This window comes from Nostoc sp. CmiVER01 (genome assembly GCF_034531135.2).
Taxonomy (GTDB): domain Bacteria; phylum Cyanobacteriota; class Cyanobacteriia; order Cyanobacteriales; family Nostocaceae; genus Nostoc.
Genome location: NZ_JAVRBU020000008.1, coordinates 67252 through 182594 on the forward strand (window position 1 = coordinate 67252; position 115343 = coordinate 182594).

95 protein-coding genes, 1 tRNA gene and 5 pseudogenes are annotated in these 115343 nt (G+C 41.2%); 53 read left to right on the forward strand and 48 right to left on the reverse strand.

Going from position 1 to position 115343, the window contains the following annotated elements:
- On the forward strand, nt 1–584 hold a 584-nt coding region (locus RMZ43_RS14845; RefSeq protein ID WP_428850734.1), incomplete at its 5' end, for a tetratricopeptide repeat protein.
- Here RMZ43_RS14845 and RMZ43_RS14850 read toward each other — a convergent pair.
- On the reverse strand, nt 559–846 hold the full coding sequence (locus RMZ43_RS14850) for a hypothetical protein (protein WP_322653392.1): 288 nt from the start codon (nt 844–846) through the stop codon (nt 559–561). The two genes, RMZ43_RS14845 and RMZ43_RS14850, sit on opposite strands and share 26 nt — an antisense overlap.
- 12 nt (nt 847–858) lie before the next feature.
- Nucleotides 859–2379: a PLP-dependent aminotransferase family protein gene (locus RMZ43_RS14855; protein ID WP_322653514.1), complete on the reverse strand. Its 1521-nt coding sequence runs from the start codon at nt 2377–2379 to the stop codon at nt 859–861.
- A gap of 216 nt (nt 2380–2595) precedes the next feature.
- Between RMZ43_RS14855 and RMZ43_RS14860 the strand changes: the two genes are divergently transcribed.
- Entirely contained in the window at nt 2596–2811 is a 216-nt protein-coding gene (locus RMZ43_RS14860) for a hypothetical protein (RefSeq protein ID WP_109012634.1), read from the forward strand.
- Between the two features lie 85 nt (nt 2812–2896).
- Here RMZ43_RS14860 and RMZ43_RS14865 read toward each other — a convergent pair whose 3' ends face one another.
- Nucleotides 2897–4462 carry a hydantoinase B/oxoprolinase family protein gene (locus tag RMZ43_RS14865; protein WP_322653393.1) on the reverse strand — a complete coding sequence of 522 codons (1566 nt, stop codon included), beginning with the start codon at nt 4460–4462 and terminating at the stop codon, nt 2897–2899.
- A gap of 67 nt (nt 4463–4529) precedes the next feature.
- Here RMZ43_RS14865 and RMZ43_RS14870 point away from each other — a divergent pair, with 67 nt between their 5' ends.
- Entirely contained in the window at nt 4530–4997 is a 468-nt protein-coding gene (locus RMZ43_RS14870; protein WP_428850735.1) for an N-acetyltransferase family protein, read from the forward strand.
- A gap of 5 nt (nt 4998–5002) precedes the next feature.
- Here RMZ43_RS14870 and RMZ43_RS14875 read toward each other — a convergent pair whose 3' ends face one another.
- Nucleotides 5003–7093 (reverse strand): hydantoinase/oxoprolinase family protein, encoded by a 2091-nt coding sequence (locus RMZ43_RS14875; protein ID WP_322653395.1) that lies wholly within the window; start codon nt 7091–7093, stop codon nt 5003–5005.
- 167 nt (nt 7094–7260) lie between these two features.
- Between RMZ43_RS14875 and RMZ43_RS14880 the strand changes: the two genes are divergently transcribed.
- Together RMZ43_RS14880 and tmk are read left to right on the forward strand one after the other, a co-directional pair.
- Nucleotides 7261–7455: a hypothetical protein gene (locus RMZ43_RS14880; RefSeq protein WP_322651529.1), complete on the forward strand. Its 195-nt coding sequence runs from the start codon at nt 7261–7263 to the stop codon at nt 7453–7455.
- 235 nt (nt 7456–7690) lie between these two features.
- Entirely contained in the window at nt 7691–8326 is a 636-nt protein-coding gene (gene tmk / locus RMZ43_RS14885) for a dTMP kinase (RefSeq protein WP_322653396.1), read from the forward strand.
- A gap of 15 nt (nt 8327–8341) precedes the next feature.
- On the opposite strand, the gene RMZ43_RS14890 is transcribed toward tmk, so the two are convergent.
- Nucleotides 8342–8644: an acylphosphatase gene (locus RMZ43_RS14890; RefSeq protein WP_322651531.1), complete on the reverse strand. Its 303-nt coding sequence runs from the start codon at nt 8642–8644 to the stop codon at nt 8342–8344.
- A 102-nt stretch (nt 8645–8746) separates the two neighbouring features.
- On the opposite strand from RMZ43_RS14890, the gene RMZ43_RS14895 reads away from it, so the two are divergent.
- The 3 genes from RMZ43_RS14895 (at nt 8747) to RMZ43_RS14905 (ending at nt 12350) form a co-directional block, all read left to right on the forward strand.
- A complete protein-coding gene (locus RMZ43_RS14895; RefSeq protein ID WP_322653397.1) occupies nt 8747–9124 on the forward strand; it encodes a DUF1823 family protein in 378 nt (125 codons plus the stop codon).
- A gap of 312 nt (nt 9125–9436) precedes the next feature.
- The gene (locus RMZ43_RS14900; protein ID WP_322651533.1) at nt 9437–11095 is read left to right on the forward strand and encodes an alpha-amylase family glycosyl hydrolase; all 1659 of its coding nucleotides are present in this window, start codon (nt 9437–9439) and stop codon (nt 11093–11095) included.
- 202 nt (nt 11096–11297) lie between these two features.
- Nucleotides 11298–12350 (forward strand): 3-deoxy-7-phosphoheptulonate synthase, encoded by a 1053-nt coding sequence (locus tag RMZ43_RS14905; RefSeq protein WP_322651534.1) that lies wholly within the window; start codon nt 11298–11300, stop codon nt 12348–12350.
- 225 nt (nt 12351–12575) lie between these two features.
- Here RMZ43_RS14905 and RMZ43_RS14910 read toward each other — a convergent pair whose 3' ends face one another.
- On the reverse strand, nt 12576–12842 hold the full coding sequence (locus RMZ43_RS14910) for a BrnA antitoxin family protein (RefSeq protein ID WP_322651535.1): 267 nt from the start codon (nt 12840–12842) through the stop codon (nt 12576–12578).
- 713 nt (nt 12843–13555) lie between these two features.
- Between RMZ43_RS14910 and RMZ43_RS14915 the strand changes: the two genes are divergently transcribed.
- From RMZ43_RS14915 to RMZ43_RS14935, 5 genes and pseudogenes are all read left to right on the forward strand, one after another.
- On the forward strand, nt 13556–15913 hold the full coding sequence (locus RMZ43_RS14915; protein WP_322653398.1) for a family 2 encapsulin nanocompartment cargo protein terpene cyclase: 2358 nt from the start codon (nt 13556–13558) through the stop codon (nt 15911–15913).
- Between the two features lie 68 nt (nt 15914–15981).
- Entirely contained in the window at nt 15982–17391 is a 1410-nt protein-coding gene (locus RMZ43_RS14920; RefSeq protein WP_322651537.1) for a family 2B encapsulin nanocompartment shell protein, read from the forward strand.
- 104 nt (nt 17392–17495) lie between these two features.
- Nucleotides 17496–18905, forward strand: coding sequence for a family 2B encapsulin nanocompartment shell protein (locus tag RMZ43_RS14925; protein ID WP_322653399.1), 1410 nt, complete (start codon nt 17496–17498; stop codon nt 18903–18905).
- A gap of 155 nt (nt 18906–19060) precedes the next feature.
- Nucleotides 19061–19990 (forward strand): geranylgeranyl diphosphate synthase CrtE, encoded by a 930-nt coding sequence (gene crtE, locus RMZ43_RS14930; RefSeq protein WP_322653400.1) that lies wholly within the window; start codon nt 19061–19063, stop codon nt 19988–19990.
- Between the two features lie 53 nt (nt 19991–20043).
- Nucleotides 20044–20238: pseudogene (locus tag RMZ43_RS14935) on the forward strand (ISAs1 family transposase); the annotation flags it as partial.
- A 463-nt stretch (nt 20239–20701) separates the two neighbouring features.
- Here RMZ43_RS14935 and RMZ43_RS14940 read toward each other — a convergent pair.
- The gene (locus RMZ43_RS14940; protein WP_322653401.1) at nt 20702–21205 is read right to left on the reverse strand and encodes a 2TM domain-containing protein; all 504 of its coding nucleotides are present in this window, start codon (nt 21203–21205) and stop codon (nt 20702–20704) included.
- 239 nt (nt 21206–21444) lie between these two features.
- Between RMZ43_RS14940 and RMZ43_RS14945 the strand changes: the two genes are divergently transcribed.
- Nucleotides 21445–22161, forward strand: a complete 717-nt coding sequence (locus RMZ43_RS14945; RefSeq protein WP_322651541.1) for an ROK family protein — start codon at nt 21445–21447, stop codon at nt 22159–22161.
- Nucleotides 22162–23008: 847 nt separating this feature from the next.
- Nucleotides 23009–23563 carry a peptidoglycan-binding domain-containing protein gene (locus RMZ43_RS14950; RefSeq protein ID WP_322653402.1) on the forward strand — a complete coding sequence of 185 codons (555 nt, stop codon included), beginning with the start codon at nt 23009–23011 and terminating at the stop codon, nt 23561–23563.
- A gap of 46 nt (nt 23564–23609) precedes the next feature.
- On the opposite strand, the gene RMZ43_RS14955 is transcribed toward RMZ43_RS14950, so the two are convergent.
- The 3 genes from RMZ43_RS14955 to RMZ43_RS14965 all read right to left on the reverse strand — a co-directional run bounded on the left by RMZ43_RS14955 (nt 23610) and on the right by RMZ43_RS14965 (nt 30093).
- Nucleotides 23610–26030, reverse strand: a complete 2421-nt coding sequence (locus RMZ43_RS14955) for a sucrose synthase (protein ID WP_322653515.1) — start codon at nt 26028–26030, stop codon at nt 23610–23612.
- A 343-nt stretch (nt 26031–26373) separates the two neighbouring features.
- Complete coding sequence (locus tag RMZ43_RS14960; protein ID WP_322653403.1) at nt 26374–29721, reverse strand: PAS domain-containing hybrid sensor histidine kinase/response regulator; 3348 nt, start codon at nt 29719–29721, stop codon at nt 26374–26376.
- A 299-nt stretch (nt 29722–30020) separates the two neighbouring features.
- Nucleotides 30021–30093: transfer RNA gene (locus RMZ43_RS14965), tRNA-His, on the reverse strand.
- A gap of 121 nt (nt 30094–30214) precedes the next feature.
- Between RMZ43_RS14965 and RMZ43_RS14970 the strand changes: the two genes are divergently transcribed.
- The 4 genes from RMZ43_RS14970 (at nt 30215) to RMZ43_RS14985 (ending at nt 33947) form a co-directional block, all read left to right on the forward strand.
- Complete coding sequence (locus RMZ43_RS14970; protein WP_322651544.1) at nt 30215–30598, forward strand: DUF4359 domain-containing protein; 384 nt, start codon at nt 30215–30217, stop codon at nt 30596–30598.
- Nucleotides 30599–30832: 234 nt separating this feature from the next.
- Entirely contained in the window at nt 30833–31579 is a 747-nt protein-coding gene (locus tag RMZ43_RS14975; protein WP_322651545.1) for a sirohydrochlorin chelatase, read from the forward strand.
- The gene (gene cobA / locus RMZ43_RS14980) at nt 31576–32355 is read left to right on the forward strand and encodes a uroporphyrinogen-III C-methyltransferase (RefSeq protein WP_322653404.1); all 780 of its coding nucleotides are present in this window, start codon (nt 31576–31578) and stop codon (nt 32353–32355) included. Before RMZ43_RS14975 ends, cobA (RMZ43_RS14980) begins: the two co-directional genes overlap by 4 nt.
- Nucleotides 32356–32507: 152 nt before the next feature.
- Nucleotides 32508–33947: a DNA cytosine methyltransferase gene (locus RMZ43_RS14985; RefSeq protein ID WP_322653405.1), complete on the forward strand. Its 1440-nt coding sequence runs from the start codon at nt 32508–32510 to the stop codon at nt 33945–33947.
- A gap of 3 nt (nt 33948–33950) precedes the next feature.
- Here the strand turns inward: RMZ43_RS14985 and RMZ43_RS14990 are convergent, their stop codons facing one another.
- On the reverse strand, nt 33951–34640 hold the full coding sequence (locus RMZ43_RS14990; protein ID WP_322653406.1) for a SinI family restriction endonuclease: 690 nt from the start codon (nt 34638–34640) through the stop codon (nt 33951–33953).
- Between the two features lie 47 nt (nt 34641–34687).
- On the opposite strand from RMZ43_RS14990, the pseudogene RMZ43_RS14995 reads away from it, so the two are divergent.
- Nucleotides 34688–34783, forward strand: a pseudogene (locus RMZ43_RS14995) (uroporphyrinogen-III C-methyltransferase); the annotation flags it as partial.
- A gap of 30 nt (nt 34784–34813) precedes the next feature.
- Here RMZ43_RS14995 and RMZ43_RS15000 read toward each other — a convergent pair.
- Nucleotides 34814–35431 carry a hypothetical protein gene (locus RMZ43_RS15000; RefSeq protein WP_322653407.1) on the reverse strand — a complete coding sequence of 206 codons (618 nt, stop codon included), beginning with the start codon at nt 35429–35431 and terminating at the stop codon, nt 34814–34816.
- A 434-nt stretch (nt 35432–35865) separates the two neighbouring features.
- On the opposite strand from RMZ43_RS15000, the gene RMZ43_RS15005 reads away from it, so the two are divergent.
- From RMZ43_RS15005 to RMZ43_RS15015, 3 genes are all read left to right on the forward strand, one after another.
- Nucleotides 35866–36813, forward strand: coding sequence for a homogentisate phytyltransferase (locus RMZ43_RS15005; protein ID WP_322651550.1), 948 nt, complete (start codon nt 35866–35868; stop codon nt 36811–36813).
- Nucleotides 36814–36816: 3 nt separating this feature from the next.
- Nucleotides 36817–37290, forward strand: coding sequence for a tetratricopeptide repeat protein (locus RMZ43_RS15010; RefSeq protein ID WP_322651551.1), 474 nt, complete (start codon nt 36817–36819; stop codon nt 37288–37290).
- Nucleotides 37291–37707: 417 nt separating this feature from the next.
- Nucleotides 37708–39867 (forward strand): hybrid sensor histidine kinase/response regulator, encoded by a 2160-nt coding sequence (locus RMZ43_RS15015; protein WP_322653408.1) that lies wholly within the window; start codon nt 37708–37710, stop codon nt 39865–39867.
- A gap of 160 nt (nt 39868–40027) precedes the next feature.
- On the opposite strand, the pseudogene RMZ43_RS15020 reads toward RMZ43_RS15015, so the two are convergent.
- Nucleotides 40028–40267: pseudogene (locus RMZ43_RS15020) on the reverse strand (hypothetical protein); the annotation flags it as partial.
- Between the two features lie 41 nt (nt 40268–40308).
- Nucleotides 40309–41820 (reverse strand): glycosyltransferase family 39 protein, encoded by a 1512-nt coding sequence (locus RMZ43_RS15025; protein ID WP_322653409.1) that lies wholly within the window; start codon nt 41818–41820, stop codon nt 40309–40311.
- Nucleotides 41821–42494: 674 nt separating this feature from the next.
- On the opposite strand from RMZ43_RS15025, the gene RMZ43_RS15030 reads away from it, so the two are divergent.
- Nucleotides 42495–42938 carry a hypothetical protein gene (locus RMZ43_RS15030; protein ID WP_322653410.1) on the forward strand — a complete coding sequence of 148 codons (444 nt, stop codon included), beginning with the start codon at nt 42495–42497 and terminating at the stop codon, nt 42936–42938.
- A gap of 240 nt (nt 42939–43178) precedes the next feature.
- On the opposite strand, the gene RMZ43_RS15035 is transcribed toward RMZ43_RS15030, so the two are convergent.
- The gene (locus RMZ43_RS15035; protein WP_322653411.1) at nt 43179–43862 is read right to left on the reverse strand and encodes a Uma2 family endonuclease; all 684 of its coding nucleotides are present in this window, start codon (nt 43860–43862) and stop codon (nt 43179–43181) included.
- 401 nt (nt 43863–44263) lie between these two features.
- On the opposite strand from RMZ43_RS15035, the gene RMZ43_RS15040 reads away from it, so the two are divergent.
- Entirely contained in the window at nt 44264–50860 is a 6597-nt protein-coding gene (locus tag RMZ43_RS15040; protein WP_322653412.1) for a hybrid sensor histidine kinase/response regulator, read from the forward strand.
- Between the two features lie 220 nt (nt 50861–51080).
- Here the strand turns inward: RMZ43_RS15040 and RMZ43_RS15045 are convergent, their stop codons facing one another.
- Complete coding sequence (locus tag RMZ43_RS15045; protein WP_322650668.1) at nt 51081–51698, reverse strand: hypothetical protein; 618 nt, start codon at nt 51696–51698, stop codon at nt 51081–51083.
- A 732-nt stretch (nt 51699–52430) separates the two neighbouring features.
- Between RMZ43_RS15045 and RMZ43_RS15050 the strand changes: the two genes are divergently transcribed.
- Together RMZ43_RS15050 and RMZ43_RS15055 are read left to right on the forward strand one after the other, a co-directional pair.
- On the forward strand, nt 52431–52961 hold the full coding sequence (locus tag RMZ43_RS15050; protein ID WP_322650749.1) for a universal stress protein: 531 nt from the start codon (nt 52431–52433) through the stop codon (nt 52959–52961).
- A 177-nt stretch (nt 52962–53138) separates the two neighbouring features.
- A complete protein-coding gene (locus RMZ43_RS15055) occupies nt 53139–53504 on the forward strand; it encodes a DOPA 4,5-dioxygenase family protein (RefSeq protein WP_322650669.1) in 366 nt (121 codons plus the stop codon).
- Between the two features lie 129 nt (nt 53505–53633).
- On the opposite strand, the gene RMZ43_RS15060 is transcribed toward RMZ43_RS15055, so the two are convergent.
- The 4 genes from RMZ43_RS15060 to RMZ43_RS15075 all read right to left on the reverse strand — a co-directional run bounded on the left by RMZ43_RS15060 (nt 53634) and on the right by RMZ43_RS15075 (nt 58133).
- Nucleotides 53634–53939 carry a hypothetical protein gene (locus RMZ43_RS15060; RefSeq protein WP_322650670.1) on the reverse strand — a complete coding sequence of 102 codons (306 nt, stop codon included), beginning with the start codon at nt 53937–53939 and terminating at the stop codon, nt 53634–53636.
- A gap of 653 nt (nt 53940–54592) precedes the next feature.
- A complete protein-coding gene (gene coaE / locus RMZ43_RS15065) occupies nt 54593–55189 on the reverse strand; it encodes a dephospho-CoA kinase (RefSeq protein WP_322650671.1) in 597 nt (198 codons plus the stop codon).
- A gap of 25 nt (nt 55190–55214) precedes the next feature.
- Complete coding sequence (cobA, locus tag RMZ43_RS15070; RefSeq protein WP_322653413.1) at nt 55215–56852, reverse strand: uroporphyrinogen-III C-methyltransferase; 1638 nt, start codon at nt 56850–56852, stop codon at nt 55215–55217.
- Nucleotides 56853–56903: 51 nt separating this feature from the next.
- Nucleotides 56904–58133 (reverse strand): tetratricopeptide repeat protein, encoded by a 1230-nt coding sequence (locus tag RMZ43_RS15075; RefSeq protein WP_322650673.1) that lies wholly within the window; start codon nt 58131–58133, stop codon nt 56904–56906.
- A gap of 508 nt (nt 58134–58641) precedes the next feature.
- On the opposite strand from RMZ43_RS15075, the gene RMZ43_RS15080 reads away from it, so the two are divergent.
- On the forward strand, nt 58642–59496 hold the full coding sequence (locus tag RMZ43_RS15080) for a hypothetical protein (RefSeq protein WP_322650674.1): 855 nt from the start codon (nt 58642–58644) through the stop codon (nt 59494–59496).
- A gap of 268 nt (nt 59497–59764) precedes the next feature.
- On the opposite strand, the gene RMZ43_RS15085 is transcribed toward RMZ43_RS15080, so the two are convergent.
- The 4 genes from RMZ43_RS15085 to bchH form a co-directional block, all read right to left on the reverse strand.
- The gene (locus RMZ43_RS15085; RefSeq protein ID WP_322650675.1) at nt 59765–59950 is read right to left on the reverse strand and encodes a type II toxin-antitoxin system HicA family toxin; all 186 of its coding nucleotides are present in this window, start codon (nt 59948–59950) and stop codon (nt 59765–59767) included.
- Nucleotides 59950–60171: a type II toxin-antitoxin system HicB family antitoxin gene (locus RMZ43_RS15090; RefSeq protein WP_322650676.1), complete on the reverse strand. Its 222-nt coding sequence runs from the start codon at nt 60169–60171 to the stop codon at nt 59950–59952. Before RMZ43_RS15090 ends, RMZ43_RS15085 begins: the two co-directional genes overlap by 1 nt.
- A 107-nt stretch (nt 60172–60278) precedes the next feature.
- Nucleotides 60279–61145, reverse strand: coding sequence for a hypothetical protein (locus RMZ43_RS15095; RefSeq protein ID WP_322653414.1), 867 nt, complete (start codon nt 61143–61145; stop codon nt 60279–60281).
- A 59-nt stretch (nt 61146–61204) separates the two neighbouring features.
- Nucleotides 61205–64930, reverse strand: a complete 3726-nt coding sequence (gene bchH / locus RMZ43_RS15100) for a magnesium chelatase subunit H (protein WP_322653415.1) — start codon at nt 64928–64930, stop codon at nt 61205–61207.
- A gap of 581 nt (nt 64931–65511) precedes the next feature.
- Here bchH and RMZ43_RS15105 point away from each other — a divergent pair.
- Nucleotides 65512–66453, forward strand: a complete 942-nt coding sequence (locus RMZ43_RS15105; protein WP_322650679.1) for an N-acetylmuramoyl-L-alanine amidase — start codon at nt 65512–65514, stop codon at nt 66451–66453.
- A 156-nt stretch (nt 66454–66609) separates the two neighbouring features.
- Here RMZ43_RS15105 and RMZ43_RS15110 read toward each other — a convergent pair whose 3' ends face one another.
- Nucleotides 66610–67005 (reverse strand): hypothetical protein, encoded by a 396-nt coding sequence (locus tag RMZ43_RS15110; RefSeq protein ID WP_322653416.1) that lies wholly within the window; start codon nt 67003–67005, stop codon nt 66610–66612.
- A gap of 162 nt (nt 67006–67167) precedes the next feature.
- Between RMZ43_RS15110 and RMZ43_RS15115 the strand changes: the two are divergent.
- Both RMZ43_RS15115 and RMZ43_RS15120 read left to right on the forward strand, forming a co-directional pair.
- Nucleotides 67168–67401: pseudogene (locus tag RMZ43_RS15115) on the forward strand (DUF4160 domain-containing protein).
- Nucleotides 67402–67407: 6 nt separating this feature from the next.
- Nucleotides 67408–67686, forward strand: coding sequence for a DUF2442 domain-containing protein (locus RMZ43_RS15120; protein WP_322650681.1), 279 nt, complete (start codon nt 67408–67410; stop codon nt 67684–67686).
- 102 nt (nt 67687–67788) lie between these two features.
- Here RMZ43_RS15120 and RMZ43_RS15125 read toward each other — a convergent pair whose 3' ends face one another.
- Nucleotides 67789–68541 carry an alpha/beta fold hydrolase gene (locus RMZ43_RS15125; RefSeq protein WP_322653417.1) on the reverse strand — a complete coding sequence of 251 codons (753 nt, stop codon included), beginning with the start codon at nt 68539–68541 and terminating at the stop codon, nt 67789–67791.
- A gap of 67 nt (nt 68542–68608) precedes the next feature.
- The gene (fldA, locus tag RMZ43_RS15130) at nt 68609–69121 is read right to left on the reverse strand and encodes a flavodoxin FldA (RefSeq protein ID WP_322650683.1); all 513 of its coding nucleotides are present in this window, start codon (nt 69119–69121) and stop codon (nt 68609–68611) included.
- A 316-nt stretch (nt 69122–69437) separates the two neighbouring features.
- Between fldA and RMZ43_RS15135 the strand changes: the two genes are divergently transcribed.
- Nucleotides 69438–69740 (forward strand): hypothetical protein, encoded by a 303-nt coding sequence (locus RMZ43_RS15135; protein ID WP_322650684.1) that lies wholly within the window; start codon nt 69438–69440, stop codon nt 69738–69740.
- A 326-nt stretch (nt 69741–70066) separates the two neighbouring features.
- Here RMZ43_RS15135 and RMZ43_RS15140 read toward each other — a convergent pair whose 3' ends face one another.
- The 3 genes from RMZ43_RS15140 to RMZ43_RS15150 all read right to left on the reverse strand — a co-directional run bounded on the left by RMZ43_RS15140 (nt 70067) and on the right by RMZ43_RS15150 (nt 75466).
- Nucleotides 70067–72595 carry a mannose-1-phosphate guanyltransferase gene (locus RMZ43_RS15140; RefSeq protein ID WP_322653418.1) on the reverse strand — a complete coding sequence of 843 codons (2529 nt, stop codon included), beginning with the start codon at nt 72593–72595 and terminating at the stop codon, nt 70067–70069.
- A 375-nt stretch (nt 72596–72970) separates the two neighbouring features.
- Nucleotides 72971–74671 carry an iron uptake porin gene (locus RMZ43_RS15145; RefSeq protein ID WP_322653419.1) on the reverse strand — a complete coding sequence of 567 codons (1701 nt, stop codon included), beginning with the start codon at nt 74669–74671 and terminating at the stop codon, nt 72971–72973.
- Nucleotides 74672–74971: 300 nt separating this feature from the next.
- On the reverse strand, nt 74972–75466 hold the full coding sequence (locus RMZ43_RS15150) for a DUF4363 domain-containing protein (RefSeq protein ID WP_322650687.1): 495 nt from the start codon (nt 75464–75466) through the stop codon (nt 74972–74974).
- A gap of 386 nt (nt 75467–75852) precedes the next feature.
- Here RMZ43_RS15150 and RMZ43_RS15155 point away from each other — a divergent pair, with 386 nt between their 5' ends.
- Nucleotides 75853–76137 carry a peptidase gene (locus RMZ43_RS15155; protein ID WP_322650688.1) on the forward strand — a complete coding sequence of 95 codons (285 nt, stop codon included), beginning with the start codon at nt 75853–75855 and terminating at the stop codon, nt 76135–76137.
- Nucleotide 76138: 1 nt separating this feature from the next.
- Here the strand turns inward: RMZ43_RS15155 and RMZ43_RS15160 are convergent, their stop codons facing one another.
- The 4 genes from RMZ43_RS15160 to RMZ43_RS15175 all read right to left on the reverse strand — a co-directional run bounded on the left by RMZ43_RS15160 (nt 76139) and on the right by RMZ43_RS15175 (nt 81955).
- Nucleotides 76139–77383, reverse strand: coding sequence for a sensor histidine kinase (locus tag RMZ43_RS15160; RefSeq protein WP_322650689.1), 1245 nt, complete (start codon nt 77381–77383; stop codon nt 76139–76141).
- Nucleotides 77384–77435: 52 nt separating this feature from the next.
- Nucleotides 77436–78113: a response regulator transcription factor gene (locus tag RMZ43_RS15165; RefSeq protein ID WP_322653420.1), complete on the reverse strand. Its 678-nt coding sequence runs from the start codon at nt 78111–78113 to the stop codon at nt 77436–77438.
- A gap of 653 nt (nt 78114–78766) precedes the next feature.
- On the reverse strand, nt 78767–80434 hold the full coding sequence (locus RMZ43_RS15170; protein WP_322653516.1) for a glycosyltransferase family 39 protein: 1668 nt from the start codon (nt 80432–80434) through the stop codon (nt 78767–78769).
- 276 nt (nt 80435–80710) lie between these two features.
- Nucleotides 80711–81955, reverse strand: a complete 1245-nt coding sequence (locus RMZ43_RS15175) for a glycosyltransferase (protein WP_322650691.1) — start codon at nt 81953–81955, stop codon at nt 80711–80713.
- 1066 nt (nt 81956–83021) lie between these two features.
- Here RMZ43_RS15175 and RMZ43_RS15180 point away from each other — a divergent pair.
- The 7 genes from RMZ43_RS15180 (at nt 83022) to RMZ43_RS15210 (ending at nt 89494) form a co-directional block, all read left to right on the forward strand.
- Nucleotides 83022–83945, forward strand: coding sequence for an energy-coupling factor ABC transporter permease (locus RMZ43_RS15180; RefSeq protein ID WP_322650692.1), 924 nt, complete (start codon nt 83022–83024; stop codon nt 83943–83945).
- Nucleotides 83938–84591 carry an energy-coupling factor transporter transmembrane component T family protein gene (locus RMZ43_RS15185; RefSeq protein WP_322653421.1) on the forward strand — a complete coding sequence of 218 codons (654 nt, stop codon included), beginning with the start codon at nt 83938–83940 and terminating at the stop codon, nt 84589–84591. The genes RMZ43_RS15180 and RMZ43_RS15185 overlap by 8 nt, the downstream gene beginning before the upstream one ends.
- 29 nt (nt 84592–84620) lie before the next feature.
- Nucleotides 84621–85385 (forward strand): energy-coupling factor ABC transporter ATP-binding protein, encoded by a 765-nt coding sequence (locus RMZ43_RS15190; RefSeq protein WP_322650694.1) that lies wholly within the window; start codon nt 84621–84623, stop codon nt 85383–85385.
- Between the two features lie 130 nt (nt 85386–85515).
- Nucleotides 85516–85992 (forward strand): hypothetical protein, encoded by a 477-nt coding sequence (locus tag RMZ43_RS15195; protein WP_322650695.1) that lies wholly within the window; start codon nt 85516–85518, stop codon nt 85990–85992.
- A 575-nt stretch (nt 85993–86567) separates the two neighbouring features.
- Nucleotides 86568–87224 carry a DUF1361 domain-containing protein gene (locus RMZ43_RS15200; protein ID WP_322653422.1) on the forward strand — a complete coding sequence of 219 codons (657 nt, stop codon included), beginning with the start codon at nt 86568–86570 and terminating at the stop codon, nt 87222–87224.
- 228 nt (nt 87225–87452) lie between these two features.
- A complete protein-coding gene (locus RMZ43_RS15205; protein WP_322653423.1) occupies nt 87453–88625 on the forward strand; it encodes a hypothetical protein in 1173 nt (390 codons plus the stop codon).
- 50 nt (nt 88626–88675) lie between these two features.
- Nucleotides 88676–89494 carry a hypothetical protein gene (locus RMZ43_RS15210; protein WP_322650698.1) on the forward strand — a complete coding sequence of 273 codons (819 nt, stop codon included), beginning with the start codon at nt 88676–88678 and terminating at the stop codon, nt 89492–89494.
- 2 nt (nt 89495–89496) lie between these two features.
- Here the strand turns inward: RMZ43_RS15210 and RMZ43_RS15215 are convergent, their stop codons facing one another.
- Entirely contained in the window at nt 89497–91854 is a 2358-nt protein-coding gene (locus tag RMZ43_RS15215; protein WP_322653424.1) for a putative PEP-binding protein, read from the reverse strand.
- A 1089-nt stretch (nt 91855–92943) separates the two neighbouring features.
- Between RMZ43_RS15215 and RMZ43_RS15220 the strand changes: the two genes are divergently transcribed.
- Nucleotides 92944–93402 (forward strand): MgtC/SapB family protein, encoded by a 459-nt coding sequence (locus tag RMZ43_RS15220; protein WP_322653425.1) that lies wholly within the window; start codon nt 92944–92946, stop codon nt 93400–93402.
- Nucleotides 93403–93553: 151 nt separating this feature from the next.
- A complete protein-coding gene (locus tag RMZ43_RS15225) occupies nt 93554–94240 on the forward strand; it encodes a pentapeptide repeat-containing protein (RefSeq protein ID WP_322653426.1) in 687 nt (228 codons plus the stop codon).
- A gap of 382 nt (nt 94241–94622) precedes the next feature.
- Here RMZ43_RS15225 and recF read toward each other — a convergent pair whose 3' ends face one another.
- A complete protein-coding gene (gene recF, locus RMZ43_RS15230) occupies nt 94623–95747 on the reverse strand; it encodes a DNA replication/repair protein RecF (RefSeq protein WP_322653427.1) in 1125 nt (374 codons plus the stop codon).
- Nucleotides 95748–95816: 69 nt separating this feature from the next.
- Nucleotides 95817–98675: a cation-translocating P-type ATPase gene (locus RMZ43_RS15235; protein WP_322653428.1), complete on the reverse strand. Its 2859-nt coding sequence runs from the start codon at nt 98673–98675 to the stop codon at nt 95817–95819.
- A gap of 503 nt (nt 98676–99178) precedes the next feature.
- Here RMZ43_RS15235 and RMZ43_RS15240 point away from each other — a divergent pair.
- On the forward strand, nt 99179–100849 hold the full coding sequence (locus RMZ43_RS15240) for a transglutaminase family protein (protein ID WP_322653429.1): 1671 nt from the start codon (nt 99179–99181) through the stop codon (nt 100847–100849).
- Between the two features lie 115 nt (nt 100850–100964).
- Here the strand turns inward: RMZ43_RS15240 and RMZ43_RS15245 are convergent, their stop codons facing one another.
- Nucleotides 100965–101822: a PD-(D/E)XK nuclease family protein gene (locus tag RMZ43_RS15245; RefSeq protein WP_322650704.1), complete on the reverse strand. Its 858-nt coding sequence runs from the start codon at nt 101820–101822 to the stop codon at nt 100965–100967.
- 146 nt (nt 101823–101968) lie between these two features.
- Here RMZ43_RS15245 and RMZ43_RS15250 point away from each other — a divergent pair, with 146 nt between their 5' ends.
- From RMZ43_RS15250 to RMZ43_RS15260, 3 genes are all read left to right on the forward strand, one after another.
- Entirely contained in the window at nt 101969–103384 is a 1416-nt protein-coding gene (locus RMZ43_RS15250) for a phosphoglucomutase/phosphomannomutase family protein (RefSeq protein ID WP_322650705.1), read from the forward strand.
- Between the two features lie 120 nt (nt 103385–103504).
- Nucleotides 103505–103780, forward strand: a complete 276-nt coding sequence (locus RMZ43_RS15255; RefSeq protein WP_322650706.1) for a LapA family protein — start codon at nt 103505–103507, stop codon at nt 103778–103780.
- A gap of 62 nt (nt 103781–103842) precedes the next feature.
- Entirely contained in the window at nt 103843–104286 is a 444-nt protein-coding gene (locus tag RMZ43_RS15260; protein ID WP_322650707.1) for a DUF29 domain-containing protein, read from the forward strand.
- 32 nt (nt 104287–104318) lie between these two features.
- On the opposite strand, the gene RMZ43_RS15265 is transcribed toward RMZ43_RS15260, so the two are convergent.
- The gene (locus RMZ43_RS15265; protein ID WP_322650708.1) at nt 104319–104597 is read right to left on the reverse strand and encodes a type II toxin-antitoxin system RelE/ParE family toxin; all 279 of its coding nucleotides are present in this window, start codon (nt 104595–104597) and stop codon (nt 104319–104321) included.
- On the reverse strand, nt 104587–104829 hold the full coding sequence (locus RMZ43_RS15270; RefSeq protein WP_322650709.1) for a CopG family ribbon-helix-helix protein: 243 nt from the start codon (nt 104827–104829) through the stop codon (nt 104587–104589). The genes RMZ43_RS15265 and RMZ43_RS15270 overlap by 11 nt, the downstream gene beginning before the upstream one ends.
- A gap of 84 nt (nt 104830–104913) precedes the next feature.
- On the opposite strand from RMZ43_RS15270, the pseudogene RMZ43_RS15275 reads away from it, so the two are divergent.
- Nucleotides 104914–104988: pseudogene (locus RMZ43_RS15275) on the forward strand (DUF1049 domain-containing protein); the annotation flags it as partial.
- Nucleotides 104989–105107: 119 nt separating this feature from the next.
- Here RMZ43_RS15275 and RMZ43_RS15280 read toward each other — a convergent pair.
- Both RMZ43_RS15280 and RMZ43_RS15285 read right to left on the reverse strand, forming a co-directional pair.
- Complete coding sequence (locus RMZ43_RS15280) at nt 105108–106007, reverse strand: hypothetical protein (protein WP_322650710.1); 900 nt, start codon at nt 106005–106007, stop codon at nt 105108–105110.
- Nucleotides 106008–106023: 16 nt separating this feature from the next.
- The gene (locus RMZ43_RS15285) at nt 106024–106152 is read right to left on the reverse strand and encodes a hypothetical protein (RefSeq protein WP_322650711.1); all 129 of its coding nucleotides are present in this window, start codon (nt 106150–106152) and stop codon (nt 106024–106026) included.
- 269 nt (nt 106153–106421) lie between these two features.
- Between RMZ43_RS15285 and RMZ43_RS15290 the strand changes: the two genes are divergently transcribed.
- The gene (locus RMZ43_RS15290; protein WP_322650712.1) at nt 106422–106643 is read left to right on the forward strand and encodes a hypothetical protein; all 222 of its coding nucleotides are present in this window, start codon (nt 106422–106424) and stop codon (nt 106641–106643) included.
- Nucleotides 106643–107014 carry a type II toxin-antitoxin system PemK/MazF family toxin gene (locus RMZ43_RS15295; RefSeq protein WP_322650713.1) on the forward strand — a complete coding sequence of 124 codons (372 nt, stop codon included), beginning with the start codon at nt 106643–106645 and terminating at the stop codon, nt 107012–107014. The genes RMZ43_RS15290 and RMZ43_RS15295 overlap by 1 nt, the downstream gene beginning before the upstream one ends.
- 226 nt (nt 107015–107240) lie before the next feature.
- Here the strand turns inward: RMZ43_RS15295 and RMZ43_RS15300 are convergent, their stop codons facing one another.
- Both RMZ43_RS15300 and RMZ43_RS15305 read right to left on the reverse strand, forming a co-directional pair.
- A complete protein-coding gene (locus RMZ43_RS15300; RefSeq protein ID WP_322650714.1) occupies nt 107241–107963 on the reverse strand; it encodes a Uma2 family endonuclease in 723 nt (240 codons plus the stop codon).
- Between the two features lie 285 nt (nt 107964–108248).
- Nucleotides 108249–109826 (reverse strand): NAD(P)H-quinone oxidoreductase subunit 4, encoded by a 1578-nt coding sequence (locus RMZ43_RS15305; RefSeq protein WP_322653430.1) that lies wholly within the window; start codon nt 109824–109826, stop codon nt 108249–108251.
- 374 nt (nt 109827–110200) lie between these two features.
- Here RMZ43_RS15305 and RMZ43_RS15310 point away from each other — a divergent pair, with 374 nt between their 5' ends.
- From RMZ43_RS15310 to RMZ43_RS15325, 4 genes are all read left to right on the forward strand, one after another.
- Nucleotides 110201–110458, forward strand: a complete 258-nt coding sequence (locus tag RMZ43_RS15310; RefSeq protein WP_322653431.1) for a hypothetical protein — start codon at nt 110201–110203, stop codon at nt 110456–110458.
- 7 nt (nt 110459–110465) lie between these two features.
- Nucleotides 110466–110792 (forward strand): type II toxin-antitoxin system RelE/ParE family toxin, encoded by a 327-nt coding sequence (locus RMZ43_RS15315; RefSeq protein ID WP_322653432.1) that lies wholly within the window; start codon nt 110466–110468, stop codon nt 110790–110792.
- A gap of 153 nt (nt 110793–110945) precedes the next feature.
- Nucleotides 110946–111251 carry a hypothetical protein gene (locus RMZ43_RS15320; protein WP_322653433.1) on the forward strand — a complete coding sequence of 102 codons (306 nt, stop codon included), beginning with the start codon at nt 110946–110948 and terminating at the stop codon, nt 111249–111251.
- Nucleotides 111248–111688, forward strand: a complete 441-nt coding sequence (locus RMZ43_RS15325) for a helix-turn-helix domain-containing protein (protein ID WP_322653434.1) — start codon at nt 111248–111250, stop codon at nt 111686–111688. The genes RMZ43_RS15320 and RMZ43_RS15325 overlap by 4 nt, the downstream gene beginning before the upstream one ends.
- A gap of 52 nt (nt 111689–111740) precedes the next feature.
- Here the strand turns inward: RMZ43_RS15325 and RMZ43_RS15330 are convergent, their stop codons facing one another.
- The 4 genes from RMZ43_RS15330 to RMZ43_RS15345 form a co-directional block, all read right to left on the reverse strand.
- The gene (locus tag RMZ43_RS15330) at nt 111741–112037 is read right to left on the reverse strand and encodes a type II toxin-antitoxin system RelE/ParE family toxin (RefSeq protein ID WP_322653435.1); all 297 of its coding nucleotides are present in this window, start codon (nt 112035–112037) and stop codon (nt 111741–111743) included.
- Nucleotides 112034–112264 (reverse strand): addiction module protein, encoded by a 231-nt coding sequence (locus RMZ43_RS15335; protein ID WP_322653436.1) that lies wholly within the window; start codon nt 112262–112264, stop codon nt 112034–112036. The genes RMZ43_RS15330 and RMZ43_RS15335 overlap by 4 nt, the downstream gene beginning before the upstream one ends.
- Before the next feature lie 186 nt (nt 112265–112450).
- Entirely contained in the window at nt 112451–114553 is a 2103-nt protein-coding gene (locus tag RMZ43_RS15340) for an NAD(P)H-quinone oxidoreductase subunit 5 (protein WP_322653437.1), read from the reverse strand.
- A gap of 250 nt (nt 114554–114803) precedes the next feature.
- The gene (locus RMZ43_RS15345; RefSeq protein WP_322650718.1) at nt 114804–115190 is read right to left on the reverse strand and encodes a thioredoxin family protein; all 387 of its coding nucleotides are present in this window, start codon (nt 115188–115190) and stop codon (nt 114804–114806) included.
- Nucleotides 115191–115343 lie beyond the last annotated feature (153 nt).

Consider the following 115343-nt stretch of genomic DNA (forward strand, 5'->3'; position numbering starts at 1 on the left):
GGGATGCAGCCGAAACCCTCTATCGACAATCTTTGACACTGAGAACAGAATTAGGCGATCGCTCTGGAATGGCTTCTATTTGGGGACAGTGGGGAGATATAGAGCGCGATCGCGGCAACTGGGATGCAGCCGAAACCCTGTATCGGCAATGTTTAGAAGTTGAGACAGAATTAGGCGATCGCTCTGGTATGGCTACTAGTTGGGGATTGTTGGGAGAAATAAAGCGCAATCGCGGCAGGTGGGATGCTGCCGAAACCCTGTATCAGCAAGCTTTGGAATTGCAGAGAGAATTAGGCGATCGCTCTGGTATGGCTTATTCTTATAGTTGTTTAGGAGAAAATGAATGCGATCGCGGTAATCTCGAAGCAGCAGAACAGTTTTCTAAACAAGCTTTGGTAATGGCGCAAGAATTAGGGATAACTGACCTAGTGGCAGAGGTTAACTACGATTTAGCACGGCTAGAGCGTAAGCGCAGCAATACAGAACTTGCCCAACAGCATTACAACACAGCACATCAAATATTTCAGCAATTGGGTGCAGTGAAGGATTTAGAGAAAATCAAGCGAGAGTGGGAGCAAGATTAAATAATTCGTAATGACGCTCCTGCAAAGCTAGACTTTTTGAGTTCTGAGCATGAACTTCCGAGATAAAAGCTCGGCTTTCCGAGTTCTGAGCTTGAACTTTCGAGATAAAAGCTTGAGTGATAAGTCTCAGAGGTAAAACTATAGAGAAAAAACCTTGACGCATCGCATTTACTGCTACAAAAATAAATGTAGAACGGTGATTTATGATTGCTAAGATGTGGTGCATTGTGTAAATCACCTTCAGCGCAAAGTAGATTAGCACATCTGTCCTAACCTACAAACTCTGAACAAGCGGTTGATAATTAGATATGCGATGTTTAACGACAAGCCGCTCTGTATCTACACATCCTTTGGCAATATACTTTTTCAGCAACTTACCCACAATCGAAATACCTTGCTCAATCTCCTCTGGTGGGAGACAGAAAGTCAGACGCATCGCTGGATAACCCTGCTTATCAGGAAAAAATGCCGAACCGCACGCCAGGTAGACATTTTGGGCAAAGGCTTCCTTACGAATTGTCCCAATCGGAAAATCATCTGGTAACTGTACCCAGAGAAATAATCCCCCCGTGGGAACTGTCCACCGGATTTCTTCGGGAAAATAACGCTCTAAAGCTTGCAGCATGGTATTACGACTTTGCAGATTATCTGTGCGAAGTCGGCTGAGGTGACGGCGGTAATGTCCTGAAGCGAGATATTCGCTAACTATTGTTTGCGAAATACTGGATGTGTGCAAATCATGGAGCAACTTCCGCTCAATAATTGCTTGATAATGCTTACCTGTAACTACCATATAGCCCACTCGTAAACCAGGCATTAAAGTTTTAGAAAAGGTGCTTAAGTAAGTCACCAAATTATTTTTATCTAAAGCCTTAATTGGTGCTGGTACTGCATCAAAATTTATGCCTTCATAAGCATTATCTTCCAAAATGGGACACTCATATTTTTCGGCTAATGCTAATAATTGCTGACGATGAGCTTGTGTTGTCGTCAATCCAGTTGGATTGTGAAAGGTACTAATTGTATAAATTAATTTCGGGCGGTGGCTATGTAGATATTGCTCTAATAAATCTAAATTCATTCCTTCCGCAGTCATGGGAATGCCAATAATCTTAGCTCCTAAGTTTTCTAAGATTGAGATTGCACCATAATAGGTAGGAGCTTCGACAATCACCCAATCACCAGGTTGTACATAATAATTCATCGCTAATGACAACCCTTGCTGAGAGCCATTAGTAATAATTAAATCCTCTGGAAAAACCTCTAATCCTTGCTGCACTAGCATCTGGGCAATTTGTCTGCACAGAGTTAGTTGTCCTTGAGGCATCTCATGAGGAAAGAAAATATCAGTATCATCTTGCTTTAATGCTCGTCTGGCAATGAGGTTAATATCTTTTGGTGGACGAGGATAACCGTAGCCAAAATTAATTATTCCTGGCTGCGTTTGTGCTTGCACTAATGGAGTATACATTTCATAAAAAGAACACTTTCCTGGTTTTGTAATTATGACATTTTGGGCTGGAGCAAATTTAGATTCTAGGTTAGTGCTTTTAAGAGAAACGCTGCTGACAAAATATCCTGAACCTTGACGAGCAGAAACAATACCATCTGCTTCTAAAACGTTATATGCTTCAATAATTGTGAGTTTGTTAACTTGTAAACTTTCTGCAAGAGAACGGATAGAAGGAAGGCGATCGCCACTTTTGAGTGCGCCAGATTTAATCAGATGACTAATGCGATCGCGGATCTGTAAATAAATCGGTTTGTGTGACTGTCGTTCTAACAAAATTTTCATTTTGGCGCACTCGTCAATGACTAAAAAGTCATCAATACTGGCAATATAAACTATTTTTGCCAAGTTTACCTAGTACAGTTGAGAGATTTTTTACTATACCAGTTGGGATGGCGCTTAACTGTACTAGATCAAATCTACCAAAACTGTACCTTCTCAGTTGAAAATTCTTAGGTGAAAGTAAAAGTAATAGTTCACTATTTATTAGGTGCTTTCACTATGAATAAGTTTAATTTACTGTCAAATTTACGAAAATATTGGCAGCATTTTACCATCTGGATGGCTAGTGCTTCTGACCTCCAAGTATGGCAAGAATCAGACTGGCGTGGTCAAATTTCTTATTGGCGTGCCTACGATCCAATGACAGGACGTTCTGCCTGTTTTGGTTCTGAAGAAGAAATGCGAGTTTGGATTGATAAGTGTTATTACAAATAAAATATTTTGCCAATAAATGTGATAAATGGACAGTTCAGAACAGGCGATGACATTTAGAAACTTTCAATTCAGGAAAATACTGGTACTAGGAGACTTCACCAAATCCGCCGCCGCCAGGAGTTTCTATCACAAAAACATCCCCAGGTTTCATCTCTACTGTTGCTGTGCTGTCTAAATTCTCTTCAATTCCATTTTCACGTTGTACCCAGTTGCGTCCGATAATCCCAGCTTCTCCGCCATTTAATCCAAAGGGAGGGACAACCCGATGTCCAGAAAGAATATTAGCTGTCATGGGTTCTAAAAAACGGATGCGGCGGACAACTCCATTACCACCAGAATATTGCCCTTTACCACCGCTATTGGGACGAAGACTAAAGCTTTCTAAAAGTACAGGATAAAGGGTTTCTAAAACTTCTGGATCGGTCAAACGGGAGTTAGTCATGTGAGAATGAACACCATCAGTTCCATCAAAATCAATTCCTGCCCCAGAGCCGCCGCAGATAGTTTCATAATATTGATATTGCTCATTACCAAAAGTAAAATTATTCATCGTTCCTTGAGAAGCAGCCATGATACCTAAAGCGCCATATAAAGCATCAACAATGGTTTGAGAAGTTTCGACATTACCCGCTACCACTGCTGCTGGATAAGTTGGATTCAGCATACAGCCAACCGGAATGATAATTTCTAGAGGGTTAAGACACCCGGCATTAAGTGGAATATTATCATCAACCAAAGTCCGAAAGACATATAAAACTGCGGCTTGAGTTACAGCTTTGGGAGCATTAAAATTACTATTTAGTTGCCGAGAAGTTCCAGTAAAATCAATAGTAGCACTACGAGTTTCTGGGTAAATCGTCACTTTAACTTGAATTTGTGCCCCATTATCCATTTCATAAACAAATGAGCCATCCTTGAGAAGATTGATAGCCTTTCTCACCGACTCTTCAGCATTAGCTTGCACAAACTTCATGTAAGATTGAACAGTATCAACCCCGTATTGGTAAACCATTTTACGAAGTTCTTGTACTCCCCGCTCATTTGCGGCAATTTGTGCTTTAAAATCAGTGATATTTTGGTCAGAATTACGAGCAGGATAAGTATGATTTGAGAGGTGCTGTCTTACTGCGGTTTCTTGAAAATTACCTTCTTCAACCAAGAGAAAATTATCAAAAATAATTCCTTCCTCTTCTACTGTGGTACTCTGCGGAGGCATTGAACCGGGCGTAATTCCACCGATATCTGCTTGGTGTCCACGAGAAGCAACAAAAAAGAGGGGAGTGGGGAATGGAGTATTTTCACGACTCTTTAGAAAAACAGGGGTAATTGCAGTTACGTCGGGAAGGTGGGTTCCGCCATTATAAGGATTATTAGATAGATAGACATTTCCTGGTTTTATGGTGTCACTTTTTTCGTTAATTAAACTACGGACACTTTCACTCATTGAGCCTAAATGTACAGGAATGTGAGGAGCATTAGCAACTAATAATCCAGATGAGTCAAAAATAGCGCAGGAGAAATCTAGCCTTTCTTTGATATTTACAGATGCTGCCGTATTTTGGAGAACAATTCCCATTTGCTCTGCAATAAATTGATAGAAATTTTTGAATATTTCTAAGTGAACGGGATCGGGTTGAGATGTTGTATACATGTTTGATTCCTATTCTTTGCTAAAATTATCTATTAAAGTGATTAAAAGTAGTTCAATGAAGATTCGGTTGGCTACACCTGATGATATATTACTAATTTTTTCCTTTATCCAAAAAAAGTCTGAATTTGATAAAAAAATTGGTGTTTATTCTGGTGTACTTCAAGTTACTGAGGAGAAAATACGTAAAACAATTTTTGGAACAGTACCTTTCTCTTATGTTTTATTTGCAGAAACCTCAGAGTGTGTGGTTGGGTTTGCTTTATATGGATTCAGATACTCATCTTTTGTAGGGCAACCGAGTATCTGGCTTGATGATTTGTATGTGGACGAAGATATGAGAAGTCAGGGAGCAGGAGCCGCGTTAATGAGTTATTTAGCTCAAGTAGCAAAGAACAATGACTGTACCCATCTTGCTTGGAATGCTGATGTTCGCAACAGTCGCGGACTTAGTTTTTATGATAGGCTAGGTGCAAAAGTTACGGAGCAGAAAGGTAATCGCTGTTTTTTAACCTGGACACCACAAATACTTGTATAAGCAGTTTATAGACGCTGTAAAATTAAATGATTACGTTCAGTTAATCTTGCTTGCCAATTAGGTTCTACTACAATTGTGCTAATTTTTTCAACAACGATCGCAGGCCCATTAATACTATCTTCTGGTTGTAAATCTTCCCGTAGGTAGACAGGAGTATTATACCATCTATCAGCAGTAAACATCCTTACTATCTCAACGGCTTCAGTAGTTCCAGCTATAGAAAGTGTACGAGTAATCAAGGGTTCTTCGGGAGTCTCCATTTTCTGAATTACTTCTACTGAGACTGATTCAACAATTAAAGTTTTATCTAATTGAATAAAACCATAACGGGATTTATGTTCATCCTCAAATTCTTGCCGCATTGATACCACATCATCGGCAAAGTTAACGGTTAAAGTAGAATTAGTTCCTTCATATTTTAAGTTGATTTTCTGAACTATTTCTGTTTGAGCATTAGCTTCATCGATTTCACTTATAGCTTGAGTTTCCAAATATTCCATTAACTGGTGTAATTTAGGAATTAATGCTTGGGTTAAAGGCTGTTCTACTCCTCCTTCTCTAATTGCCCGGACATCAGCTAATCCCATTCCATAAGCAGAAAGAACACCAGCATAAGGATGTAGAAATATCTTTTTCATTCCCAAGGTATCGGCAATTAAACAAGCAACTTGCCCGCCTGCACCGCCAAAACAACAAAGCACGTATTGGCTGACATCATAACCCCGTTGTAGACTGATTTTTTTAATTGCATTTGCCATATTTTCCACTGCGATCGCAATAAATCCAGCCGCTACTTGTTCAGGAGTAGAATGATTTAATGTAGCGCCTTGAATATCTTGGGCTAATTGGGTAAATTGCTGAATGACAGTATCTTTATCTAAAGGTAAATTCCCATCAATTCCAAAAACCGAGGGAAAATATTGTGGGTGGATTTTGCCTAACATCACATTAGCATCAGTAACCGTTAATGGCCCCCCGCGTCGGTAACAAGCAGGGCCAGGATTTGAACCAGCAGATTTAGGGCCAACACGATAACTAGAACCATCAAAAGAGAGAATTGAACCGCCTCCAGCCGCAATGGTATTAATTGCTAAAACGGGAACTCGCATCCGCGCCCCAGCAATTTCTGAATCTAATTGTCGTTCATACTCTCCTTTAAAGTGGGCAACATCTGTACTTGTCCCTCCCATATCAAAGGTAATAACTAACTCAAAACCTGCTCTTTTACTACTTTGAACTGCACCGACAATTCCACCAGCCGGGCCACTTAAAATACTATCTTTGCCTTGAAATTGCTCGGCTGCGACTAAACCGCCGTCAGATTTCATAAACATTAATTTGACTCCAGGTAACTGACTCGCTACTTGGTTGACATAGCGGCGTAAAATTGGAGTTAAATAAGCATCGACTACTGTTGTATCTCCTCGGCTGACTAATTTTATTAACGGACTAACTTGGTGAGATACAGATATTTGTGTAAAGCCGATTTCTTGGGCGATTTTGGCGATTTGTTGTTCGTGTTCAGGATAGCGATCGCTGTGCATAAAAACAATTGCACAACTCCGAACTCCTGTGTTGTAAACTACTTGTAAGTCATTTTTTGCTTGTTCAATATTTATCGGTATTAATTCATTTCCATAAGCATCATAACGTTCATTAATCTCAATGACCTGCTCATAAAGCATGGTTGGTAAGACGATATGACGAGCAAAGATGTTAGGACGGTTTTGGTAGCCAATTTGCAGCGCATCTTTAAAGCCTTTGGTGATCAGAAGAACAACCCTGTCTCCTTTCCTTTCTAACAGCGCGTTTGTTGCTACCGTTGTCCCCATTTTTACTACTTCTATCGCTTCACTAGGAATGGGTTCGTTGCTGGAAATACCCATGATATCCCGTATACCTTGGATAGCTGCATCTTGGTATTGTTCGGGGTTTTCTGAAAGTAGTTTATAAACTATAATCCATTGCTGATTAGGCAAAGTCACAACTAAAAAACCTTCAGGATGTCTTGAGAGTCTGTCTATAATTGCTTGATTATTAGTGACAGCAACAATATCTGTGAATGTACCACCTCTGTCAGCAAAAACTTTTAACATGATTCTGTTTCATCAACGCTATATAGATAGCATAATTTTTTCCAAAGTCCAAGAAATGAGAAATCACGATGCATTTGTACAGTGCCATTCGTCCTACAACTACTGATTGTGGGGTGGGCGTCTCGCCATTGGTGTCAAGTTAAGGCAAAAGCCCAAATGTCAAAAGTATGTTCATCGAATTCGGGCAGCCGTTTATTGAATTCGGGATGTCGTTTATTGAATTCGGGGTGTCGTTTATTGAATTCGGGCGGCCGTTTATTGAATTCGGGGTGTCGTTTATTGAATTCGGGCAGCCGTTTATTGAATTCGGGCGGCCGTTTATTGAATTCGGGGTGTCGTTTATTATTTTTGTTCAATTTTAATTTGAGTCGGATAAAATCTAAACACAAAAAGACTTTTCACTCAGTCCCCAGCGATGCACTGAGCTTGTCCTGAGCGTAGCCGAAGGGCGCAGTCGTTGTGTCTTCAGCTATACTAGTTGACCCTAGTGATTTCATTTTAACTTGACACTAATGGCGTCTCGCCTGCCCGTAACAGTCCACGCTATTCTTGATCAAACGTCAGCGAACAAGTTTATTGCAGCGAACTTTAAAAAGCATGAGTGGCAAATTAATTGTATTTGAAGGGGTGGAAGGCTGTGGTAAAACCAGCCAAATGCAACTTTGTTCTGAGTGGTTGGAAAGTCTGGGTATTTCTGTGGTTGTTACTCGTGAACCAGGTGGAACAGAGTTAGGCTTACATCTTCGCCGCTTGCTACTAGAAAAGTCAGAGGATAAACCAGTTGCACAAGTGACAGAACTTTTGTTGTATGCTGCTGACCGATCGCAACACGTAGAACAAGAACTCAAACCAAATCTTACAGCAGGGAAATATATTTTATGCGATCGCTACACTGACTCTACCATTGCCTACCAAGGATATGGTCGCGGTCTTAACATGAGTTTAATCAATCAGCTTAATCATATTGCCACTACTGGTTTAGAGAGTCATTTAACTATTTGGCTAGATGTCGATGCCGAAGTAGGACTAGCTCGTAAACGAGGAGATGGAATAGGTTTAGACCGTATTGAACAAGAAACAATCGCTTTTCATCGGCGCGTTCAGCAAGGATACGCAGAGTTAGCAGCATCCTATCCCTCAAGAATTGTGCGGGTAGATGGTAGTTTGAGTAAAGAAGCTGTACAACAAGTAATTCAAGGAATTTTGCGCGTACACTTGAAGGAGTTGCCATAGGCAAATGACCTATGATTAATCAACCCGCTTAACTTCAAATCCCCGCAACCCTTCCGGTTCTTCATACTCAACCACAACATCTTGAACTACAGCAGCAGGTGGCCCAGAGTGACACCAACGAACCATGTTATCTACAACATCTCGCGCCCCTTCAAAGACTGCCTCTACTCGATTATCGGGGAGATTTCGCACCCAGCCGGTTAATCCCAACTGCCTAGCTGTATCTACAGTGGAATACCGATAACCAACTCCTTGGACTCGACCAGAAATGAATACATGGGCGCGGATGATCTTTGGCAGTGCTGTGGAATTCTGCATAGACTGGTATAATCTTTACGATTTCCAGTCTACCTAGTTTGTGTATACAGTGAATTTAATTAATCAGTAGTCAGTTTTTCAACTTGAAATTTTAAATTGCTTATGTCTAACTTGCCACCACTCAACACAGAAACAATTTGGGCAATTATTGATGAAAAACTTGATGATGCCACAGTCAACGAGTTGCTATGGCATTATTTAGGCTATCGCTATGATTCCTCAACTGCACAATGGGACACTAGCCTAGTTGCACCAGAATGGCTAGATGATTACCCCCAACCACCAAATTTTATTGAATCTCGCCCTGCAACAGTCAAGTTGACTCGTTCAATTCCTGTTGAAAATAAACAACTGCTCAAAGAAAAACTAGGTTTCAAAGGTTACAAAATTGGGCAATTTGGGCCTCGGCAAACTCGCAGGGCGACAGCAGCAGGTTGGTTATTAAGTTATCTACAACAAACTAACGATAAAATTGAGTAATCTTATACAGCAGATATTTAGCAATAACCATTTTTGTTTTACTTAATATCTGCTAATTAACAACTTAATAAAAGTTTTTAAAATAAAATATTCTAAATAGCAAGTGTACTAAATATAATCTGGATATTATTTAAAAAACAAATTCTAAAAACAGTTGAAAATAGACAACAAGTGACTATTTTTATAAAATATTTATAAATTCATCCTCAAGACAGAAGCACTATTTACATAATTATTTCTCTAGAGCGATTTGTAAATTTAATTAAGTATTCGAGAATACTTTTATCAACCATTGATATTACAAACATTTCTATGACAAAGCCAATTGAATTTAGTTTATTTGCACCTTATAACAAAGGAGCTGCATTAATTGGTTCTTTTTCTGATTGGCAGGAAATTCCAATGGAGAGAGGTGATGATGGTTATTTTCGTACAAGTGTTGAACTAGAAGACGGCGTTTATAAATATAAATTCCGTGTCCAGTCAAATTCATGGTTTTTTGAACCAGAACAATGGGTTGATGTTACAGATCCTCAAGTAACTGATATAGATGAACAGAGTGGAAAAGATGATGGTGTTATCCGGGTCAAAAATGGCGAAAGGATTACCGATACCTATATTTGGCAACATGATGATAAACCTTTACCTGCTGACCACGAATTAGTAATTTATGAATTGCATGTTGGTGACTTTTCTGGTGGTGAGGATGACCCTTATGCACGAGGTAAGTACAAACACGTCATTGAAAAGTTAGATTATTTATGCGAATTAGGAATCAACGCTATTGAGTTGATGCCACTAAAAGAATATCCTGGTGATTATAGTTGGGGTTATAACCCCCGCCATTTCTTTGCAACAGAATCTAGTTATGGTTCTACTGCTGAGTTAAAAAATTTGATTGATGAGTGTCATGGTAGAGGTATTCGTGTAATTATTGACGGAATTTATAACCACTCAGAAGCATCTGCCCCGTTAACACAAATTGACCACGATTATTGGTATCATCATGAACCTCGTGACCCTGATAATAACTGGGGCCCTGAGTTTAATTATGAACATTATGACGATAAATTAGATGTTTATCCAGCGCGGAAGTTTATTGGTGAAACAATCCGTTTTTGGATATCAGAATATCATCTTGATGGGATTCGCTATGATGCTGCGCGGCAAATTGCTAACTACGATTTTATGCACTGGATTGTTCAGGAAGCTAAAAAAACTGCTAGCATGAAGCCTTTTTATAACGTTGCCGAACACATTCCTGAAACTACCAGCATTACCAATGTAGATGGGCCAATGGATGGTTGCTGGCATGACAGTTTTTATCACTGCATTCTAGAACATATCTGCGGTGATACATTTGATTTAGAGCGTCTCAAAGATGTTATTGACTGCAAGCGTCAAGGCTTCTTGGGTGCTACCAATGTAGTAAATTACCTCACCAACCACGACCATAACCATGTCATGGTTGAATTAGGAAACCGTGAGATTTTTGACGAAGAAGCATTTAGGCGGGTTAAATTGGGAGTAGCCATCCTAATGACTGCTGTTGGCGTACCTTTAATTTGGATGGGAGAAGAATTTGGCGAGTATAAACCTAAACAACCCGAATCAGCGAAAATCGATTGGACGTTGTTAGGTAATGATTTAAATCGTAGTTTATTTGAATCATACAAAGGCTTAACAAACTTGCGTAAAAGCAATCAAGCTCTTTACACAGAAAATATTGATTTTATCCACGAAAATCCAGAGGCAAAAGTATTAGCTTATACTCGTTGGAATGATGAAGGTTCTCGTGTAGTCGTAATTGCAAATTTCTCTGAAAACTTCCTAGCTGAGTATCATGTTCCTAACTTTCCTAGCCCTGGTACATGGCATGAGTGGACAGGCAATTATGATGTCGAAGCTGGTGACGATGGCATCATAACTGACTTGGGGCCATACGAAGCCAAAGTGTTTGTATGGCAGTAATTATATACACATACAATACTACTGAGTAAGTAGTCCAATAGTAAAAAAGGGGGAAAATATTTCCCCTTTTTCAGTTATTACCTTATCTACTTACAATTTAGTGATAAATTTGTCAAGCAAAAAATCAGCTATATTAAAATTTCATGGGTTTGTGTTACACTTTTTATTTGAAGTGCGTATATAAAATTGCGAGAGCATCCCCATGCACAACGAATTATTTAATATTATCGACAACGTTAACATTGAGAACGATCGCATTTTATTAACTCCTAATGAAATCAAATCAAAATTACCTTTAACACAATTAGCCGAGCAAAGAGTTTTAGCATATAGGCAAGAAATAGAACAGATTCTAGATTTTCAGGATCGCAGGAAGTTTATAGTTGTTGGCCCATGCTCAATCCACGACCCAAAAGCAGCACTCGAATATTCTGAACGGTTGAAAAGATTGGCCGAGCAAGTGCAGGATAAGCTGCTATTAATTATGCGAGTGTACTTTGAAAAACCAAGAACAACCGTAGGCTGGAAAGGGTTAATCAACGATCCAGATATGGATGATTCTTTCCATGTAGAAAATGGATTATTAATTGCCCGGGATCTATTATTAAAAATTACAGAATTAGGATTACCTGCTGGCACAGAAGCATTAGATCCAATCATACCTCAATATATTAGTGAACTAATTACTTGGTCTGCCATTGGGGCACGCACGACCGAATCACAAACTCACCGTGAAATGGCAAGTGGGCTTTCCATGCCTGTGGGTTTTAAAAACGGTACTGACGGTAATATTCAAGTAGCTTTGAATGCCTTACAATCAGCTAGAAATCCCCATAATTTTATCGGAATTAATCAAAACGGACAGGTTAGCGTTTTTCAAACTAAAGGTAATGGCTACGGTCATGTAATTTTAAGGGGTGGTAGTCAACCTAACTTTGATGCAGCGAATGTGAAACTGGTAGAAGAGAAATTAAAACAAGCAGATTTACCACCGAGGATTGTTATTGACTGTAGCCACGGCAATACCAATAAAGATTACAAATTACAAGGTGCTGTCTTAGAAAATATTATTCAGCAAATAGTAGATGGTAATACATCAATAGTTGGCATGATGCTGGAATCGCATTTGTATGAGGGTAGTCAACCAATTACTGGTAAAGAAGAATTAAAATATGGGATTTCTGTAACTGATAAATGTATTGGTTGGGAAGAAACCGAAAAAATTATTTTAGCTGCTCACGAAAAACTTAAATAAATACCATAGTGTAGGTTTTCAGAAACTTTGAATCTTATTCCCCTGTGCAAGTAGGCTTGTCATTACCCATATATGACAATCCCCGCTTCGGAATAGAATTCCAAAGTTAATCATATACGGCGATCGCAACGAGAACACCGTAGGTATCGCAATGGGTTCGGGTGAGCAAGCGATCGCCCCTCTAATCCCTACTCTCCCGCTATTAACTACGACGGCGATCGCATATCAGCTAATTCGCTCTAGTAGTACCTCATTAATAACTGTTTGATAGCCAATGCCTTTTTTTTGGGCTTCTTCTTTCGCCCAAGCTAAGATTTTTGGGTGAAGTCTGAGAGAAATTAATTCATACTTCTCATCTTCATGTTTTGGTGGTCTACCCCGCTTTCTCAACTTCATGCCAAACTCTTCAGCAATTGCTTCTCTGAATTTTTGACTTTCTTCTAGTGTGACTTGCCTCGCCCTCTCGAAAGGGAACTCAGATTGCTTCTTCATATCTTTGGCGCTCTATTTTTGTTGCTTTTCCCGCACTTATTATCAGGGCAAACGCATCTAAATATTGACGAGCCTGAATCAGGGTGGAATACACCAAGACTCAAACCGAATAAGGCTTTCAGGAAATTGAATCTCACTATGCATGAAAGTGATAATCATTAAAAAAGAAAGATTTAGAAGCAAACTTCATACCGTCATTGCTGGAGTCCAAACTAGAAGAGAAACAGGAAACTACAATACACAACGTGCAAGGTTTAACTCTCATTCTTCTACTTAACTGTTTGTTACATACCTATAAATTTTCCACCGAATTACTTCATAGAAATAGTATTTTTTAAAAAAAATAATATACATATATTTAGTTATAAAAGTATTGATTTGGTTAAATGGAAAAGTGGGAAAAGTGGGAAAAGTAGGACGTTTTATAATAACTCTTGATAATGCTGTTGATAAGCTGTAACTTAATCCTTAGTGCATATCTGGCAAGAGTAAGTTGTAATTTTTTCGATTACTAGAAATAATTTCACTTACTCAAGATTAACAGCGAATGTTAAATGATAGCGGTTCCTACTCAGGGACGGCACAACATTATATCGCTAGGTGTAGAGGCACGGCGTGCCGTGTCCCTACATGTATAACTTACGTAAACTAGAACCACTATAACGCGACTTCAATCAAGACACTGAGCTTAAACTAATAGGTTTAAATGGACAATGACTTCTAGCAAGCAACCTTTTGAGTTGCCGAGTTTTTATGTGCCTTGGCCGGCACGGCTGAACCCAAACCTGGAAGCGGCACGGGTACATTCTAAAGCCTGGGCTTATGAAATGGGAATTTTGGGTGGGGTAGAGGGATCAGAAGACTATGGGATTTGGGATGAGCGCAAGTTTGATGCCCATGACTATGCATTATTGTGTTCTTATACCCATCCAGATGCCGATGAACCCATGCTCAATCTGGTAACTGATTGGTATGTTTGGGTATTTTTCTTCGACGATCATTTCCTTGAGCTTTACAAGCGTAGCCAAGATATGGCTGGGGCTAAGAAGTACCTCGATGGACTGCCAGCGTTTATGCCTGTACAGCCCCAAGAAACGCCGCCAGAACCCACCAATGCCGTAGAACGGGGTCTAGTAGACCTCTGGGATCGCACCATCCCCAATGCCTCCCAAGACTGGGTAATCCGGTTTTCTGAGAGTACGATCAATCTTCTCAAAGAATCTCAGTGGGAACTCGCCAATATCAGCCAAAATCGAGTTGCTAACCCGATTGAGTACATTGAGATGCGCCGTAAGGTGGGGGGAGCGCCCTGGTCAGCTAACTTAGTGGAACACGCGGTTGGGGCAGACATTCCGGCTGCGATCGCGTCCACTCGACCAATGCGTGTTCTCAAAGACACTTTTTCTGATGGGGTACATCTGCGAAATGACATCTTCTCTTACCAAAGAGAAGTGGAAGAAGAAGGGGAAAATGCTAACTGTATCTTGGTTTTAGAACGATTCCTGGATGTAAGTACCCAAGAGGCGGCCAACCTCACTAACGACTTACTAACATCTCGGGTGCAACAGTTTGAGAACACCTTTGTCACTGAGCTTCCTTCTTTGTTCGAGGAATATAGTTTGAGTCCCGATGAGCGTCTGAAAGTCGTCCTATATGCCAAAGGACTTCAGGACTGGCAGTCGGGGGGTCATGAGTGGCACATGAGATCGAGCCGCTATATGAACCAGACATCGGACAAATCTTCAACAGCAAGCTGGTTTTTAGGCGGCCCCACTGGATTAGGCACATCGGCAGCCCGTCTGGGAGCTTTATCCGATAGTTTGGGACTAAAACGGTTCAAAAGCTTCACCCATGTTCCTTATCAGCCTGTAGGGCCAGTAACCCTGCCGGAGTTTTATATGCCCTTCTCCACTAGTTTGAATTCCCATCTAGACGAGGCTCGGCGGCATTCTAAAGAATGGGCGCGTCAAATGGGGATGTTGGATGTACTGCCAGGGATGCCAGGTATTTACATCTGGGATGACCATAAATTCGATGTGGCTGACGTAGCTTTATGCGGTGCCTATATTCATCCCAATGGATCTAGTCCTGAGTTGAATATCACAGCTTGTTGGCTGGTTTGGGGAACCTATGCCGATGATTACTTCCCTGCACTGTACGGCTATAACCGCAACATGGCAGGGGCAAAAGTTTTCAATGCTCGGCTATCAGCGTTTATGCCTCTTGATGGAGATTCTATTCCTGAAGCAACAAACCCAGTCGAAAGGGGTTTAGCGGATATTTGGGCGCGGACAGCTGGGCCAATGACAGCTAATGCTCGTCGCCAGTTCCGCCGGGCGATCGAGGATATGACGGAAAGTTGGTTATGGGAACTAGCTAACCAAATCCAAAATCGCATTCCCGACCCAATAGACTATGTGGAAATGCGTCGTAAGACCTTTGGCTCCGATTTAACCATGAGCCTGTCTCGACTTTCCCAAGGGGATGAGATTCCACCAGAGATATTCCGCACCCGAACCATGCAGAATATCGATAATTCAGCCGCCGACTTCGCCTGTCTGACAAACGATATTTTTTCTTATCAGAAAGAAATCGAATTTGAGGGCGAGATTAATAATGGTGTACTGGCGGTTCAAAATTTCCTTAACTGCAATATCCCCCAGGCGGTCGCCATTGTTAACGACCTCATGACCTCTCGTGCCCTTCAGTTTGAACATATCGTTGCGACTGAACTCCCTATCTTGTGTGACGATTTCAACCTGGATACCAATGCCCGTAAGAAACTGTACGGATACGTCAAGAAACTGGAACAGTGGATGTGTGGCGTACTCAAGTGGCATAGGGCAGTAGACCGCTATAAGGAATTTGAATTGCGGAATAACTCGACAGAAAAGCGGTTACTCCAAGGCCCTATAGGCTTAGGCACTGGCGCGACCAAAATTAGACCAAGTGTCGCTCAGGAAACAACTCAAACCAATGTTCAGCCAGTGGTGCAGAACTTACTGAGTAGTCCAACAGGGTTAGGTACTTCAGCGACCAAAATTGGAACGCTGTTAGGAAGGAAAGGTTAGCTCAATCTGAGTCCCTATTCCGGTCAATCAAATAACTTGTCAACAAACATTACCAATGGAGATTCATTATGACTAATACAGCAAACACTCCCCTAGAAAATCAAATTGAGCAACTGCCAATGGCTTTGCAGACCGAAGCGGCGCGGAAATTGGCAGGCACTACCAAAACCCAACCCCAGATGGAGGGAATTACCTCACGGTGGCTTTTAAAACTACTACCTTGGGTAGAAACCGTGGGGGGTAGCTATCAGGTCAACCGCCGCTTAACATATAGGGTTGGAGATGGACGGGTCAGCTTTTCTAATACAGGGGCCCTGATACAGGTCATTCCGCAAGAACTCACTGAGTTACCTTTATTCCGGGGATTTGAAGATTTTGAGGTGTTAAACACCTTAGCTAGTCAATTTGTACAACAAGAATTTGCTGCGGGTGATGTGATCATCCAAGAAGGTCAACCAGCCGATAGAGTATTGCTAATTGCTCATGGTAAAGTCAACAAAATTGGTGCAGGCAAGTATGACGATCGCGTTGTTTTGAGTGTATTAGCCGATGGCGATCATTTTGGCGACTACGCTTTAGTAGAAGCCCAGGATACTTGGGATGTGACTCTCACAGCCATTACTCGTTGTACCATCTTGTCCCTGCCTCAAGCAGCTTTTCAAAACCTGGTTAACCAGTCTGAAGCTTTACAAACGCAAGTGGATCAATTCAGGGCAAAATTGCGCCAACCCCAAAACCAATACGGAGAAGCCTCGATTGATATTACCTCCGGCCACCTCGCAGAGGCAGTATTACCTGGGACTTTTGCAGATTATGAAATCAATCCACGAGAATATGAGTTAAGTGTCGCTCAAACCATTTTGCAAATCAATACGCGGGTTGCTGACCTCTACAACGAACCCATGAATCAGACTGAGGAACAATTACGCCTCACTATTGAAGCATTACGGGAACGCCAAGAACACGAAATGGTTAACAATCGTGACTTCGGACTGTTACACAATGCCGATCTCAAACAACGCATCTTTACCCGCAGCGGCCCTCCAACTCCTGACGATCTTGATGAATTGATCTCCATTGTTTGGAAAGAACCGAGCTTTTTCTTAGCTCATCCCCGCACCATTGCCGCGTTTGGTCGGCAATGCAACGCCCTTGGACTTTATCCCAACCCTATTCCTATGGGTAACAGTGCAATTCCCTCTTGGCGTGGTATTCCCATCTATCCTTGCAATAAGATTCCCGTTACAAAAGAGCGTACTAGCTCGATCATGTTAATGCGTGTGGGAGCAAACAACCAGGGTGTCATTGGTCTGCATAAAACTGGCATTCCTGATGAATATCAGCCTAGTTTGTCTGTCCGCTTTATGGGTATTAACGAAAAGGCCGTTATTTCTTACCTAGTTAGTGCTTACTACTCTACAGCCGTTCTTGTTCCTGATGCACTAGGCATTCTTGAAGATGTAGAAATTGGTCTTTAAGTAGTCGGATATCCTCTCCAAAGTAGGGGCGAACGGTTGTTCGCTCTTACTCTTTGATGCTCTCTCTTAGGAATGTAAATTTAGTTGCATGAAACGTTAACTTTATGACAGATGCTTTGATTAGGCCTGATTTAGAGCAAGAAAACAGGCAACTCCAGATGAGCTTAAGCACAAAAGGGGCGCGGAATTTAGCCACAACCACGAAAACTCCGCCCCAGATGCAAGGCATTACCCCCAGGTGGTTGTTACAGATGTTGCCTTGGGTGCAAGTTAAGGGTGGAGCCTATCGGGTTAACCGTCGCTTGACCTATGATGTTGGTAACGGACGGGTCAGCTTTACCAATACAGGGGCCCAGGTGCGGGTCATTCCCCAAGCCCTTTGTGAACTATCTTTACTGCGTGGTTTTGAGGATATTGAGGTACTCAACGCTTTAGCAGACCGCTTTGTACAACAAGAATTTGCCCCAGGTGAGGTAATTGTACAGGAAGGTCAACCAGCCGACCAGGTGTTATTAATTGCTCATGGTAAAGTTAATAAGCTGAAGGCAGGCAAATATGAGGCGGAAGCTTTACGGGATATCTTAGCTGATGGCGATTGTTTTGGTGGCGAAGCTATAGTTCTATCTCAGGAAACTTGGGAGGTTAGCCTGAGATCTGTTACGCGCTGCATAGTTTTGTCTTTGCCAGTACAGGCGTTTCGGGAGTTGATGAACCAGTCTGCAACGCTTCAGGCTCAGGTTGATCGCTTTAGAGCTATATTGAGCAAACCTCAAGATAGGCATAATCAAGCGGCGATCGCCATGACTGCGGGTCATAGTCAGGAAACTGAGTTACCCAGGACATTTGTTGATTACGACTTGAAACCACGGGAATATGAGTTAAGCCTCGCTCAAACTATTTTACGGGTGAATACACGAGTTGCTGACCTCTACAACGAACCCATGAACCAGACGGAGCAACAATTACGGCTGACTATCGAAGCTTTGCGGGAACGGCAAGAATACGAAATGCTGAATAATCCTGATTTTGGATTGTTGCACAATGCCGATCTTAAGCAACGCATCTTTACCCGCACCGGGCCACCGACTCCAGATGATTTTGATGAATTGCTTTCTCGGCGGCGCAAATCCCATTTTTTCCTAGCTCACCCTCGCGCGATCGCTGCTTTTAGCCGGGAGTGTAACCGTCGTGGAATCTATTCTCCAAGCACGGAAGTCAACGGAAAGATTGTACCTGCATGGCGCAACTATCCGATTTTTCCTTGTAACAAAATTCCGATCACTAAAGAGGGCACTAGCTCTATTTTGATATTCCGGACTGGAGAAGAAAACCAAGGGGTGATAGGTCTACACAAAACGGGTATCCCTGATGAATACCAACCCAGTTTGTCTGTGCGGTTTTCGGGTATCAACGAAAAAGCGATCGTTTCTTATCTTGTCACTGCCTACTACAGTGCAGTTATACTCATTCCCGATGCACTTGGCATCCTGGAAGATGTCGAAATTGGGCGCTGAGGTAAGGATAAACCTGACTTTTTTTACAGTGATTAAATTAAATGTCGTCGTGACAAATTGCTGTCTTTGAAATAAGCAGAATGTTGTTTGATAGTTCCCTCCAACCAGCTTTTATCGGTTAGGTGTAGTACTGTAATCTTAAAAATGAATTATTTATGGCGAATACTCAAGTCTTTGAATGGTCATCTGTTAAAAAAACTAGCTTTGACCTTAAAGCTTATTTATCAGAACGGCGATCGCAAGTTGAAGCAGCGCTTGAACAATCGATCACTGTAGTCTATCCAGAAATACTCTACGAATCCATGCGCTATTCTCTGCTGGCTGGAGGAAAGCGTCTACGCCCGATTCTATGTCTTGCCTGTTGTGAACTGGTTGGAGGCACAGTCGAGATGGCGATGCCTACTGCTTGTACGCTGGAAATGATTCACACCTTTTCTTTGATCCATGACGATTTACCCACAATGGATAATGATGACTATCGACGCGGCAAGTTAACTAACCATAAAATTTATGGCGAAAACATTGCCGTTCTAGCTGGTGATGCGCTTTTAGCCTACGCTTTTGAGTTTCTTGTGCTTCAAACCAAAGGAGTTGCTGCCCAGCAGTTATTGCAGGTTGTTGCTAAGTTGGCTCATGCAGTAGCAGCAACAGGTCTGGTTGGCGGTCAAGTTGTTGATTTACAATCTGAGGGATTGCAGAATATTGACATCGAAACCCTCAACTTTATTCATGCTCACAAAACAGGAGCTTTGTTAGAAGCTTCCATTCTCTCAGGTGCAATGCTAGCGAAAGCTGACAACGAAATCGTGCAAAAGCTTTCTTGTTATGCTTCCTACATTGGTCTAGCTTTTCAAATTGTTGATGATGTTTTGGATGTAATTGGGACACAAGAAGAACTCGGTAAAACCCCAGGCAAAGACCAAAAGGCACAGAAAGTAACGTATCCCAGTTTATGGGGTATTGAGGAATCAAAACGCAAGAGCCAAGAATTAGTTGACCTAGCCAAAGCTGAACTTGTTGATTTTGGAGATAAAGCACAACCTCTAATGGCGATCGCAGACTATATCACAGCTAGAACACATTAGTCAGCGCTCACTCTGCTCAGAAGATCGTAAAAAAAAGTCAGGTTACTTTGAATTTCAAGAGTGTTTTTTTCAACTGGATGAAATCAATACAGAGAATCACGGCTGGGGAAGTAATTGCAATTGACGGAAAAACTTTATGTGGTTCTTATGATCAGAGTACTAACCAAAGTACAATTCAAATAGTAAGTGCTTGGGCAAGTACAAATAAATTAGTTTTGGGACAGGTAAAGGTTGATAAAAAATCATATTAAATAACAGCAATCCCAGAATTAGAATTATTACAAGTATTACAACTTTCACACTATTGATAGAGTGTCATATCCGTAGAAAGATAGAAAGAATACTTCAGGCAATCAAATAATATCATGTCCGCTTGATTGCTTATTAAACCCGAAGAACCCCACCCCGCCAAAGCTACGCTTTGTCTACCCTAAGAGCAAGCGGGGAGGGGTTGGGGGTGGGGTGTAATGACTGTGGTTAGCATAACTAATTACACGGACATGATATAACATCAATTTTAATCCTAATAAGTGCTGTGTTTATTCAAATTAACTTTCAGTGGTATTACAGAACCAATATTGCGCTAAATGTTACCCCGAATTCTCCTGCGGGGTATTTTTTTGAATTAGTGATGTTTACGACGAGCTGGTTTACTAAATGCTGTGCGTAGCTTGCTTCTGGGTGAGGGTAAGCTAAAGCCAAGCAAATCTATTAAGCCTGTAATGCCTTAAACCACTTATTCAAAACTGTACTGATGGTTTTCTTAATCTCATGCTTACGATTCCATTTCTGGAAGGCCATTTCATACTCTTCGTCTTTCATTTGAAAGGTATTCCAGACATCCAGTCCTACAGGCAATCCGCAGAATAGCAAAATGTACAGCGACCAAGAAATTCCGCCACCAGTGATTAAATTTAGGAGTATAAAAAAGCCATTGAAAATTGCATAATTCCCTAGCCGCTTCTGAAATCTTCTGATGCGGTAAGCGTCAAAAGCCTTTCGGCGTTGAACTTGTCCCTGTTGTATTACCCAATCGCGTTCTGCTAACTTTAAAGACTCAGGTAAAATTTCTAACTCAGCAGCAATTTCTAATATCTGCTCATAAGAAAATTCTGTATCTTTATCGTCAGCTTGACGAGCGATCGCTAATTGTAAAATTTGTTGAACATCATCTTGGCTATAAAAGCGGAGACTCTTTGGTTCAAATGTTGTCATAATTCTTTCTCTTATATTCCTTTTAATAGAAATTTGCTGCCCGATAGATTTTAAACAGCTACGCCTGTACTATTTCCATTATTCTTACATTAGCAAATCTATTAGACATTAGTCATTGGTTATTCTCCCCCTACCTCCCCACTTCCCACCAATATAAAGACTCTCCAAATATCCAGATATTATTAAGATGCAGCAGAGGATAATAACTAGGCAACAAGCAGTAAGAAGGATGTAAATCAATGGTTAACGAAAATGGATCGATTCGCACCCTATCGGTTGATATTGGCGGTAGTGGCGTTAAGGCTATGGTTTTGGATATTACGGGGAATCCTGTAACCGAAAGAGCGCGTTTAGATACACCCCAACCTGCTACACCAGAGGTTGTAATTAATGCAATTGTTGTGTTAGCAGCCGCTCAAGGTGAATTTCATCGCGTTTCAGTCGGTTTTCCCGGTGTGGTGCGGAGTGGAGTCACGGAAACTGCGGTAAACCTACATCCAGATTGGATCGGATTTGATTTGGAAACAGCATTATTAAAACACTTAAACAAGCCTGTACGGGTAATTAATGATGCAGACATGCAGGGGTTTGGTGCGATCGCAGGTAAAGGTGTGGAATTGGTGATTACTCTGGGTACGGGGTTTGGTTCAGCTTTATTTGTAGATGGTAAGCTAGTGCCGAATATGGAAATGGGACATCACCCGTTTCGTAAAGGAGAAACTTTCGAGCAGCAGTTGGGGCGTGCAGAGTTAGAAAAAATTGGTGAGAAAAGATGGAATAAGCGTTTAGAAAAAGCGATCGCATCCTTGCAACATCTGTTCAATTATGATTGCCTTTACATTGGCGGCGGTGAAGCTGTGAGAGTGAATTTACAGCTACCGTTAAATGTAAAACTCATCCCTAATGTCGCTGGTTTGTTAGGCGGTATTGCTTTGTGGCGAGATGAGAAAAGGTAAAAATTTCAGTATCTACAACTGGGTGTATTAAGCGATATCTCTAAGGGGCTACGTCTACGCACTTTTTATTAAGGTGCTTCTTTTTCAATATTTAAAATTTTAACAAAAATTAACACAGGTTGGGTAAAAGAATTGCACAGACATAATGTCCAATCCTACTGTGTAATTTTGTCATGTAGTAATCTAAATTCTAGTTAAAATTCAAGACTGTGCAACAACGTTGTACGGTTTTATTTTATTCAGGTCAAAGTATGGGCTTTCCAAGAATACGACAAAGCAAATATTTATAAATTTTCCCTGAATACTCCTAAAGCAAAGCCGATAAAACCAGATAATACTGTGAAGATTGGCATGTATCTTACAAAATAACAGTAATTGATAAAAGGTTTATAGCCCCTTTGAGGGAAAAGAAATTGTTTAGAATTAAGAGTTTATAATTATTGCCAAATGTTGGATAAATCAATACTTAAAAAATGACTCATGAATCCAGTAGTATTTTTACTGGCAGTATAAATATGAGAAAAGCTACATCAGCATATCAAGGTAGATTCAAGATAAGTAGGCAAATTTGTTTGATGATATTCCCAGATGATCGTATAGTATGTTATTGTCTAAACCGTTGATTTAGATACCATATTTTCCAAGTTCATGGTTTGATTAAAGATAAAAAAAGCACAAAACTAATCATGTTAATCTGATTAGATGGAAAAGGAGGTGAGCAAATATGCTCATGAAAATATTATATGAAAAATTATTACATGACTTTTTATTGGTCAGTATGCACTATATTGCACATTAGCAATGTTGTTGGTTAAAAGAAATATTGGTTGAAGTGAAATGAACTACAATGACTGAAATTGGCCTGATGATGACGAGCGTGTTAACAATAAGACAAGCATCTGGAGCCAATTTGCCACAGCAGCAATTAGTTCAGATGGAGAATGACGTAAACCAATCAAAACAGAGTCAGTTAGAAATAACTGCTCAAGTCACACCACCTGAATTCATGCAGACGGATTGGATTTCTCAGGCTTATTCCTGTGCGATCGCACCAGAAAAAAAACATATACTTAAGAAAATCAGCAAAAAGAATCCGAAACTAGGTTCTTCTAACTTAGGTAAGTCTAATAAGTATCCCCAGTCTGAAGATAAAGTCCGTACAAAGGCTACAGGACAGTTTCAAAAGTTTAGTAGTCAACCTATGCCGACTCTTTCTTTCGGTAGCTCTGGTGTTGCTGTCAGAGCCTTACAACGGTTGTTAGTATCTAACGGTTATGCCGTTAGAGTGGATGGAATTTACGGCGCACTGACAGAAACTGCTGTCAAAGCCTTTCAAAATCAGCAGAATTTAGCAACAGATGGAGTAGTTGGTCAACGAACTTGGCGGGCGTTAACAATTTAGTCATTTGTCTTTAGTCTTTAGCTAATGACAAATGACAAATAACAAACTAACGGTATTTATGCTGCTCTAATAGCTGTTGCGCTCTTGGCTTGTAAATTAAATAGAACAAAGCCTCAAGATAACGTAATAAATCTTCCCGATTCTCCTTCGAGTTAAAGTTCCAGAAGCCATAAATCCGTGCTAATGATAACAGCTTGCTAGTATGAATTTTCCAAGTATAGGTGCTATAAACTCGATCAATTCCTCGCTGCGAAATTTCATTCCAATAATTAGGATTTTGTTCGCATTTAGTGAGAAAATCCACAATTTTTGTGGCTGTCTCGTCTAAATTTGTAGGGTTAATCAAAAAGCCATTAACCTTATCTTGAATAATCTCCAGTGGCCCACCAAACTGTGTAGCAAAAGTCGGTAATCCTGAAACCATCGACTCTAAAATTGTCAAACCAAAAGCTTCAAATAAAGCTGGTTGTACAAAAATCCCTTGATGATCGGCAATGACTCGGTAAATTTCACCAGAATCAGTTTTAGTCAGGCGCACACCCAACCAACGAATCTTGCCGTGAAGATTGTATTCCTCAATGATTTGGTAAAGTTTGATAATTTCGTCACGTTCTTCGTTGTCGCCTGATTCTTCGACGCGCAATTTACCCGCCACTAAAATTAAATTGCAATGCTCTTGTAATTCTTTACTTTGACCATAACATTCAGCTAAACCTGTGAGGTTTTTGATGTGGTCAAGACGCGCCATTGAGAAGAGAGGGCGCTTGTTAGGATCGTCGAGTTTGCCAAAGATTTGCGTGGGGTCTTCTAGAGTAAAGAGTGTTTCTGCAAGGCGTTGGCGATCGCTCTCTACTCGGTCTTTAGTCCGGGTGTAGGGGAAGTAATTATTTTCGTTTACTCCAGGCGGTACGACATTAAATTTGGGACTAAATAATTCAATGCCATTAGTCACATGATATAACTCTGGCATGGTGAAGCACTTATAAGACTCGTACTGTCCCACACTATCTGGTGTTCCCACAATTTCTTGGTAGGTGCTACTGATCACAAAATTAGCAGCATTCATTGCAATCAAGTCAGCTGTGAATTGTAATGAAAAATGATATTTATCCTCTAATTCTTGCCAGTAGAGGTTACTGAATAAGTATTTAGATTTTTCTAAAGCATGGGCAACATTGCATTGGGTAACTTTCAGCCGTCGCGCCAGCAAGAATGCTACTAAATTTCCATCAGTATAGTTTCCAACTATTAAGTCAGGTGTGCCGTGAAATTCTGCTCGTAGTTCTCTTTCTGAATCAATGGCAAAAGTTTCTAGATAAGGCCAAAACTCAAACCGGGAAATCCAGTTTTGAGTCATGTTGGGATTAAATTCCCGTAAAGGCACTCGCAAAATCCAGGCATTTTCGGTACCAAGGACTTTTTCTAGCCGTTGATTACAAAGGGTGCCATCACTATTGGGAATCAAGCGGGTGAGAATAATCACCTTTGGCTCAACATTCAATTTCTCTAAACCCGCAAGCAGAACATCTTCTTGTAGCTGCTTCTCTAGGCTCTTTGCCTGGTCAAGTACGTAAACTACCTGACCGCCGGTATCAGGACGACCCAACACTCCCTCTTGTCCAAACCAACCGTGAGCTGACACCAAAACGATTCTAAAAATCATCGGGACACGAGAAATAAAGGCTTCTAGGGTCAGAGGATCGGCAGAATCAATCAATTCATCGAGAATACTTAAAGTTTCCCGGACTCGCGCTGCGGTGTTACCCCAACCTGGTTCAAAACCCATTGACTGCAATTGGAAGCGGAATTGTTCGTAAGGTTCCTCTTCGGGGCGATTACTAACAAAACCGATCGCTTTCTTAACTTGCTCGGAAAGTTGCTGCTGTGATTGAATGCGATCGTTAAGCAGCAGTTGCACACCGTTGTAGTGGTGCAGGCGCAAAAAATTCAATAAGCTATCTAGCAATTGTTTGGAGTCTTGAAATATTTTGCTGGATAGATAGCGGTTGAGAAATTGTACCCCCTTACCAATATTTTTGGGGTCGCGGATGACTGGGGTGTAGTCATAAAAGGGGCCGAAGTCCAATTCTAGCAGGTCGCCCTCGTTGGGATGATATTTGTTCACCAAGCGATCGCGCAGATCGAGCAAATCCTGCACAGTCATCGCCTCAATGCTTAAGTCTGATGTCAACCAATAAACTTCTTGGCTGGCAATCTTAGAACGGATAATGAAACAAAAGTTTGAGTCCTCCTGAATAATTTCTTGAGTATAGTAAATCAGTTTGCCTAACTCAGAGGTAGTATAAAATTCCTCGGGTTTCTGAGACTTTGAGCAATACTCACTATATACATTCAGTATGTCGTTCCGCAGCAAGTATTTCTTTTCTTGTTGGCGTAATTCACTAAGAAAGGAACGCAAATCACTTTTTTCTTCACTATCTAAGACTGCTTGAAGCAATTCAGACATGGCAACTCCATTAGATGACGATGTTTGCATTGTTGACTTTCAAGGCAAGGCAAATAAGCCACTACCTTTTGTTAGACCATATATAAACACGAAATAACACAGATAAATTGTATTTATCTGTGTACCTACAATTATCAACTTTTCAGCAGGCACTTAAACCGTGTTCTTCTTTACCTAAAGTATCTATGACTCAGTATTTTTTGCTCTAACTAAAGGTATACAATTTTTATTTCTTTTGATAGATGTTATTAAGTAACTCTATAACAATTTGGGCACAACTTGTCACGCCCTCAACTGCTTGATCTAATTTTTAGAATATCATTTAAGGGAAGAGCATACAAGTCTACATTTCGACGGCGATCGCCACCAAAACTTCTGGATCAATGGGTTTGGCAACGTGACGTTGAAATCCGGCGGCGATCGCTTGCAGTTGATCGAGTTCTCCGGCATAAGCTGTTAAGGCAATAGCGGGAATTTTTCCCCCTTGCTGAGGTGGAAGGGCGCGAATTTGCCGGATCAGCATATAACCATCCATCTCTGGCATCCCAATGTCACTGATGATGAGCTTGGGAATGGATTGAGTAAATGCTTGTAGTGCATCAGCCCCAGATGCAACAGCAGTGACGATCGCGCCATGTTGCTCTAAAACAAAAGCGATGAACTCCCGCGAGTCCGTTTCATCATCGACGACTAAAATGTGAATGCCGCTCAAATCACTCTCCTTAACGGGTGATTGTTTTAAGATTGGTGCTTCAGTTAATTGAGGTGCAAGCGGAATTTGAACTGTGAATATTGCTCCTAGCTCAACACCTGGAGTGTCTACTGTGACTGTTCCACCGTGCATTTCCACAATTTGGCGTACAATCGCCAGTCCCAACCCTAGCCCGCCAAATTTGCGGGTGGTTGCGCTATCTTCTTGCCGGAAATGTTCAAACACGTAGGGCAGAAAATCGGCACTAATTCCTTTTCCGGTATCAGTGATTTGAATTTGGGCATGATTTTCAACTTGGGATAGCGCAATCGTGACTTGCCCCCCAATAGGAGTAAACTTAATGGCATTCGACAGCAGATTCCACACGACCTGCTGCAATCGCCCTGCATCCCCGACTACCACTCCTAGAACAGGTGAGACGATCATCTGAATTTGGATTGACTTGGCTTCTGCGGCTAGCCGAACCGTTTCCAGCGCCGCCCGAATCACTGTATTCAGGTCAATGGGTAAGGTTGATAAGCTCATTTTGCCTTGCAGAATCCGGGAAATGTCTAGCAAGTCATCGATCAGTTGCACCTGAAGCTGGGCGTTGCGCTTGATCGTGGCGATCGCAATATTCGTTTTTTCTGCATTTAGCTTTCCCTGCTGCAACAGCTTTGACCAACCCAGAATTGGATTCATGGGCGTTCTCAGTTCATGGGAAAGAACCGCCAGGAACTCATCTTTAATGCGATTAGTTTGATCTAATGCTTCAGCGCGTGCCTGTAGCTCTGCAACCAAGTGCGATCGTTCTAAGGCAGCAGCGACTTGATTGGCAACTGTTTCCATGAGGTCAAGTTCGTCACGGGTAAAGCGATCGCGCTGACGAGTTCCTAGTCCCAGAGTGCCCAAGACGCGTTGGCCTTGCCCGCCGCAGGCATCGCCCACAATCAGTGGATGACTTGCATAAGCTCTGATACCAATTGACTGAACTGGAATGGCGAAGGAATTGTTTGTTAAGAGCGCATTTTCAACAACAGCGGGTTGGCGATGTTGCACCGCATAACCACACACCCCTTGCCCTAACTGCAAAAATTTAACAGATAAAGCAATCTCCTCTGAGATGCCCCCATAAGTATTTAGCTGAAGGCGTTGCTGGTCTTCTTCAAACAAGTAATTTAAATAAACTTCGAGTCCCAAATGAGTTGAAATCTTTTGAAACAAACTGGCTAAAAACTGCTTGGGATCTTGGTTGAGCAAAAGATCGTTGGCAACTTCTGAAAGCAGCTTCAGCCGTTCGTTGCTGGCTTTCACAGTCGCTTCGATTTGCTTGCGATCGCTAATATCTCGCGTCACACCTGCCACCGCTTCTACTGCGCCATTTATGCCCAAAAGCGGGACGAAAATGTATTCATAAGCCCGCGTGCCTAATGCACTTGTGTACGGCGTTTCATCTTTGAGCGGTTGACCCGTCTTGATGACTTGCTGAATCTGATTTTGAAGTCGGGTTGCTAAATCGGTTGGATAATCCAGGTCAAAAAAGTTTTTGCCGAGGACTTGGGCCGATGTTTTCTGTAAGAGGTCAAGCAATGGCTGATTGATGTAAGTGAACCGTCCAAACAGATCGAATGTATAAATAAAATCGGGTACAGAAGAGGCGAGCGCATCGAACTTTCGCAGTTGTCGTTCGAGTTCGGCAGAAATCTGTTGCCAAGCGGATTCGGCTTGTTTGCGTTCAGTGATGTCTGCCAGTGCCCCAGGAAAAGTGATCGCTTTGCCATCAGCAGCATATTCAACGCGACCGCGTGCCGCAACCCAGCGCTCCTCGCTCATCGCCGTATAAATGCGGTACTCACTTATGTATTCTTCGCCAGTTTCAATCGCTTGGTTAATGGCTGCAACTACTCGTGGGCGGTCTTCTTCGTGTATCGCCTGTATAAATAGTTCAATTGGTAAGCCGGTCGTCGCCTTTGCTGAGTCAACGCCAAACAAGTGAGCAAAGGCTGCATTCACGGTCACCAGATTATCGGGAATCTTCCACCGCCATGTGTAAATCGCTCCTGCCGCTAAAGCGGACTCCCATTGCACATGGGCTTCCCGTAGGTCAGCTTCGGCAATTTTGCGATCGCTAATATCGAGTGAAATCCCGATCATCCGCTCAGGATTGCCCGCCTCATCGTCAATTACACAACCCCGAACGAGTACCCAGTGCGTGCTGCGATCGTTCCAAAGGGTGCGGTACTCCACATTGTAATCGGTGCGGTTGGTAATCGAGTCTTGAATTGCCGCTTGCACCCAAGTCCGATCCTCTGGATGAATCCGCTCCATCAGAACTTGGTGCGAGAAATCAGCCTCAATGGGTAAACCATAGTTGACTTTGCACTGGTCAGAAGTAGACAGAACCTCTGTTTTGAGATCAAATTGCCAGGAGCCGAGTTTGTTGGTCTTAAGGATGAGTTGAAGCTGCTGTTCACTGACTTGCAGTTGTTCGTTGACCTGCTTTAACTCCTGCGCTCTGGCATATATTTCCATCTCCATCTGCTCGCTACGAGTTTGGAGTGATTGATTGAGTTGATGCTGTTCATTTTGCTGCTGCTGCACCCGCAGCAACTCGGTAACATCTTCGGCTCGGTGAATAATGTGCGTCATCTCACCGTTTTCACCAAAGACTGGCGAGTTAGTTACCATCCAGTACCGCTCTTCAAAGCCACTCCCTTCTGATTCCGGGCGGCGAATGTCATACTTCTGCACTGCCATCGTGTGAGGCAGGCGATGCTTGATTACATTAGACAACGAGGCACGTAAATTCTGAACGCCGTTTGCATTCGGATCGTCGGGATTGTCTGGAAAAACCTCGAATAGATGACGACCAACGACCTCTTCTCGTTTTGTCTTCGTTGCCCGGAAGTAAGCATCACTTCCCGCGACAATCACAAAGTCGAGTGAGTAGACGATATACAATCCCGGTATCGATTCAAATAAGGTTTGAAAATTCAGCATCCATTCCCTCGCTCATGCTTCGCCAAAGTAATCGAGCAGTAGGGATTGAGGACTCGTTCGATCGGCTGAAACGAGGCTAAAACCCTCTTGCCTTCTGCCCCCTGTCTTATCCTAACGACAGATGTTGCTTACGTACATCATTTTTTATAAGATAAGCTAATGAATTATAGTCGCCTTACAATCTTTCCAAGTCTATAAAGCTATAAATGACAGATCCTTGTTAAAGTGATGGTTATGAGTGTTAACACCACACAACCTACCTTTTACAGGAGTATAAATATTAATATGAAATTATTTAGGGCGAACGATGGGAATTGAACCCACGAATGGTGGTACCACAAACCACTGCCTTAACCACTTGGCTACGCTCGCCATTCAACAGTTTTGATTATAGCAATAATTTGGCAAGCGATCAAGGGTTTTTATTTAAGGAACGGACTTAGTTGATTTAGAGTCTCTGAAATCTAACAATTATAATGAATTTTTGGCAAATATGAAACCCTTAACGATCATTGCATATACTGGTGCAGCAGCAGGACTCGCCGCCTTGGGTATGACAATGGCGAACACCAATCCCAGTCAGGTTGAGTATGAAGAATATGCAGTGCAACGGCTGACAGAATACTTAAAAACCGATGTATGCAAAAAAACTACCAATATTATAGAAAATTTAATTCGTTTTAATTGTGATAAGTTGGTTGACTCGGCTAACCCGCAAATCCAAGAAATTATTGCCAGGACTACAGAAAGACAAAATTATATTATTTTTAGCATTTACCGTACAGATTTAAAAATAAACTCTTGGATACCTTCTTACAAATTTGAAACGGTGGGAGCTTTTGATCAATTTTATACTTACACTGCTGAGAAACAATAAGGTAAGGAGCAGAGGAAGCAGGGGAAGATGAGGGAGCAGGGGAAGCAGAAGCTGATAGTTGTCTTGGATGTAGGAATTGAGTAATTTAATTTTTGGAGTTCCCGATAAAAGTAATTAAAAATACTTCTATTTATTAATTGATAATAGTTTCAATAATCACAACAGTACTTATTACCACCAGCTTAATATTAAGTAAGATATGATAATTAGTCACTGAGAGTTCAAGCTTTGCCGATGTCATCTGCCTATCTGCTAGTATCTCACGGAAGCCGCGATCGCCGCCCAGAAATTGCCATGCAACAACTAGCAAAGCTGGTACATAACAAATTGTCAGAAAACCACAACGCATTAAATAGTGTACATCAGGTTGGTATAGCTGCTTTGGAAATGAATCCTCAGCCTTTACACCAGCAGATTCAAGAATTTGCGAATAGGGCTTTTTGTGAGCGCCAACCATCTCAAAACCAGAATCGCCTCAAAATTGTACCGTTATTTCTGCTGCCGGGAGTCCATGTAATGACAGATATCCCTGGCGAAGTAGCACTAGCACAACAGGCTATTGGTCAAGATATCATGATTGAGTTGCAACCATACTTAGGCTCTCATCCCAATTTAGATAAATTGCTGGCAAAACAAATAGCTGCTATAAAAACAGAAGCATGGATTCTCTTAGCTCATGGTAGCCGTCGCCCAGGTTCTAAAGAAACTGTGGAAGCAATGGCAGCGAGTTTAGGAATAGTAGCTGCTTATTGGGCTAATCCTCCTAGTTTAGAATCACGAGTGAAAGAGTTGGTAGCTGCTGGTTATAAAGAAATTGCAATTTTGCCATACTTTTTATTCGCAGGTGGAATAACCGATGCGATCGCGGCCTCAATAGAGGAGCTAAAATTACAATTTCCTGCGGTGAATTTCCAATTGGCAGAACCACTGGGAGCAAGTGCAGAATTAGCCGAACTAATTTGGGATTTAACAGATAGATGAACCGCACAGAAAAACAGGAGAATAAGTATTTGGGAAAGGTTTATTTAGTAGGTGCGGGGCCAGGAGATCCAGGACTAATTACCTTGAAGGCAAAAGGTTTATTGGAATGTGCAGATGTAGTTGTCTATGATGCTTTAGTGAGTCCGGCAATTCTGGCAATGATTAATCCCCAAGCCGAGCAAATTAACGCTGGTAAGCGCAGGGGGAAACATTCGCTCTTCCAAGAAGAAACAACTCAATTGCTGATTGAGAAAGCGCAGGATCATGCAATTGTGGTGCGCTTAAAGGGTGGCGATCCTTTTATTTTTGGTCGCGGTGGCGAAGAGATGGAAGAATTAGTCAACGCTGGGATACCAACGGAAGTTGTGCCTGGTATTACATCGGGTATTGCAGCCGCAGCTTATGCAGGTATCCCATTAACTCATCGGCTATATAGTTCTTCAGTTACATTTGTGACTGGTCACGAAGCGGCGGGTAAGTATAGACCGAAGGTGGATTGGAATGCGATCGCGCACGGTTCCGAAACCATTGTAATTTATATGGGAATCCACAATCTGCCTTATATTGTGGAACAGTTAAGTGCAGCTGGGTTGAATTTAGAAACACCTATTGCTTTGGTGCGCTGGGGTACGCGCCCAGAACAAGAAGAATTGATTGGGACTATAGAAACAATTGTAGAGCAGGTAGAGCAAACTGGATTTGGTGCGCCTGCGATCGCAGTCATTGGGCAAGTAGTAAATATGCACAGTATTTTGTCTAGTTGTCGTCTAGTTTGATGGTTAGTTTGAAGGTTGTCCAACATTTGACCTGCACATAAAATCATTCTCGCAAACGGTCGGTTTTGCGAATACTTATCTCTATACTTAATAGCGGTTGACATAACCGCTTGATAATGGTATCTATGGTTTAAAAAAGTTTCGAGTGCGAAATGAAAAACTGTCCCTATTTGTCCACAAAGGAAGCAGCTTCAAAAATAGGTATTTCTGAGCAAAGGGTTCGTACTCTATTGCGTAGTGGGGATATCAAGGGACAGCAGGTAGGGAAAGTGTGGGTTATGGAGCCGGAGGCAGTTGAAGATTACATTAACCGGATCAAGGGAAATTATCCTGTAGATAGGACGAGCAAGGAAAATCATCACCAAGCAGTTAAAGCCATTTCTTTTTTCTCAGGCGCTATGGGACTGGATCTTGGTTTTGAGAAAGCAGGTATCGAAATTTCCCTTGCGTGTGAGGTGGATAAGCACTGCCGACAGACCATAGTTGCAAACAAGCCAGATATTGCACTTTTGGGGAATATAGCGTCTTACACTGCTCAGGATATCCTGGTTCATGCCAAACTAGCCAAAGAAGATGTAGATATTATGTTAGGCGGGCCACCCTGCCAAGCTTTTTCCACAGCAGGGGCAAGGCGTGGTTTCAAAGATGAGAGGGGCAATATATTCTTAAAGTACATTGAACTTATCTTAGAAATAAGCCCAAAATACGCTGTCATCGAGAATGTAAGAGGTTTTCTTTCAGCACCATTACTGCACCGCCCTCACTCAGAAAGAGGAAGCGGCTGTGTTCCCTTATCCAGAGAAGAAATGCCAGGTGGTGCTTTGAAATATATTGTGAATAAACTTCGTAAAGGTGGTTACAGTATCAGTTTTAACTTATACAACACGGCAAATTATGGTGTCCCCCAAATTAGGGAAAGAGTGGTCATGATCTGCCATCGTGGAGAGAAAAAGGTTCCTTATTTATACCCCACACATTCAGAAAATGGTGATTTTGGTCTTGATCGGTGGATAACCCTACGTGAATCTATTGCAGATTTAAGCCAAAGTGAGGCAGAGTATATCGATTTCCCAGAAGGGAGGCTAAAGTATTACAGAATGTTAAAAGAGGGTCAATACTGGAAACATCTACCTGAAGAATTGCAGAAAGAAGCATTAGGTAAATCCTATTACTCAGGTGGAGGGAAAACTGGTTTCTTTAGACGCTTGTCATGGGATAGACCAAGCTGTACTTTAGTGACATCTCCAGCCATGCCAGCAACGGATATCTGTCACCCAGAACATCTGCGCCCGTTAAGTATTCAGGAATATAAACGTATTCAGCAATTTCCAGACAGTTGGGTCGTATGTGGTTCCCTCATCGAGCAATATCGGCAGATAGGGAATGCTGTACCTGTCGGTTTTGGAGAAGCAATAGGTAAAGCGATCCTTGCACACATGAGTGGTAAGATAAAACATCCCCCCTTGAACTTCCCATTTTCACGTTATAAAGGTAACGATGATGTTTTATGGGAAGCTAAAATTAGTGAGTCGTTAGAAGAGATAAAACCGATCCAAAGTTCGCTTTTTACAGCAACAGCATACACTGTATAAGAGTTAGGACTTTATCTCTCTTAAAGCAGCAAGGTATTTTTCGACATACGATCTGAAGCCTTCTTCTGAAAGCTCTTCTTTTCCTTCCAATGAGGGGAATTTAGCCCAGTTGTCCCCCTTTTTTTTAGAAAAAGTTCGGAACCATTTTTTTATTGGGGTTCCCTTACGGATAGCGGCAGAAGAAGAGTTTTCAGTATTATCTCTATTTTTTACTTGTAGCAATTGCCAGACATTTTTGTTATCAAAATATATAAAATCAACTGCTTTGACTATAGAACCAGAACACCATATCCATCCATGCGGTTCAATAACTGTCGTAACGTACCTTTCTAGCAAATCCCCTACAATATTCTCAGCCCCCATTGATAGGCGGTGCAATTCTTCAGCTTTTCCCAATTCCTCATACGAAACTTCAAAATACTTATTCAGGATGATACTTACCATTTCATCCGGTATTGTACTAGGTGGCAGGGGTGTTCGTGGGTCACGACCTGTTTTGAAATTTGTAGCACTAGCAATAATATATTCTTCTGTCCCGACGATAGGCTGATTTTTACCCTTTCGCGGTGAAGCCGCAGCAGGGTTATCCGAAAGAAATCGTATGACCATTATAAATTTATCGCTAAGTGATGGATCAACACTATCCATTGCTTTCTTTGCAATCTCTGCTGAATTTAATATAAATTCCGGCATAGGTTACTAAAATTATTAGAGGCTATCGGTCTAATTTCAATACAGTTGAGGTAGAGCAAACTGGATTTGGTGCGCCTGCGATCGCAGTCATTGGGCAAGTAGTAAATATGCACAGCATTTTGTCTAGTTGTCGTCCAGTTTGATGGTTCGCGCAAATGTGAAATCCCCTGTCTTTAAGTTTCTCGAATCCAAAATGCCAATCCTCCAGCTCGGCCACGAGCTGCAATAAAATCTTCCGTCACCAAAAAGAAACCAAAGAAAGGGAGTTTAGCTATGGACTGGTTGTAGAAATCTTCTACTTGAATACCAGAACCCATTGGTCTGTCATAAACAATACGACCAAATAGACTAATAAGAATTCGGTTGAAGTCAAACGCCAATAAATTTTTCTTGTTGAAATATTTCACTGGCCCCGTAAGGTTCAACAAAACTGGGCCAAATTCAACCTGATTATTAATTTCGCCCCTGTCTGAATCCTGTTCTAAAGTGGCATTAAAGGAAACATGGATTTTGATAAACTTGGGTACATATAAACCCTTGCCTAATACAATTCCGCCACGCTCTCTGACTTTCTTAGTACCAGTGGCAAAGCAAAGTTGCCATTTGCCTCGAAGAGACTCAAACGGATAAGTTAACCGTTCCTGCTTGGTAGATTTTTCTGCTTGTAGCAACGCATTTACTAATATTTCAGCACTAGGGGGTGTGCCTTCCTGTGCTTGATACGCAGCCGCAGTTTGGGATAGCACATTCACAAAGTCAAATGTCGCTTTAGATGTCAAATTAGCTGTCATAATTTAACTATTCATTTACTTTTCTGATAGATTGTACCGTTATGGAGAGTAGCAGAGGAGAATCGGGAAGAGGTATTTTCATAGTTGATTGTTAGGTTTTTCGGGATAAAGCCTCTTTCATAAAGTAGATTGGTTCTCTTGAGTAACATTAGAGCGGGCTGTGGCAAAGGTTTAAGCTGCCGCTACCTCTGCTACAAATACACTACGTCTAAAGCTTTGGCTCTTGTTAATGACCAAATTCTGTGACAATGATTAACAATCTGACAACTCAAGTCATGTGGAAAAATTAACACGGAACCTAACTCCCCTTCTCTAATAAGGAATCGGGAGAATTAAAAGCCTCTCAACAACAGGAGAGAGCAGAAGTAAGGTTTTCTAAATCCCGTGAAAAGTCAGGGTTAACAAATAAGCCGGATACTGAATCTAAGGTACTCATGAGCCAGAGTTTTCCAAACAGCCCTTTGCCACGCAAACCCGTTCAATCATATTTCCATTGGTTATACGCTTTCTGGAAATTCTCTCGCCCCCACACGATTATTGGTACAAGCCTGAGTGTGTTAGGTGTGTATTTTATTGCTGTTGCAATTAGTAATAGTACTGTTTCCCTATTCCCTATTTTAGGTGCATGGATTGCTTGCCTGTGTGGCAATGTCTACATTGTGGGGCTGAATCAATTAGAAGATGTTGATATTGACAAGATTAATAAGCCTCATTTACCGTTGGCATCAGGTGAGTTTTCTCAACAGACGGGGCAATTAATTGTTGCTCTGACTGGGATTTTGGCGCTAGTTGTGGCGTGGCTAACTGGGCCATTCTTATTTGGCATGGTAGCAATTAGTTTGGCCATTGGTACTGCTTATTCTTTACCGCCAATCCGCTTGAAACAGTTTCCATTTTGGGCAGCGTTGTGCATTTTTTCGGTGCGCGGCACGATTGTTAATTTAGGGTTGTATTTGCACTATAGTTGGGTGCTAAAACAAAGCCAAGTGATTCCGCCTGTGGTGTGGGTGCTAACGTTATTTATCTTGGTGTTTACCTTTGCGATCGCAATCTTTAAAGATATACCCGATATGGAAGGCGATCGCCTCTATAATATCTCTACTTTCACTATCAAACTCGGTTCACAAGCTGTGTTTAATCTAGCTCTTTGGGTGATAACTGCCTGCTATCTGGGGATGATTTTAGTTGGTGTGCTACGTGTAGACTCAATTAACCCCATATTTCTAGTAATTACTCATTTAGTCCTGCTAGTTTGGATGTGGTTGCGGAGTTCGGCAGTAGACTTACAAGATAAAAGTGCGATCGCTCAATTCTACCAATTTATCTGGAAACTATTTTTTATCGAATACCTAATTTTTCCTATCGCCTGTCTTTTGGCTTAGACAATGCTAGAAACCCTTCCTACTAGTTCTATTATTGCTACTGTTGTAGTTGTTCTTAGTCTGTCAATTCTTGGCTATTTTGCTTGGAAAACTTTAATTACCTCAGACTTATTTCAAAAAGGAATCAATCTTTCTCAAGCCAAAGATTACCAAGGTGCAGAAGCAGCATTTCGGAAAGTGATTTCCCTCAACTCTACTAATGATGTGGTGCGCTTGTTTTTGGGAGATGTTTTAAACCAACAAGGCCAAATCCAAGAAGCAACAGAATTATTCCGGGAAGTGATTCGTCGTAGTCCCAAAAATCCTGATGCTTACTTGCGTCTGGCAAATATCCTCATGCAACAAGAGCGAGAAGATGAAGCTAAGATTAACCTGCAACAAGCTAAAGATTTATTGCAAAAACAACGCCAACCCGAGAAAGCTAAAAAAATTACTGAACTGTTAGATAAAATGAATGATAAGTCTAGTAGATATTAAGTTAAGTTAGAATTGCGGAGAATAAAATTTTCTGTTCTTTCTCCTAATTTTTTACCATTTCCCTCATAATCGGGAGAATGGTTTTTGTTTTGCAATTTACCAGTGTCTACCCTAATTATTTTCCAATACAGTTCAGTTACAGCTTAACTCTTTATTAAAGTAATTTTTTAACGTAGACGCATTAGCGAAGCGGTAGCGACGTACTCCTACGGAGAAGCAAGCTACGCGTAGCGTCTCGCAGAGAAGGAGCGTCAGTGGCTTACCACAGGCTATCGCAATCGCATAGCGTCTTGTTTACTCATTCTCTTATTCTTATCTTCAGACAGGATAATAGTAAATTTAAAATATGCAAACAACTTGGGCTAATTAAAAAATAAATTTATTAGTGATTGTTATAGATTAAAAAACTTAGTTTTTATGTCAGACATAATATCAAAATTGTGGACTAATTTTTTTACATCAGGATCATTTATTCCACATGGACACTGCTATTTATGGCAAACGAATTTAGTATCGTTACACATATTATCTGATGCATTCATTGCACTAGCTTATTACTCGATTCCAGCTACACTCTTCTACTTTGTTCGCAAGCGACAAGATTTGCCTTTTGATTGGATTTTTCTGCTGTTTAGTGCTTTTATTGTAGCTTGTGGCACCACTCATTTAATAGAGATTTGGACGCTTTGGCATCCAACCTATTGGCTATCAGGTTTTGTCAAAGCAGTAACTGCAATGATATCTGTAGTTACAGCAGTACAACTTATACCTCTAGTTCCCCAAGCACTAGCACTTCCTAGCCCTGCTCAACTAGAACAAGCAAATCAAGAACTTCAAACACAAATAAGCGAACGCTTACGGGTAGAAAAAGAACTACGAAAATACCAAAATCATCTCGAAGAAATGGTTGCTGTTCGTACCAATGAAATTACCAAGACTAACGAGCAATTACAACAAGAAATCCTTGAACGCCAACGTATTTTAGAAATTCTTCGACAAAGCGAAGAACGCTACCGTTATTTGGCTGAGGCAATTCCTCAACTTGTATGGACAACCAATCCTAACGGTGAATGTGATTATTTTAATCAAAATTGGTGCGAATACACTGGGCTAACATTAGAGCAATCCTTGGGTTCTGGTTGGTTGGCTGCATTGCATCCAGATGATATCCAAAATGCTAATGAAGTTTGGTCTAATGCTGTAAAAAACAGCACTATATATAACAATGAATATCGCTTTAGACGGGCTTCTGATGGCTGCTATCGTTGGCAGCTAGCGCGAGGTTTACCACTCAAAGATGAGCAAGGTATTGTAGTAAAGTGGTTTGGAACATGTACAGATATCCACGAACAAAAACAAATACTTGAAGAACGGGCGCACCTGTTAGAATTAGAACAAGTAGCACGAGCTAAAGCAGAAACAGCCAATCGAATTAAAGATGAATTTTTAGCCGTCCTTTCTCACGAATTACGCACTCCATTAAACGCAATTCTCGGCTGGTCAAAGTTGTTGCAAACCGGCAGGTTAAACCAATCAAAAACATCTGAAGCACTAGCCACAATCGAACGAAATGCCAACTTACAGGTTCAACTCATTGAAGACTTGCTGGATATCTCCAGAATTTTACAGGGCAAACTGACGCTAGATATTACGAAAATTAATCTAGAGTCTACGATATTGTCTGCATTACAGACAATGCGTTTAGCAGCAGAAGCAAAGTTGATTGAGGTGAGTACAGTATTTGAACCCCTTATGGGAGAAGTTATGGGCGACTCTACTCGTTTGCAGCAAGTCGTCTGGAATCTCCTGTCTAACGCTGTAAAATTTACACCCAAGGGAGGAAAGATAAAAGTAGAATTAAAGCAAGCTGATGGCTATGCTCAAATCATAGTTAGCGATACAGGCAAAGGAATTAGCGCTGAGTTTTTACCATTCGTGTTTGATTACTTCCGCCAAGCAGATAGCACCTCTACGAGAAATTTTGGTGGATTAGGGCTGGGATTGGCAATTGTGCGTAATATCATCGAGATACATGGCGGCATTGTTAAAGCAGATAGCCAGGGTGAAAACAAAGGAGCAACATTTACTGTTAGTTTGCCGCTTCTGGAAGATGAAAGCCCAAGCCTGACTGATGAACAAAACTACCCTGTATTATTAACTCCTAAGTCGTTACCTCTTGCTGGTGTTCGGGTTTTAGTTGTTGATGATGATCCTGATTCGTTAGATTTTGCTGCTTTTGTATTAGAGCAAGATGGGGCTTTTGTTATCGCTTTATCTTCTGCTTATGAAGCATTAAAAACTCTAACAGAGATAAAGCCAGATGTGTTGGTTAGTGATATTAGTATGCCCGATATGGATGGCTATATGTTAATACGTAAAGTGAGAAGTTGGACACCAGAACAAGGTGGACAAATTCCAGCGATCGCCTTGACGGCTTTTGCTAAAAATGATGATCGGCAAGAAGCACTAAAAGCTGGGTTTCAGATGCATTTACCTAAGCCTTTTAACCCAGAAAAATTAATTGCAGCCATTGTTCAACTTATAGGAACAAAAGGCGTAAATAAGCCACTTGTTTGAAACGTCTAAAACCAAAAAGCACTGCGGCTTCATTTCATTTACAAGGACATATTACAAGTGATTTATCGGACATGATATAACTTTCCCCTTCATGGCAGCCAGTCTATTGACAACGCTAGATATTCATCAGAGTATTTAAGTAGTTTAACGGTTATAAAACATCAATTATTAAGCTAAAACCTCTACTAATTCTTGTTTGACTGCACTTATTCATAATTTTTAATCGATGCTCATTCACCTGCCCACTTGACCAAGGTGCTTCGGTTAAAAAGCGATGCAGTCGCTCATGGGGGAAACCCCCAAGACCGACTGCATCAAGACAGTGATGTAATCGGTGGTAAGTTACACCTACAGCATTATCCGCCATTTGAAACAGGTTTTTTCTCTCACTTTCTCCCAAATTCTGACTTCTGAATTCTTCAAGGAGGGAACTCTCATGTTCTAGCTTAAAATATACCAACTACCATAACTAGTTTTAGATAAAATATGATATCTTTTTTCAATCAATTCTAGAATTTTTGGAAACTTTTCTTGAATCAAAGCGTGATATTTATTAGTAACAAATATATAAGGAGGCTTGGATAAATCTAATTCTCCTAAAAGTTGTGGCCATTGCTCAGGTAGAAATAATTCAAGCGACCATGCATTTAGTGATGTTGCTTGAGTACGACCAGATAAATAATAAATAGACGGGTCGCCAGCAACGAAAATTGCACTAGGTAAACTTCCTGGTTGCGAGAGAAAAGCAATCTCTGAATGAAGTGATGCATAATCTCCTCTAAATCTACTCTGATATTTAAATCGTGTATCTTCAGTTAAAGCAAAATTATTATTAACTAAAGCAATACTCTTAATTTGAAAATTCCATAATAAAGGTGATAAAAACACCAATGACACCAGAATTTTAATTATTGGTGAACTTAATTCTTTGAAACGCTCCCATAATATATCTAAACCTTTGGTTGCTAAAATGCCTGTAGGTACAAATAAGAGTAAATAATGATAGAGCCAAAGTGACCTAATTTGTATAAAAATAACACCTAACCCAAAAACAAACCAAACAACCAATAATAAGGTCAATAAATTTTTATTCTTACGCAATGATACATTTACTGCAACAATAGCCATTACAACTAAAGTGATAAAATTCTTTAAAAACCATAGATTACCAAAAATTAACCTAAACTTATTTAATTTACCATTAGCAACCACCTGGCTTGGATATACAAAGAATGTCTTATATACAATTGATAAACTATCAACCGAGGCAAAATAGATAACAATAAATAAAATAGGAAAGATAATTCCTATAAAAATTGGCAGGCAAATTTCAAGAAATATTTTTTTAGTTTTTTGATGTTTTATCAATATAGAATGAAGCAAAGCAGTTAGCCAAAAACAAAGTAATATAGGCAAAAATATTAATTTAAATATCAGGACAATTCCACCCATGAAGCCTGAGAGTAAAAGTTGAATAAATCTCTGCTTTCCTTCATGATTAAAAGATTCATAAGTTAGCCAAAGACATAAAAATAAAGGAAAACCAACTAGTCCTTCTACTTGAGTAAATTGTTTATGATATGAAACAATGTAGTAAACCCCAACTGTTAACAAAGGTACTAAGCTTGCTACTATCTGATGGCGAAAATAATTTTTTAGAGTTAGCTGCAATGTAATAGAGAAAAGCATCATGTAAATCAGTTCAAAAATATGGATGCCAATCTCATTAAAACCAAATAAATTTCCTGCTAAGAAATAAAAGTAATAAATTCCAGGTTGCTTTAAATCCCAAAAATCCCGATAGAGTACCTTTCCTTGTTGCATCTCCAAAGCACCTGTTGTAAATAGTGCTTGATCTCCTGCAAATGGAAAAGGTAAATTTATCAAACCAATTATGAGAACACAAATCAAAACTAAAAAGTCAGTTTTACTTAATTTAGGAAGATTAATCATGAAAATTTATTTCTAGTAAAAGGGACTGGGGATTAGGGATTGGGGACTGGGTGTAAAATCGAAAAATTATGGTGGTTGCTCTTACCCACCACCAAATTTTAAAAAACTTTTTCCAGTAGCCTGTAGCAAAGCGGCGTTTGTTCCGATGCTCGTTCCTCCCTAACGCTACGCTGTCGCTAACGCTACGTTATCGCCGCAATCAGTTGATTTATGTAAGAGGTATTATCTCAGACAACCAGCAAAAGCGATCGCTCCTACACTTGAAACTGTAAAAATTTAAACCTTAGCAGCTAAGATTACTTCATGTATAAGAAAGGCTTAAGTTTTTCTTGCAAAGGTATAAGCCGTTGCTGCAATTGTTTAATACTTTGTAACAAATGCTTTTCCATGTATAAGAAAGACTTAAGTTTTTCTTGCAAAGGTATAAGTCGTTGCTGCAATTGTTTAATACTTTGCAACAAATGTTCTTCCATGTATAAGAAAGGCTTAAGTCATTGCAGCAATTGTTGTAACGAAATTATAAATTTATTTAATACCTGGAATTAAATATAGTCTAAGTGAAATTAACTAAATTTTTTGAGATATAATCGCAACTGATTTGCTATATTTTCCCATGACAATCAAAAAAACAGTGGTATAAAACAGTACTAATAACCTAGTATCAGAGATGCATTATGGCACGTCGTAAAAGAAATTCCACCGTTTTAGAACGAGCTGATCGCCGGATTGAAAGTTTACAATCTATCAGTGTACAGCTTGACTTTGGCCAAGGATTGACTATACAAGCTTACACCATGACAATTAACGATCTCCGGTCTAAGCTTGCTGCTTACAACACTGCATTATCTACCATTGACAAACTTACAGATGATGTGAATAACGCCGAAAAGGCTGTAATAGCGATGTCAGAACAAATGTTACTAGGAGTTGGCAGCCGTTACGGTAAAACCAGCCCAGAATACGAGATGGCGGGTGGTGCTAGACGAGGTAATACTAAGAAAAAGCGAAGCGTACTAGGCAATTCCAAAGTCACCAATTCTTTAGCAGCCGATTCTGTAAAGCTTTCTTCTACAAATGGATCTATGAATGGGGTGTCGGGTGCGATCGTCGTAAGTTGAGTAAAATCCAATAGGGTTTAGTGTCAACTAAAGCTCAAACACTCAATTTAACCTGGAAAAAGGGGGCACTAGTTTCCACCTTTTTAAGGCTACGGTGTGTATACAAGTCGAATTACCCCCCTTAATCCCCCCTTGGAAAGTGGGGAAACAGGAATCCAGTTCCCTCCCCTTGACAAGGGGAGGGTTAGGGTGGAGTAAAACTGACACAAAAACTCGGTGAGTAAACTATTTCAGACTTGTCTATTTCTTCAATTGCTGCACAAACGCATCATGTTCCGGTGACTTCAACCCCGCTTGCACCACTTCCAACACTCGCACCATCTGATTATTTAACAGCGCTTCCACCGCTAACCATAAACCCGGAAACACCCCAGAGCGAATAATTCCATCTGCACCGGGAGATAGCAATCGATAGTCGCCATCAATTAGGCAAAACCATTCAATTTTATTCTCGTAAGATTGCCAGATTACGTACTCCAACACCCCATTACGGCGATAAACCTGCTTTTTACTGCCTGTATCAATGGCCACGCTACTCGCTGCAATTTCAACAATTAATTCGGGAGATCCTTCAATGTAACCGTCGCTGCTTAAACGGGTTTGTCCGCCTGCGTCTGGTTCAATAAACAAGGCTGCATCTGGCTGGGGTTCATTGTCTAAATCTAGTCTGACTGTTGCGGCATCACTCAAATCAACGCCAGGAGTCAGTGATTGGTAGACTCCTAACCAAGTTATCACCCGACTGTGGGGTTTGCCATGCTGCTCATGTCTTAAGGGAGATGCCACGTAAACAATTCCTTCAATCAGTTCTGCTTTCTTGATATGGGGTGCAGCCGCATAACGCCGTTCAAATTCAGGGCGAGTTAGGCGATCGCCACTTTCAAGCGGAGGCAGATGTCTGTGGGCTGAGTACTCTCTAACCATTTGCCAATCCTTGGAGTTACCGGATATTTCTGACTTTAGCAAACCTCAGTTATCACTTAGGATTTATTGATTTAATCGAATTCACGTAATGTTAATTGTCATTGTGTGTTTGACTGTGCGATCGCTTACTCGCCTAAGTTAAACATCGCCGACAATTGATGCTGCATAACAGAGGCCAACTAGCTATGATTAGCTAAGTGGGATGCCAGATACACCGACGGCAATACCATTTAGTGAGCAGTTTTTGTCAACTGCTTACACTCGACCCATAAAAATTAGTTTAATCCACTTTTTATTCCCTACTCTCTATTTTCATCCGCATTACCTAAAAGTTATCTCACTAGGTACGGGGTGCAAAAAATACAAAAAATTCTTCAAGGATTAAGATTAAGGATAAGGTTATGGCAACCGAACAGTTAACTAGAGACAGTGATAATTTAGATTTAAATCAGCTACTAAGAACGCTGAATGCTGTTAAACAAGGTGACTTCTCGGCCCGGATGCCTATAGACCATACTGGTGTGGCAGGGAAAATAGCTGATACGCTCAATGATATTATTTATCAAAATGAGCGGATGGCGGCCGAACTACAACGCATTGGTAATGTTGTCGGCAAAGAAGGCAAAATTGCCGAGCGCGCCTCTCTTGGAGATGTTGGAGGTTCTTGGTCAGATTGTGTTACTTCTGTCAATACTCTAATTTCAGATTTAGTCCAACCAACAGCTGAAACTACTCGGGTAATTCGGTCAGTCGCCAATGGTGACTTATCGCAAACGATCGCCACAGAAATTGAGGGCAGACCCCTCCAAGGTGAGTTTCTCCAAACTGCTAATATCGTCAACACGATGGTAGATCGGCTAGGTTCCTTTGCATCGGAAGTAACGCGGGTGGCGCGTGAAGTGGGAACCGAAGGGAAGTTGGGCGTTCAAGCCGAAGTGCTAGGTGTAGCTGGCACTTGGAAAGATTTGACTGATAACGTTAACTTGATGGCGGGTAATCTCACCGGACAAGTTCGCAACATTGCTGAAGTTGCTACTGCGATCGCAAATGGTGATTTATCCAAAAAAATCACTGTCAATGTGAAAGGCGAAATTCTAGAACTAAAAAACACCGTCAACACGATGGTGGATCAGCTTAATTCTTTTGCATCGGAAGTAACGCGAGTTGCCCGTGAAGTGGGAACTGAAGGGAAGTTGGGCGTACAAGCCGAAGTTAAAGGAGTGGCAGGGACTTGGAAAGATTTAACTGACAACGTTAATTTGATGGCAGGAAATTTAACTGCTCAAGTCCGTAATATTGCAGAAGTAACAACGGCGGTAGCGAATGGCGACCTTTCTAAGAAAATTACTGTTGATGTCAAAGGCGAAATTTTAGAGTTGAAAAACACCGTCAATATCATGGTGGATCAACTTAATTCCTTTGCATCAGAAGTAACAAGGGTTGCGCGTGAGGTGGGTGCTGAAGGAAAATTAGGCGGTCAAGCAGAAGTGCGCGGGGTAGCAGGTACGTGGAAAGACCTGACCGACAGCGTGAATTTCATGGCGGGAAGCTTGACGGCACAGGTGCGGAACATTGCGGAAGTGACAACGGCGGTTGCAAATGGCGACTTATCTAAGAAAATCACTGTCGATGTCAAAGGTGAAATTCTAGAGTTGAAAAACACCATCAACACAATGGTGGATCAACTGAATTCTTTTGCATCAGAAGTAACAAGAGTTGCGCGTGAGGTGGGAACTGAAGGAAAGTTAGGCGTACAAGCAGAAGTCCGGGGAGTTGCGGGTACTTGGAAAGATTTAACTGATAACGTTAACTTAATGGCGGGTAATCTCACCGGACAGGTGCGAAATATTGCCGAAGTTGCCACTGCGATCGCAAATGGTGATCTATCTAAAAAAATCACCGTCGATGTTAGAGGTGAAATTTTTGAACTGAAGAATACCATCAATATAATGGTAGATCAACTCAGTTCCTTTGCAAGTGAAGTTACAAGGGTTGCCCGTGAAGTGGGCAGTGAAGGTAAACTGGGTGTGCAAGCCGATGTGCGCGGCGTGGCTGGAACTTGGAAAGATTTAACAGACAGCGTAAACTTCATGGCGGGAAGTTTAACGGCACAGGTGCGGAATATTGCCGAAGTAACTACGGCGGTTGCAACAGGGGATTTATCCAAGAAAATCACCGTTGATGTCAAAGGTGAAATTCTGGAACTCAAAAACACCATCAACACAATGGTGGATCAACTCAATTCTTTTGCATCAGAAGTAACACGGGTTGCGCGTGAGGTGGGAAGCGAGGGTAAACTGGGCGTGCAAGCAGAAGTGCGCGGTGTGGCGGGTACGTGGAAAGATTTAACCGACAGCGTGAATTTCATGGCGGGAAGCTTGACGGCGCAGGTGCGGAACATTGCCGAAGTAACTACGGCGGTTGCAACAGGCGACTTATCGAAGAAAATTACTGTCGATGTCAAAGGTGAAATTCTGGAGTTGAAAAATACCATTAATACAATGGTGGATCAACTCAGTTCCTTTGCAAGTGAAGTGACGCGAGTCGCCCGTGAGGTGGGAACTGAAGGTAAATTGGGTGTACAAGCAGAAGTGAAAGACGTTGCTGGTACTTGGAAAGATTTAACTGACAGCGTGAACTTCATGGCGGGAAGCTTGACGGCACAGGTGCGGAACATTGCCGAAGTGACAACTGCGATCGCCAATGGTGACTTATCGAAGAAAATTACTGTTGCCGTCAAAGGCGAAATTCTCGAACTCAAGAATACCATCAATATAATGGTGGATCAACTCAACTCCTTTGCCAGTGAAGTAACGCGGGTGGCGCGGGAAGTGGGAAGCGAAGGTAAACTAGGCGTACAAGCAGATGTGCGCGGCGTCGCTGGGACTTGGAAAGATTTAACCGACAGCGTGAACTTCATGGCGGGAAGCTTAACGGCACAGGTGCGAAACATTGCCGCCGTTACCACAGCTGTAGCTAATGGCGACTTATCTAAGAAAATCTCCGTTGATGTCAAAGGTGAAATTTTAGAGTTGAAAAACACTGTTAACACAATGGTAGATCAACTCAACTCCTTTGCAAGTGAAGTGACGCGGGTTGCCCGTGAGGTGGGAACTGAAGGTAAATTAGGTGTACAAGCAGAAGTTAAAGGTGTAGCCGGGACTTGGAAGGATTTAACAGACAGCGTAAACTTCATGGCGGGAAGTTTAACAGCACAAGTGCGGAACATTGCCGAAGTTACCACGGCGGTAGCTAACGGCGACTTATCCAAAAAAATTACCGTCGATGTGAAAGGTGAAATTCAGGAACTCAAGAACACCATCAACACAATGGTGGATCAACTAAATTCTTTTGCATCAGAAGTAACAAGGGTTGCCCGTGAGGTGGGAACGGAAGGTAAATTAGGCGTACAAGCTTACGTCAGAGGAGTTGCAGGGACTTGGAAAGATTTAACTGATAACGTTAACTCGATGGCGGGGAACCTTACCGGACAAGTTCGTAACATCGCAGAAGTTACCAAGGCGGTAGCTAATGGCGACTTATCTAAGAAAATTACCGTCGATGCCAAAGGCGAAATTTTGGACTTGAAGAATACTACCAATACAATGGTGGATCAACTTAGTTCTTTTGCCTCAGAAGTAACGCGGGTGGCGCGGGAAGTGGGAACTGAAGGTAAGTTGGGCGGACAAGCCCAAGTCCAAGGTGTTGCAGGAACTTGGAAAGATTTAACAGATAACGTTAACTCGATGGCGGGGAACTTAACGGCACAAGTGCGCGGTATCGCCAGAGTTGTAACAGCAGTTGCTAATGGTGACTTAAAACGAAAACTGATGTTAGATGCTAAGGGAGAAATTGAAACCTTAGCAGAGACAATCAACGAGATGATTGATACTCTAGCGACATTTGCCAATCAGGTAACTACAGTAGCGCGGGAAGTGGGAATTGAAGGAAAGTTAGGCGGACAAGCGAGAGTACCTGGCGCGGCTGGAACTTGGAAAGATTTGACGGATAATGTAAATGAACTTGCTGCTACACTGACAACTCAGTTGCGAGCGATCGCAGAAGTTGCTACAGCTGTAACAAAAGGTGATTTAACTCGTTCAATTGCCGTCGAAGCACTAGGGGAAGTTGCGATACTCAAAGACAACATCAACCAGATGATTGCTAATCTGCGCGAGACAACGCAGAAAAACACTGAGCAAGACTGGTTGAAAACTAACCTCGCCAAGTTTACCCGAATGCTGCAAGGGCAACGAGACTTAGAAACCGTATCTAAATTAATTCTCTCAGAGCTAGCACCTTTAGTTGGAGCGCAACACGGCGTATTCTTCCTGATGGAGTCTGGAGAAAATATACCGTTTTTAAAACTAATTAGTAGCTACGCTTACCGCGAACGCAGACATTTAGCTAACCGCTTCTATTTGGGTGAAGGTTTGGTGGGACAATGCGCTTTAGAAAAAGAGCGAATACTGCTAACGGATGTGCCAAGTGATTATGTCAGAATTGCCTCTGGTTTAGGAGAAGCGTCTCCACTCAATGCTGTAGTGTTACCTGTACTCTTTGAAGGACAAGTGACAGCAGTCATAGAATTAGCATCCTTCCGGCGCTTTAGCGAAATTCATCTGACATTCTTCGACCAACTTACCGAAAGTATAGCGATCGTCCTCAACACGATCGCAGCATCCATGCGAACCGAAGAATTACTCAAGCAGTCGCAATCTTTAGCTGAAGAACTCCAAACCCAGCAAAGCGAACTTAGGGAAACTAACAAGCGCTTAGAAGAACAAGCGCAATCACTCAAAGCCTCTGAAGATTTACTCAAAGGACAACAAGAGGAACTGCAACAAACCAACGCTGAATTAGAAGAAAAAGCAGAGTTGTTAGCGATGCAAAAGAAAGAAGTCGAGCGCAAAAATCGGGAAATTGAACAAGCAAGACTTTCTTTAGAAGACAAAGCTGAACAACTCGCCCTTTCTTCAAAATATAAATCAGAGTTTCTCGCCAACATGTCTCATGAACTGCGGACACCGCTAAACAGCTTGTTGATTTTGGCGAAGTTATTATCAGATAACATTGATCGCAATCTCACCGCCAAGCAAGTCGAATACAGCCAAACAATTTACTCAGCAGGTACTGATTTGTTGGCGTTAATCAATGACATTCTCGATCTCGCCAAAATTGAATCTGGAACTATGTCAATTGACATGACTCAAATGCCATTGACAGAATTGGGCGATCAGATTGAGCGTACCTTCCGACAAATCGCTCAGAGCAAAGGACTTGGTTTCACAATTGAATTGACTCCCGAATTGCCCACAACGATCTATACAGATGTCAAACGCTTACAACAGGTCTTAAAAAATCTCCTCTCCAATGCTTTTAAATTTACAGAAAAAGGAGAGGTACGCTTACAGATTGCGGTGGCGAAGCAGGGATGGAGCAAAGACCAAGAAACCTTAAATCGCGCTCAAAATGTCATCGCCTTTTCAGTCAGCGATACAGGCATTGGCATTGCCCCCGACAAGCAGAAAGTGATTTTCGAGGCATTTCAGCAAGCCGATGGCTCTACCAGTCGCAGATATGGCGGTACTGGATTGGGCTTATCAATCAGCCGTGAAATCGCCCGTCTCTTTGGCGGCGAAATTAAACTAATTAGTCAACCAGGTCTTGGTAGCACCTTTACATTCTACTTCCCCCAATTGAGTCCAGAGTCACGAGTGCTGAGTCCTGAGTCAACATCAAAACAATCCAGCACAGACGCGATTAATCGCGTCTCTACCTATTCCCCACTCCTAAATGACGATCGCACTATTATTGAAAGAGGCGATCGCGTGTTACTAATTGTTGAGGATGACGTTAATTTTGCGCGTATCCTGCTAGATATGGCACAACAGCACGGATTCAAGGTGATCGCTGCCCAAACAGGCACTACAGGTTTAATGCTAGCGCAGCAATTCCTACCTTCAGCCATTTTGCTAGATATCAGGTTGCCAGAAATGGATGGTTGGACGGTATTAGATCGTCTCAAGCATGACCCAAATACCCGCCACATTCCTGTACATATTATGACCGTTGAGGACGGGAGACAGCGCGGTTTGCAATTAGGTGCGATCGCATATCTGCAAAAGCCCTTAACCAGCGAGATAATATCCGAAGCGTTGACCAAAATTAAAGGTTTTGTTGAGCGCCAAGTGAAGAATTTGCTAGTAGTCGAAGACGACGACATTCAAAGGCTTAGTATTGTCGAGCTAATTGGTAACAGCGATGTTTCTACCACAGCAGTGGGCACTGGTGCAGAAGCTTTAGAAGCTATTCGCGCCCAGCATTTTGATTGCCTCGTTCTCGATTTAGGGCTACCTGACATGACTGGGTTTGAACTTATCGAGCAGATAAAGCTTCTACCTAACGGCAAAACTCTACCAATTATTGTCTACACAGGTAGAGAAATTAGCAAAGCTCAAGAAACGGAACTCAGACGAATTGCCGAAACAATCATCATTAAAGATGTGCGATCGCCCGAACGTCTCCTTGATGAAACAGCATTATTTTTACACCGAGTCCAAGCAAATTTACCAGCACCCAAACGAGAAATACTTGAACAACTGCATTCCATAGACTACTTACTCGCTGGCAAGAAAGCGCTAATTGTAGATGACGATGTACGTAATATCTTCGCGCTGACAAGTATGCTGGAGCGTTATCAAATACAGGTTTTATATGCCGAGAACGGCAGCGAGGGGATTACCTTATTGGAAACTACACCAGATATTGATGTAGTTTTGATGGATGTAATGATGCCAGAAATGGATGGTTACGAAACAACAAGGTTAATCCGCCAAAACGAACAATTTAAATCTTTGCCGATTATTGCACTGACCGCTAAAGCTATGCAAGGCGATCGTGAAAAGTGTATTGAAGCCGGCGCATCAGACTACATCACAAAACCTGTAGATACTGAACAATTGCTTTCACTATTGCGTGTTTGGCTATACCGTTGATCATAGTAGGGGGCAGGGGAAAAGAAATATTGCTTAATAATAAATAACTCTCTTTTCTCCCCTGCTTATCCAAACCGTATTGGGCGACTACCTAAAAAATTGAAGCAAGTATCCAAGTAATATGAGGCTATTTTGGCGATCGCTCTTCTACCCCCTGAACCGTTACCCCTAGCGCATAGAGAAACTCATACCTAGTGGAAATACTGAGCGAAATAAGCTACTAGCTACAATAAGCCAGATTGCTTAATCCGGGAGTATTTACTAAGTCAGTATTGGCTATCCAACCATTACCGGATAACTCTTGTGGGAAACTTCTGGAAAGGTCGATTTCTACCCAAATATAATTTTCAGATTTGTATGACTTAACTATATTACCTGTAACCAAGTTCACAAATACGATTGTGTTGGAATTAAGTGTTGTAATAAAAGCTCCTTTTGTACTTGGTTGACCACGTAGAGTTACAGGTTGTACAATTCGCCGACATGCACTGCCAATAGTCGGTTTAGTCCACACGTTTTGAGCGTTGTTATTTGTCTGACAAAACTTCAGCACACCAGTTTGAATAAACCCTGAAGTCGGAGATTTAATTCTGACAAATTTATCTCCACTAGCTGGTATATATGCTAAAGCAATCGTTGTTTTGGCTGGTAATATTCTGATAGCGTTAGATGATGTTGAAGGTTCTTTGAAAATTGCAGTATCTACTTTAGTTGCACGACAATTCGATTGTGAAGAATTGGAGAGAGTCTGCGCGATTTGAGCAAATACAGGTATATCCAGAGCAAACGTAGCAATCCCTACTAGAGTAAAAATATACAATAACTTCTGAAATCCCACGTTTTCTCCTCAATACCACTTACGAAAGACTGTACATTAGATTCGGAACTTATAAACTCTGAGGTTAGAAGAGCCTACAAAAATTATTTTTAACAATTAGACTATCATATAATGGCTTATTAATACTAATTAAAAACTACGCACAATCTATAGCAATCCGATTTAATTTTTGAATTACTATCTAGAGGTAAAGGATTGGGGACTGGGGACTGGGGACTGGGAAGAAGGAATAAGGGTGTACTGAGTTTTGTTCAAAAATCAAATATGAGTCATATATTAATACTGGAATGGAGAAATGAATATCCAAAATTTCTCTTGGCATAAAAGTTAAGGGAAAACATTCTTGACTTTTGAGTACCGCCTTTAACATACATAGAAAACGTATCGATTCTAAACTAAATTGATACCTATTTGATGACATGCCTTAGTAAAGTGGCAAATGCCGTGTGATATTTGTGGAAGCAAAGGTGTGAAAATCTATTCAAACTAAATACTGGCTAGCAATGTATTATATAGAACACAGCCTTTCCTGGTAATTAAAGATAAATGTCTTCTTCACAAGTTCCTCAACTTGTTTTGCTATAAACATAAATATAGGGCGAAAACCTTTAAGAAGTTTAAAATTCATAACTCACTAAACATAGTTGAGAGATTAGTCATTTTTGACAATCCAGCATTTGGAAACCAGAAACCGTAAAGACCATTTACCAATGAAATCGGAGGTCTATTATGATGTTTAAAAAGATTCTAGTTGCATTAGATCGCTCAGAAATAGGGCAACAGGTTTTTGAGGAAGCCTTGGGTTTAGCAAAGTTAACACAAGCTAGCTTAATGCTAGTGCATGTCTTGTCTCCCGAAGAAGAGGGTAGTCCTTATGTACCTATGCTGTCTAATTTTGACTACTATCCAGGATTAAGTAGTCAAAACTTTGAGTTATATCAAAAGCAGTGGGATACCTTTAAAAACTTAGGAATCCAAATGTTGCAATCTTTCTGCGCCCAAGCTAACGCAGCAGGTATAACTACGGAATTTACACAAAATATTGGTAATCCCGGTCGCATCATTTGTGATTTTGCTCATAGTTATGGCGCTGACCTAATTGTGATGGGGCGTCGAGGTCGTTCTGGGCTGATGGAGCTATTTCTCGGTAGTGTGAGTAACTATGTTCTTCACCATGCTCCTTGTACGGTACATGTTGTGCATCTTTCAGTTGCTCCTAAAACACATGAAGCTGTCAAAGAAACTAGTAGTAATATTGCATAAATCTGAGCAAGCTAAACTCTGAATTTGGTGTATTCTCGCCTACCTACTTCCTCCAATCTCCACAACCGATCCTTAACGAGATGGTATTAGGCTAAAATTAAGCGTAGACGTCGCTTTTTCAGTGAAAAAGAAAAAGTCGGCTAGCCAAAATTAGAGTTGAGAACGAAAAGTGGATCTATGGAAGAAGATATTATTGAGATCACTGGTTTTCATGCTCATGTTTACTTCGATCCCGCCAGTCGGGATGTAGCTGCGCGTGTACGTGATGGATTGGGAGCTAAGTTTGATGTGCAACTCGGACGCTGGTTTGACAAGCCCATCGGCCCCCACCCAAAAGGAATGTATCAAGTTGCTTTCTTACCGAATCAGTTTGATAAAGTTGTTCCCTGGTTAATGCTTAATCGTAAGGGATTGGATGTTCTCGTCCACCCTGAGACAGGCGATGCTGTGGCTGATCACGCAGTTCATTCTTTATGGTTAGGGGAAAAGCTGGATTTAAATATTGAGTTTCTTCGACAGCTTAATTCAACTTTATCTAATTAAAAAAATAGCTCATTTTATTGAGTAAAACTTTTGGCTGGGGCATAAAATTTTTTCTGTCGATCAATGTTAAAGAATATTAAACAGATTGGGGTTGAACAAAATTTAAATTATATATCTTGATTTTAATATTTAGTCAATCGTCACTTGCTTGAGTAAAGCTATCCACATATCGGACGGATCTGAGTAATAATCAACTTCCTCAACTTGATATTGATAAGATTCACAACCTTCTTGTAAAATAATGCGATCAGAGGGTTTAATGACTGTCCCGCTTCCAGTTATATATCCGATTGTTCCTTCATTGAGGCGCTCAAATACGTAGTCGCTTCCAGAAACTAGTCGGGTATAATCGTGTACTTTATGCTTCTGTTTTAATTCGTTTGCTGGAAAGTTAACTAGGGCTAACTTACTTAAAAAACTAAAACTTAAGTTCATACTTGTCCTGATCAAAGACATAAGTGAGTTTTCCCTAAGAAGAAATCTATAACGAAGAGTTCTGGACTCTAAGTGAATCTCGATTCCTTTCAATCACCAATTCAGAATGAACAGGTGAAAAACTAGTTAGGAATCAATCGCATTAACAGCTAGAAAGCCAATACATCACCCAATGTCTAATTAAGTGCCTGTACCCACAATTAGCAAAAAATAAATTACAAGCAGCTCGTTGACACGGTACTTAGAAAAATAATTGTAAATTAGGAGGGATAATTTTCAATTAAGTTTTCTTAAATCTTAATTATTAGTTATTAATATTTAATTCTTACTTAATGATATTTTTTGCTCAACAACCCTTTCAAATCATTCATGATTTTGTATATCTCAGGCAAAAATTAACTATTCATTACTTTATACCTTGAACTTTGAGTATGATTAGAATCACATGATCCAGAGATTTATAGCATTTATTTATTGATTAACCAATTAAACTTACATTACTATAAACCGCAGCTTCAACTGTAAAACCACCGAATTATTTTACAAATCTAGGTCAGATAGGAGTTTTTTTACTTAACTAAATAATATTTATTGTATAAACCTTTGATCTTTTGAGAATATATTCTATGTATATTTTTTAATATAAATAGTATTTAGTCCCTAGTTGTGGTTTTTAGAGCTATATCTACTTGCTTCAGTAGTACTTCTAGGGTGGAAGAGTTGTCTAAAACGACATCTGCATGAGCCACTTTTTCTTCAATAGATAATTGACTGTTGATCCGGGCTTGTGCCTGTTCTTTATTTAAATGGTTTCGTTGTATCAATCTTTGTAGCTGTTGCTCTTGTGAACAATACACTACCCAAACTTCTGTAACTAAATCAGTCATCCCAGCTTCAAATAAGAGAGGCACTACTAACACCAGTGTTTGTGAGCAAGATAAGGCGATCGCTTCCTCAAGGCGATCGCGCACATCTGGATGAATCAAATTGTCTATCCAGTTGCGTTCATCTTGACGATTAAAGATAATTTCACCTAGCTTTTGGCGGTTGAGGCTGCCATCTGGTAGTAAAATTTGTTCGCCGTAACGCCCTGCGATCGCATCAAGAATAGGTGAACCTAAAGATACTGTCTCTCTAGCACAAATATCCGCATCCAGAATTGGCAAGTTATAAGCGCTAGCTAAATAATTGGTGACAGTGGTTTTGCCTGTGGCAATACCCCCAGTTAAGCCGATTATACGTTTTGTCATTTGTCATTTTCCCCCTGCCCCTCATCTAATAATTTGTTGCCCATGCGATCAATGCTTGGGTTAAACCATCTAAAGTATATTCTTGGGCTTCTACGTCCACACGCTTGAATAAAAAATGACAGGTTTTGGAGGTTTGAGGCCCGATAGAGGCAATGCAAACGCCCTCTAAGAATTGGCTAGGATCAGAGTTGTTGGCAAATATCTTGTTAGTAAGTTGACAGAAGAATTGCACAGTTTTAGAACTGGCAAAAGTAATCACATCTATCTTGCGATTTTGGAGAGCTAACTGTGCCTCTGGTGGAATACCACTAGGACAACAAGATTGATATGCGGCAACTTCTATTACCTTTGCTCCCTTAAGAGTTAATTCCTTAACTAAAATTTCTCTGCCGCCGCTTTCAACTCTGGGAAATAAAACCTTTTTACCATGCAGATCCTCTGGGAAATTTTCTACTAAAGAATCGGCAATAAAATTGGGGGGAATAAAATCTGCTTGAAGAGAGTGTTGTTTTAGACAATGGGCTGTTTTCTCACCAACGACGGCAATTTTAACGCCTGCTAGGGCCCGGCTATCTTTACCTTGGGCGTTTAGCCTTTCAAAAAAGTAGTCTATGGCATTGGTAGAAGTAAGAATTAACCAATCGAAGTCAGATAAATAAGCGATCGCATTATCCAAAGCTTCCCAACAGGAGGGCGGGCCGATTTCTAAGGTAGGCATTTCGATTACTGTTGCACCTAATGCGATGAGGCGATCGCTAAATTGGCTCGATTGTCCAACTGAACGTGTTACCAAGATTGTTTTGCCACTGAGAGGAAGAGGAGATGAGGAGAAGTTACTTAACATAGGTTTGGGTATAAAAATACTCTCGTTCACAGCCGGAACCTGGGAATGTCTTTCTCCAGGCTCTTGCCTGATAATTTCGTCTAAATATATATTCTCAGGTTGTAAGTACTTCCGTAGCCCAACAACTTCCCCAATAACAATTACTGCTGGAGAAACGGATAATTCGGTGGTTTGTTCTACAATATTGCCCAGTTGCGCTGTCCAAATTTGTTGACGAGGAGTTCCTGCCCAACGAATGATAGCAATGGGTGTTAAGTGCGATCGCCCGTGTCGCACTAGTTGATGTACGATTTCTGGAAGATGTCGTCCTCCCATCAAAATTACTAATGTCTCTAGCCGTGAGAGTGCTTCCCAGTCTAAAACTTCTGGTTCATGAGCTGTAAGCACTGCAAAAGTGCGACTTAACACCGGATCTGTAAGAGGAATTCCTGCTAACAAAGGTGCTGCAAGGGCTGAGGAAATTCCTGGTACTAGTTCAAAATCACAACCAGATGCTTTTAGGGCTTCAATTTCGGAAGTGCAACGCCCAAAAATCAACGGATCGCCTGATTTGAGCCGTATAACTTGTTTCCCTTGCTGGCAATGCTTTACCAGTAACTTGTTAATCTGAGCTTGGGTTGTACTGGGTTTTCCTCCGCGTTTCCCAACATCCAACTTCAAACAATCAGGTGGTACGCACTGCAATAATTGAGCATCTACCAAGGCATCGTAAACTAAAACCTGAGCAGCAGCTAAGAGATTGTAAGCTTTTACCGTTAGGTATGCCACATCTCCAGGCCCAGCACCTACGAGGTAGACTTTACCCTTTTCTTGAGTCATTTGTCATTTGTCATTAGTTTTTCTCCCTCTGCCTCTCCTGCTCTTACTGCTTCAATTCGTTCGGATATTCATTTTTTCGATTAGCAGATCGATTTGCTCAACCATTTCCTTGTTTTCCTCGGCTTGGAATAACTCTCTGGCTTTTTTGAGATTAACGATCGCTTCTTCTAGCTGTTGTTCTCTTCCCAAAGCGATCCCCAGATTATAGTAAGTGAATGCATCATTGGGTACAAGACTAATGGCTTTTTTGTAATGTGCGATCGCTTCTTGGGGTTTACCTTGATCATCCATCGCATTTCCCAAACCCGTATAAGCTTGTGCATGTTTGGGATCGAGGCGAATCGCTTCGCTATAGCCGGCGATTGCTTCTGTTAGCTTGCCTTGAGCGTAAAAAGCGCTGGCTAAATTATAGTGAGCGTCTGCATAGTTGGGAGCGAAGCTTATGGCTTTTTTATAATGTGTGATCGCTTCTTCTAGTTTTCCTTGAGCGTAAAAAGTATTTCCCAAGGCGTTGTAACCTGCGGGATTTTTGGGATCAAGGCGAATGGCTGCTGTATATTCGGCGATTGCCTCGGCTGGCTTTCCTTGAGCATACAAGGCGTTCCCTAAGTAATAGTGAGCCTCTGCATACTTGGGATCAAAGCTAATGGATTTTTTGTACTGAGTAATTGCTTCTGCTAGCTCACCTTGATCGTACAGAGCATTTCCCAGACGCGTGTAAGTTGGCGCATAATTGGGTTTGAGGCGAATAGCTGCTGTATATTCGGTGGCTGCTTCTGTTAGCTTGCCTTGAGCATAGAGAGCATTTCCTAAGTTATAGTGAGCGTCTGCATAGTTGGCATCAAGGCTGATAGCTTTTTTATATTGTGCGATCGCAGCTTCTAACTGATTGAGTCTTGCTAAAGTTAAACCTAAATTGAAGTATGCTCCAGGGTTTTTCGGATCGAGGCTAATGGCTTTTTTGTAATGTGCGATCGCTTCTTGTGGTTTACCTTGATCGTCAAGAGTATTTGCCAAAGCAATATAAGCTTGGGCAAAGTTCGGTTCTAGTTCAATTGCTTTCCGAAAAGCCGCCTCTGCTCCTTTGAAATCTCCTTGTTTGTAAAGATTGGTTCCTTGCTCAAAGTAAGCAACTGCATTTTTGTTTTTAGCAACTGCTGCTTGATTTAAGTCTGGAATTTTTGATAAAACAACGCCAACATCTTTACCAAAGGTAGTATTTCCATTACTCAAACACAAGCAGATAATAGTTGCTACCAATAGATTCTTGTTTTCCAGCATTTTTATAAAGCTCTCGGTAAGCGTAAAACTCAGCGTGTTCAGACCTAATATATGAGGTTGGGTTGAACTTTAGTGTTACCCAACAAAGCCTTGATAATGTTGGGTTACCCTGCGGGATCTTGCTACGTTCCTCAACCCAACCTACACTAGTTTTATTTTTTAGCCTTAACCCAAGCGTATTGGCTTACACCAGAAATTGCAACTCGCTAACAGAGCCATAATTGACTAGATTAAGTTTTATTTTGTTCAATAATGTAATTGTACTGGATTAACTCTATAATACGTGTCTAAAGAACAGATTGCTTTCTTTTACGTAATATTACTTGAAATCTAACCGAGAAAAACTCTTGGAGAGTTCTCAAGTAATTATTCACTCTCTCTAAAACAAAATTGTCGAAATCCTTGATTTCTCTTTGAGCAGTATGGGGGAGTGTCAACAGTTACGCTTTCTTCAAGGTCTTGAAGTACTGAATGAGAATTTATCCTATACTCTAACCACGGTTAAATTATGAGCATTGCAAAGTTTCCGAGATTCATTCAACCCTTGGTAACTATTCCAATGGTAGGGCTGACTACCTTCTCAATTATTTGTTTAACGCACGACTCGGCATTGGCAGGCCCAGATACCTCAAGTCCCTGGGCGATTATTCAAAATACTTTTTCCTGGGCACGTTGGGCACCTGCTCCCTTTCTGCGCTGGGATTTCTATAACGATCTTGACAATCGCGTGCAATTAGTTGGCGATCCAACAACTAAAAGTGCGGTTTACTTCTTGAAATCAGATGGTAGTGTCGGCTATCGCAACGTTGACCAAAATATCAACGAAACCTTCCCTGGTATCACTGCCAAGCAAATCGCAGTCGGCCAATCTGGTCGCTTATGGGCAATTACCACTGATGGGCGCTGGGCACGTTGGGCACCTGCTCCCTTTCTGCGCTGGGATATCTATAACGATCTTGACAATCGCGTGCAATTAGTTGGTGATCCTTTGTCGGAGGGTGGAATTTATTTCCGCAAATCGAACGGTAGTGTCGGCTATCGCAACGTTGACCAAAATATCAACAAAACCTTTCCTGGTATCACTGCCAAGCAAATCGCAGTCGGCCAATCTGGTCGCTTATGGGCGATTACCACTGATGGGCGCTGGGCACGTTGGGCACCTGCTCCCTTTCTGCGCTGGGATATCTATAACGATCTTGACAATCGCGTGCAATTAGTTGGCGATCCTCAATCTGAAGGCGGAATTTATTTCCGCAAATCTGATGGTAGTGTAGGCTATCGCAACGTTGACCAAAATATCAACAGAACCTACCCTGGTATTGGTAAGACCACCGATCTGACGGTTTCTGACCCCGAGTTGTAAACCTCGTCTAGGTTGAAATTCGTAGTTTTTCCTCATCAGATTTCAGTAGTTTTTCCTCATCAGATTTCAAATGATATCATGTCCGCTTGATTAGTTACTAAACCCCAAGAACCCTACCCCGCCGAAGCTACGCTTCGTCTCCCTGCCCCTAATCTCCAGAGGGGGCCCTGAGTTCCCCGCTTTTCGAGAGGGGCTGGGGCTGGGGTGCAATGACTATGGTTAGTATAACTAATTATGCGGATATGATATTACCCATACCACAACAACACTAGGGCGGGGAAATCTCCAAATCTTTGCAAATTTTGATAGCTAAAATATCAACAATCTCAGTATGTCTTGGAACTGCCGAGGTTCTGTTGTTTGATGGATTGTAATAAATCGTATGCTTTCCACCCTCTCGAAGAAACAAACAGCCGTTCTTTTCCAAATGGCGAATCAATTCACGTCTTTTCACTATAATTTGACAGTAATCTGTTCGCGGACGACATCTTTACCGGAAATTTGTTGCTCTGCGAGTTCCCGATTTGATATTAAAATTAACTCTATCGCTTCCCGTAGACTTTCTCTAGCTTCTTCCAGAGTTCTCTCTTGGACATTTGCACCAGGTAACTCTTGAACGTAACCAATATACCAATCATGTATCTTTTCATATATAGCAGTAAAAGAATTTTCCATATAATTTGCTCTTGAATGTTACGAGATATTAAATGCTGACGTACACCTTAAAGACAAAACCTAGCCTCATTTACTTTACGGGTTTTGCTAGCTTGTTTTTTAGCGGCTTATTGATTTACCCAATTAGTGCATTCCAAAATTGAATTTTCGACCCTATATTCTCTACCAAGCTTGATCAATCCTCGCTCTAATTTATTTTTTGCAAGGGGATTGTGTAGTAACACAAAATCATCTCCAAACTCCTGTGGACGATTGAGAGCGTCTACACATGAATATAGCACTGCACTTATCCTATCATACTGATTATTCAGGAAAATATCTGTTGAAACTGAAGAACCAGCTACTTTTTTTACTTGATCTTGATGCTGATAAAGTCGGTCTACAACTTCATGTTTTTCAACATTTATTATTAGACTTTCATTGCCAAAAGGAAGGACACTACGAATAATTCTGGGAATCTCACTTTCACGTCTAGCAGATGGTATCGCACTGCCATTGATTGCGATAATGTAACAATCATTTGGCTTAACTATTTTATTTAATAGGTATTTTTGGTACTTTGTGTTGTATTTTTCTTCAATAGCTGAACGATAACGTAGTTTAATCTGATCATCAGGAACTCGTCTAGTAGTTCGATCTTGCAGCTCTGTAACAGCGTCATCTTTTTCACCTGCTTTTGGTGCTACTGCTTCAATCCAAATATCTACCTCTTCTTTTGATATACGTATATCTGGCCCTTTATCATCTGAAGTAATTGAAAATCCTTTTGCAATCAATGAACACATCAAGTACATTTCCCATATACGTTGCTTAAAATTTTTTCTACTTTCCAATAAAAAATGTCTATCTGCATATGGTTGATACTGTAACCACATTTCTTCAATAAATTCTTTATCTTGTGAAAATCTTGGTTCATCTCTAATAACATTGTATTCGTTGTCTTTAGCAGCTTCATGACAAAAGAACGAAGTCATATATTTTTTAGTTCAACAATTAAGTAAAATGCATTAACAATGCCTAACTACCCAACTCACTAAACCGTCACACCCTCCAACTCCTCATCTGTCAACTCATATAATTGCCGTAATTTATCTAACTTATCTGCATCAGCTTCCCAGAAACCCCGCCCATGCGCTTCTAACATTCTCCCTAAAATATTGCGAAAAGCTTCAGGATTTACCTTGCGTAATTTCTCCGCCATCTCTGCATCTAAAGCATAAGTATCAGCCGCTTGATCATAAACCCAATCATCGGTAAAATCGGCAGTACCACCCCAACCAATCAACGCCGTCATCCGTTGGGAAATTTCAAACGCACCACCAGAACCTTGATTCGCCATCGCTTGCGCCCATTTGGGATTTACCAACTTAGTGCGGTACTCCATTCGCAGCAAATTATCTAAATTGCGCGGTGTAGTATCCTTCGAGAAACTTTCTACAAAACTGGTTGTAACCTTCTTACCGCCTTGTTTTTCTGCTGCCTTTTTCAAACCGCCAGTATTGGCGTAATATTCTTGAATATCAGTTAAACCATATTCTACCGAATCGATTTCTTGAACAATGCGATCGCTAGTTTTTAACAAAGTATTCAAAACTTCCGGTCTAGCTTGACCTTTATCTTCTCTCCCGTAGCTGAATACATTGCGACTTTGCCAAGTATTGCCTAACTCCTCACCAGATTCCCAGTTACCATCAACCACGCGATCGTTCACCAAAGAACCAAAATCACCCGCCGGATTGGAAAACAATCTCGCCGATGCATTCTCTACACCTTGGGCTTTTAAAACCAAAGCATGTCTTCTAATAAAATTTTGATCATCCGGTTCATCAGCATCAGCCGCCCGTTGAAATAAATCATCCAACAATTCGATGATATTTACAAAACTATCCCGGAAAATTCCAGACAAATTACCTAACACATCAATGCGGGGATGTCCAACCTTAGCCAACGGCTTCAACTCATAACGAACAATTCTACCAGTCCCTTCCTTAACAGGTTCAGCCCCCACCAACTCCAAAAGAATCCCCAAAGATTCACCCTTAGTTTTAATCGCATCCAATCCCCAAAGCATCACCGCCACCGTTTCTGGATACTTCCCATATTCATCCAAATGCTGCGCGATAATTTTTTGACCAATTTCTCGCCCTCGTTCATACGCCGCAGGCGAAGGCATCCGATAAGGATCTAAAGCATGAATATTCCTCCCCGTAGGCAAAACCCCAGCCCCATCCCTTAACAAATCCCCCCCAGGCGCAGGCGGAATATACTCCCCATTCAAACCCCTCAACAAATTCGTCAACTCATCCGTAGACTGCATCAACAAATCTGTAATTAGCTTTTCCTCCTCTTGGCGTCCTTGGCGTCTTGGCGGTAGCCTGCGGCAAGCCGAAGCGTCTACGTCTCCAAAATAAGCTTCCAAATACGCCCCCAACTCCTCCTCACTCGGCTTTTCCCCCAAAGTATGCAACCCCGAAGAAAACAACCGATTTTCTAAAACCTGCAAATATTCATACAACTCCACCAAATAATCATCAAAAGCATGACCGCTAAACATCCGCACATTTTCCGGCGTAAACGCAATCCCCAACTTCCTCGCATCCTCAAATGGGCAATCTGCATCCAACCCAGAGTCGACAATTTTTTTACAAATCCCTTCCTTCAGCACATAATTCTTTTGCGGATCTTCCCGATACTCCGAAATCAAATCACGCAACGCCACCAATTCCTTATATAAACCTGCACGCCCATAAGGCGGTACATTATGAGAAATCAACACACCATAACCGCGACGTTTCGCCAACATCGATTCAGAGGGATTATTCGCCGCATATATATATAGATTAGGCAAATTTCCTAACAGAATATCCGACCAAGAATAACCCGTATTCCCCAATGGAGAACCAGGCAACCATTCCACCGTTCCATGCATTCCAAAGTGAACTACAGCATCAGCTTGAAACTCATTTTGCAACCATTTATAATAAGCAGCATATTGGGGATGTGGCGTTAAATCTCGTTCAAACATTAAACGCATCGGGTCGCCTTGTATCCCCAAAGGTGGTTGTACACCTATCCATACATTTCCTAATTGCACACCGCCAATCTGGAATTCGTCGCCATAAGTTTTAATACCAGTTCCTGTGAGAGATTTCCATTGTTTTTCGATGCGGGAAGTTTGCAGATATCCCAACCATTTTTCTAAGGTACGGGCGTTAACAGACACGGGAATATTTTTTGTATCATCAATTTCATCCGCTTCTTTTACCCAGCGAATCAATTCTTCCCCATCTTCGGGTAAATCTCCAACGGTATAACCTTGTTCTTTGAGTGCATGGAGAAACTTCAGCAAACTACGCGGTACATTTAATAATGCAGCTGTACCCACAGCACCATAACCAGGAGGAAAACCATATAAAATAATCGCAATCTTGCGTTCTGATGCAGGCTTTTGCCGCAAAGCCACCCAAGTTTTTACCCTACCAATTAATCGCTCCACCCGTTCGGGAACCAGATAAATATTTTCACCCACCAAACCACCAAGGGGAACGGTATCAATAGCCCCATCTAATTCTGGTAATGCATACAACACGACGCTTTGCAATCCGCCGACACCTTGGCGTGTCCACGAGGAAATATCTTGAATTAATAGTGGTGCAGCAACAATATAAGGTACATTTTTGGCACTGAGAATGCGCTTTGCTACTTCTACTTGACGACCAGCTTCCATTGAACCAGCCGGGCCACCCACGAGAGGAAAGCCAATTGTTGAAGCGATCGCATCTACTTTTACTGCTTCACTTGATAGTGAGGGAGTTTCTATATTACCTAGTTGTCGTTGCTGAATTTCATAGTCGGTTGTCATTAAATCTCGTACCGCCACATGTCCTTCTACGCCGTTGATGAAGATGGGTAAAGGAGTTAAGCCGGCTTTTTCAAAACTGCGAATCAGTTGGGGAATGTATGGTTGTTTGGTGATGACGTGTTTGCGGTAGAGGAGAATTCCTACAATTGGGGAGTGGAAAGTGGGGAGTGGGGAGTGGGAATTAGCCATGTTCCCTATTCCCCATTCCCTATTCCCTACTCCCCTCTTCTGATACCATTCCAGGTATGCTTTTGGTGATTCAAAAAACCCTTGATAGTCGGGGTGGAGTAATCCGATGTTGGGGGTTTCAATTAGCGGGGGAATGTCGCCGATTTTTAAATTTAAATATTTTTCTGCTAGTGTCCAAAATAATGAAGCGACGTTTTCTGGGCCGCCTGCATTCCAATAACCATAGATAATTAACCAGTTGCGTAAGTCTTGGACTTTTTGCACTGGGACGTATTTCAGTAGTTTGGGGCCAATTTTTAAGAAGCTGATGTAGCCAGCAAGTTTGTCTTCTTCTCGTCCGTTGCTAAATTTGTCAAGGATGAATTTAACTGGTTTTGGCATTCCTTTGGGTTTGTCGCCAATGGCAAAGTCACCCAGCTTGGTTAAACTCATTAATTCTAAGGCTGACTCGAAAACTAGGCGAATGGGAATTTGGGCAATGCGATCGCGTAACCACACAACTTGGTCATAATCAAATAGGAGGCTACCGAAAAACACATCAGCGCCATCAAGTGCTGCTTCTACCTCAGTGCGTTTGTTGGTAAGATCGCGATCGCTAAATACCCGAATATCCAACTCAGGACAGCGAGAGTTAGCCAAAAAGGCTGCTTTTCTATACAAATCAGCGTTGAACGATTCAAACCCAGCAACCAAGACGATGCGTTTCATGCCTGTAAGCTACGAAATATTTCTTTACTTAAATTTTAAACATGCTTTCAGGCTGATTGTTAAATATCTACCCACAGATTCTGCTTAGTAATTCTTTGAAGGAGTTAGGACTTCACTCTTACTTATGTGTTCAGCCGTTCAAGGTTAACAGGAATGCAAAGAGGCAAGCTTGAAGAGGGTTTACGGCTTTATAAGCACACTTTATATCAAGCAGTGCTTTTAGCTTGCATTGAAATAAGTACATTTGTCATAGCTTTCTACTTTTACGAAGCGCTATTATCTGGATAATGCGGTTAATTGCTGCATTTCAATTTATTGCAACAATCACCTAGTTCTTCCCGATTTTGATAAATTATGAGGGTTGTGTTTTTTATTCCAATATGAATTTAAATTAGTAAATTTAACCAGATAAGATTTACTGTTCAAGTTCGGAAAATAACTGATTTTGTCTACCAGCCTAGTAATGCTACAAATAATGTTGATATTGCCAACAATTACTAAAATAAATTTGCTAACAAAACTTTGTCTAAAAAATTAGAGTAGTTTTGAATTACTGTAAAAATAAGTAAGAGGATTAAATCATGAAATTTGGAATAGATAGCGGGCATAACTGTCCACCAGACACGGGAGCTAGAGGTATTAAATTTGAGGATAATTTAACTTTAGATGTAGGTAATAGAGTTATAGCTAAGTTAAGAGCTTTAGGAAATGAAGTCGTAGTATGTAAACCAAGTAGTGCTAGTACAGTACGTGAATCGCTTGCAAAAAGATGTGCTACAGCTAACGCAAGTAAAGTAGATATCTACGTCTCGATTCATTTTAACTTATTTAACGGGCAAGCTAATGGTACAGAAGTATTTTCAACTAGTGATACAGGTACAAAAATTGCTAAACCTGTATTAGATGAAATCGTCAAGTTAGGATTTTTTAATCGCGGTATTAAAAGTGGTTCTCACTTGTTTGTTCTGAAAAATACAAATATGCCTGCTATCTTGATAGAATGTTGCTTTCTCGATTCGCAAAAAGATATGAATCTTTTTAATCCAGAAGCAATGGCTAATGCGATCGTTAAAGGCTTAACTGGAAAAGCACCAAGTGTTCCTGTTAACCCTGTACAAGATGAGGAAGATAATGCAGATGCCACTATTCTGAGACTGCAAAAATCCTTAAATCGACTCAAAATAACTGATAGAAATGGTAAGGCGTTAGTAGAAGATGGCTTTACCGGGGCTAATACAAAATCTGCCGTAGAAAAATTTCAAACTATTGTCGGAGTTCAACCGACTGGAACTGCTGACGAAGCTACATGGAATGCCATAAATCTAATTTTGGCAAAACGAATTCTTAGGCCAAACCATGCTGGTGGCGCAGTTGTTAGATACTTGCAATACCGTTTAGGTGTTGAGAATGATGGCATATACGGGCCGCAAACAGAGCTTACAGTTAAGAACTTTCAAAAGCAAAATGGTTTAGATGCAGATGGGATTATCGGCCCTGCTAGCTGGCAAAAATTAATTAGTTAGATTCAGAGGTAGACATTGTTCGTAGTTGGGGCTTTAGCGCTGAAGCACCTACTACGAACTTATATGATTGGTTATTACGGAAAAAATGGTTCTATAGCTATGCACTTTCAGGATAGCTTTTATTAATAAGAGAAATAACCAGGGCGGTAGACACATTTATTCAATTCTTAACTCATACACGAAACAGTGCAAAATAGCTTCACCAACTAAACGGCTAACCTTCAATACTTGCTCATCTCTTTCTGTACAGTAAGTAGTGTGAATACAAGCAGGACAGCCATCATGTTCACGGCAAATCATGCGGTCTTCTTCTTGTTTTTGCTGTTGAAGTTGTACATGACGTTCTGCCTCAGCTTCTTCTACAACCCTATCAATGAATTGACTATCAGGCGGCAAATTCCAATTTTGAGCCAATGTAGTGCGTAACTCTTCAGCTGATGCCCAATTTGGATTTTCTGCCAAATCTATAGGGCAGAGAATTGAGGATAATAATTCCTCATAAACTTCTTGAGGATTATTCCGCAGGGTATTCTCAAATACTTCTGTGTACAATCAGAAGCCTCGTAGAAATGCCAACTAAAAACTTGCCATTTGGCAAGTTTTTAGTACCCGATCTTCCAATGTTAGATGTTAGTTAAGGTGTAGACGCACATTGCCTTCCAATACATCCTGAAGAGGGAATAAAGTATGCCAGAAATTAGTCGTTTTTTCGGGATGATCATCACTATGTATTATAATGACCATCCGCCCCTACATTTTCACGTAAGATACAATTAACACAAAGCCATTATTAGTATTGAAACCTTAGAAATTTTAGAAGGTAAACTTAGCTCTAGAGCTTTTAAACTGATATCAGAATGGGCAACTTTACATCAGAGTGAATTGATGGAAAACTGGGAACTAGCTAGAGATAATCAAACCCTCAATGGGATCTTACCATTGGAGTAGTAAAATATGTTAAAAGATATTATTGCAGTGGAACCAAGAGAAAATTATCAACTATATATCTGTTTTGAAGACAAAATGGAAGGAATAGTTGATATCAGTAAGCTGATTAAATTTACAGGTGTTTTTGCACCTTTGCAAGAGCAAAAATACTTTGCTCAGGTTGAATTAAACCACGAATTAGGCACAATCCAATGGCAATCAGGAGCCGATCTCGATCCAGATGTTCTCTATGCAGTGATTAGCAATCAGCCTATTCCTAACTATAAGTTAAGTCATAGTGCGTAAGAGCAAAAAACTGTTAATTAGCGATGCCTACGGCGGCAAGCTACGCACCCCATTACACCCCAAATTTCATAAGTGGGTAGCTGTAAGGCTTGTTGCCAGACATCAATTTGTAGAACTGCTAAAAGATAGTGCAGATGCTTCTACCAAATGCGGATTGTGGTGTTGCCAAAAACTTAAAATCTTTTCACTAACCTGTTGAGGATAGAAATAGTGAAAAAAATGATATCCTTCTGGGCATTCCCAGAGTTTATCTTCTGGCTTCAACCAATTCAACCAGTCATACAATACAGTTGAGTTGACTACTGGATCGCTCTTGCTACCACATACCATCATTGGCATAGAAACTCCACCCTTGGGTAAATAAACTAACTTAAATAAAGAGTGTGACGAAGGAGATTGTTCTAAATCTTTATCTAAGGCAGCTACTAACTTTTTAGTGGTATGGGGCGATTGATTTCCAAATAGACTGCGGACGCTGCTTGCTAAAACTAGCTCACGGCTGATGCTAAAAAGTTGTCGTTGAAAGTAATAGTGAGCCTGCCAATTGTTTGCAGGTTGAGCTGCTACAGCCAGCAAGGTGAGCGATCGCACTTTTTCGGGAAATCGCCGCGCAAAGCTTAAGGCGATCGCACCACTCATCCCATGACCTGCCAAATGCACAGGGCGATCGCGCCATTCTAAAAACTCATATAGCAACTCCACAGCTTGATCTATGGAACTGGCTTCATCTTTGGTTTGCTGGTATTCCCATTGGGCGATTCTCATATACCCAGATAAATATTCAAGTAATGGTTTATCAAAACGCTTCAAAATAGGACTAGCATTTAACCACAGAACATCAAATGAATCAGACATAACTACCTATAACTTCTAAATTATCAATTTCAATAGAGGCGCACAGCTAGCTGCGTGCCCCTAATCTTTACAAACCAAATTCTGTTTTCAACTGAGCAACCCAAGTTTTAATTCGCTCGTCTGTTAAATCAGATTGACTACCTTCATCAAGTGCCAGTCCAACAAATTTGCTATTTTTCAAAGCTCTAGAATTCTCGAAATCATAACCCTCTGTTGGCCAGTAGCCAACAGTTTTACCGCCTCGCTGGGAAATTTTTTCTTCTAGAATTCCCATTGCATCCTGAAAATTATCGGCATAACCATATTGGTCTCCATCACCAAAATAGGCAACCAGCTTACCACTAAAATCTATTTCATCCAGATCGGGGAAAAAACCTTCCCAATCGCTCTGAAGTTGACCAATATCCCAAGTGGGAGAGCCAATAATCAACAATTCATACTCATCAAAGGTGGTAGCATCCGCCTCATAAATGGGATGTAATGTTACAACCTCATCACCAAACTCATCCCGGATTTTTTCAGCATCAGATTCAGTGTTGCCAGTTTGAGTACCGTAAAACAGACCGATTTTTTTCGACATACTTTCACCTGATATATGGATTTGCGATCGCCAAAATACCTATTTGCCTTGTTGAAATATATTTTCACTTAATGAATATCTATCTCAATAAGTCTGAAGATATCCTACCAGACTTATTGAGAGTTTTTATCATTTAATTTAGGTTAAATTTTGTAAAGTATTTCAGTAAACAAACCCAAAAGGCGGACGGGCGTTGATTCAGGCACTACTTACTGTAAGTGACTTAGGATATGCTCACGCAATATTCCGAATTATTACTAGTTTCAAAAGATACGTCGGTAAAAGAAGCTAGAGAAAGTAAATTTTTTGTGCATTTATGAAATTCATCCAAACACTAAAAGTAGCTGTAATTCCTGTTTTGACTGTGTTGAGCTTGTTGTTTGCATCAAATAAAGTACTAGCTGACTATTTAAATAGTCAGGGTTCAGGAGGTAATTACCGTTATGAATTATGGTCTACTGATGATAATAGCCGTTACTATTTGAAAGTCTGGTTGTATGAAGCAAGTCCAAATAGTGATCCACGCTACACAGATGGGAGTTTTAACTCTACTAGAGAAGCTCTAATTTATTTTGATTGCAATTACGCTGAGAGAAATTTACCAGAATGCCCTCGATAATAATTTTTAATCCCTCTCAAAGTATCCTGGGAGGTTAGCAATAGGAATTATATTTAATTTGTCGCGGTGTCAAGATCCCCGACTTCTTAAAGAAATCGGGGATCTAACTTTTCACGAATAATTTAGGATTATTATATTTTTTCTTTAGTAATATTTTAAATTGGATAATTTATAAATATAAATTACCTATATGGTCAATTTTAATATTTTGAGTAAAATACAGACGCAAAAGTGAAAGCCTACTTTCCTTCCGATAATTGGGCTGATGATCAAGATAATTCGTAGTTCGTAATTAAAAAATTAAATTACGAATTACGAATTACGAATTACGCTTCGGCTGGTTGATATTCTTGTTGTCTTTCCACAAACGACTGAACACGGGTGCGGTAGTTTCTCACAGTCTCATCTACCCAATCGCGATCGTTGCTATTTGCATACAAATGCACCAGTGGTTCGCTAGCATCTGGTAAAACTAACAGCCAACTGTCATCGTAGGGCTGACAAATTTTTACTCCATCGATGAGTTCTAGATTTTGAGCTGGATGAGTTTCGACTAAGTAACGCATCAAAGCACCCTTAGCTGTCCACGGGCAGCGTATTGTATAACTTTTGTGAATTACACGGGGCAATTCTGACCGCGCAGCAGCAAGCGATCGCTCTTGTATAGTCAACATCTCAATTATCTTTGCAATACAGAACATGGCATCAAATCCCGGATGCAGTTGCGGGAAAATAAAACCAGTATCTCCACTACCTCCTAACACCACATTCGAGTTTTTTTGACAAGCTTCCATTAAAGCTGTAGGGTTGGCTTTAGTGCGAATTACTCTGCCATCGTGGCGGCGGGCGACTTGTTCAATAGCACTAGAAGCATGAACTGGTACAACTACCGTTCCTCTGGGGTTAGCCGTGAGAATCATGTCTACCATCAGTGCAGTTAAAGTTTCCCCACGAATTGGGTAGCCTGATTCATCAACTAAAATTAGTTGTTCTCCATTAGCGGATACTTGCACACCAAAGTTAGCTTTTAATGCCTCTACTACATGACCTAACTGAGTCAGCAATCCTTCGCGATCGGTGATTGACATCGCCGTTTTATTGACACTGGCATTCAGTACCACTGCATCAGCACCAAATTTATCCAACATTTGGGGTAAAACTGCCCCCGATACGGCATAAACATAGTCAATCACCACTTTTGCGCGGCTGTTGCGGAGTGTATGAACATGCAATAGTTTCTCAAAAGCAGTGCAGTAGCGATCCATGACTTGGCTAGGATAAGATACATCGCCAATTTCATGAATTAGCGCCCGCCGCATATCTTCCTTAAAATAAGCCCCTTCAATTTTCTTTTCCAGGGCTTTGGTGATATTAATGCCTTTGGCATCCATGAATTCAATCAAAATGTAATCAGGGCGATCGGGGTGTACCCGGACATGGATACCACCAACTACCGACATTGTGGGTATAACCGTGCGGGCAATGGGGATAGCTGTAGCATCAAGGTTTTGAATATCAATACCTACTGACATTAAACCAGCAATGAGCGATCGCGTCACCATTCGAGAGATATTACGCTGGTCACGAGAAACCGTTACCTTAGAACCAGGTTTTAAAGTAGAACCGTAAGCAGATCCCAGTTTCACGGCGAATTCTGGGGTGATGTCGATATTAGCTAATCCTTGGACACCACGTTGTCCGAATAAATTCCGTTGGGCGGTATTCCCCCAAATTAAGTTAATGTTTAAAACTGCCCCTGACTCAATCTTTTTACTGGGCCAAACGCGCACGCCAGGGCTAATTTGGGCTTCTTCTCCCACCGTGGAAAGCGAACCTACAACAGCAGCTTCTAATACATGGGCGCGGCGGTCTACACGAGCGCCACGGGAAATTACACAAGCAGAAAGATGTGCTTCATCGCCAATAAATGCCCCATTCCACACTATGGGACGTTTGAGATTCGCATCAGCGCCAATAGTGACATTATCACCAATTACGGTTCCTGCTTCAATCTGGACTCTTGGCCCGATGCGGCAATTAGCACCAATTACTGCTGGGGTTTCAATAATAGCCGTGTGGTCGATGTAAGTGTTTTGTCCTACCCATAACTCATGAGAAACTTCTTTATAAGCAAAATCGAGATTTACCTTTCGATCTAAGGCATCATATTGAGCTTCCCGATAGGCATCTAAGTGACCAACATCGCACCAGTAACCTTGAGCGATGTAGCCATACATTGGCTCATCTTTTGCTAAGAGTAAGGGGAATAAGTCTTTAGAAAAGTCGGATTCAATGTTTGCTGGCAGATATTCCAAAACTTCTGGTTCGAGAATGTAAGTACCAGTGTTGACGGTATCGGAAAAAATTTCACTACTAGAGGGTTTTTCTAAAAACCGCCGAATTCGCCTTTCCTCATCGGTAATCACTACCCCAAATTCAATCGGGTTGGGAACCCTGGTTAAAATCAAAGTAGCTTTTGACTTATTTTGTTTGTGAAATGCGATCGCAGCTGTGAGGTCAAAGTCTGTTATGCTGTCGCCGCTAATGACTAAAAAGGTTTCATCAAGAAGTTCAGCAATGTTTTTCACACAGCCTGCTGTACCCAGAGGTTGATCTTCTTCGACGGCATAAGTCATCTGGACACCAAAATCACTGCCATCTTGAAAATAGTCTCGCAACACATCAGGTAAATAATGTAATGTTGCAATAACTTCTGTAATTTGATGTCGTTTGAGAAGATTGATAATATGTTCGGCTATTGGTCGATTAAGGATCGGCACCATCGGTTTAGGCAAATCGCAAGTTAACGGGCGAAGCCGCGTTCCCGAACCCCCCGCCATCAGTACTGCACGCATAAATCCTCCTTAACTAATTACAGCCTTCGCTGCTTGAAAACGTGTCAGATATATTTTCTTCTTCTTTCTCTAGTCTCCTATGGATATCGATATTTGAGGAACTTCCATAAGATGCATCTGCATTGGGGCATTGGGGATTGGTCATAGGGTATTGGGCATCTGACCAAAACAGACTCCAATACTGCTGGGGTAAAGCATTTTTAAGTCAGAATTGGATTGGGGGAAAAGGTTAAAGGGTAAAGGGTAAAGGTTTTTTGTTTGCCTTTTCCTCAAAACCCGACAAGTATTGAAACAGACTCATGATACAGAGTAGGGGCGGCATATCTGTCCGCCCCTACAATGGGATGTTTTTTAACTGGAAATCCCTTATGAACTTTAGAAAGTAAAAGTAGTTCTTAACGCACCAATGACAGCATCATTGTTATTGTTGTTGTTATCCGGCGAAGTCAACCAAATAACTCCGGGAGTAATGGTAATATTGTCGCTCACCTTATACTGGTAGAACGCTTCTAGATGATAGGAATTGTTCTTATCTTTACCAATTTGGGCAACACTTGAATTTGTGACATAAGGTTCCATGCCAACCACAATACCCGCTAGGTTCCCTTTTTTACCAAAGTCGGGGAATCCTAAAGTAACTGCCCAGTTCCAAATATCAAGACTTCCGCGATTAATTCCACTGCCATTGCTTGCCAAGATCCGAGTGTTAGTGTAGCCAGCCCAGCCACCCAAGACAAATTTATCGCTCAGTTGTAATGATGCTTCTGCACCATAAGCATTACTAGATACTGGCAAATCGGTACCAGAAAATGCAGCTAAATCATCTGGTAAATTAGGATTATTCAGTAAAGCCGATCGCAGGTTAGCACGGTTGCTGCCTGTACTACCATTGGCAGTAAAATCATTGTTGTAAGAATTAACGTAAGTCAAACCAAGGGTGAATTTATCAGTCGGTTTGACCGTTAACTGGCCTATGGCTCCATAAGCCCCCTTGAATAAACCACTTCCATTTTGAAGATTAGCAGGATCGTTAGCTAAATACCCCAAACTTAATTCTAGATTCTTGCTCAACTGATGCTGAATTGCCAAACCAGCACCATTCACTAGATAGTAAATAGGGTTGCGAGTCCCAAAATGAGAAAGAGCGCCGCTACCACCATCTCCATCTAAGTAAGGGTTTACTGTATTAGTAAAATCATCAGCCGCCCCTGCGTTTGCTTCAACAATGACATTTGTTTTCTGAGTCAGAGGGAACTGATACAACAGCGCATCTATCCCAACAGCATTGTTGTTGCCATTATCAAAAGTACCGCCAGCAAACCGTAAGTCACCTTCTGGTGTAAATGTCGAATTTGCAGAGAAGGCATTCAGATTTGTAGCTTGCAGTCGGGTTCTTAGTAAATCCTTGCCTGTAAAGCTAGAATCAAAGTTGAGGCGGATGCGATCGCCTAAAATAGGATTGCGATTGATTTTTCCTCCTCTAGCATTATCTCCTGACACAACCCCTGCTACTGCAAAAATCGCTTCACCATTGAGTTTGGTAGTGGTAGAAAACTGATGCTGTTCTAGTTCAGCACTGCGTGTTTCCAGCGCATCGACTCGACCGCGCAGGGTTGCTAGTTCGGCGGTAAATTCCTCTTGCAATTTTTGTAATTTGGCTAAATCTTGTTTTTTAACCAAATCATTAGTTGAGGTAGCAATCAGTTCATTGATACGTTGTAAACAAGCATTCAAACCCGCCGCAAATTCATATCGCGTCATCGCTCGATTACCGCGATATGTACTATTAGGATATCCAGCAATACAGCCGTAACGTTCTACTAATGATTGCAGTGCTTGAAATGCCCAATCAGTTGGCTGCACATCTGATAATTGAGATACAGAGGTAACTTGCGCGACAGCATCAGCAGTTGCCGGAGACTCTAGAGATTGCTCTGTTTGGTTATTTTCAGGTTTTGATGTGGTATCATTTGTAGGAGATGCTATTGCCAGCCCAGCATAACCAACAACTGAGGCAACAAGCACAACGAATGGAGCCTGCTGAAGAAAACTCCAAAGAACTTTTGCTTTTAACATTTTTATTTCTCACACAAAAAATTAATCAGGACTAGTACCGCAAGGCGGAAGTCAAAAATTCAAAGTCAAAATTCAAAAAGCTTAGAAGATAGGCTTTTGAACGATTTGAAATAGTTGCTTTATTTACGCCGTGTTGTACTAGTACAATGTCTAAGTTAATTTTGAAGGTTTGTAGTAAGCACTAAAGTGCTTAGAAAATAAGGACTCAAGTCATTACTACAAACTTGCTTATCCATCAATTTCAACTTGACGTACTGCTAGCAAACTAGCCAACAAATACTCAGTCTATGTATTTAGCTTTTAAGGCTTGGCAACACTAGTGACATCCTTGTTAAGAACCCCTAAAGCTGTTGACAATTTCTGTTTATTTGGTGCAGAGGCTTTCAGTCCTGCCTTAATCTCATCGGATTTATCTTCAATTTCTTTGTAGGTAGTGGGAGATTTAGCTTTAACTCCATCCTCAACCTTTGACCAGAAATCTTCGAATTTATCAAATTCCCCTTTAGCTTTGGTAAAATCTCCTGCCTCAACTGCGGCCTTAGTATTGATAACAACACCTTGTAGACCTTGAAATTCAGTTGTTTTACCGGGAGTGGCTACTGCACCAGGGGAGGTTGTCGCAGAGGGAGTGGCTGTTGCATCAGGGCTGGTTGTCGCAGCAGGAGTGGCTGTTGTATCAGCGATAGAACTCCCAGCAGGTGGTGTCTGTGCAGTAGGTTCTTCACTCTTATTGCATCCAACCAAAGTCATCATGCTGATTGCAGCAACTATCAGTACTGGATTAAAACGATTCATTCTAAACTCCTCACCAAAACTCGTTTGTGTAGACTAGTACCGGAAAGCGGAAATCAAAAGTCACCCATGCTTTAATTTTGGGTCTTGACCTGTACTAGCGTTCATATTTTACGCTGACTATGAACAAAAATATTAGGTAATATTTTTGTCATTTAAATATTAAAGCTATCAAGGTAAAAAACTCGGAAAGAACCAATATTTTCTCTTTCCGAGTTTTTTACTTGTCATGCTTTACCTTAAGAACAGAGTCTATCAAGACTCCTCACACCAATTGCTGACTTCGGGTCTTGTCAGACAAGACTCGATTTTTCTCATCTCATTTGTATTTCAGGTGATATTGAGCCTACATTGTATTGGGAAAAAGTTTCTACTACCGGAAAAATAACATGAAACGTTCATTTCGTAAGTATCATCGTATCCTGGGCATCATGCTATCTGTGCCACTTGTGTTAACTGTGCTGACTGGGATATTAACAACCTTTGTCCGTGAGTGGTCTATTGGTATAGGAGTTCCAGCTAGCTTCCTCTTGAGTATCCATACAGGCGAAATCTTTCATCTGCAAGGAATCTACCCAATTTTGAATGGATTAGGACTTCTAGGATTGTTGGTGACAGGATTAAATATGTCTGGTTTATTTGGTAAAAAAACTCGGCAAAACCCTAATAATTAAACTAAGAAGCTAATGGCAAACGTACCTGAAAGCAGCTACCAACACCGATTTCACTGGTGACGCTAATATCTCCTCCATGAGTTCTAGCGATCGCCAATGCAATAGCTAATCCTAAACCTAAGCCTCCCTCTCGCTGATTTCTAGCTTGATCTGCCCTCCAAAAGCGATTAAAAATTAACGGAATGTGTTCTGGAAGAATACCAATACCAGTATCTTGAACATTTATGACTACAAACCGCTCAAGTTTAACCAGAGAAACTATGACAGTCCCTCCTTTAGGTGTATAGTGCAAAGCATTTTGCAACAGATTAGAAAATAATCGCTTTAGTTGAATAGCTTCGCCTTTGATAAAAACTTCGGTTGATATTTCTGACTTGAGAGTAATTTCCTTAAATACCGCTTGCGGTTCCAAAAACTCTACTAAATCCTCTAATAGTTCATCTAAAGGAATAGTTATCCATGCCATCACTTGAGTACTAGTTACTGCATCAGTTCGAGCTAATAAAAGTAAATCTTCTACTAATCGAGTCATTTGATTACTTGCAGATGATATTGCTTCCAATTTATTTAAATTAGCTGGATGAATTCTATCTGGATAATTCATGATAACTTCAACTGAAGTTTTAATGATTGTTAAAGGACTACGCAACTCGTGGGAAGCATCGGCAGTAAACTGTTTTAATTGCTGAATACTTTGCTCAATTGGCTGTAAAGATTGTCTTGTTAACCACCAACCACCTAAACCGCTAAGAATTATTACAATCAGTCCTCCTAACTCAAATCCCCATAAGAGTCTATCTAGTTCTTCTTCTAATTCTTCTGTAGATTCACTTACCCGCACATACCCTTGAAGCTTTTTTTTTCTTCCAGTTAAACTATGCAGATAAACAGGAATAGTAATGCTGCGAATTTTATTGTGTTGGCTAATGTCAAAGTTAGTAGTAAAAGATATTCGAGAAATAGTGGTTCCCGCTTTAGCTAATAGCCGACCATTAGCATCAAACCATTCTACTCCTTGATGATTTTCACGTAAATCTTGCCAAGGAATATCTAAATCTCCATCATCATCATTATCTAAAATTCGAGGTATTTTAGTATTGATTGCTTTTTTATCAACTGGCGCTGCTATTAAGTTGTGAGAAGCTGCATTTGCTAAAGTGATAATTTCACTATCTAACTTTTGATAAAGATTATAAGATAAAAAATGATAGACAATTGTGGTAGAAGTCCCCCAAATTGTTACCATGACACCTAGATATGAAAATAAAAGCCGCCTGCCTAAAGCCTGAAGCATCAATTTAAAAAGTTTGTTTTAGTCGATAACCTAAACCATATACTGTCTCAATAAAATCAACATTAGCTCCAGCAAATTTCAATTTTTGTCTTAAACTCCGAATATGAACCTTGATTGTTTCTTCTCCTGGTGGCTCTTCAAAAGACCAAAGATGTTTCAAAATATCATTGCGATTAAACACTTGATGACTGTGACGTAAAAACAATTCTAAAATTCTATATTCTTTGGGAGTCAGATGTACTGATTGTCCATTATATGTAACTTCATAATTACTTGGATTTAAACGCAATTTTTCCCACTCAAGCACAGGGGGTAAAATAGTAATTCCTCGCCTTAATAAAGCGCGAATCCGAGCCATTAGTTCTTGTAAATCAAAGGGTTTGACAACATAATCATCTGCTCCTGCGTCTAACCCGATTACTTTGTCTGTGCTAGTGTCTTTTGCCGTTAACAACATAATAGGTATAGAGTAGCCCTCTTGCCGTAGTTGTCTACACAATGTTATACCATCCAACTTTGGTAACATTAAATCTAACACTATTAAGTCATAAGGAAAGGCTTTAGCAAACTCCCATCCTACTTGACCATCGCTAGCAATATCAACAAGATAATTTTGGTCAATTAGTACTTCTGCAAGTGCTTTTGCAATCCGATATTCATCTTCAACTAAAAGAATTTTCATAACAGTTTTGTCCTGTTAGCACCAAGATTATTGTTTTTCAAAACTGATAAAATAGGGATAGTGACGCGTACTTTCTTAACCCCGGATTTCTCACCAAATCTCTCAAAACCCTGAGCAGGGAAGCAGGGGAGCAGAGGAGAGTTGAATGTGCCAAGTTCAATCCCCTCTGCATTTAAAACTTGTGAGAAATGCGGGTTAACGTACTTTCTCAATACTAATTTCTGCCTGTAAGCTAATCAGGATTGAAGTTACATAATCAGGGCGGGCAAGATGCCCTCCTCACAAGATATAGAGAAAATTTTAAGATGAGTTCGCCGAAATAACAAATGCGTTCGCCAAACTAACAAATGCGTAGGTGTAGCCAGTTGTAAGCATCTCATGACTGCAACAATTTAGCTTTGTCATGCCAGCGTAACGCACCGCGAATCTTTGATGGATGAAGTTTTTCCGACTTGTGTGTACACAGTAGCCTTCTAGGAGAGAGACTTGGAATTTGAATTGTTCAGCCTCAATAGACATCTTGCAAAAGTAACAAATGCCAAGATGTCGGGGAAAGGTCAAAGGTTACTGGGTTTGGGGAAATTCCATCCCTTTCCCCTTTACCCCTTCCCCTTTACCCCACTTCTGCAAGGAGTCTAATACTCCCCGGCTTATTAACTATGCTGACAATGATAAAGTTTGTATTCGTAACCATCTATACCAGGCATTGATTGAGTATCAGATATAACGCAGGTTTTGACGGCTTCTGTTACAGGTGCATGAAAGTTTACCAGCCACAAGTCAAAAGGTCGTGGTAACTTATTTAGAGTATTTTCCAAAGCAATGGTGGAAATATTCGGGTCTTTGTCTTGATGAGCAAGGAGAAACAGAGGTTTTTGGAGTGAATTGGCAAGTTTAATCTCCCTAGCGACTCCCATCATTTCCCCTGTGTGTACATAAGTTTTGTGGGTAGTGGCAATTAGTACTGGTATTTGGGATGTTTGTTGAATTAGTTGCACAAACAGATCAGGGCGATAATATTTTTGATAGCCGAGATTGCAGATTACTGTAACTGCACTGAAAAATCCCATTAGCCAAATTAACATCACGGCTTTTTTACCGTTTATTCCCCATTTACCTATGCTTTTTATCTCCTTGGGGGGATGCCAACAAACAGCGAGACTTGCGCCTAGTAAAACAACGATCGCAGGAAAATAAACAAAGTTATATCTAGCACCCCTAGTCAGGTCAATACCCAAAAAGTACGTAAAGATAAAGAATAAAGCGATCGCACTGCTCACTACTCCAGCAAACACCTGAATCATAATCCGGTTTTCTGGGTGCTGTAGTTGAATCTTAATTGCACGCAGCAAAATTGGTACTGCCCAAATAAAGAAAGTCAGCATCACTATTCCAGAAGGAATCACAACCAAAGCTTGTGAAGATTCAACTGGTAATAAGGAAATCATTGCAATCAATGTTCCTAAAGCTTGAAAAATTGGGCTTAACCACTCTAGTCCAACACGCGAACCTCGAATCCACTCGGTTAAATTATCACGATTTCTATTCTCTAAAAAGATTGGTACCCAAATTAAACCAGCCACACAAGTACCTACAGCAACGGCATAGATGCGCCGCCAGCCAAGAAAGAAGAAAAGAGAAAATTTGCTGCTAGTTTGCAATTGCAGCCAAGCAAGAAAAATCAAAACTACGGCTTCTGTGCAGAGGGTGAGACTGAAGAAATAATGAGTAGCAAATCCTAAAGCATTAATTCCTACCCATAAAAGTGCTACCCATATAGGTAAAGGTGTACGGTTTTTAATATGACGTGTAGCAATTACTAAGCAGGTGAGAGAACCAATTACCCATAAGGTTGCTAAAGTGTAATGACGCGCTTCTTGTGCTAAAAATACGCCATAGGGTGATACTGCCATCATGGCAGCAGTCAAGTGCCCCACTAATTTCGAGCGAAATGCTACTTTGCCTAATACGTAAACACACGGTATAGAAGCAGCACCGAATATAGCTGGTAGCGATCGCGCCCCAAACAGCGATATTAAACCTCCGTCGCTGGAAAATAATTTCATCCACAGGAAAGCCAGCACAAAATACAGTGGTGGATGATTATCTTGTGTAACTAAGTTATGAACCACATCAGCAATACTAGCTGCTGGGTTTGGTTGCAGTGGTTGTAATAAGATATCAGGCGCGATCGCTTGATCTAGAGGTACTGATAAAAAATTATTCCCCAAGCTAAACACCAAGGTGGCAAACTCATCAGTCCAAGGAGGCTTTGCAGTCAAGTTGGTTAGACGTAAACTGATGCCGATGATTAACCACATTAAGTTCAGCAAGGGGTGAAGCCAAAAAGGAGGGAGGCGATGCCAATTATGCCAATACTTGCGTTGTAAGGTAGAATTTGCATCTACTATGGGCAAAAAACGGGCAGCATAGACAGGTAGCAACGAGATAATTTTTCTGTAAAAATCAAATGCACCTTGGAAAAAAGCTCTCATTGCCGGGCCTCACACAAATGGACTTGTAGATTTGACGTTTTAGATTTTAGTTCGTTCTAAAGTCTAAGAACAAAAATCAAAATCTCAAATCCCTCGTTGTGATTATTTCACATCAGTGACGCGCCAGCTAAGTTTCAAATTAATCCAGAAATTCCAGACGGTAGCAACTGCGATCGCAATAAAGTTGGCAATATAACGATTAGGAATAAGAAAATTAAATACCAAATTTAATATCAGTACATTCAATACCAGTCCAGCAAGACAAATGGCGTTAAATTTCCCAAACCGCTTCAGGCGTTGCTTCCATCCTTGCTGTCTGGCGCTGACATCCGCAAATGTCCAAGCATCATTCCAGAAAAAATTATTTAAAATTGCGATCTCACCAGCAATAATTTTGCTGCGCGTCAGTGGCCAAGCCAAGGTAGTCGGATCACTGAGCAAGTAAAGTATTGCCATATCCACAAACACACCACTAAAGCCAACCAACCCAAAGCGGACGAATCGACCAACAGGGAAATTGACTTTTCTACTCAATCGTCCTACTCTTCCTGTGGAGAGCCGCAACCGTATCAAGTGGTGAATATAATCTACATATTGCTTCCATGTCACCTTACTCTCACCCTCTTTGCGTTCGCAAAACACATACCCAACTTCGGCAACTTGCTCTACTTTTCCCCGCCCGATTACCTCTAGGAGAATTTTGTAGCCAACTGGATTAAGTGTTGCATTGGCGATCGCACTCCGACGCACCATAAAATAACCACTCATGGGGTCGGAAACTCTTCCCAGTACCCCCGGCAAAATCACTAAGCCCAACAACTGAGCGCCACGAGACAAGATACGCCGAGCAACACTCCAGCTACTGACGCCGCCTCCATCCACATGACGACTGGCTACTGCCAAATCTGCTCCCTGCTCAACACTACGCAACAGTTGCATCAGCACCTCTGGTGGATGCTGCAAATCTCCATCAATTACCCCCAAAATATTCCCTGTGGCTGCTTGCCACCCACGAATCACCGCACTTGATAGCCCCCGCTCCTGTTGGCGTCGCATCACCCGCAACTGAGGGTATTCTGTCGTCAAGGATTGTGCTATTTCCCAAGTTCGGTCTGGGCTATCATCGTCCACCACAATCAATTCATATTGTCCTGGAATAGATTCATCTAGTAACTGACTCAATATGTTGACCACATTCTTGATGTTGTCACGTTCTTTATAAGTAGGAATTACTAGGGAAAGATGGATAGATTCACCACTTATACCTACACCATTAGGGGGCAACTCTGAAATCTTTAGTGGCCCAGTTGGTACTGTTAACAGCGAGTTGGATGAGTTTGTCTTCATAATTTCACCTTACAGAAGAAGGATGCGTAAAAACCGAGAGAAACAAAGCCGAACATCTGCTGGCTTGATTGACTGAACCTGGTTAGTTAAAATTTGGTGAATGCTTTTTATTGCAGTTAGCTGTTTTGAAAAGTCTAGTAATTTCCACGCCTCAATTCAAAATATTTTCCTAAACTTCATCTAAGCTTTATATTTAACCACTTAATTTTATGGTATATTTATGGATAGTTAAAGTTTTTTTATACAAACAATAAATACTGTACCATTAGTTAGCTGAGTCAGCAAATATATACTATTTATCTAGGCTATATGAAGACTTCTGATTATTAGTAGGTCTAATGTCCCAATCCGAAATCATCCGTGATAAATAGTAACTGTAGGGTAGGTTACGGAGATTGTAATGCACCCCATAACATATCCGGTGCTTTAGGCTAACTATATGGGATTTTAATGATTTATTAAGTGCTAGTTTACAAAATCTTAAAATTGGTAGTAAACAAAAAAGTGGTAAATCAGAGTCAGAACTAATTGCATTCTGAATCCTGAACTCTGACTTCGGAATGCTTTTTGATTCCAGATAAATATCAAAGCAATTTAGTAAAGAAATTCAGGCTTTTGGGCACTACAATGCTGTATCCCCACGATAGATGTGCTTTGAATAAAAACTGCTCTAATAACTATATCTTAACTGAAAGAACAGCAAAGCAATTCAAAATGTTCGCATAGCCTCTCGTAGAGAAAAAAGGTAATCCTAGCCAGACTTTTGGCGATTGAGAATCTGCAAATTAAATGCACGTTATCTTATTAAAGTCAAGTTTTTTCGACTTTTCTAAGAATTTATCAATATTTAGCGATATATATAAAAATAAAGTTAACAAAAATTAATAAAATAGGAAATAGGTATACTATTTAGCAGCCATTGGATAGTAAATATCTCGAAAGTAACAGCATAAAATCCCCCAAGAGGGCATTGCAAAAAAGGTGAAAATTTTGTTTGTTATTAATTTAATGCTTTTGTTTTATTGCTTGTATTGAGTAAATAAACGTCTATTGTACAGGGTAGATTATGCATATTCCTGATGGATTTGTTTCTGTTCCAGTGGCAGGAGCTACTGGTTTAGCGAGTGTAGCAGCACTATTTATTGCCTTCGAGCGATCGCAAGAGGCTTTTGGTATCCGCCGTGCGCCCATACTGGGACTAACCACCGCCTTCATTTTTGCCGCCCAGATGATCAATTTTCCGGTAGCAGGGGGTACTAGTGGTCACTTGTTGGGGGGAACCTTAGCTGCGATCGTTTTGGGCAGTCCTTGGGCAGGAACGTTGTGTATCGCCACAGTTTTAATTATTCAAGCTGTGCTGTTTGCTGATGGTGGCATTACAGCCTTGGGAGCGAATATTTTGAACATGGCAGTAGTTGGTGTTTGGGTTGGCTGGATTTTAACCCAAACCTTGCAGAGACTGTTTGGGGGGTCTAAAGGGCGCTTACCCTTAGCTGCTGGCATTGCAGCTGGGGTAAGTGTAGTGGTAGCTGCTATTGCTTGTGCCATTGAGTTAGCCCTTTCAGGAACTGCACCCGTAGCCATAGTTTTACCAGCTATGACTGGTGTGCATATTCTGATTGGCATCGGCGAAGGGATAATTACCGGGGGTGTGCTGACTTATTTAGCCACAGCCCGACCAGATTTATTACCAGGTGAACAGCAGGAGTTTCGCGGTTGGTCTGTACCCATTGTCACCATCTTCTTGATTGCGGGAGTGCTGTCACTCTTTGCCTCAGCATGGCCTGATGGTTTGGAGAAAGTCGCCGCAAACACGGGCTTCATCGACTTAGCCAGTAAAGTCCGGGTAATTGTGCCGACTCCCTTAGCTGACTATGGTATTGAAGGTTTGGGGCCAATTGGCACAAGTATCGCTGGACTTTTAGGAGCTGCGGTTTGCTTTGCTGTTGCCTTTGGAATTGCCAAGGTAGTGAAAGCGAAGAATGCTTAAATTTTCCTTACCGTTACGTTTGCAACTGTCACTAGTGATTGTAGTGGGAGCAGCTTTATTAAAGCATAATGCTTGGTATTACTTAGGTGTATATGGCGCGATCGCACTTTTGTGGGCTTGGCTGTTGTGCGTACCCATTCGCCGCTTGGGAGGATTACTCGGTACAGAATTGATTTTTTTGTCATTGCTAGCATTGCCCTTGGGATGGGAACGAGCCAGTTTTTTGCTAGTTCGTTCTTTGGTTTGTTTGGTTACTATGAATAGTTTTTTGTTAACCTTACCGCCCCACAGTTTCGGCATCGCCCTCAAAGGTTTACCCGTACCAGCACCTTTAAAAGAAAACTTGTTATTAGCAGGGCAATATATGGAAATTTTGCTCTCAGAAGTGACGAGGATGCAGCGTAGCGCTCAATTACGCGGTTTGAATGGAACTACGGCATGGCTACGCTACGCCAGTGCTGCCATGATTGGAGCCTTGTATCTCCGTAGTCTAGACAGGGCAGAGCGAGTTTATGCAGCAATGATAACTCGTGGTTACAACGGGCAATTGCCCATAGATTCTACCCTTAGACCAAAAGAGCGTTTTGCCATACTAGCAGCTTGGGCGATCGCTGCTTGTGTAACTCTTGCTTCTTACAAAATTTAGTGCAGTTGTCAATATAGAGTTTGTGAATCTTGAAATCTTTAACTTCTAATCCCCAATCACCAACCCATAACCCCCACGCAGCCGTGGTTGAGGTTGAGAACTTAGCGTATGCCTATTCCCGCCAGGAGCCAGTATTACAAGAAATTTCTTTTACCTTAAATCCGGGCGATCGCGTGGCGTTGATGGGAGCAACTGGTTCTGGAAAAAGCACCTTGCTAGAGAACCTAATCGGCTTAAAACAACCGCAAAGTGGGAAAATTACGATTAATGGCATCCCGGTAGAACCGAAAACTCTACCCCAAGTCCGTCGTCAAATCGGCTTTAGCTTTCAAGATGCCAACGACCAACTATTTATGCCGACCATCTTAGAAGATATCACCTTTGGGCCACGCAACTATGGAATGTCGCAAGCCTTGGCAAGCGATCGCGCCCGGCAGTTATTAGCTGATTTTGGACTCGTTGCCTACGCCAATCGTTCCGCCCACGAACTCTCTGGTGGACAAAGACGCCTGGTCGCCCTAGCCTCAATTTTAGCCCTAGACCCGACAATTTTAATTTTGGATGAGCCGACTAACGGTCTTGATCCAGCGTGGCGGCGGCATTTAGCACAAGTGTTGTTAAAGTTACCCGTGCAGGTGATATTAATTGCTTCTCATGACCTACATTGGCTAGGCAGAGTTACTCAACGCGCTTTGGTACTATCTGGTGGTCGCATTCAAATAGACAGCAATATTCAGCCACTTTTGCAAGATAGTGCTACTTTAGACCAGTTAGGTTTGCCAATAGGTTGGTAATTCCAGATGAAGGGGAGAAAAGAATTACTGAACAATAATCTTTCCTCAATGGCTCGCCTTCCGTGTCTCCCCTGTCTTATTTTCTCGTAATATTTGGATACTTATTCTCGGTTTTATTGTTGGGGTGTTAATGTCTGTTTCACATAAATATACTGTTATTGCTTCTGTTAGCCTAAGCATTGTTTTATTCATTAGTAGTTGCAGTGAAAATAAAGTTTCCCAATGCCAGCGACTGATTCGAGTTGTGAATGCCGGAACTTCTCTGATTGATAAAAATAAAGGAACGCAAGTGATTACCAGCATACAGCTATCTAAAGATTTAGAATTTGTGACTAAATCGATTAAGGAACTGAATTTAAAAGATCCTAAGCTGAAAGAATTTCAAAGCGGTTTCATCAAGATTTTTCAAAATCTTAGTCAAGCGGTAGCCAAAGCCGCTAGGGCCCTTGGTGCGACCAAAACAGCAGATGCCTCAGCATCTGGTAGAGAAAAAATCCAAAAGGCGAGAGATGAAATTGACTCAGCTTTGACAAAAGCCACAACACTTGGCCAGCAGTCGGATACATTAGTCAATCAGATGAATAAATACTGTAGTCAACCAGAATAAATAATCTATCTGATGGCGCACAAGTATTTTACACTCTTGGCAAAAACTTTAGAATGTTTCTGGAACTCTAGCAGGGCAAAATTAAATCAATATAATAGTTAGGACAGGGGCCAATACCGTTCGGTTAAGAAATTTACTCGTTTGGGCAAGCAGGGGGAGTAGAGCAGCAGGGGGGGAAAGAATAGCTTTTCATAAACTCTTTGCCTCCCCTACTTATCCGAACCTTATTGAGACAGGGGCAACATTCACATAAAAAAAGTTCACAGGAAGGTATTTAGCAGCGTTTTTACCGCTCACACTTTCTTTGTGTTGTAGATTTTACTCTAATGATTTTCTGGCTATACTAGTGATTTCAGTTGATTGAGAAACTTAATCCCCCAGTATGAAAAACATAGAAACTTTAAATTCCACACATACAAGTGTGCATTTCATTAGAAGTGATACAAAAGTCTTGCCTGGTCTTGGAGTAGATAAATTTATTGGGGAGTAAAAAGATTTTATCAGTTAATCACTAAGGTTAACACTAACACTACAGAGTGAACTTAGATCAATAAACATATTCTAAATTAGCACCTATGAAAGAAGAATTGATAGCCAGAGTTATACAGGTCTTGCGAATTAATATGAGTTGGATGACTTGGAATTTATTTCTGGCTTTTATACCTTTAGCTTTGAGTGTGTGGCTATTTCGCTTTAGGCGTGGTGGCTCTTGGCTTTGGTGGCTAGGATTCTTAGTTTTCTATGCTTTCTTACCTAATGCACCATATTTATTGACCGATGTAATTCACTTGATAGATGATATCCGGACGATTCAATCAGTTTGGATGATTACTTTAGTGCTTATTCCTTTGTATTTATTAGTAATTCTTAGTGGATTTGAAGCTTATGTAATATCGTTAATTAATTGGGGTTACTACTTACATCGGATCGGCAAAAGTCAATGGATTTGGCGCGTTGAGTTAATTACCCATCTTCTCTGTGCTGTTGGTGTTTATTGGGGACGATTTTTGCGTTTCAACAGTTGGGATTTTATTACTCAACCCGATGCCGTACTAACCAAAGGGGTAGAAGAAATCTTGGGAAAACAGCCCTTAGTGATTGTTGCTATCACCTTTGTGGTACTTGCCAGTTTGTACTGGATTATGAAACGAGTAACTTTAGGTCTTAGCCAACGTGATAGTAAAATAGGCATAAATTCAGGACGCGCAAACTCTAACACGCCAAATTTTTGATGCTTGTGACGATTTTGGCTTTTAATTTAGGGTTTTAATTAGTAATTTCCTCGATCAATATTGCCTATTAAAAGAAAGATGCAATTAAACCCTCCTTGAGGTGAAATAAATTCAGAAGCAAACGGTTGGGCTACAACTGCCACCATCTGAGAATAACGTCCTATCAGATTATTGAATATCAATGATTTGATCTGATGTATTTGGTCACGTTAATAGGAGGGATATAATATGCAATTAATTTCTAGAGAGGAAATAAAAACATTATTAGAGCAGCCAAAAGGAAATTGTGTTTCAATTTATATGCCAACGCAACCAGCCGGCCCAGAAGTGCGACAAAACCCAATTCGCTTTAAAAATTTGATCAGAGAAGCAGAGACTCGTTTAATTGATGCAGGTTTGGAACAGGAAGATGCGATCGCATTGTTAGGAAAATCCCAGGAAATTGATACCCAAGAGTTTTGGGAGCAAATCGGAGAGCAAGGGCTGGCAATTTTTATTTCCGACAATATTTTTCGCTGTTATCCCCTACCAATCGATTTTCAAGAGTTGGTCATAGTTACAGACCGATTTCACATCAAACCACTGCTACCAATTTTAAATGGCAATGGTCGCTTCTATATACTGGCTTTGAGCCAACAAGATGTCAGGTTCTTTGAAGGAACACGCTACAGTGTCAAAGAGGTAGAAGTAGAAAATCTCCCTAAAAGTCTAGATGAAGCTCTGCAAAGAGACGATACTGCTAAAGAAGGTCAGTTTCGCATCGCAACATCAAAAGGAGGAACCTCCAATCCTTTTTCGCAACCAGGTACGTTTCATGGACAGGGAAGCCCTGACAGGGATAGACGCCAAGAAGACATCCTGCAATTCTTTCAAATTGTTGATGGCGCATTACACGAGAAACTGAAATTGCAAAAAGCGCCTTTGGTACTGGCTGGGGTAGAGTATCTCTTGCCTTTATATAGACAAGCAAATACTTACCAGCATTTGATGGATGAAGGTATCACTGGTAATCCAGAAATTCTCAGCGTCCAAGAGTTACATGACCAAGCTTGGCCGATTGTCGAGGCTGATTTCCAAAAGTCACAGCAAGTAGTTTTAGAGCAATTTCACGAATTGTTTGGTGGTGATACTGGCAAAGCATCTAACAACCTCGAAGAAGTTATTTCAGCCGCTTATTACCAGCGAGTGGATTCATTACTAGTTGCAGTTGGTCAGCAACAGTGGGGTTTATTCGATCCAAGCTCAGAAACGGTTTATTTGCACCCAGAAAAAGAAACTGGTGATGAGGATTTGTTGGATTTTGTTGCTGCTCATACTTTATTAAACGGTGGCACGGTTTACGCTGTTCCCTTTGAAGAGATTCCATATAGCACAGCCGTTGCGGCAATTTACCGATATTGACATTTTGATGGTGTTGTATAAAGTTGAATCTGCTATATACAACACCAACGATGATTACTAGTCGCTCCTTTATCAGTCAATCTCTAATCGGTTTAGCTCTTTTGAGTGCAACGGCTGTATTTACCCAGACTGCAACAGCAGAAACAATAACTGGGCAATTGGGAAATGTGCGAGCAGAAATATCCTACGAAAAGCCAGAGGAATATCAGTATAAAAATGTCCGGTTGAAAATTATCCGAGCAGGTAAAACTGTTTTAGATCAAAAACTGCCGCAAGAAAATGAATATGACAGACCTGTGGGCAATATATCTGGACAAGAAAATAACTTACCAGTGCAAGACTTGGATGGTAACAAAGAACCAGAAATAATTGCCGATTTCTTTACAGGTGGAGCGCACTGTTGTACTTATTCATTGATTTATCGCTATGACAATAAATCCCAAAAATATATTAATATTCGCCATGAATGGGGCAATGGTGGCTATCGGCTCAGGGATTTAGACAAAGATGGACTGCCAGAGTTTGATAGCCGAGACGATCGCTTTGCCTATGCTTTTACAGCTTATGCTGCTTCTGCCTACCCCCTGCAAATTTGGCATTATCGCCAAGGAAAAATGGTTGATGTGACTCGTAGCTATCCTAAATTAATTTCCAACCATGCCTCAGAGCTATGGCAAACTTATACCCAGGCACGGCAACAAGGCGATGATGGCAAGGGCTTTTTAGCAGCTTATTTGGCTGATAAGTATCTGCTGGGTCAAGGGGAGGATGGATGGGGACGAGTGCAGCAAGCTTACAAAAACAGCGACCGCACCAAATATTTCGCCGATTTACGTAAGTTTTTACGCGAAACTAGCTATATTAAATAAAATTAATTTTTTCCCTCTTTTAATTCACGTTGTGCTGCTGCTAGAATTATGCGCTGTTCAGCACGAGCGATCGCTTGATATGTTCGCTCCACTGCTTCCGGTTCAACAGAAATGGATGTTATGCCCCATTCCACTAACTGATCGATGATTTCTGGATAGATGGCTGGTGCTTGACCGCAGATTGAACAAGGGATATCGGCACTTTTAGCCATTTGGATCAGTTGAGCGATCGCACCCATAACTGCCGGATGACGTTCATTAAATACTTTTCCTAGCTGTCCTTGTTCTCGATCCACTCCGAGTAATAATTGGGTCAAATCATTTGTACCAATAGAAATTCCGGCTGCACCTGCTTTAACATATTCTGGCAGTAAAAACAGGATGCTTGGCACTTCTGCCATCATCCACAATTGAAACTGTGACACTTCAGTTAAAAGAGCTTGCTCAACTTTGCGACGGCAAAAGACAAATTCTTCCACAGTCCGCACAAAAGGCAATAGTAGATTTACATTGTTGTAACCAGCTTGCTGGACAGTCGCTAAAGCTTGCAGTTCTAACTCAAAGACTGCGGGATTTTGTAAATAGCTAAAAGTGCCACGTTCACCCAACATCGATTGTGTTGAAGATTGTACATTATCACTCAATGATGGTAAATCTTGTGGCCAATCTAAAGAACGATAAAAAACTGGTCTTGGTGCAAAGGCACGAGCAAACTGCATAATTTGCTCAGACCATAGCTCTAACAATTCTGCTTGCCGCCCGCCTAAAATCCAACTATTAGGATGTTGCCCAGACAATATATTTAGTACCATCAATTCTGAGCGCAACAATCCCACTCCATCTACAGGGAAGCTTTGTACTTGTTCTATTAAACTGGACTGACTCAAGTTAACCAGCAGTTGGGTAGCAATCATAGGGAGATGAGAAGTAACAGGATGCGATGGGGAAATAGCGGGATGGAAAGGATTTTCTGCTACTTTCCTCTTCTCCATCTCTTTTTCTTTCCCACTTTCCCCTTCTTCTTTGATCCGATAAACTTCTCCTCTGTCGCCATCGAGTAGCAGTCGTTCGCCAGTTTGGATTAAGGTTGTAGCAGATGTTGCATTAACTACTGCCGCGATACCTAATTCTCTGGCAAGAATTGCTGCGTGGCTAGTTAATCCGCCTTGTTCAGTAATAATACCACCAACTTGGTGCAGTAATGGTAACCAATCAGGAGCGATCGCTGTTATTACTAAAATCACTCCCTTGGGTAATTCTTCGGGTTTGTGCTGCGGATTATTAATTACAAAAGCATTTGCCACAACACGTCCTCCTGCTGCTCCTATTCCTCTAATAAAGTGTCTGTGGTGAATTACATGAGGAGAACTAACTTGTGTAATGTAGAGTTTGCCAGATGTATTTTGCCGGGCGATAGTCCATTTAATGGTAAAGCTTTTACCCAGTTCACTTACTAGTTGAGTTCCTAGAGTAATTATTTGTTGTACGTATTCTTCTTGTAAAGCGTACTGTTTTTGTTGAGCTTCCTGAATTAGATAGGTATTTAGACAAGTGTGATCTGATGTTAGCGCTGACTTGGGCAGGGGTTGCGAAAAAGCTTCAGGTGTTGCATCATCCACAGCATAAGCGAGCATTTTATTGCCCAACTGTTGCTCAAGCACAACACCGGTTGCTTGTTGAATGTAGTAAACATCTGGCTGGACTTCGCCAAGAGCGATCGCAATTCCTAATCCCCAAGTAGCTTCAATTTCCCATCCAGAGGAGTTTGCACTCAGCAAGCCACTGGCGATCGCATTCTCAACAGGTTGAACCAAAACAGCTAAACTGATTTGTTGCAGGTTAATTCCTGCCCGTTGCCAATATAGTAGACTTCTAGCACGAAATATCTGGCTCCAGGTACGCTTGAGGGCAAAAGCGATCGCTTCTGGTTCGCACTGGCAAAACACCGATTCTAGCAAACCAGATATACTCTTTATACTTGGAGTAGCATTTGATACTGCTAAGGTAGGTCGAAGAATCAAACAGCCAGTTTGCCATTCTCTAGCTGCTTGGAAAATTGTAGTCACCCAATCCTGCGGCACAGTCGCAGTGAGAATTTCTTGGCGCAAGCGACCAGCTACCTGCTGAAGTTGACGCCAATTAGCTACATCTAGATGTAACGAAGAATGGGGTAAGTCAGCCACTAATGATTCTGAACTATTGAGATTTTCGAGAAATTCTCGCAAAATCTCTGTCGAAACGACAAAACCAGGTACCACCGGATAGCCACGCTGCATGATTCTGCTCAAGTAAAATGCTTTGTCACCTACTTTGGCGCGGTCTTGTAGTTTAATTTGGTCTAGCCAGTAGAGTTTGTCCACTCAATTTGTTAGTTGTCAGTTATTTATTTGTAGCCATAGCCATTTCCTCCTAGTACGTTATCAGCCGGAAATCTACTGACTCCTTACTAAAAGAGGAGTTTCCAGCATTTACGTTTAATTTGCCGACCTTATTAGTGGTTAATTGCCAGTTACACGATGTATTGCTGTAATTTAACTCCTTTGTAATTCAAATATTTTCCTCAATAGTGCGTAGGTTTTGCCCAAAAAAGCACTCCGGAATAGGTTAGGGAGCTACTGCGTTAGGCGGTGCCGGCTTGTTCGCCTTTGACATTCCCGCAGGGTAGCAAGTGGCGTTTGAGGAACGTAGACCCAAAGGGGCTTCCCGTAGGGTAACCCGACATTTTCTTTATCTTTGTTGGGTTTCACGACCTTCAACCCAACCTACAAATCTTCAAAACCTACGCAATATTGATATTTTCCTTTATTTAGCCTCTCTTTCCTATAATCGGGGGTTTAGTTGTTTGAGCTAGTTGTAGATGGCGATATCATATTTAATTATTGAGTGTATAGGTTAAATCTAGCAATTTCAGGTACAATTTTATAGTTCAGTCGTTTTAAAGAGTTAAAAATCTATTTAATAAACTTAAATTTATCCCGTTTGCCCAATTTATGATCATTGCCATAATTTAATAATGCAAACCTTCATTGTGACCGAGATAATATATTATTGAGAAATAATCTTAATAAAGTAAGATATTAAGTTATACCTAAAAAACTATTACCTAATTGATATCATCCAAAATATGATACAAGCAATTAAATTGCACTCGTTAAATTAGACTCCATCAATAAAAGATTAAAATGCTTCCTGCACTATTTTTGTAAAAATATTAATAATTAACCTTGTATAGTTCGGCGGAAATAAACCTAATATTTCATTACAGACAGACCTAAAATAAAAGTATGCGTGACTTTTGACTTCCGCCTTGCGGTATTAGTAGCTGTGGTGAAAGCTTGCCTACCTTTAACAATAGAATTTTGCTCAAAGTCTTGTTAATTTATATGTATAGTACCTAGATTTATGCTTTGCTGTACTAATATATAAAATCTTCTACACCAAAGTAAGCATTGCCAAACACTTACTACCTTGCAACTAATGATTGGCTAAATATTAGCTTCAGACTGTGCCTTGCATTGTTCATTGGAGCAATCATCGGCTTAGAACGCCAAATTAGACGTAAACCAGCCGGTTTACGAACTCATATCTTGGTGAGTTTCGGTTCAGCCATTTTTACTCTCATAATTATGCAAACAGATGGGCCACTGTCCAATCGTGATGCACTTAGCCGCGTGATTCAGGGGATTGCAGCCGGTGTGGGATTTCTCGGTGCTGGAGAAATTGTACGCCAATCTTCTCAAGAATCACAGCGACTTGAAATTCACGGACTGACATCAGCAGCAGCTATTTGGGTTTCGGCTGCTTTGGGAATTGCTGCTGGTTGTGGTTTATGGCAGTTAGCATTAATCAGTGCTTTTTTGACTTTTTTGGTTCTCACCGTTTTTAAAAGGTTAGAAAAACGTGATTAGTAATTAATTAGGACTTACGCAAAAAGTGCTAAAAAGCTTAATTTATCGAACCGCCAAGACGCCATCGCGTAGCGTCTCGTTAGAGAAGAACGCCAAGAATCGTAGAGTTTGCATAAGTCCTATTAATTATATATTTTTTTTAATAAAAAAGATGCCTAAGAAACATAGAGTTCTTGAGCTTCCTAATTTACCTTTATCTGAAAGTATGAATAAGGGAATACCAGATAATCAATTATCTGAATTAGAGAGCTATCAAAACGTACATTTATCAAATTGTCAGCTTGAGGGAACTAGAGGAGTAGATTTTCAATATGCTTACTTTGATAATATTAAAGCTATAAATACTTATTTTAAAAAGCTTTATTTACAAGATGTTAAAATTACTAAAAGCGATTTTGCTAATACTGAATGGGAAGAAAGTTTGCTTAGTAGAGTTGAGTTTATTAACTGTAGATTGCTGGGATTTAAAGCAATAAAATCTAGATTAAAAAATGTTATATTTAAGGACTGTCAAGGACAGTTTTCACAATTTAATTTGAGTAAGTTTGAGCGTGTTATTTTTGAAAATTGTCAGCTTGAAGATTCCACATTTTTGGAAACTTCTCTAACAAATGTAAAATTTATAAATTGCCGAATGAATAACGTTATTCTTACTAATGCTAAATTTAAAGATGCAGATTTTCGAGGTTCTAATATAGAAGGCTTGCAAATTAATATCAATCAGCTTAAAGGTGTAATTTTAGATTTATTTCAAGCTGCTTATATTCTTCAAAGATATACAAATGTAATAGTTAAACCTGTTGATGAAGAAACGACGGATAACGCAGAAACATATTAGTAAGTAAGTATAGAGCAGTAAATAGGCCTCCAAGTCTTAAGATTTGGTGTAAGGATTCAGGTCATACCAAAATCTCTACGAGCTTTTGTTGATAAAGGTTTCTAGGGATTAGTCACAAATTTATATTCTCAATAAGAATTGCGTAACGACTATATTTTCGTGCGTTATTGCGACTAAAGGTATGTTAATAAGAGAAACTCAATTTTGAAACTAGCTCTGTGACGGGGTTTTAAACACCTGAATCCTTACGATTTGGTCTAGCTTCACAAAAAAACAGTATGAGACAATAGATATAAATCAAGAAAGTCTTACTACATCTAAGTTTCTTAATTACGAATTGATATAAACTATGCTTCAACTACTATAAATATGATTTTTATAATTATTGATGTTGCATTATTTCTCCTGCCTTCACAAAAAGGATTTGTGAAGATTTCAACCATTGAGAATCAAAAGAACCCAAGTGAGTAGTAGTAATTAGGGTCTGAAAGCGGTCTTGAATGGCATCGAGCAATTGATTTTGGCGGGATAAATCTAGTTCGGCAAGAACATCATCAAGCAATAGCAATGGTGGCTCTTTAACGACTTCTTCAATTAATTGTAATTCTGCTAATTTTAAGGCTAGAACCAGCGTTCGTTGTTGACCTTGAGAACCGTATTGACGAGCGGGTGTCTGGTTAATAGTTAATTCTATTTCGTCTCGATGAGGGCCAACAAGAGTAGTGCCTTGGTGCATTTCGGCGATCGCTCGTTGCTGGATTTTTGCCAAAAAAGCTTGCTGCACTTCTTCTGGATGGTTATCCTCTAAAGGAATATTCGGCAAATACTTGATTTGGAGAACTTCTGTACTGCCGCTAATGCTAGCGTGCCAAGCCGTAGCAATGGGAGCTAATCGTTGTATGGCGCGATCGCGTCGTCTAATTACCCTGGTTCCTGTAGTAGCTAACTGTGCATCCCACAACACCAGTTCTGACTGTAGAGAGGTTGCATCCAACGTCTCCAGATAGCGTTTTAAAAAAGCATTGCGCTGGCGTAACACATGGTTATACTGCTGCAAAATGTGAGCATAAACTGGTTCAAGTTGAATTAAGAGTGTATCTAACCAGTTGCGGCGACCTTCCGGGCCGCCGCGTACTAGTTCTAAATCGAGGCTGGAAAATTGGACTGCATTGAGAACGCCGAGAAAATCCATTTGGCGGCGGATAGATTCACCATTGAGGGCAACGCTACGGCGACCATTGCGGCGGAGGGTTAAAGTCAGGTCACTAACGCCTGTTTGTCGCTCAAGGGTGGCATTAATTTGGGCTATGGCTTCCCCTTCTTGAACCAAATCGCGATCGCGGGTAATTCGGTGCGATCGCAATGTCGCCAGCAACTCCACCGCCTCCAACAAATTTGACTTTCCCTGAGCGTTATTACCTACCAAGATTGTTTTGGCAGCACTAAACTCAACCTTTTGGTCTTGATAATTGCGAAATTGTCGTAGATTTAGAGTTTTCAAGTACATAAGTTCAATTTTAGATTTTGAATTGAAGATAAATCTAAAATCTAAAATCTAAAATCTAAAATTTCCTTTTCAGACAGCCTTCTTGCCCATAATCCGCAGAAATATCTTCTCCGCTTCAATCCAGACAAACATTAAGGCACTGAAGCCTATACAAACCCCCAACTCTTGCAGGTTCAGGTAGTGAGTACCAAAGAAATCTCGCAGGGGTGGGACGTAAACTAGCATCAACTGCAAAATAGTGGTGACAATAACAGCCGCTAGTACAAATATATTAGAAAAGGGATTCATTTCGATGGTCAGTCGGTTGTTGGAGCGAATAGCGATCGCATGACCCATTTGGGCAATACACAAGCTAGTAAATACCATTGTTTTCCAACTATCACGATCGCCTTGATAGCCAGGGGCATGGGTATGTTGATAAGCCCACCACATTAAGGCAATGGTGATAATGGCAAATATTATCCCAATGCGAATCATGTAAGAACCCAATCCCCTAGCGAAAATACTTTCGCGGGGACTAAAAGGCGGACGTTGCATCACATCCGGTTCTGGAGGTTCCACAGCTAATGCCAAAGCTGGTAAACCGTCTGTTACCAAGTTCATCCACAAAATTTGTAAGGGAGTAAGGGGAACACCTCCCAAACCAATTAGGGGTGCTGCTGCAATTGTCAAAACTTCGCCAATGTTACTGCCCAGAATGTATTTAATAAAACGGCGAATATTGGTGTAAACAACTCTACCTTCCTTGGTAGCACTGACAATGGTGGCGAAGTTGTCATCAAGTAATACCATATCGCTGGCTTCTTTACTTACATCAGTGCCAGTAATGCCCATCGCAATACCGATGTCAGCTTGTTTAAGGGCTGGGGCATCGTTAACACCATCGCCTGTCATCGCCACAAATCGACCCCGGCGTTGCAATGCTTGGACAATTCGCAGTTTGTGTTCTGGGGAAACCCTAGCATAAATGCTCACCAGGTCAACGTTTTGCTCTAATTCTTGGTCACTCATCCGTTGCAATTCTTGACCTGTGAGGAGGCGATCGCCTTCTTGGGCGATTCCTAAATCGGTAGCGATCGCTCGTGCTGTTAATTGGTGGTCGCCTGTAATCATCACTGGGCGAATACCTGCATCTCGACATTCTTGCACAGATGCCCTTACTTCTGGGCGTGGCGCATCTAGCATTCCCACCAATCCCAACCATACCAAGCCTTGCTCAGATGTCTCGCTTGAACTTTCTGGTGGAATTTCTACCAGTGGTTTGTAGGCAAAACCTAGCACCCGCAAACCTTTACTCGCCATCAGGTCATTTTCTGCCAAAATTTTCTGGCGTTGTGCTTCAGTTAAGGGGGCTGTGTCATTACCTAAATGAATTTGAGTGGAACGTGCCAAGGTTAACTCTGGAGAACCTTTGGTAAACATTAAGTAAGGTTCAGATTCAATCAAACCAGCGATCGCTGGGTCAATGCCTCTGGAAGATGCGTCACCTGTAGCGACTCCCTCCACCTGAGAAATCACGCTCATCCGCTTCCGTTCTGAGGAAAAGGGAAACTCTGCAATACGAGGTAATTTGCTGTTCCACTGATCTTTTTCAATTCCAGCTTTGCCTGCCAGTGTTAACAATGCTCCCTCTGTGGGATCTCCCAAAATCGACCATTCCCCTTGTTCTTTTTGCAACACTGAATCATTACAAATAGCACAGGCGACTGATAACGCTGAAATTTCTGGAGAGTCCTCTAGGGAAATTTTTTGACCATCTAACTGAAAGTCTCCTGTGGGAGTGTAACCTTCGCCGATGACGCGAAAAGTTTTGTTATTAGTAGAAACCGATTGCACTACCATTTTATTTTGCGTCAGCGTGCCAGTTTTATCAGAACAGATGGTAGTTACAGAACCCAATGTTTCCACTGCTGGCAATTTGCGAATCAAGGCATTCTGGCGCACCATTCGCTGGGTTCCTAGCGCCAAGGTGACGGTAATTACAGCAGGTAAACCTTCTGGCACTACAGCAACCGCCATACTCAAAGAAACTTCCAAGAGTTCTTGGATATTTTTGAAACCTCCGTCTTTGATTACACCACCGACGACGACGATCGCCACGAGAATTAAGGAACCCGTAACTAGGACATTACCCAGTTGAGTCATCCGTTGCTGTAACGGTGTCGGTTCGCTTTCCACCGCCTGCAACATCGTGGCAATTTTGCCTAGTTCTGTAGTCATTCCGGTGTTAGTCACCAGAACCTTCGCCCGTCCTTGGACTACTTCGGTTCCTTGATACACGACATTGAGGCGATCGCCTAATGATGTTTCCTCGGGCAATTTGAGTGATGCCTGTTTATTCACGGCTTCGGCTTCACCAGTCAATGCCGACTCACGCACTTGTAAATTAGACTGTTCGATCAAGCGTCCATCTGCGGCTATCTGCATCCCAGCTTCCAGCAGCATGACATCCCCTGGAACTAGATCCTTGGCTGCTATCTCCACCAATCTAGCCTCGCGGATGACGCGCACTAAGGGAGAGGTCATTTTTTTCAGGGCTGCCAAGGCTTTTTCGGCACGGCTTTCTTGGACGTAGCCAAGTATGCCATTGAGGATGACAATTGCTAAAATAGCGATGGTATCTTTAAATGGCACTTCACCAGGCTTCAAGCGACCCTCCCGCAAAGCCATCAGGTCTAAAAAGCCAGAAATTAGAGCTACGCCAATCAGCATCAACAACATAATGTTCTTGAACTGATCCAGCAGGATTTCCCAACTACTACGGCCAGCAGTTTCTTCAAGTTCGTTGGGCCCGTACTTTTGCAATCTCTGTTCAATTTCTTGGGGTGTTAAGCCACTGTCTGCATTACTATCAAGCAGGTCTAGCGCTTTATCAACTTCTAAACTATGCCAAACGGCGGCACCTTCAGGCAGAGAATTAGCAGACATCGTGTAAGTCACAGGAAATGGTTACAAAATTCGATCATAATTTAGTGATGGCAAGAATTCCATCTTCTAAAGTTACATTAAGGCGATCGCCCAGTCGCACAAGTGTATCTGTAATTCTTAACATTTGTAAATTTATACTTTTTTCAGGTAGTGTTATTTCTCACGAAAGAGTTTTTCGGAACACATTGTACCGATAATTATGAGTTATAGAGGTTTAAAGCTTAGTTACAGAGTATATGCCACAATTAATTTTACGCTGTCATTGCTTTAATTTATATCTAGTCAATAGCCAGGATGCATGGCACGATTGCATTTATTCTCTACGAGACGCTACGCGAACATTTTGAATTTTGCCCAAAGTTGAGTCAGTTGCTTGTGCATTTTCCCGCTCAAGCTAACTGGTGTGCTGGTAGGATTTCCCGATCTAGCAAACTTTCAAGCTGAATTTTGAATTTTGAATTGCTTAAGCGTGCTAAACCATTCAATAAATATGATTAATTAATATGAGTTTTGCACTCCCCACTTTGACCGTTAGCCAGATGTTTGGGCAAAAGACAATTCGACCGCTTACTGCTGCTACCCTGTGTGGCATTACTTTCATTAAAGATAGGCTGATTGCCATCGACAGTATTAAAGGGCATCTACTAGAAATTGATCCCACCTCTGACAACAGCAAAATTCTCAATCCCCATCAAGTTAAAGAATTTACTGATGTCACTGGTCTAGCTGCGTGGGAAGATATCCTGTGGGTGAGCCGAGAAAATAGTGTTTACTCGTGTAAGCTTAATGCTTTAGGACTGGAACATTTTGTAACATTGCCTTATCCTGCTGACGGCGTTGCTGTTTGGGAAACAACAGTTTATGTCAGTTGCCAAAGGCTAGGCTACATTCTGATTTATGACCGCGAAACGCGAAAAGAGATTACCAGGTTTTATGCCCCAGGCGTTGGGATAGAGAATTTAGCTGTTACCCAGGAAATGCTGTGGATTTGCGATCGCACCGAACAATCAGTTTACGCGATGGATAGAGCCACAGGTGAACTTCAATTCAGTGTCCTGACACCCTTTGAATGCCCCACAGGCATAGCAATCCATAAAAATGCCGAAACAGGAAAAGAAAGTATTTACGTCGCCTATGCCTCAGAGGAGGCTTATATTCGGGACAACCCAAATGCCGATCCGAGTCATGAGCTAACGTTCCGCGATCGCACTTTTATTCACCCCCTGTATTATCATTACGATCCAGATAAGCGTTACGCCCTTTCTAATGGCTATCTGATTGAAATGTCCTACGCTGAGGAAATTGCACCCTTAGACGAGGTTTATTTACCCGATGTAGAATGGCGCATTGCCTTACCATCGGAAACTGAACGGCAAAAGGTAAAACACGTTGAACCCATTGGTATACCTTTTACCGAAGAAGTAGTACAAGGGCAACGTGTAGCAGTCTTTAAATTTGATTCTCTTGCCCCAGGTGAACGGCATATATTTGGCTGGAAAGCACTTTTGGAAGTTCGCGGCATTAAGTATCGCATCACACCTAGAGACGTGGAAGATGTACCTAAACTTTCTCCAGAATTAGAAACACGCTACCTAGTGGATGACGACGATTTAGCAATGGATACTACCATTGTTCGCCGTGCCGCCAGAGAAGCGATCGGTTCTGAAACCAATGTGCTGCGGAAAATGCACAGCATCCGCAACTACGTCTATGATGAGTTGTCTTATGGTATTAAACCTTACATTGACACGCCAGATACAGTTTTAGAACGGGGCGTTGGTTCCTGTGGCGAATATGTCGGCGTTTTACTTGCCTTATCCCGTTTAAATGGCATCCCCTGCCGCACCGTAGGTAGATACAAATGTCCTCCCCATAGTGACTTTGTAGGAGTACCGCTACAACCAGACTTTAATCATGTTTGGTTGGAGTTCTACGTTCCGAATTTTGGCTGGTTGCCAATGGAATCAAATCCTGATGATATAGGTGAAGGTGGCCCTTATCCGACGCGCTTTTTTATGGGCTTATGCTGGTATCACATTGAAATTGGCAAAGGTATCACCTTTGAAACCGTGACAAGTCAAGGTGAGCGGCTAACCAAAGAAGATATACCCATTGGCGATTTGGCAATAAATCATATCCGGTTCACAATTCTGAAAGAATTGCCGCCTTTTTGAATTAGGGAATGGGGCATTGGGCATGGGGAAGAAAACTTAGGGACAAGGAGAAAGACTTGTTTCAAGTTCTCACCTCTTGTCCTCTTGTCCCCTTGCTCCCCATTCCCCACTCCTACTAGCTGCTATTAACTCTTAAACTAGGCAATGGATACGATTTATACTGCTTAAAATCAGCAAACTCACAGATTGAGTTAAATGGACAAAAGCGGCAGTGAGAGCCAGGATTGGGAGGGAAAATCTTACTGAAATTACTAGTTTCTTCCTGATATTTTTGTAAATCGTGCTGGTGCTTGTGGGCAATATTAGCTAACTCAAATTTTAAATATTCTAATTCACTATTATTGATACTAATTAACTCAGACTTTTTACATATTTCTAAATTATAAAATGATGCAACAGCTTCCCGTCCAGGGTAAAGATAACGAGCAGCTACTAAATAAACTAATGCCTGTCGTCGATCAAAAGCCGACTTACCAGTTTTGAAATCTAAAATATGTATTGTGCGATCGCTCTCAAGAAAAACGCAATCCATAGCTGCATATAAGCGAAAGCAATAATCTTCTTGTTCAACTACTATCGGTTTAGGAAAGCCTTCATCACCCGGCGTTAATTGGATAATATCTTTATCTAAAAGCAACGGTGCATCATGATATTTTTTCAGAATTTGCAGCACGCGTTGCTGGACTTGAACGCTTGAGTTGCCTAATTTAAGTAGCTGTGCAACTCTTTCTACACCATCAGCTTGCTTCAACAGATACGTGTGATGATGAAACTCATAAATGCCTTTTTGGGCAAGTATACCAATTCGCTGGGGCGCGGTGGCTTGCCCTAAAAGCGCTTTGACTTGTGGTTCGTGTTGCCGTGCTTTGATAAACCCCCGTCTCATCTGGCAATGCCAGCGTTCTTGCCCAGTCGCTGGGGCAACTAGAGACCAAAGGTGATAACTGGCAAAAGGTCGATCAGGGGTTGACATTGCTCAGAAACAGTGAGAGAAAATACGGTGATGAGAAGTTTAAACTAAGGCTTGCTTAGAAAAGAACTTCGGAGAATAGTTGCTGCTACACCCGCTTTGCGAGAAGCTTTTATAGTACTGATAATGTACAGGAGCAAGTAGCAAAAATGTCCAGTAAGATAAAATTTGGTACTGATGGATGGCGAGGGATTATTGCCGATGACTTTACTTTCCCCAATGTGCGGAAAGTAACAAGAGCAATCGCCACTTACCTGGATACAGCCTATACAAAAAATAGACCAGTACTTATTGCCTACGATACTCGCTTTTTAGCTGACCAGTTTGCCCAAATATCAGCCCAAGTTTTGGCAGACTTGGGTTGGACTGTGAAAATTACTAATCGGGATTGTCCCACACCAGTAATTGCCTACAACGCCCGTCATCTAAATTCTGCTGGGGCATTAATGTTTACTGCTAGTCATAATCCAGCACCCTACTGTGGAATTAAATATATACCTGATTATGCTGGGCCTGCCACTCCTGAGATTACTGATACTATTGTGGCAAATATAGAAAGTGCATCGGATGAGTTGCCTGGGAGTAACCCATCAGGTTCAATTTCAATTTTCGATCCGAAAGCAGATTATCTGCAATTTATCTACACTCTACTTGATATAGAAAAAATTAAAAGCGCTAATTTAAAGGTAAAGTACGATGCTTTGTATTCTACCTCTCGTGGCTATTTAGATGAAGTTTTGCAACATAGTGGCGTTCAGTTAGAAAATTTCCACGATTGGAGGGATGTTTTATTTGGGGGTGGAATGCCAGAACCCAAAGGAGAACAATTAGTTGAGTTAGTACAAGCAGTAGTTCGCGATCGCGCTGATTTGGGTTTGGCAACCGATGGAGATAGCGATCGCTTTGGTATCGTCGATGAACAAGGAACCGTCTTGACTCCTAATACTGTGCTGTTAGTTCTAGCACGTCATTTAATCAGAAATAAAGGTAAAACTGGCGCGATAGTCCGCACTGTGGCGACAACCCACCTACTGGATAATTTCGCCGCTAAAAATGGGCTGCAAATTTACGAAACACCAGTCGGTTTTAAATACATCGGCGAAAAAATGCGGGAAACTGCCGTGTTAATTGGTGGAGAAGAATCAGGCGGTTTGAGTATTATCGGGCATATTCCTGAAAAAGACGGAGTATTGGCCGATATGCTGGTGGCAGAAGCGATCGCTTATGAAGGTAAACCTCTTAGTCAGATGGTTAAGGAAGCGATCGCCCAAGCCGATGGCCCACTTTATAACAACCGCTTAGACTTACACCTCACAGAGGCGCACAAAATCGCCGTTATCGACTCTTTTACTAAAAATCCACCTACAGATGTAGCTGGAATTAAAGTCAGGGAAGTGGGACGTAAAGACGGTATTAAGCTGTATTTAGAAGAAGGTAGCTGGGTTTTACTGCGTCCTTCCGGTACAGAACCCTTGGTGCGCGTCTATCTAGAAACCAACACTCCCGAAAAACTCACCATAATCGCCCAAGAGTTAAAGAGTGCCATTGCTAAACTAAAAGGATAAGAATTAAGAGTTAAGAGTTGTAAATTAACAATTCTTAACTTCTAAATCCTATTAACAGTTATGATTTATGAGTTCTAAATTAATAACTCCTAGCTTCTAACTTTTAACTTCGCTCAAAATATGAAAATCGCTCCTTTTTTAACATCTCTAGTTGTAGCGGTTTGGGTAATAGCGATCGCAATTATTTCAGTCCAAAATGCCACACCCGTATCGTTAAAATTCTTAACATTTCAATCGATTCAGATACCAATGGGTTTAGTGCTGGCTTTTAGTGCCGTTGTCGGATTAATTGGTATGGCACTGCTGCAACCTCTGTGGGGACTTGCTGGTATTGGGCAGGGTAATTCTCGATTGGAAGACGATGCGGAATTTTTTGTCGATGATGAAGACTTTTGAGGTTTGAATAGCTGTGCAGTATCAAAATATTATTGCAATCGAACCAGGAAAAGGAGACGGCTATGAGCGCAACCTATAAAGCAGATTTTAATTTGTGGATTGAACAGACAACCCAACTATTGCGATCGCATCGCTGGCAGGAAGTTGATGTAGAACATCTGATTGAAGAGGTTGAAGGCTTGGGCAAAAGTGAACGGCGGGGTATTTCCAGTCAAATAACTCGCTTACTTTTGCATTTGCTGAAGTGGCAATATCAACCCCAGCGTCGCTCAGATAGTTGGCTCGATTCCATCACCGATTCTCGCACCCAGATTGAGTTAGCAATAGAAGATAGTCCTAGTCTTAAGAGCTATCCTACAGAGCAACTTGAGGAAAGTTATCAAAGGGCGCGTCGGCAAGCAGCCAAGCAAACGGGGATAATTATATCCGTGTTTCCAGAAGAATGTCCATATTTTTTAGAGTTAGTGTTGGATGAAAACTGGCTACCGGAAGCAAGCGATATTTGATAACTTTATTTGTGACTGTGTGGGTAATGGCGCTAATCTGGATAGCGCTTTGACGTGTGGAAAACTCGAAGAATTTCTACTGACTCTTCTTTGACTCGATAAATAACAATATATGACGTGCTAGAAACTACTAGCTCCCTTGTACCTTCTATACGTCCAGTTCGCCCCATAAAAGGATAATTCTCAAGTTGACTGGCAGCAAGTTGAATCTTCAATATCACTTCCTGCGCTGCTTGTGGATTCTCTTTCAGGATGTAGTTATGGGCTTGTTCCAAATTACGAAGCGCACGACGTAGCCACTTAATCTGCATTGGTGAGTCTTGCAAAAGTCGCCTTTACTTCCTCATCACTGGCAAAGTCTCCAGCATCCGCTTCAGCAATCCCTTTTTGAATTTCCTCAATTTGCCACTGATACATCTCTAGATAAGTGGCTACTGCCTCATTAAGTACGTAGCTGCGATCGCGATTCATTCCGGCTGCGATCACATCAAGTGCAGCCTTGTGATCGCTATCTATCCGAAACGTAATATTTTCTTTGCTCATCGTCTTGTGAAAGTTGTCTTGCGATATATTATATTGCAATATGTGGCAATGCAACATAATGATAGTGGCGATCACTATTTCTAAGTTCAAAATGCCACACCCGTATCGTTAAAATTTTTAATATTCCAATTGGTTCAGATACCAGCAGGTTTAGTCTTAACTATCCAGGGTGTGAGGTGAAGTCAGCCTAATCATACAATACACTTTGATAACTAGGCTGATAGTTATACTGTTAGTGGTTATTAAGGTTTACAATATCATCCAAATATCGCTATCTTTCAAATCATACTATTGAGCAATTCTTGCTCTAATTTAATGTTGATTATTTCATCTAATCCTAATAAAAAACTGCGATCATCGTGGTTATCTTTAATACCTAATGTAACATTTTTCAGCTTACCTTCATAATCTAAAATTTTAGGTATGAACATTTCAACTAGTCTTTTGATTAAAGGTATGAATATTTTAAATTCATGAGCTACTGGAGCTGAATAAGCTAATCTAGAAGCGGCTTGAGTTGCTTTGTGAGTAAAGGCAGCTATATTATCGGTAGCTAAAAATTCATTCATTGCATCATTTAAAGACTTCAATTTTTTCATTGATTTAGAAATTTCTTGCTTTATTTTTAGCATCAAATCCTTAGCTAAATTAATTTTATTAATTCCTGCATTTATTTCTGATTCATATTCTCTTACCTGAATTAAAGCTTCCTCCTGCAAACGAGTAAGTATAAAACCAGTAATTAATACTGCTGGACTCACAGCAATATTAGCAGATGCAAGTAGAGATAAAATTATCATGCTTCCTGCAATAGTGTTCATTGAAGATTTACTTAAACAATCCCTTGTATAGTTATTGGCTTGTTTGATAGATAATTTGTTAGATATAATTTCTTGCACTGCTAATTTTATAGGATTTGCAAGATGAATTACTCCATAGGAATTCTTCAAGTAATCAATATGATTAGCATCAATCAATAAATCTTGCTTAATTTCATTGAAAGTATTTTTGCATTCTTGAATTTGATTAATTGAAAATTCGCTGGGATTCAGCTTTTTTATTTTTTCAAAATTTTCATCAAAAAAACTAAAAAATTTTCCCATATTATATAGAATATCTTGCCGAAGTTGATTGTATTCTTGTATAAGATTCTTTGTAAAGATGAAATCTACTTCCAACTCTCTAAAAGCTTCATTATAAAGACTTGAGATTTTTTTTAAACTTCTCTTTTTCTACGTCTATGTTGGAAATTGCCCTCACACCTGCAAACGCTCCTACAGAAGCACTAGCTAAAGCAATAGTGTCTAAGATAAGTAGAATCATAAGTACTCATTGCAATTTGTATTTTTTTACCCTTTTTCTAAGTGTTTAACCTCAAAATCAGGGATTGGTTATACATAGACTTCCCTAATTAAGCCAATTATCACCATTGAGGCAGTATAAATAAGCAATATTTATGAAACTATATTAAATACAGAGCTATCAGTTATAGCTATCAATTTATGTCTCACTTAGTATCCCAACTACTCGTGGTTTTTAGCGTCTTGACGCAGGTATTGCAACTGTTAGGATAAATGACAGGAGGGTTTATTATGTCCAATACTGCTCAAGAAATATACAGCCAAGTTGTTTGTAACTTATCACCGACTGAGCGGCTACGCTTGGCAACCCTGATTTTAAATGAGCTAGTCGAGCAAAACTTGTCTATCATCGACCAAAGTGATACTTGGACTGAGCAAGATCAGCATGATTTAGCATCCTTCTCTTTGGAGTACGCAACTTCAATTTTCCCTGAAAGTGAGGAGACAGTTTAGTGACATTCAATCCCGGTGATGTAGTCACAGTTGATTTTCCTGGTGTCACTGGTATTAAGCGTCGTCCTGCTGTAGTTCTGTCATCTGCCACTTATCACGCAACTCGTCCCGATGTGATCATTGGACTCATCACTAGTCAGACAACTGCCCTTGGAATTACTGATTACACACTTCAGAATTGGGCAGTAGCAAGTTTGCGGGTTGCGTCTGTTTTCAGAAGTTTTATCGTCACCTTACCACCCTCAGCTAATTTGGTTTTGATTGGTCACTTGTCAGAAGTTGATTGGAAAGGTGTTCGTGCGTGTGTCAAGATAGCTCTGACTGAATTAGATGATTTTAAACCATCATCGAATGCATCATCTAACTCATAGAAATTTATGTATCTTTAGCAACTAAATTACTTGTGCGATCGCAGAGAGGCTAACACCTCAACCCTTGAGTTCATGCAAGTATTTTAATATCAGGTACTTTTATTTAACTCTAGTGATTTTAGGTTATCCCTCTTCTAAGAAACCAGATTTTCTATATTCAGTGAGTTGTAGGCGCGTAGGCGTAGCCCGTCGTAGACATCGCTAACCATTACAGAATCTGGTGAATCTATAACAAATTTTCTGGATCAACACCTAGCGCATTCAATCTTTCAATTAACATTTTCACCTGTTGTTCTGCTTCCACCCGTCGCTGTTCTTCAAAAGCTGTGCGTTCTTCCGCTTCCCTAATGCGTTCTTCTGGTGTCAGCAATTTTTGCCCTTCCTCGTCATACCAGTATAGCCACTCCCGCACAATACCTTGATAAATTCCCCGTTCTCGCCCAATTCCTAAACCAATCTCTGGCAGCCAAACGGGATTTCCTGACATTAAGATATATTCGCCATCAACTAAGTGATACACCTCCAAAGGTGTCTTTTTACGCCGAAGCGGACTATATACAACGTAGTACAAAATCCCTAATTCTTTGGCATATAATTCTTTTTTAGTGCTATATTCTTCTCGATATATTTGGGAAACAACTTCTAGTGCTAAGATCGGCTGCTTCTTTTCTTCCCACAGCACATAACTTAGGCGTAAATCCTCATCAATGAAGCGTTTAACTCCTAAGCTAAGAAATCCATCAGGGACGATGGCTGGTTTGTCTGGGTGATAATAAATACCCATGTCAACACCAAAGAACCAATCCCAGCGATCGCACCAAACCAAAGCCAGTGTCGTTTTCATTAAGCCGGGAATTAAATTTTGGAGTTCATTATCCACAGCAGTATCATCTGAGTCGGGTAATTCTTCGGAAGATGGCAAACAATGCAGTGGATTGTAGTTTAACATGAGCGGTTTTGCCAAATTTGATTCTAGATAGATTGTACGTAATCTATTGATGTGCGATCGCAGCACAAGAATAAAGAACCATTTTTAGTCTAGGCGTAGCCCTTTGTAGACATTGCCTGTGGATTTTTCTCAGTATTCACAGACTTGTGATTGCAAAATTTTACATTAAATTCATGGTTTTTCGATACTGATTACCAGAATCTCTAACTGACAATAGCAAAAAAGGGCAGGTACAAAACCCGCCCTCAAAGTAATCAATATTTAAACTAAACTAGCGATCGCAACTTAATTACCAATTTGAGGCGCACTCAAAGAAACCTTTAGTGCATCGTCTTTTTGCTGTGCTAATGTCGGCACGGAATCACGCAATCTTGCGGTCAATTGTACAGTTGTAGCGTCGTACATCTGAGTCAGCAATTTTGGATAGAAACCAATACCAATAATTGGAATCAACAAACAGGCAATGATAAATACTTCACGGGGTTCAGCATCTATCAAAGCTTGGTGAGAAACTAATTCCTTGTTCTCTTCTCCGTAGAAAATTTCTCGTAACATCGACAGCAGATAAATGGGAGTCAAAATTACTCCCACTGCCATCAAGAATACAACAATCACTTTGAAGGTAGAGCTATAAGCATCGCTAGTAGCAAAGCCGACAAATACCATTAATTCTGCCACGAAACCGCTCATCCCTGGTAATGCCAAAGAAGCCATCGAACAAGTGGTGAACATAGCGAAAATCTTCGGCATTCTCTTCGCAACACCGCCCATTTCATCTAACATCAGGGTGTGTGTGCGATCGTAAGTTGCGCCAACCAGGAAGAACAAACTCGCCCCAATTAACCCGTGAGAAACCATTTGCAATACTGCCCCACTCAATCCCAAATCGGTGAAGGAGGCGATACCAATCATCACAAAGCCCATGTGAGAAATTGAGGAGTAGGCAATTTTTCGCTTCAGGTTGCGCTGGGCAAAGGATGTTAAGGCAGCGTAGATGATGTTAACTACCCCCAAAACCACCAACACTGGTGCAAAAAAAGCGTGGGCATCGGGGAGCATTTGGGCATTCATCCGAATTAAGGCATAACCGCCCATTTTCAAAAGAATACCTGCCAATAACATGTGTACGGGCGCTGTTGCTTCACCGTGGGCATCAGGTAGCCAGGTGTGCAAGGGAATAATCGGCAACTTGACGGCGTAGGCAATCAGGAAGCCAGCATAGACAGCAAGTTGGAAATTCAGGGCGAAATCTTTTAAGCCGAGCGATCGCATGTCAAACGTCACCGTATCGCCGTAAAATCCCATTGTCAGGGCAGACAGCAAAATAAACAGCGAACCGCCGGCAGTGTATAAAATGAATTTGGTTGCTGCATATTGCCGTCTTTTGCCTCCCCAAATCGACAGCAGAAAGTATATCGGTACTAGTTCCAGTTCCCACACCAGGAAAAACAACAGCATATCCTGGACAGCGAACACGGCAATTTGACCGCCATACATCGCCAAAATCAAGAAGTAAAATAGCTTCGGCTTGAAGGTGACAGGCCAAGCTGCTAAAATCGCCAGCGTGGTAATGAATCCAGTCAAAATAATTAGGGGCATAGATAAGCCATCTGCCCCTACTGACCAATTCAAATCTAGTTGGGGTACCCAGGCGTAACTCTCAACCAACTGCAAATCTGGATTGGAGAAATCATACCCAGTATAAAAAGCATAAACAATTAGTGCAAAATCTATCAGCCCTACGATGAGGGAGTACCAGCGCACTGTTTTGCCTTCTTTATCCGGGATGATGGGAATCAGTAGTGAAGCGGCTATCGGCAACAGAATAATCGTCGTCAGCCACGGAAAATTAGCTGTATTCATCACAATTCGTCTGCTATCAAAATCATGTTTGGCAAAAAGTCACTAGTTATTAAGTAACAGCTTTTTCAGGATTTCGTCTTCCTCGTTAGGTTGATTTAATTAAATTGGCAATCCTCTATTTTTCCTCTTGGGAGTCTTTTTTGAAATTTGCGGGTGTGGAATGTGCGTTGTGATACTCCCAGTCAAGTCAAAAATTTACTTTAAAAAAGTTGGTAAAATCATAGTTTAGGGGTGCAATGTCTACGACAAGCCGCTGACGCTCCTTTGTCGCTACCGCTTCGCTAATGCGTCTACGCGTAGCCTACACCATCTCTAAAAATACACGATGCTGTTTGGTGGTTGTTGAAAAAAACCTGACACGAGAAATAACCATAATGATAATTGCACAAATTGAAAGTCAGATTCGTTATGTCACCAACGCAGATGGAGAAACAACAGATGTACTCATCCCTGTAGAACTTTGGCAACAGCTTATAAGTTCCATAAATTCTGATAACACCAGTGGTTTAGCTTGGATTGATGAAAAAGAGCCAAAAGCACAAATATTAGCCGATTTGCAAGAGTCAGTGCGACAAGCAGCAGCAGGACAAACTTTACCAGTTTCAGAGCTTTGGGACGATATCGAAGCCTAGATTTATTATGGCAGAAGTTCGCTTTACACCTCCCTTCAAACGCCGTCTCAAAACTCTGACTAAACGCTATCGGCAAATTCAAATTGATATTCAACCCATTATCGATCAACTACAGGCTGGGAGTTTTATCGGCGATCAAATCTCTGGGGTAGACTTAACCGTTTTTAAAGTTCGAGCAAAAAATAGTGATATACCTACGGGCAAAAGTGGCGGATATCGGTTGATTTATCAGGTTGTCTCACCTGAATGTGTCTTACTTCTACTCATTTATGCAAAATCAGATCGGGCAGATGTCAGTCTAGAAGAGATTGAAGATGCAATTAAAAAGACATAGCCATATTGCTGAGATTGCGTAGGCATTGCACAAAAATAGCTTTTTAATAGAGAAGGTGCGATCGCAAAGCCTACCTTAACCTGATGGGAGTGATCGCCCGCGATCGCATATCATTTATCTACTGTGTAGTCTGTCTCCCATAGCAATAACTTCATGCCTTTTTCCGATTTTACTAATCCTTACCAAAATCCGGCTAACATACCACAGAAGTATCGCCAGCATATAAATCTACTGAAGTTATTTAAAGCTGATGGTTCTTATGTGCGTCCAGCAGAAGACCCTGTGAGGATGTGGGCACTTGAGATTTTAGTAGAAGAGTACGGTGTTCCACTAGAGGCAGATGAATTAAACAGGCGACGTAATGAAGCAAAACATCTGTATACAGAAGCTGAAAATTTGCTTACTGAAGCAAAAACCCGTGTTGAGCGCATCATATTAGGAGAGGAAGATGTCACATGAAGGAGGGCAGCAAGTACCAGCCACTCCTTGAATTTTTACGTGGCAGCGATCAAGATGAAATAACTTTATCATTTGTTGAAATTGAGACTTTAATAAAAGATACTTTGCCCAATTCAGCAAAAAGCAAACGGGCGTGGTGGAGTAATCGCAGCAAAGGCGCATTACAGGCTTCAGCCTGGATAGAAGCGGTATATCGCGTTGAAGATGTTGATTTTGATAAGCAATGCGTTACTTTTCGCAAATTTACTACTACTAGTGAACAAGTACAGATTGTAGATGGAAAAGTGGTATGGAATAGCAAATCAATCAAGGCATTACGTCTCCAAATTGGTTTAACACAGGCAGAATTTGCACAAGAGCTAGGTGTACGCCAGCAAACAGTTAGTGAATGGGAAAACGGAATCTATGAACCAACTCGCTCAAAGTCAAAACATTAATATTTAACAAAATTTAGGGGGTCTAAATCCCCTACTAAATTGATGCTTAACTCTACTCTCGACCAATCCAGTACAGAGGCTGACGTTTGTGATGTGCTATCGCTAGAATCCGAATTAAATCATCATTAACAACACGGTATAGGAGTGAATAAGGAAATTTAGGCAGAATCAGCCGACGAACAAATCCTCGAACCACTACACCCGCAGCAGGGTAAGACATAAGGAGATTAACTGCACCTTCTACTTCTGTTAAGTAATCTAGCCCAAGTGCCTGATTTTTTTCCTCATAATAACTTGTGGCATCAACCAGTTCTTGCTCTGCCAATGGATGAAATACAATTCTTGTCATTGTAAAGATGCACGAACTCGTCGAAATACTTCTTCAGCAGGAATACCAATAATTTGATTGGTGTTCATACCTTCATCACGCTTTTGGGCCTCTTCAGCCCAACTAGCTGCAATTTCTTGATCTATTTCACTTTCTTGACCCAATCGTTCAAGTAATCGTGCCAATAAAATCACTTGAGAATCTTTTGGAAGTGCAAGAACTTCAGCTTCAAGCTGTTCAAGGGTCATAATTATTTTCTCATACAGTACTTCTTATTTTACTGGAAGTACAGGTGACAGGTCACAGGGAAGAGGAAACAAGAGTGTTTCTTCCACTTGTTAATTCACTGTAAATAAACTATTAGCCAAAAAAAAGGAGTCTAATTTAGACTCTTAAAAAACTTAGGGGCGGACAGTCGCCCACCCCTACTAAAATCAGGTAACACCAAAGACAATCACTAAGCCCAAAACCGCCCCAAACACAATCAAGGCATAGAATTGAGCGCGACCGTTTTCTAGGTACTTCAGACCTTCACCGCTAACAAGGGTGAAAAAGCCTGTGAGGTTAACAGCACCATCTACAACGCGGAAGTCAACTTCCATAACTTGTCTAGCTACGCGACGCAAGCCGAGGACAAAAACCCGATGGTAAATGTCATCAAAGTACCACTTGTTGAGGGATAACTCGTAAAGTGGTTGGATTTTAGCAGCGATCGCAGCCGGGTCAATTTTACGGCTCAAATACATCAGCGAAGCCAGGGTAATCGCAATCAAAGAAATTCCAACTGAGGCACCCGCCATGATATAGAATTCCGTTGGATTGAACTCGGCAGCCTTTTCTATAACTTCGGAGAGGGTTTCACTAGGAGGAAAGATAAACTCTTCAAAATAATTGGCGTAGGGAGTTCCCACCAAACCAATCAAAATCGAAGGCACAGCCAATAGTGCCAACGGTAGCGTCATTGTCCACGGCGATTCGTGGGGGGAGTCGCTGTGATGCCCGTGGGAGTCATGGGAATCATGATGCTGACTAGTTGCCGATAATTCTCCTTTCTTCATCGCTCCAGGCCCAAAATTCGGGACTGGTTCTTCTGACTCTAATTCCAGGACAATTGTCGCCGCAGCTTTCTTGAGTTTTTCCTTGATTTTCTCGTCAGTACCCCGGAATTTGCCTTCAAATGTCGAGAAATACATTCTAAACATATAAAAAGCAGTGATCCCGGCAGTTAGCCAACCGATAAACCAGAGAAGTGGGTTAGCCTCAAAAGCCTTCCCTAGAATTTCATCTTTTGACCAAAAACCAGCAAAGGGTGGAATACCAGAAATTGCCAAGCAACCAATTAAGAAAGTAGTTGCTGTGACAGGCATATACTTCCGCAGTCCACCCATCAAGCGCATATCTTGCGCTAAGGCGGGGTCGTGTCCAACGACACCTTCCATACCATGAATTACAGAACCTGAACCCAAGAACAGCATCGCCTTGAAATAGGCGTGGGTCATCAGGTGGAATAGTCCAGCACTGTAGGAACCTATTCCCATTGCCATCACCATGTAACCAAGTTGGGAAATGGTGGAATAAGCCAAGCCTTTTTTGATGTCGTTTTGGGTAATAGCAATGGTTGCCCCCAAAAACGCCGTAAACGCCCCAGTAAAAGCAATGACATTCATTGCGGCTGGAACGTCTTCAAATACTGGGTACATCCGCGCAATCAGGAAAACACCAGCCGCCACCATTGTTGCCGCGTGAATCAAGGCAGAAATGGGGGTGGGGCCTTCCATCGCATCTGGTAGCCAGACGTGGAGAGGAAATTGGGCTGATTTTGCAACTGGGCCTAGGAAAACTAAAATCGCAAACAGGACAGCGAGAAAATTGCTGATAGAACCTGATTCGACAAGTTGGGCGAGGCGATCGCCCATAATATTAAAATCAAAGCTTCCTGTTGCCCAGAACAGCCCTAAAATACCGAGTAACAGACCAAAGTCGCCCACCCGGTTGGTCACAAACGCTTTTTGAGCGGCATCTGCTGCTGACTTGCGATCATACCAAAAACCAACCAGCAAGTAGGAACACATCCCGACCAGTTCCCAGAATATATAAATCTGTACTAGGTTGGGGCTGACCACCAGACCTAACATTGAGGAGCCAAACAAACTGAGATAGGCGTAAAACCTCACGTAACCGGGATCGTGAGCCATGTAGCCATCGGTGTAAACCATGACTAAGCAGGCTACCGTTGTGACAATCACCAGCATTAGGGCTGTTAGGTGGTCAATAGTGTAGCCCATGCTCAGGTGGAAACTACCTGCCGCCGCCCACTCAAAGGTGCGAATATAAGACGGGTGTCCTTGAATTTGACTCCAGAGCAAGGCAAACGACAGCCCCATAGCTGCTGCCATCATGGAGATAATCACCACAGCATTAAGCTGGCGGAGGCGGTTTGTTACCTGATTCAACGAGATTAACCCTAGACCGACCAGCATTGCCCCAAGAAGAGGGAACACCGGAATCAGCCAGGCATACTGATAGATTACTTCCATCACTGACGCCTACTTTTAAAATTCTTGATTAGCGTGTCGAAACTGTTAATAATTGTGACTACACCCTTTAGGATAAAATAACCCACCCAAGACTGATTGGGTGGGGTATTAAGCATGGTTTTAGATTTGGTCATTAGTCAGCCCCTTCCCTACGGGACGCTGCGCGAACGGGGAAGTCGAGAGTCAAAAGTCATTGGTCATTAGCCCTATGCCCTATGCCCCATGCCCCATGCCTCATGCCCAATATCCATCAAGCTGACCGATACTCTAAGTCCACTGTTTTTGAACTTTTGTAAATTTTAGAGCTACTAGTGTACCTAGCTTTAATGTCTTCTAAAGCTAGACGTAAATCTTCTCTACCGCGAAAGCATTCCAAGCGATGGCGAATAGTGCCATTTTCAATCAATAGTAAAGTGGGTAGTGATTTGAGCCTATAAGTAGTTGACAATTTAAAATTTTGATCGGCGTTAACCCCAACTAATTTAATTTCTTCCCCACATTGGGCTTGAAATTGCAATAAAAGTGGATGGATAATCCGACACAAGCCACACCAAGGTGCTTCAAAATTAACTAAAACAGGAATAGGTGATTCTAAAACTTCTTGAGTAAATGTCCGCTCACTAACCGACAACACCATGACGCCTCTTGGATTATAAGGTTTTTATATTAAACTACCTATCAGCATTGAAGTGAAAGATTGGCAAGTCAGTAACTGCCGATGGATGCTTTCAGGAACCAAATCTCAAGACACAGAATAATTAGGTAAAAATTGAGCGTATTGATGTGTCTC

Excerpts from the sequence above, each read along its gene's own strand:
- RMZ43_RS14855 (WP_322653514.1), bottom strand. The coding sequence starts at position 2,379 with ATGAAAATTTTGTTAGAACGACAGTCACACAAACCGATTTATTTACAG.
- RMZ43_RS14860 (WP_109012634.1), top strand. The coding sequence starts at position 2,596 with ATGAATAAGTTTAATTTACTGTCAAATTTACGAAAATATTGGCAGCAT.
- RMZ43_RS14865 (WP_322653393.1), bottom strand. The coding sequence starts at position 4,462 with ATGTATACAACATCTCAACCCGATCCCGTTCACTTAGAAATATTCAAA.
- RMZ43_RS14875 (WP_322653395.1), bottom strand. The coding sequence starts at position 7,093 with ATGTTAAAAGTTTTTGCTGACAGAGGTGGTACATTCACAGATATTGTT.
- RMZ43_RS14880 (WP_322651529.1), top strand. The coding sequence starts at position 7,261 with ATGTTCATCGAATTCGGGCAGCCGTTTATTGAATTCGGGATGTCGTTT.
- tmk (WP_322653396.1), top strand. The coding sequence starts at position 7,691 with ATGAGTGGCAAATTAATTGTATTTGAAGGGGTGGAAGGCTGTGGTAAA.
- RMZ43_RS14890 (WP_322651531.1), bottom strand. The coding sequence starts at position 8,644 with ATGCAGAATTCCACAGCACTGCCAAAGATCATCCGCGCCCATGTATTC.
- RMZ43_RS14895 (WP_322653397.1), top strand. The coding sequence starts at position 8,747 with ATGTCTAACTTGCCACCACTCAACACAGAAACAATTTGGGCAATTATT.
- RMZ43_RS14900 (WP_322651533.1), top strand. The coding sequence starts at position 9,437 with ATGACAAAGCCAATTGAATTTAGTTTATTTGCACCTTATAACAAAGGA.
- RMZ43_RS14905 (WP_322651534.1), top strand. The coding sequence starts at position 11,298 with ATGCACAACGAATTATTTAATATTATCGACAACGTTAACATTGAGAAC.
- RMZ43_RS14910 (WP_322651535.1), bottom strand. The coding sequence starts at position 12,842 with ATGAAGAAGCAATCTGAGTTCCCTTTCGAGAGGGCGAGGCAAGTCACA.
- RMZ43_RS14915 (WP_322653398.1), top strand. The coding sequence starts at position 13,556 with ATGACTTCTAGCAAGCAACCTTTTGAGTTGCCGAGTTTTTATGTGCCT.
- RMZ43_RS14920 (WP_322651537.1), top strand. The coding sequence starts at position 15,982 with ATGACTAATACAGCAAACACTCCCCTAGAAAATCAAATTGAGCAACTG.
- RMZ43_RS14925 (WP_322653399.1), top strand. The coding sequence starts at position 17,496 with ATGACAGATGCTTTGATTAGGCCTGATTTAGAGCAAGAAAACAGGCAA.
- crtE (WP_322653400.1), top strand. The coding sequence starts at position 19,061 with ATGGCGAATACTCAAGTCTTTGAATGGTCATCTGTTAAAAAAACTAGC.
- RMZ43_RS14940 (WP_322653401.1), bottom strand. The coding sequence starts at position 21,205 with ATGACAACATTTGAACCAAAGAGTCTCCGCTTTTATAGCCAAGATGAT.
- RMZ43_RS14945 (WP_322651541.1), top strand. The coding sequence starts at position 21,445 with ATGGTTAACGAAAATGGATCGATTCGCACCCTATCGGTTGATATTGGC.
- RMZ43_RS14950 (WP_322653402.1), top strand. The coding sequence starts at position 23,009 with ATGACTGAAATTGGCCTGATGATGACGAGCGTGTTAACAATAAGACAA.
- RMZ43_RS14955 (WP_322653515.1), bottom strand. The coding sequence starts at position 26,030 with ATGTCTGAATTGCTTCAAGCAGTCTTAGATAGTGAAGAAAAAAGTGAT.
- RMZ43_RS14960 (WP_322653403.1), bottom strand. The coding sequence starts at position 29,721 with ATGCTGAATTTTCAAACCTTATTTGAATCGATACCGGGATTGTATATC.
- RMZ43_RS14970 (WP_322651544.1), top strand. The coding sequence starts at position 30,215 with ATGAAACCCTTAACGATCATTGCATATACTGGTGCAGCAGCAGGACTC.
- RMZ43_RS14975 (WP_322651545.1), top strand. The coding sequence starts at position 30,833 with ATGTCATCTGCCTATCTGCTAGTATCTCACGGAAGCCGCGATCGCCGC.
- cobA (WP_322653404.1), top strand. The coding sequence starts at position 31,576 with ATGAACCGCACAGAAAAACAGGAGAATAAGTATTTGGGAAAGGTTTAT.
- RMZ43_RS14985 (WP_322653405.1), top strand. The coding sequence starts at position 32,508 with ATGAAAAACTGTCCCTATTTGTCCACAAAGGAAGCAGCTTCAAAAATA.
- RMZ43_RS14990 (WP_322653406.1), bottom strand. The coding sequence starts at position 34,640 with ATGCCGGAATTTATATTAAATTCAGCAGAGATTGCAAAGAAAGCAATG.
- RMZ43_RS15000 (WP_322653407.1), bottom strand. The coding sequence starts at position 35,431 with ATGACAGCTAATTTGACATCTAAAGCGACATTTGACTTTGTGAATGTG.
- RMZ43_RS15005 (WP_322651550.1), top strand. The coding sequence starts at position 35,866 with ATGAGCCAGAGTTTTCCAAACAGCCCTTTGCCACGCAAACCCGTTCAA.
- RMZ43_RS15010 (WP_322651551.1), top strand. The coding sequence starts at position 36,817 with ATGCTAGAAACCCTTCCTACTAGTTCTATTATTGCTACTGTTGTAGTT.
- RMZ43_RS15015 (WP_322653408.1), top strand. The coding sequence starts at position 37,708 with ATGTCAGACATAATATCAAAATTGTGGACTAATTTTTTTACATCAGGA.
- RMZ43_RS15025 (WP_322653409.1), bottom strand. The coding sequence starts at position 41,820 with ATGATTAATCTTCCTAAATTAAGTAAAACTGACTTTTTAGTTTTGATT.
- RMZ43_RS15030 (WP_322653410.1), top strand. The coding sequence starts at position 42,495 with ATGGCACGTCGTAAAAGAAATTCCACCGTTTTAGAACGAGCTGATCGC.
- RMZ43_RS15035 (WP_322653411.1), bottom strand. The coding sequence starts at position 43,862 with ATGGTTAGAGAGTACTCAGCCCACAGACATCTGCCTCCGCTTGAAAGT.
- RMZ43_RS15040 (WP_322653412.1), top strand. The coding sequence starts at position 44,264 with ATGGCAACCGAACAGTTAACTAGAGACAGTGATAATTTAGATTTAAAT.
- RMZ43_RS15050 (WP_322650749.1), top strand. The coding sequence starts at position 52,431 with ATGTTTAAAAAGATTCTAGTTGCATTAGATCGCTCAGAAATAGGGCAA.
- RMZ43_RS15055 (WP_322650669.1), top strand. The coding sequence starts at position 53,139 with ATGGAAGAAGATATTATTGAGATCACTGGTTTTCATGCTCATGTTTAC.
- RMZ43_RS15060 (WP_322650670.1), bottom strand. The coding sequence starts at position 53,939 with ATGAACTTAAGTTTTAGTTTTTTAAGTAAGTTAGCCCTAGTTAACTTT.
- coaE (WP_322650671.1), bottom strand. The coding sequence starts at position 55,189 with ATGACAAAACGTATAATCGGCTTAACTGGGGGTATTGCCACAGGCAAA.
- cobA (WP_322653413.1), bottom strand. The coding sequence starts at position 56,852 with ATGACTCAAGAAAAGGGTAAAGTCTACCTCGTAGGTGCTGGGCCTGGA.
- RMZ43_RS15075 (WP_322650673.1), bottom strand. The coding sequence starts at position 58,133 with ATGCTGGAAAACAAGAATCTATTGGTAGCAACTATTATCTGCTTGTGT.
- RMZ43_RS15080 (WP_322650674.1), top strand. The coding sequence starts at position 58,642 with ATGAGCATTGCAAAGTTTCCGAGATTCATTCAACCCTTGGTAACTATT.
- RMZ43_RS15090 (WP_322650676.1), bottom strand. The coding sequence starts at position 60,171 with ATGGAAAATTCTTTTACTGCTATATATGAAAAGATACATGATTGGTAT.
- RMZ43_RS15095 (WP_322653414.1), bottom strand. The coding sequence starts at position 61,145 with ATGACTTCGTTCTTTTGTCATGAAGCTGCTAAAGACAACGAATACAAT.
- bchH (WP_322653415.1), bottom strand. The coding sequence starts at position 64,930 with ATGAAACGCATCGTCTTGGTTGCTGGGTTTGAATCGTTCAACGCTGAT.
- RMZ43_RS15105 (WP_322650679.1), top strand. The coding sequence starts at position 65,512 with ATGAAATTTGGAATAGATAGCGGGCATAACTGTCCACCAGACACGGGA.
- RMZ43_RS15120 (WP_322650681.1), top strand. The coding sequence starts at position 67,408 with ATGTTAAAAGATATTATTGCAGTGGAACCAAGAGAAAATTATCAACTA.
- RMZ43_RS15125 (WP_322653417.1), bottom strand. The coding sequence starts at position 68,541 with ATGTCTGATTCATTTGATGTTCTGTGGTTAAATGCTAGTCCTATTTTG.
- fldA (WP_322650683.1), bottom strand. The coding sequence starts at position 69,121 with ATGTCGAAAAAAATCGGTCTGTTTTACGGTACTCAAACTGGCAACACT.
- RMZ43_RS15135 (WP_322650684.1), top strand. The coding sequence starts at position 69,438 with ATGAAATTCATCCAAACACTAAAAGTAGCTGTAATTCCTGTTTTGACT.
- RMZ43_RS15140 (WP_322653418.1), bottom strand. The coding sequence starts at position 72,595 with ATGCGTGCAGTACTGATGGCGGGGGGTTCGGGAACGCGGCTTCGCCCG.
- RMZ43_RS15145 (WP_322653419.1), bottom strand. The coding sequence starts at position 74,671 with ATGTTAAAAGCAAAAGTTCTTTGGAGTTTTCTTCAGCAGGCTCCATTC.
- RMZ43_RS15150 (WP_322650687.1), bottom strand. The coding sequence starts at position 75,466 with ATGAATCGTTTTAATCCAGTACTGATAGTTGCTGCAATCAGCATGATG.
- RMZ43_RS15155 (WP_322650688.1), top strand. The coding sequence starts at position 75,853 with ATGAAACGTTCATTTCGTAAGTATCATCGTATCCTGGGCATCATGCTA.
- RMZ43_RS15160 (WP_322650689.1), bottom strand. The coding sequence starts at position 77,383 with ATGGTAACAATTTGGGGGACTTCTACCACAATTGTCTATCATTTTTTA.
- RMZ43_RS15165 (WP_322653420.1), bottom strand. The coding sequence starts at position 78,113 with ATGAAAATTCTTTTAGTTGAAGATGAATATCGGATTGCAAAAGCACTT.
- RMZ43_RS15170 (WP_322653516.1), bottom strand. The coding sequence starts at position 80,434 with ATGTGGTTAATCATCGGCATCAGTTTACGTCTAACCAACTTGACTGCA.
- RMZ43_RS15175 (WP_322650691.1), bottom strand. The coding sequence starts at position 81,955 with ATGAAGACAAACTCATCCAACTCGCTGTTAACAGTACCAACTGGGCCA.
- RMZ43_RS15180 (WP_322650692.1), top strand. The coding sequence starts at position 83,022 with ATGCATATTCCTGATGGATTTGTTTCTGTTCCAGTGGCAGGAGCTACT.
- RMZ43_RS15185 (WP_322653421.1), top strand. The coding sequence starts at position 83,938 with ATGCTTAAATTTTCCTTACCGTTACGTTTGCAACTGTCACTAGTGATT.
- RMZ43_RS15195 (WP_322650695.1), top strand. The coding sequence starts at position 85,516 with ATGTCTGTTTCACATAAATATACTGTTATTGCTTCTGTTAGCCTAAGC.
- RMZ43_RS15200 (WP_322653422.1), top strand. The coding sequence starts at position 86,568 with ATGAAAGAAGAATTGATAGCCAGAGTTATACAGGTCTTGCGAATTAAT.
- RMZ43_RS15205 (WP_322653423.1), top strand. The coding sequence starts at position 87,453 with ATGCAATTAATTTCTAGAGAGGAAATAAAAACATTATTAGAGCAGCCA.
- RMZ43_RS15210 (WP_322650698.1), top strand. The coding sequence starts at position 88,676 with ATGATTACTAGTCGCTCCTTTATCAGTCAATCTCTAATCGGTTTAGCT.
- RMZ43_RS15225 (WP_322653426.1), top strand. The coding sequence starts at position 93,554 with ATGCCTAAGAAACATAGAGTTCTTGAGCTTCCTAATTTACCTTTATCT.
- recF (WP_322653427.1), bottom strand. The coding sequence starts at position 95,747 with ATGTACTTGAAAACTCTAAATCTACGACAATTTCGCAATTATCAAGAC.
- RMZ43_RS15235 (WP_322653428.1), bottom strand. The coding sequence starts at position 98,675 with ATGTCTGCTAATTCTCTGCCTGAAGGTGCCGCCGTTTGGCATAGTTTA.
- RMZ43_RS15240 (WP_322653429.1), top strand. The coding sequence starts at position 99,179 with ATGAGTTTTGCACTCCCCACTTTGACCGTTAGCCAGATGTTTGGGCAA.
- RMZ43_RS15245 (WP_322650704.1), bottom strand. The coding sequence starts at position 101,822 with ATGTCAACCCCTGATCGACCTTTTGCCAGTTATCACCTTTGGTCTCTA.
- RMZ43_RS15250 (WP_322650705.1), top strand. The coding sequence starts at position 101,969 with ATGTCCAGTAAGATAAAATTTGGTACTGATGGATGGCGAGGGATTATT.
- RMZ43_RS15255 (WP_322650706.1), top strand. The coding sequence starts at position 103,505 with ATGAAAATCGCTCCTTTTTTAACATCTCTAGTTGTAGCGGTTTGGGTA.
- RMZ43_RS15260 (WP_322650707.1), top strand. The coding sequence starts at position 103,843 with ATGAGCGCAACCTATAAAGCAGATTTTAATTTGTGGATTGAACAGACA.
- RMZ43_RS15265 (WP_322650708.1), bottom strand. The coding sequence starts at position 104,597 with ATGCAGATTAAGTGGCTACGTCGTGCGCTTCGTAATTTGGAACAAGCC.
- RMZ43_RS15270 (WP_322650709.1), bottom strand. The coding sequence starts at position 104,829 with ATGAGCAAAGAAAATATTACGTTTCGGATAGATAGCGATCACAAGGCT.
- RMZ43_RS15285 (WP_322650711.1), bottom strand. The coding sequence starts at position 106,152 with ATGATTCTACTTATCTTAGACACTATTGCTTTAGCTAGTGCTTCTGTA.
- RMZ43_RS15290 (WP_322650712.1), top strand. The coding sequence starts at position 106,422 with ATGTCCAATACTGCTCAAGAAATATACAGCCAAGTTGTTTGTAACTTA.
- RMZ43_RS15300 (WP_322650714.1), bottom strand. The coding sequence starts at position 107,963 with ATGTTAAACTACAATCCACTGCATTGTTTGCCATCTTCCGAAGAATTA.
- RMZ43_RS15305 (WP_322653430.1), bottom strand. The coding sequence starts at position 109,826 with ATGAATACAGCTAATTTTCCGTGGCTGACGACGATTATTCTGTTGCCG.
- RMZ43_RS15310 (WP_322653431.1), top strand. The coding sequence starts at position 110,201 with ATGATAATTGCACAAATTGAAAGTCAGATTCGTTATGTCACCAACGCA.
- RMZ43_RS15315 (WP_322653432.1), top strand. The coding sequence starts at position 110,466 with ATGGCAGAAGTTCGCTTTACACCTCCCTTCAAACGCCGTCTCAAAACT.
- RMZ43_RS15320 (WP_322653433.1), top strand. The coding sequence starts at position 110,946 with ATGCCTTTTTCCGATTTTACTAATCCTTACCAAAATCCGGCTAACATA.
- RMZ43_RS15325 (WP_322653434.1), top strand. The coding sequence starts at position 111,248 with ATGAAGGAGGGCAGCAAGTACCAGCCACTCCTTGAATTTTTACGTGGC.
- RMZ43_RS15330 (WP_322653435.1), bottom strand. The coding sequence starts at position 112,037 with ATGACAAGAATTGTATTTCATCCATTGGCAGAGCAAGAACTGGTTGAT.
- RMZ43_RS15335 (WP_322653436.1), bottom strand. The coding sequence starts at position 112,264 with ATGACCCTTGAACAGCTTGAAGCTGAAGTTCTTGCACTTCCAAAAGAT.
- RMZ43_RS15340 (WP_322653437.1), bottom strand. The coding sequence starts at position 114,553 with ATGGAAGTAATCTATCAGTATGCCTGGCTGATTCCGGTGTTCCCTCTT.
- RMZ43_RS15345 (WP_322650718.1), bottom strand. The coding sequence starts at position 115,190 with ATGGTGTTGTCGGTTAGTGAGCGGACATTTACTCAAGAAGTTTTAGAA.